Source organism: Thalassotalea sp. G2M2-11, from assembly GCF_017168195.1.
GTDB lineage: Bacteria > Pseudomonadota > Gammaproteobacteria > Enterobacterales > Alteromonadaceae > Thalassotalea_E.
This window is the reverse complement of the sequence record NZ_JADNYL010000001.1, coordinates 865,070-980,412: the sequence shown is the minus strand read 5'-3', so window position 1 is coordinate 980,412 and position 115,343 is coordinate 865,070. Positions and strand designations below refer to the sequence as shown.

100 protein-coding genes (2 of these 100 running past the window's edge) are annotated in these 115,343 nt (G+C 39.5%); 33 read left to right on the top strand and 67 right to left on the bottom strand.

Going from position 1 to position 115,343, the window contains the following annotated elements:
- Nucleotides 1–1,045: the 5' portion of an NADP-specific glutamate dehydrogenase gene (gene gdhA / locus IV514_RS04185; protein ID WP_206483636.1), read on the bottom strand. 299 nt of this gene lie to the left of the window's left edge; only the first 1,045 of its 1,344 coding nucleotides appear in the window; the start codon lies at nt 1,043–1,045; its stop codon lies beyond the left edge, outside the window.
- Between the two features lie 258 nt (nt 1,046–1,303).
- On the opposite strand from gdhA, the gene IV514_RS04180 reads away from it, so the two are divergent.
- Together IV514_RS04180 and IV514_RS04175 are read left to right on the top strand one after the other, a co-directional pair.
- On the top strand, nt 1,304–3,439 hold the full coding sequence (locus tag IV514_RS04180; RefSeq protein ID WP_206483635.1) for a TonB-dependent siderophore receptor: 2,136 nt from the start codon (nt 1,304–1,306) through the stop codon (nt 3,437–3,439).
- 69 nt (nt 3,440–3,508) lie between these two features.
- Nucleotides 3,509–4,624: a PepSY-associated TM helix domain-containing protein gene (locus tag IV514_RS04175; RefSeq protein ID WP_206483634.1), complete on the top strand. Its 1,116-nt coding sequence runs from the start codon at nt 3,509–3,511 to the stop codon at nt 4,622–4,624.
- Nucleotides 4,625–4,698: 74 nt separating this feature from the next.
- Here the strand turns inward: IV514_RS04175 and IV514_RS04170 are convergent, their stop codons facing one another.
- A complete protein-coding gene (locus IV514_RS04170) occupies nt 4,699–6,933 on the bottom strand; it encodes an EAL domain-containing protein (RefSeq protein WP_206483633.1) in 2,235 nt (744 codons plus the stop codon).
- Nucleotides 6,934–7,582: 649 nt separating this feature from the next.
- On the opposite strand from IV514_RS04170, the gene IV514_RS04165 reads away from it, so the two are divergent.
- Nucleotides 7,583–8,401 carry a hypothetical protein gene (locus tag IV514_RS04165; RefSeq protein ID WP_206483632.1) on the top strand — a complete coding sequence of 273 codons (819 nt, stop codon included), beginning with the start codon at nt 7,583–7,585 and terminating at the stop codon, nt 8,399–8,401.
- Nucleotides 8,402–8,412: 11 nt separating this feature from the next.
- On the top strand, nt 8,413–10,989 hold the full coding sequence (gene glnD, locus IV514_RS04160; RefSeq protein ID WP_206483631.1) for a [protein-PII] uridylyltransferase: 2,577 nt from the start codon (nt 8,413–8,415) through the stop codon (nt 10,987–10,989).
- A gap of 15 nt (nt 10,990–11,004) precedes the next feature.
- Here the strand turns inward: glnD and IV514_RS04155 are convergent, their stop codons facing one another.
- The 3 genes from IV514_RS04155 to IV514_RS04145 form a co-directional block, all read right to left on the bottom strand.
- Nucleotides 11,005–12,036, bottom strand: coding sequence for a hemolysin family protein (locus IV514_RS04155; RefSeq protein ID WP_206483630.1), 1,032 nt, complete (start codon nt 12,034–12,036; stop codon nt 11,005–11,007).
- Between the two features lie 18 nt (nt 12,037–12,054).
- Nucleotides 12,055–14,898: an ATP-binding protein gene (locus tag IV514_RS04150; protein ID WP_206483629.1), complete on the bottom strand. Its 2,844-nt coding sequence runs from the start codon at nt 14,896–14,898 to the stop codon at nt 12,055–12,057.
- Nucleotides 14,899–15,506: 608 nt separating this feature from the next.
- A complete protein-coding gene (locus IV514_RS04145; protein ID WP_206483628.1) occupies nt 15,507–16,082 on the bottom strand; it encodes a dienelactone hydrolase family protein in 576 nt (191 codons plus the stop codon).
- Between the two features lie 444 nt (nt 16,083–16,526).
- Between IV514_RS04145 and IV514_RS04140 the strand changes: the two genes are divergently transcribed.
- From IV514_RS04140 to IV514_RS04125, 5 genes are all read left to right on the top strand, one after another.
- Nucleotides 16,527–17,399 carry a LysR family transcriptional regulator gene (locus tag IV514_RS04140; protein ID WP_206484019.1) on the top strand — a complete coding sequence of 291 codons (873 nt, stop codon included), beginning with the start codon at nt 16,527–16,529 and terminating at the stop codon, nt 17,397–17,399.
- 115 nt (nt 17,400–17,514) lie between these two features.
- Nucleotides 17,515–18,033, top strand: a complete 519-nt coding sequence (locus tag IV514_RS04135) for a hypothetical protein (RefSeq protein WP_206483627.1) — start codon at nt 17,515–17,517, stop codon at nt 18,031–18,033.
- A gap of 12 nt (nt 18,034–18,045) precedes the next feature.
- Nucleotides 18,046–18,174, top strand: a complete 129-nt coding sequence (locus IV514_RS17595) for a hypothetical protein (RefSeq protein WP_277601486.1) — start codon at nt 18,046–18,048, stop codon at nt 18,172–18,174.
- Nucleotides 18,175–18,368: 194 nt separating this feature from the next.
- Complete coding sequence (locus IV514_RS04130) at nt 18,369–19,097, top strand: YebC/PmpR family DNA-binding transcriptional regulator (protein WP_206483626.1); 729 nt, start codon at nt 18,369–18,371, stop codon at nt 19,095–19,097.
- A 240-nt stretch (nt 19,098–19,337) separates the two neighbouring features.
- Nucleotides 19,338–19,760 carry an Hsp20/alpha crystallin family protein gene (locus IV514_RS04125; protein ID WP_241242165.1) on the top strand — a complete coding sequence of 141 codons (423 nt, stop codon included), beginning with the start codon at nt 19,338–19,340 and terminating at the stop codon, nt 19,758–19,760.
- Between the two features lie 29 nt (nt 19,761–19,789).
- Here IV514_RS04125 and IV514_RS04120 read toward each other — a convergent pair whose 3' ends face one another.
- The 3 genes from IV514_RS04120 to mazG all read right to left on the bottom strand — a co-directional run bounded on the left by IV514_RS04120 (nt 19,790) and on the right by mazG (nt 22,675).
- Complete coding sequence (locus tag IV514_RS04120) at nt 19,790–20,986, bottom strand: iron-containing alcohol dehydrogenase (protein WP_206483625.1); 1,197 nt, start codon at nt 20,984–20,986, stop codon at nt 19,790–19,792.
- 64 nt (nt 20,987–21,050) lie between these two features.
- The gene (locus IV514_RS04115; protein WP_206483624.1) at nt 21,051–21,848 is read right to left on the bottom strand and encodes an enoyl-CoA hydratase-related protein; all 798 of its coding nucleotides are present in this window, start codon (nt 21,846–21,848) and stop codon (nt 21,051–21,053) included.
- 14 nt (nt 21,849–21,862) lie between these two features.
- Nucleotides 21,863–22,675 (bottom strand): nucleoside triphosphate pyrophosphohydrolase, encoded by an 813-nt coding sequence (gene mazG / locus IV514_RS04110; RefSeq protein ID WP_206483623.1) that lies wholly within the window; start codon nt 22,673–22,675, stop codon nt 21,863–21,865.
- Nucleotides 22,676–22,866: 191 nt separating this feature from the next.
- Here mazG and IV514_RS17415 point away from each other — a divergent pair, with 191 nt between their 5' ends.
- Nucleotides 22,867–23,082 (top strand): GDCCVxC domain-containing (seleno)protein, encoded by a 216-nt coding sequence (locus IV514_RS17415; RefSeq protein WP_241242164.1) that lies wholly within the window; start codon nt 22,867–22,869, stop codon nt 23,080–23,082.
- An 84-nt stretch (nt 23,083–23,166) separates the two neighbouring features.
- Here the strand turns inward: IV514_RS17415 and IV514_RS04105 are convergent, their stop codons facing one another.
- On the bottom strand, nt 23,167–23,628 hold the full coding sequence (locus tag IV514_RS04105) for a hypothetical protein (protein ID WP_206483622.1): 462 nt from the start codon (nt 23,626–23,628) through the stop codon (nt 23,167–23,169).
- 59 nt (nt 23,629–23,687) lie between these two features.
- The gene (gene relA, locus IV514_RS04100; RefSeq protein ID WP_206483621.1) at nt 23,688–25,880 is read right to left on the bottom strand and encodes a GTP diphosphokinase; all 2,193 of its coding nucleotides are present in this window, start codon (nt 25,878–25,880) and stop codon (nt 23,688–23,690) included.
- Between the two features lie 160 nt (nt 25,881–26,040).
- On the opposite strand from relA, the gene barA reads away from it, so the two are divergent.
- Complete coding sequence (gene barA, locus IV514_RS04095; RefSeq protein ID WP_206483620.1) at nt 26,041–28,899, top strand: two-component sensor histidine kinase BarA; 2,859 nt, start codon at nt 26,041–26,043, stop codon at nt 28,897–28,899.
- 15 nt (nt 28,900–28,914) lie between these two features.
- Here the strand turns inward: barA and IV514_RS04090 are convergent, their stop codons facing one another.
- The 12 genes from IV514_RS04090 to rpoE form a co-directional block, all read right to left on the bottom strand.
- Complete coding sequence (locus tag IV514_RS04090; RefSeq protein WP_206483619.1) at nt 28,915–29,160, bottom strand: hypothetical protein; 246 nt, start codon at nt 29,158–29,160, stop codon at nt 28,915–28,917.
- Nucleotides 29,161–29,241: 81 nt separating this feature from the next.
- Nucleotides 29,242–29,622 (bottom strand): holo-ACP synthase, encoded by a 381-nt coding sequence (gene acpS / locus IV514_RS04085; RefSeq protein WP_206483618.1) that lies wholly within the window; start codon nt 29,620–29,622, stop codon nt 29,242–29,244.
- A gap of 7 nt (nt 29,623–29,629) precedes the next feature.
- A complete protein-coding gene (gene pdxJ / locus IV514_RS04080) occupies nt 29,630–30,361 on the bottom strand; it encodes a pyridoxine 5'-phosphate synthase (protein ID WP_206483617.1) in 732 nt (243 codons plus the stop codon).
- A 9-nt stretch (nt 30,362–30,370) separates the two neighbouring features.
- Entirely contained in the window at nt 30,371–31,051 is a 681-nt protein-coding gene (recO, locus tag IV514_RS04075; protein ID WP_206483616.1) for a DNA repair protein RecO, read from the bottom strand.
- 21 nt (nt 31,052–31,072) lie between these two features.
- Nucleotides 31,073–31,978: a GTPase Era gene (gene era, locus IV514_RS04070; protein WP_206483615.1), complete on the bottom strand. Its 906-nt coding sequence runs from the start codon at nt 31,976–31,978 to the stop codon at nt 31,073–31,075.
- The gene (gene rnc / locus IV514_RS04065; RefSeq protein WP_206483614.1) at nt 31,975–32,715 is read right to left on the bottom strand and encodes a ribonuclease III; all 741 of its coding nucleotides are present in this window, start codon (nt 32,713–32,715) and stop codon (nt 31,975–31,977) included. The genes era and rnc overlap by 4 nt, the downstream gene beginning before the upstream one ends.
- On the bottom strand, nt 32,715–33,635 hold the full coding sequence (gene lepB / locus IV514_RS04060; protein ID WP_206483613.1) for a signal peptidase I: 921 nt from the start codon (nt 33,633–33,635) through the stop codon (nt 32,715–32,717). Before lepB ends, rnc begins: the two co-directional genes overlap by 1 nt.
- 10 nt (nt 33,636–33,645) lie before the next feature.
- Nucleotides 33,646–35,436: a translation elongation factor 4 gene (gene lepA, locus IV514_RS04055; protein ID WP_206483612.1), complete on the bottom strand. Its 1,791-nt coding sequence runs from the start codon at nt 35,434–35,436 to the stop codon at nt 33,646–33,648.
- Between the two features lie 88 nt (nt 35,437–35,524).
- Nucleotides 35,525–36,001, bottom strand: coding sequence for a SoxR reducing system RseC family protein (locus tag IV514_RS04050; protein ID WP_206483611.1), 477 nt, complete (start codon nt 35,999–36,001; stop codon nt 35,525–35,527).
- Nucleotides 36,002–36,006: 5 nt separating this feature from the next.
- Nucleotides 36,007–36,984: a MucB/RseB C-terminal domain-containing protein gene (locus IV514_RS04045; protein WP_206483610.1), complete on the bottom strand. Its 978-nt coding sequence runs from the start codon at nt 36,982–36,984 to the stop codon at nt 36,007–36,009.
- A complete protein-coding gene (locus tag IV514_RS04040; protein ID WP_206483609.1) occupies nt 36,981–37,580 on the bottom strand; it encodes an RseA family anti-sigma factor in 600 nt (199 codons plus the stop codon). The genes IV514_RS04045 and IV514_RS04040 overlap by 4 nt, the downstream gene beginning before the upstream one ends.
- A 29-nt stretch (nt 37,581–37,609) precedes the next feature.
- Nucleotides 37,610–38,188, bottom strand: a complete 579-nt coding sequence (gene rpoE, locus IV514_RS04035) for an RNA polymerase sigma factor RpoE (RefSeq protein WP_206483608.1) — start codon at nt 38,186–38,188, stop codon at nt 37,610–37,612.
- A 206-nt stretch (nt 38,189–38,394) separates the two neighbouring features.
- Here rpoE and nadB point away from each other — a divergent pair, with 206 nt between their 5' ends.
- Nucleotides 38,395–40,014 (top strand): L-aspartate oxidase, encoded by a 1,620-nt coding sequence (gene nadB / locus IV514_RS04030; RefSeq protein WP_206483607.1) that lies wholly within the window; start codon nt 38,395–38,397, stop codon nt 40,012–40,014.
- On the opposite strand, the gene IV514_RS04025 is transcribed toward nadB, so the two are convergent.
- Together IV514_RS04025 and IV514_RS04020 are read right to left on the bottom strand one after the other, a co-directional pair.
- Nucleotides 40,003–40,377 carry a protein YgfX gene (locus tag IV514_RS04025; RefSeq protein WP_206483606.1) on the bottom strand — a complete coding sequence of 125 codons (375 nt, stop codon included), beginning with the start codon at nt 40,375–40,377 and terminating at the stop codon, nt 40,003–40,005. The genes nadB and IV514_RS04025 overlap by 12 nt on opposite strands.
- Before the next feature lie 52 nt (nt 40,378–40,429).
- Entirely contained in the window at nt 40,430–40,696 is a 267-nt protein-coding gene (locus IV514_RS04020) for a succinate dehydrogenase assembly factor 2 (RefSeq protein ID WP_206483605.1), read from the bottom strand.
- A 287-nt stretch (nt 40,697–40,983) separates the two neighbouring features.
- Between IV514_RS04020 and ygfZ the strand changes: the two genes are divergently transcribed.
- Both ygfZ and IV514_RS04010 read left to right on the top strand, forming a co-directional pair.
- Nucleotides 40,984–41,958 carry a tRNA-modifying protein YgfZ gene (gene ygfZ / locus IV514_RS04015; RefSeq protein WP_206483604.1) on the top strand — a complete coding sequence of 325 codons (975 nt, stop codon included), beginning with the start codon at nt 40,984–40,986 and terminating at the stop codon, nt 41,956–41,958.
- A 22-nt stretch (nt 41,959–41,980) separates the two neighbouring features.
- The gene (locus tag IV514_RS04010) at nt 41,981–42,469 is read left to right on the top strand and encodes a peptidylprolyl isomerase (protein WP_206483603.1); all 489 of its coding nucleotides are present in this window, start codon (nt 41,981–41,983) and stop codon (nt 42,467–42,469) included.
- A 61-nt stretch (nt 42,470–42,530) separates the two neighbouring features.
- On the opposite strand, the gene IV514_RS04005 is transcribed toward IV514_RS04010, so the two are convergent.
- From IV514_RS04005 to guaB, 4 genes are all read right to left on the bottom strand, one after another.
- Nucleotides 42,531–44,471 (bottom strand): RecQ family ATP-dependent DNA helicase, encoded by a 1,941-nt coding sequence (locus tag IV514_RS04005; RefSeq protein ID WP_206483602.1) that lies wholly within the window; start codon nt 44,469–44,471, stop codon nt 42,531–42,533.
- 62 nt (nt 44,472–44,533) lie between these two features.
- Entirely contained in the window at nt 44,534–45,235 is a 702-nt protein-coding gene (locus tag IV514_RS04000) for a glutathione S-transferase family protein (protein ID WP_206483601.1), read from the bottom strand.
- 321 nt (nt 45,236–45,556) lie between these two features.
- Nucleotides 45,557–47,134, bottom strand: coding sequence for a glutamine-hydrolyzing GMP synthase (gene guaA / locus IV514_RS03995; RefSeq protein WP_206483600.1), 1,578 nt, complete (start codon nt 47,132–47,134; stop codon nt 45,557–45,559).
- A gap of 188 nt (nt 47,135–47,322) precedes the next feature.
- A complete protein-coding gene (guaB, locus tag IV514_RS03990) occupies nt 47,323–48,795 on the bottom strand; it encodes an IMP dehydrogenase (protein WP_206483599.1) in 1,473 nt (490 codons plus the stop codon).
- A 181-nt stretch (nt 48,796–48,976) separates the two neighbouring features.
- Between guaB and xseA the strand changes: the two genes are divergently transcribed.
- The gene (gene xseA, locus IV514_RS03985; RefSeq protein ID WP_206483598.1) at nt 48,977–50,314 is read left to right on the top strand and encodes an exodeoxyribonuclease VII large subunit; all 1,338 of its coding nucleotides are present in this window, start codon (nt 48,977–48,979) and stop codon (nt 50,312–50,314) included.
- Nucleotides 50,315–50,319: 5 nt separating this feature from the next.
- Here the strand turns inward: xseA and IV514_RS03980 are convergent, their stop codons facing one another.
- From IV514_RS03980 to iscX, 12 genes are all read right to left on the bottom strand, one after another.
- Nucleotides 50,320–51,006 (bottom strand): PilZ domain-containing protein, encoded by a 687-nt coding sequence (locus IV514_RS03980; protein ID WP_206483597.1) that lies wholly within the window; start codon nt 51,004–51,006, stop codon nt 50,320–50,322.
- 114 nt (nt 51,007–51,120) lie between these two features.
- Nucleotides 51,121–52,566 carry a ribosome biogenesis GTPase Der gene (gene der / locus IV514_RS03975; protein ID WP_206483596.1) on the bottom strand — a complete coding sequence of 482 codons (1,446 nt, stop codon included), beginning with the start codon at nt 52,564–52,566 and terminating at the stop codon, nt 51,121–51,123.
- Nucleotides 52,567–52,669: 103 nt separating this feature from the next.
- A complete protein-coding gene (gene bamB / locus IV514_RS03970) occupies nt 52,670–53,863 on the bottom strand; it encodes an outer membrane protein assembly factor BamB (RefSeq protein WP_206483595.1) in 1,194 nt (397 codons plus the stop codon).
- Between the two features lie 138 nt (nt 53,864–54,001).
- A complete protein-coding gene (locus tag IV514_RS03965; protein ID WP_206483594.1) occupies nt 54,002–54,640 on the bottom strand; it encodes a tetratricopeptide repeat protein in 639 nt (212 codons plus the stop codon).
- Nucleotides 54,641–54,649: 9 nt separating this feature from the next.
- Complete coding sequence (gene hisS, locus IV514_RS03960; RefSeq protein WP_206483593.1) at nt 54,650–55,924, bottom strand: histidine--tRNA ligase; 1,275 nt, start codon at nt 55,922–55,924, stop codon at nt 54,650–54,652.
- A gap of 96 nt (nt 55,925–56,020) precedes the next feature.
- Nucleotides 56,021–57,139: a flavodoxin-dependent (E)-4-hydroxy-3-methylbut-2-enyl-diphosphate synthase gene (gene ispG, locus IV514_RS03955; RefSeq protein ID WP_206483592.1), complete on the bottom strand. Its 1,119-nt coding sequence runs from the start codon at nt 57,137–57,139 to the stop codon at nt 56,021–56,023.
- A gap of 27 nt (nt 57,140–57,166) precedes the next feature.
- A complete protein-coding gene (locus IV514_RS03950) occupies nt 57,167–58,147 on the bottom strand; it encodes a RodZ domain-containing protein (RefSeq protein WP_206483591.1) in 981 nt (326 codons plus the stop codon).
- Between the two features lie 13 nt (nt 58,148–58,160).
- The gene (gene pilW, locus IV514_RS03945) at nt 58,161–59,351 is read right to left on the bottom strand and encodes a type IV pilus biogenesis/stability protein PilW (RefSeq protein WP_206483590.1); all 1,191 of its coding nucleotides are present in this window, start codon (nt 59,349–59,351) and stop codon (nt 58,161–58,163) included.
- Nucleotides 59,352–59,384: 33 nt separating this feature from the next.
- Nucleotides 59,385–60,545 (bottom strand): bifunctional tRNA (adenosine(37)-C2)-methyltransferase TrmG/ribosomal RNA large subunit methyltransferase RlmN, encoded by a 1,161-nt coding sequence (locus IV514_RS03940; protein ID WP_206483589.1) that lies wholly within the window; start codon nt 60,543–60,545, stop codon nt 59,385–59,387.
- Between the two features lie 331 nt (nt 60,546–60,876).
- A complete protein-coding gene (gene ndk, locus IV514_RS03935) occupies nt 60,877–61,308 on the bottom strand; it encodes a nucleoside-diphosphate kinase (RefSeq protein ID WP_206483588.1) in 432 nt (143 codons plus the stop codon).
- A 262-nt stretch (nt 61,309–61,570) separates the two neighbouring features.
- Nucleotides 61,571–63,262, bottom strand: a complete 1,692-nt coding sequence (locus IV514_RS03930) for an NAD-dependent malic enzyme (RefSeq protein ID WP_206483587.1) — start codon at nt 63,260–63,262, stop codon at nt 61,571–61,573.
- A gap of 217 nt (nt 63,263–63,479) precedes the next feature.
- Nucleotides 63,480–63,680, bottom strand: a complete 201-nt coding sequence (gene iscX, locus IV514_RS03925; RefSeq protein WP_206483586.1) for a Fe-S cluster assembly protein IscX — start codon at nt 63,678–63,680, stop codon at nt 63,480–63,482.
- Between the two features lie 222 nt (nt 63,681–63,902).
- On the opposite strand from iscX, the gene IV514_RS03920 reads away from it, so the two are divergent.
- The 3 genes from IV514_RS03920 to IV514_RS03910 all read left to right on the top strand — a co-directional run bounded on the left by IV514_RS03920 (nt 63,903) and on the right by IV514_RS03910 (nt 66,440).
- Nucleotides 63,903–64,151, top strand: coding sequence for a DUF2164 domain-containing protein (locus IV514_RS03920; RefSeq protein ID WP_206483585.1), 249 nt, complete (start codon nt 63,903–63,905; stop codon nt 64,149–64,151).
- Between the two features lie 103 nt (nt 64,152–64,254).
- Nucleotides 64,255–65,460, top strand: a complete 1,206-nt coding sequence (locus IV514_RS03915; protein WP_241242163.1) for an NnrS family protein — start codon at nt 64,255–64,257, stop codon at nt 65,458–65,460.
- A gap of 26 nt (nt 65,461–65,486) precedes the next feature.
- Nucleotides 65,487–66,440 carry a D-2-hydroxyacid dehydrogenase gene (locus IV514_RS03910; RefSeq protein ID WP_206483584.1) on the top strand — a complete coding sequence of 318 codons (954 nt, stop codon included), beginning with the start codon at nt 65,487–65,489 and terminating at the stop codon, nt 66,438–66,440.
- Nucleotides 66,441–66,448: 8 nt separating this feature from the next.
- On the opposite strand, the gene IV514_RS03905 is transcribed toward IV514_RS03910, so the two are convergent.
- Nucleotides 66,449–67,786 (bottom strand): FAD-dependent oxidoreductase, encoded by a 1,338-nt coding sequence (locus IV514_RS03905; protein WP_206483583.1) that lies wholly within the window; start codon nt 67,784–67,786, stop codon nt 66,449–66,451.
- Nucleotides 67,787–67,853: 67 nt separating this feature from the next.
- On the opposite strand from IV514_RS03905, the gene IV514_RS03900 reads away from it, so the two are divergent.
- On the top strand, nt 67,854–68,426 hold the full coding sequence (locus tag IV514_RS03900; protein ID WP_206483582.1) for a GNAT family N-acetyltransferase: 573 nt from the start codon (nt 67,854–67,856) through the stop codon (nt 68,424–68,426).
- Between the two features lie 123 nt (nt 68,427–68,549).
- Here the strand turns inward: IV514_RS03900 and IV514_RS03895 are convergent, their stop codons facing one another.
- The 11 genes from IV514_RS03895 to IV514_RS03845 all read right to left on the bottom strand — a co-directional run bounded on the left by IV514_RS03895 (nt 68,550) and on the right by IV514_RS03845 (nt 81,559).
- Nucleotides 68,550–70,067: an aminotransferase class V-fold PLP-dependent enzyme gene (locus IV514_RS03895; RefSeq protein WP_206483581.1), complete on the bottom strand. Its 1,518-nt coding sequence runs from the start codon at nt 70,065–70,067 to the stop codon at nt 68,550–68,552.
- A gap of 218 nt (nt 70,068–70,285) precedes the next feature.
- Nucleotides 70,286–71,008 carry a uracil-DNA glycosylase gene (gene ung / locus IV514_RS03890; protein ID WP_206483580.1) on the bottom strand — a complete coding sequence of 241 codons (723 nt, stop codon included), beginning with the start codon at nt 71,006–71,008 and terminating at the stop codon, nt 70,286–70,288.
- Between the two features lie 59 nt (nt 71,009–71,067).
- Complete coding sequence (gene thrC / locus IV514_RS03885) at nt 71,068–72,360, bottom strand: threonine synthase (RefSeq protein WP_206483579.1); 1,293 nt, start codon at nt 72,358–72,360, stop codon at nt 71,068–71,070.
- Nucleotides 72,361–72,400: 40 nt separating this feature from the next.
- Entirely contained in the window at nt 72,401–73,384 is a 984-nt protein-coding gene (gene thrB, locus IV514_RS03880) for a homoserine kinase (protein WP_241242162.1), read from the bottom strand.
- Nucleotides 73,384–75,840 (bottom strand): bifunctional aspartate kinase/homoserine dehydrogenase I, encoded by a 2,457-nt coding sequence (thrA, locus tag IV514_RS03875; protein ID WP_206483577.1) that lies wholly within the window; start codon nt 75,838–75,840, stop codon nt 73,384–73,386. The genes thrB and thrA overlap by 1 nt, the downstream gene beginning before the upstream one ends.
- A gap of 244 nt (nt 75,841–76,084) precedes the next feature.
- Complete coding sequence (locus IV514_RS03870) at nt 76,085–77,038, bottom strand: diguanylate cyclase (protein WP_206483576.1); 954 nt, start codon at nt 77,036–77,038, stop codon at nt 76,085–76,087.
- Nucleotides 77,038–77,646: a chemotaxis protein gene (locus IV514_RS03865; protein WP_206483575.1), complete on the bottom strand. Its 609-nt coding sequence runs from the start codon at nt 77,644–77,646 to the stop codon at nt 77,038–77,040. Before IV514_RS03865 ends, IV514_RS03870 begins: the two co-directional genes overlap by 1 nt.
- The gene (locus tag IV514_RS03860; protein ID WP_206483574.1) at nt 77,643–78,008 is read right to left on the bottom strand and encodes a response regulator; all 366 of its coding nucleotides are present in this window, start codon (nt 78,006–78,008) and stop codon (nt 77,643–77,645) included. Before IV514_RS03860 ends, IV514_RS03865 begins: the two co-directional genes overlap by 4 nt.
- A gap of 511 nt (nt 78,009–78,519) precedes the next feature.
- Complete coding sequence (locus tag IV514_RS03855; protein ID WP_206483573.1) at nt 78,520–79,236, bottom strand: SprT family zinc-dependent metalloprotease; 717 nt, start codon at nt 79,234–79,236, stop codon at nt 78,520–78,522.
- A 54-nt stretch (nt 79,237–79,290) separates the two neighbouring features.
- Nucleotides 79,291–79,605 carry a YebG family protein gene (locus IV514_RS03850; RefSeq protein ID WP_206483572.1) on the bottom strand — a complete coding sequence of 105 codons (315 nt, stop codon included), beginning with the start codon at nt 79,603–79,605 and terminating at the stop codon, nt 79,291–79,293.
- A gap of 352 nt (nt 79,606–79,957) precedes the next feature.
- Nucleotides 79,958–81,559 carry an isocitrate lyase gene (locus IV514_RS03845; protein WP_206483571.1) on the bottom strand — a complete coding sequence of 534 codons (1,602 nt, stop codon included), beginning with the start codon at nt 81,557–81,559 and terminating at the stop codon, nt 79,958–79,960.
- Nucleotides 81,560–81,865: 306 nt separating this feature from the next.
- Between IV514_RS03845 and IV514_RS03840 the strand changes: the two genes are divergently transcribed.
- The 5 genes from IV514_RS03840 to IV514_RS03820 all read left to right on the top strand — a co-directional run bounded on the left by IV514_RS03840 (nt 81,866) and on the right by IV514_RS03820 (nt 86,982).
- Complete coding sequence (locus IV514_RS03840) at nt 81,866–82,807, top strand: LysR family transcriptional regulator (RefSeq protein WP_206483570.1); 942 nt, start codon at nt 81,866–81,868, stop codon at nt 82,805–82,807.
- A gap of 10 nt (nt 82,808–82,817) precedes the next feature.
- Nucleotides 82,818–83,159: a CidA/LrgA family protein gene (locus IV514_RS03835; RefSeq protein ID WP_206483569.1), complete on the top strand. Its 342-nt coding sequence runs from the start codon at nt 82,818–82,820 to the stop codon at nt 83,157–83,159.
- A 4-nt stretch (nt 83,160–83,163) separates the two neighbouring features.
- Nucleotides 83,164–83,862 carry an LrgB family protein gene (locus IV514_RS03830; RefSeq protein ID WP_206483568.1) on the top strand — a complete coding sequence of 233 codons (699 nt, stop codon included), beginning with the start codon at nt 83,164–83,166 and terminating at the stop codon, nt 83,860–83,862.
- 293 nt (nt 83,863–84,155) lie between these two features.
- Nucleotides 84,156–86,324 (top strand): malate synthase G, encoded by a 2,169-nt coding sequence (locus IV514_RS03825; protein WP_206483567.1) that lies wholly within the window; start codon nt 84,156–84,158, stop codon nt 86,322–86,324.
- A 241-nt stretch (nt 86,325–86,565) separates the two neighbouring features.
- A complete protein-coding gene (locus IV514_RS03820) occupies nt 86,566–86,982 on the top strand; it encodes a hypothetical protein (RefSeq protein ID WP_206483566.1) in 417 nt (138 codons plus the stop codon).
- A gap of 68 nt (nt 86,983–87,050) precedes the next feature.
- Here IV514_RS03820 and IV514_RS03815 read toward each other — a convergent pair whose 3' ends face one another.
- From IV514_RS03815 to IV514_RS03805, 3 genes are read right to left on the bottom strand one after another with little or no spacing between them, the layout of a single operon-like run.
- The gene (locus IV514_RS03815) at nt 87,051–87,971 is read right to left on the bottom strand and encodes a hypothetical protein (RefSeq protein ID WP_206483565.1); all 921 of its coding nucleotides are present in this window, start codon (nt 87,969–87,971) and stop codon (nt 87,051–87,053) included.
- A gap of 1 nt (nt 87,972) precedes the next feature.
- Nucleotides 87,973–88,680, bottom strand: coding sequence for a hypothetical protein (locus IV514_RS03810; RefSeq protein ID WP_206483564.1), 708 nt, complete (start codon nt 88,678–88,680; stop codon nt 87,973–87,975).
- Nucleotides 88,673–89,221 (bottom strand): sigma-70 family RNA polymerase sigma factor, encoded by a 549-nt coding sequence (locus tag IV514_RS03805; RefSeq protein WP_206483563.1) that lies wholly within the window; start codon nt 89,219–89,221, stop codon nt 88,673–88,675. The genes IV514_RS03810 and IV514_RS03805 overlap by 8 nt, the downstream gene beginning before the upstream one ends.
- A gap of 629 nt (nt 89,222–89,850) precedes the next feature.
- Here IV514_RS03805 and IV514_RS03800 point away from each other — a divergent pair.
- Nucleotides 89,851–90,132: a peptidylprolyl isomerase gene (locus tag IV514_RS03800; protein ID WP_206483562.1), complete on the top strand. Its 282-nt coding sequence runs from the start codon at nt 89,851–89,853 to the stop codon at nt 90,130–90,132.
- 89 nt (nt 90,133–90,221) lie between these two features.
- Here the strand turns inward: IV514_RS03800 and IV514_RS03795 are convergent, their stop codons facing one another.
- From IV514_RS03795 to IV514_RS03770, 6 genes are all read right to left on the bottom strand, one after another.
- On the bottom strand, nt 90,222–91,517 hold the full coding sequence (locus tag IV514_RS03795; protein WP_206483561.1) for an inorganic phosphate transporter: 1,296 nt from the start codon (nt 91,515–91,517) through the stop codon (nt 90,222–90,224).
- Between the two features lie 9 nt (nt 91,518–91,526).
- The gene (locus tag IV514_RS03790; RefSeq protein ID WP_206483560.1) at nt 91,527–92,207 is read right to left on the bottom strand and encodes a TIGR00153 family protein; all 681 of its coding nucleotides are present in this window, start codon (nt 92,205–92,207) and stop codon (nt 91,527–91,529) included.
- A gap of 199 nt (nt 92,208–92,406) precedes the next feature.
- The gene (gene phoU, locus IV514_RS03785) at nt 92,407–93,093 is read right to left on the bottom strand and encodes a phosphate signaling complex protein PhoU (protein ID WP_206483559.1); all 687 of its coding nucleotides are present in this window, start codon (nt 93,091–93,093) and stop codon (nt 92,407–92,409) included.
- A gap of 25 nt (nt 93,094–93,118) precedes the next feature.
- Nucleotides 93,119–93,943: a phosphate ABC transporter ATP-binding protein PstB gene (gene pstB / locus IV514_RS03780; protein WP_206483558.1), complete on the bottom strand. Its 825-nt coding sequence runs from the start codon at nt 93,941–93,943 to the stop codon at nt 93,119–93,121.
- An 84-nt stretch (nt 93,944–94,027) separates the two neighbouring features.
- On the bottom strand, nt 94,028–95,662 hold the full coding sequence (pstA, locus tag IV514_RS03775; protein ID WP_206483557.1) for a phosphate ABC transporter permease PstA: 1,635 nt from the start codon (nt 95,660–95,662) through the stop codon (nt 94,028–94,030).
- Nucleotides 95,663–95,674: 12 nt separating this feature from the next.
- Nucleotides 95,675–97,879 carry an ABC transporter permease subunit gene (locus tag IV514_RS03770; RefSeq protein WP_346776900.1) on the bottom strand — a complete coding sequence of 735 codons (2,205 nt, stop codon included), beginning with the start codon at nt 97,877–97,879 and terminating at the stop codon, nt 95,675–95,677.
- A 218-nt stretch (nt 97,880–98,097) separates the two neighbouring features.
- Between IV514_RS03770 and IV514_RS03765 the strand changes: the two genes are divergently transcribed.
- Nucleotides 98,098–98,535: a CBS domain-containing protein gene (locus IV514_RS03765; RefSeq protein ID WP_206483555.1), complete on the top strand. Its 438-nt coding sequence runs from the start codon at nt 98,098–98,100 to the stop codon at nt 98,533–98,535.
- Nucleotides 98,536–98,771: 236 nt separating this feature from the next.
- On the opposite strand, the gene IV514_RS03760 is transcribed toward IV514_RS03765, so the two are convergent.
- Together IV514_RS03760 and IV514_RS03755 are read right to left on the bottom strand one after the other, a co-directional pair.
- Nucleotides 98,772–100,340 (bottom strand): protein adenylyltransferase SelO, encoded by a 1,569-nt coding sequence (locus IV514_RS03760; RefSeq protein ID WP_206483554.1) that lies wholly within the window; start codon nt 100,338–100,340, stop codon nt 98,772–98,774.
- A gap of 90 nt (nt 100,341–100,430) precedes the next feature.
- The gene (locus IV514_RS03755; protein WP_206483553.1) at nt 100,431–101,501 is read right to left on the bottom strand and encodes a GGDEF domain-containing protein; all 1,071 of its coding nucleotides are present in this window, start codon (nt 101,499–101,501) and stop codon (nt 100,431–100,433) included.
- A 169-nt stretch (nt 101,502–101,670) separates the two neighbouring features.
- On the opposite strand from IV514_RS03755, the gene ettA reads away from it, so the two are divergent.
- The 6 genes from ettA to IV514_RS03725 all read left to right on the top strand — a co-directional run bounded on the left by ettA (nt 101,671) and on the right by IV514_RS03725 (nt 109,492).
- Nucleotides 101,671–103,344 (top strand): energy-dependent translational throttle protein EttA, encoded by a 1,674-nt coding sequence (ettA, locus tag IV514_RS03750; RefSeq protein ID WP_206483552.1) that lies wholly within the window; start codon nt 101,671–101,673, stop codon nt 103,342–103,344.
- Nucleotides 103,345–103,469: 125 nt separating this feature from the next.
- A complete protein-coding gene (locus tag IV514_RS03745; RefSeq protein ID WP_206483551.1) occupies nt 103,470–103,826 on the top strand; it encodes a PilZ domain-containing protein in 357 nt (118 codons plus the stop codon).
- A 33-nt stretch (nt 103,827–103,859) separates the two neighbouring features.
- A complete protein-coding gene (locus IV514_RS03740) occupies nt 103,860–104,357 on the top strand; it encodes an ACT domain-containing protein (protein WP_206483550.1) in 498 nt (165 codons plus the stop codon).
- A gap of 110 nt (nt 104,358–104,467) precedes the next feature.
- Nucleotides 104,468–106,579 carry a polyphosphate kinase 1 gene (ppk1, locus tag IV514_RS03735; RefSeq protein WP_206483549.1) on the top strand — a complete coding sequence of 704 codons (2,112 nt, stop codon included), beginning with the start codon at nt 104,468–104,470 and terminating at the stop codon, nt 106,577–106,579.
- Nucleotides 106,572–108,077 carry a Ppx/GppA phosphatase family protein gene (locus IV514_RS03730; RefSeq protein WP_206483548.1) on the top strand — a complete coding sequence of 502 codons (1,506 nt, stop codon included), beginning with the start codon at nt 106,572–106,574 and terminating at the stop codon, nt 108,075–108,077. The genes ppk1 and IV514_RS03730 overlap by 8 nt, the downstream gene beginning before the upstream one ends.
- Before the next feature lie 113 nt (nt 108,078–108,190).
- The gene (locus tag IV514_RS03725) at nt 108,191–109,492 is read left to right on the top strand and encodes a Xaa-Pro peptidase family protein (protein ID WP_206483547.1); all 1,302 of its coding nucleotides are present in this window, start codon (nt 108,191–108,193) and stop codon (nt 109,490–109,492) included.
- A 63-nt stretch (nt 109,493–109,555) separates the two neighbouring features.
- Here IV514_RS03725 and IV514_RS03720 read toward each other — a convergent pair whose 3' ends face one another.
- From IV514_RS03720 to IV514_RS03705, 4 genes are all read right to left on the bottom strand, one after another.
- Nucleotides 109,556–110,521, bottom strand: coding sequence for a phosphate ABC transporter substrate-binding protein PstS family protein (locus IV514_RS03720; RefSeq protein WP_206483546.1), 966 nt, complete (start codon nt 110,519–110,521; stop codon nt 109,556–109,558).
- A 136-nt stretch (nt 110,522–110,657) separates the two neighbouring features.
- The gene (gene phoR / locus IV514_RS03715; RefSeq protein ID WP_206483545.1) at nt 110,658–111,974 is read right to left on the bottom strand and encodes a phosphate regulon sensor histidine kinase PhoR; all 1,317 of its coding nucleotides are present in this window, start codon (nt 111,972–111,974) and stop codon (nt 110,658–110,660) included.
- Nucleotides 111,975–111,985: 11 nt separating this feature from the next.
- Nucleotides 111,986–112,687, bottom strand: coding sequence for a phosphate regulon transcriptional regulator PhoB (gene phoB, locus IV514_RS03710; RefSeq protein WP_206483544.1), 702 nt, complete (start codon nt 112,685–112,687; stop codon nt 111,986–111,988).
- Nucleotides 112,688–112,982: 295 nt separating this feature from the next.
- The gene (locus tag IV514_RS03705; RefSeq protein WP_206483543.1) at nt 112,983–113,909 is read right to left on the bottom strand and encodes a porin; all 927 of its coding nucleotides are present in this window, start codon (nt 113,907–113,909) and stop codon (nt 112,983–112,985) included.
- A gap of 514 nt (nt 113,910–114,423) precedes the next feature.
- Between IV514_RS03705 and IV514_RS03700 the strand changes: the two genes are divergently transcribed.
- Nucleotides 114,424–115,343: the 5' portion of a hypothetical protein gene (locus tag IV514_RS03700; protein ID WP_206483542.1), read on the top strand. 682 nt of this gene lie beyond the right edge of the window; only the first 920 of its 1,602 coding nucleotides appear in the window; it begins with the start codon at nt 114,424–114,426; the stop codon falls past the right edge of the window.

Here is a 115,343-nt window from a genome sequence, read left to right as displayed (position 1 = left end):
GCATATTGGCACCTTCAATCAGCCACTGACAGCCAGCATTTGCCATCACCTCAACATCATCAGACTCCACTTCTAATTGTGTAGCACAAGGAATAGCTACCGTGTGAGCAATCGACCAAGGCTTCTCTGACGACAGCCAGTCACAACCTGCTAACTCACATTCGGTTAATGCATTATCAACATGCTGCTCTTTGAGTTTTTTGATGATATTTAGCGCATCTAAAGTAAAGCCTTTTTCACACAATAAGCTACCTCTACTATTAGACAAAGACACCACCTTTGCGCCTAACTCTACAGCCTTTAATGCAGTATGAAGTGCCACATTTCCCGCCCCAGAAATGGCAACCCTTTGCTGATTGATATCACTGTCAGCGAATTTCATCATTTCATCTAAGAAGTAAACCACACCATAGCCAGTCGCCTCTTCACGAATAGGGCTACCGCCAAAGTCGACTGATTTCCCCGTAATAGAGCCGACAAAATTTTGTGTCAGTTTACGATATTGCCCAAATAAAAATCCTATTTCACGTGTCCCGACATTAATATCACCAGCAGGAACATCTTGATGCGGACCAATATAGTGGATCAATTCATTCATAAAAGACTGACAAAAACGCATGACTTCGGCATCAGACTTGCCTTTAGGGTCGAAATTCGAACCACCTTTCGCGCCCCCGATCGCAAAACCTGTTAACGCATTTTTAAAGCTTTGCTCTAATGCCAAAAACTGTAAAACCGAAGGTGTCACGGTTGAGTGAAACCGCAACCCTCCTTTATAAGGGCCTATTAAATTAGCATGTTGTACTCGCCAACCTTTGTTGTTTTGTACTTTGTTGGCATCATCTAGCCAAGTCACATTAAACTCTATCACCTGATCAGGGATAAAAAGCCGCTCAAGCACATTAAACTTTTCCATCTGCGATAACAGTTCACTTGCAACCTGTACATTTTCTAAAATTTCAGCGACTGCACTTAAATACTCTTTTTTTTCCGGATAGTATTGGCGGATCCGCTCAAAGCTATCTGCAAAGTATTGATTATCCATTCAGTGCTCCAAATTATTTAATCCAGATGTCGACCTATAGCTAACATCTTAATTTTTATGCCTAATCTTTAACTATTGTTGATCAACCGTAAGAATACAAATTAATCCATCAAACAAATTAAGGTTACAAAGAGCTAATCGATTACTTTCCCTTTATATATATCTAAATGATAACAATTACCATTTACATTACCATTAAGATCTAATAGAATTCGCCTTCAGAATTTATGACAAACAACTAACTGGGAAATAATCACAATGAAGTCCTCTTCGCTATCAACCTGCGCTTTATTAGTATTAAGTGCACTATCAGCAAACGCGAATCAACTCAACGCAGATAACCAAGATGATGAAATAGAAAGCATTGAAGTCACAGGGCATTACATCAAAGGTTACAATGCCCATGATGCCAGCGGCGCCTCTCATATTCGCTTATCCATTGCTGATATTCCTCAATCAGTATCGGTGATAACTGACTATCAAATGGCAGACTTTCAGTTAAATGATGTAAATCTTGTGCTTGATTCAGCAACAGGTGTTAATGTGCAAAGGATTGAAACCGATAGAACTTATTACACTGCACGTGGGTTTGATATTACTAATTTTCAATTTGACGGCATTGGTTTACCATTAACTTCTGGTAATAACCATGCAGGTGAAGACACTGCGATCTATGATCGCATCGAAATTATCCGTGGTGCCAATGGCTTAATGACTGGGGTGGGTAATCCCTCCGCCACAGTAAATTTCATTCGAAAACGCCCAACTAAAGACAATGCATTAAACATTAACACCACCCTAGGTAGCTGGAGCAATAAACGATTAACGTTAGATGGTACCTACCATATCGATGATCAGTTAGCCGTGCGCGGTGTTATCACCAAACAAAAAACAAACTCTTACCTCGATCGTTACCGTCAAGATAGAAACTTGGGCTATGCCTTTATTCGTTACCAATTATCCAATAAAACTGAACTCTCATTAAGCCATGCGGTAACCGATAACCATGCAACAGGCAATAACTGGGGCGCTAATCCATTATATTATTCGGATGGTTCAGCAACCCACTATGACATCTCAACCAATACTTCAGCCGATTGGTCAAATTGGGCGGTAAAAAGGCAGCAAACCATTTTATCGGCCAGCCACACCTTAATGAATGACTGGCAACTTAAAGCAACCTACTCCCATAAAAGTACTGATGAGGACTCTGAGCTTTTTTATGTCTATGGAACTCCTAATAAAGAAACGGGATTAGGCTTGAAAGGCTATGCAAGTGAATATGATCATGATGAGAACACCAATTTATTTGATGTCTATTTAACCGGTTATTTTGACTTATTTAACCGTGAACACGAGTTTGTTGTCGGTGTAAACCGTGCAACACTCGACTACACAGATAAATCGCTTTATGACTACACTACAGGCAATGGTTTCCCTGTAATGCCACCATTATCCAAATGGGATGGAAATACCGCCTTTCCTACATTCAAAGATGGGGCAACAGGCGCAGATATAAAACGTGAACAAAGTGCCTTTTACGCGACTGCACGGCTTGAGATAAATGATGATCTACACACCATCATTGGTGGTCGTCAAAATAAATGGCAGGCCAAAGGTCAATCTTACAATGTCGTGCAAGATGCTTCAGATAATGAATTTATCCCTTACCTTGGTGCTGTTTACCAAATAACTGAAGCAAATAGAGTGTATGCAAGCTATACAGAAACATTTTTGTCGCAAACAAAATTAGACATAAATGATCAAGTATTAGCACCAATTACTGGAGCAAGCAAAGAGATCGGCATTAAAAGCCAATTGTTTAACCAAAAATTTATCGCAACTTTTGCCTATTTTGATATTGTACAAAAAAATGTCGCCAAACTTGATCCCACAACAGCGGAGTTATCACCCGAAATGCAGCGCTATATTGGCGTAGAAGGTATTTCATCATCAGGGTTCGAACTAGACATTGCTGGCGAGCCCATTGAAGGCTTGCAAACCAGTGCGGGATATACTGACTTCAACATCAAAGGTGATGATACCGTAGCCAATTATACCCCAAGCAAATTATTTAAGTTGGCAGCAAGTTATCAAATACCGCATACCAACGGCCTCAGCATTGGTGCCAATATTCAGTGGCAAGATGACATTAAGCGATTACAAGGCGTAGTTGCTGAACCATTTGACCATGCTGGCAGCGAAATTATCGCCAAACAAAAGGCTTATGCCCTGATCAATCTCATGGCGAAATACCAAGTGTCTGACAACTTACTGATTAGCTTCAATGCCAATAATGTTACGGATGAAAAATATTTGAATAGTCTGTATTGGGCACAAGGTTATTACGGCGCGCCAAGCAATTATTCAATCAGCGCAACTTGGTCTCTGTAAGCAGGTTTACATAGCATATGGACGAAAAGTGTCAGGCCACTTTTCGTCTACAATCGAGATAAAGAAAACATGAGAAAAAAACTCTTTAAATGGCACTCAACAGCAGCGCTATTTGCACTCGTGCCACTAATAATAATCTCACTTTCTGGCAGCATTTTAGTGTTTAAAACTGAAATAGACACTTGGTTGATGCCCGAACATTTAACGGTACAGGCCAGTGAACAAAAGGAACGTATATCACTTGATTATTTAATTAAACAAGTCGAACACAACCACCCCAATTTTTTACTTGGCAGTTGGGAGATCTTTGATGATAAATCACGCTCAGATGCTGCATACTTAATTAACAAAAACGATGCTAGCTGGCATAAGTTGTATATTGATCAATACCAAGGGCAATTACTATCTGCTCCGGTAAGCATTACTCATGACGTGACAGATTGGCTACTATCGTTACATTATACCTTCTTACTCGGCGTTTTTGGTACGACATTAGGTGCTATATTTGCGCTGATTTTACTTTTTTTAGGTATCAGTGGCATTATATTGCACCGTCAGTTCTGGAAGAAGTTTTTCACGCTTAGATTTAGTGCGGCTAAAAGAGTGTTACTAAGTGACATCCATAAATTTATTGGTATTACTTCATCTCCAATAATTATTGTCATAGCATTTACAGGGGCTTATTGGAATATTTCTGAAGTGATACATGAAATAACAGAGCACAGTAGTGCTGAACAAGTTAACACACCTCAGCAACCTTTATATAATAAACAAATCAGTTTTCAAGATTTACTTAGAGACAGTCAACGACAGATTAATAGTTTTAATGCCACCTACTTAACTTTTCCATTTGAAAAGGAACGCCACATCACTTTCTTTGGCGAGGTAGATAGCAATAATATATTAACCAGCCAGTATGCCAGTACGGTTACCTACAATAGAAATAATGGCAAAATCATGTCGGCGATAGATGTTCGCCAAGCAGGACTTTTTTCTGTGGTATTAGACAGTTTTAGAAAATTACATTTTGGCTACTTTGCTGGCATTACCAGTAAAATTATCTGGTGCACCTTAGGATCATCACCAGTATGGTTAGCATTAACTGGGCTTTATTTTTATTACTTTCGTCAAAAGAAAGGTAAAAGAACACAAGAAATTAAACTAACTAAAGTGTCACTTTCATAAACTAACATCACGATAAACGAATCGTATACGCAATCAATTTAAAATAATCATATTGATTGCGTATACATACTGATTTACGAATTATCCTGCTTATTTAAGCATTCAACAAACTGACCAAATGGCATAGGTTTAGCAAAATAGTAACCTTGGCAAATTTGACAGCCCAACTTACTGAGGATCTCCAATTGTTCTTCGCTCTCGACCCCTTCAGTGATCACTTGGTAGCCATAATTTTCGGCAAGATAAATAATGGCTTTGATGGGGATTTGTGAATGTGGTTCTAGGGTGATTTGATCCACGAATGACTTATCTATCTTAATAGTACTTATCGGTAAACGATGAGAGAATGAAAACGAGCTCATGCCAGTACCAAAGTCATCCAAAGCGATATGGTAACCAAGTTGAGATATGCTCGCTAAGCCCTCAACAATCCGATCAACTTGAATAGTTGTTTCACTTTCAGTTAATTCGACCTCTAAACCACCTTGACAGAAATCACTAGATCGAGAAAGTGTTTTCAATGCGCTGTGGACTTCGGGATCAAGCACATCATAACCATTTAAATTAAATGATATTGTCAATTTATAATCCAACAATAGTAACTTTTTCTGAATGTTAGCCACTTGAGAGATCACATAACACGCGAATGCTGAGCGCATATTACTTCGCTCAACAATATCGAGAAAATAATAGGGAGAAAGGATACCATCTCGTGGATGATTCCAACGAATTAACGCTTCAGCGCCAATGATATCTCCTGTAATGACATTCACCTTTGGTTGCAAATACAACTCAAATTGCTGTTCTTCTATAGCTTCTCTAATTCCCGCAGCATATTCAGGCTCTTTTGAACGAGTCCGGATTATCGCCTCATCATAATGTACTTGCGGTAAACGGGCTTTATTGGCGCTATAAAGCAGCATAGATGCCGTAGAAAGTAGCATATCAAAATTATTAACATCTTCCGGATAACTGATAATAGCTTCTGTAGGATCGAGTGAGAAGATGAAATCATCAACCAACTGGTTTTCATTAATTTTTACGCGAAACATGTCAAAACATTCAGTGCTTTCACGTGGTGCGACCATCATCAATTTACCGTCATTTAACCTTGCCAGCACACAATCAGCTTTCAGTGAATTTTTAAAGGTTTGCCCTAACTGCGCTAAAATTCGGCTAACCACTTCAGAGCTGTTTGTTTCAATAATATGGGGTAAGTTACGAAACTGAACAACAGAGACTTGATAACTAACAAGCGATGTATTGATATGTTCTAAAAAGTACTCCCGAAGCGCTCTTTCATTGTGTAAGCCTGTCACGGAGTCCATACGCGCCGCCTTTAAACTAACCCTGTTAGAGTGTTCAACATAACGCCAGGTAAAATAAGAAACACCTACTGCTCCCCAGAGAGCTAACCACATTACAATCATTGAAGAGGCTATTAATCGGAAAAAAACTTTAGCAATGACCAGATCAGTTGTTTCACTCAGTTTGAAAAAGACAAGCCAAACGGGCCCAAGCTCTGTATTTGAAACAAGCTTATAACTTAAGCCATATTGCACATCCCCTACATCATAGAAGAAAGCATCTAGGTCTTTGTTATCACCCTCAAAGACTTGTTCATGCTCCAATTTATTTTTGAATTGATAGTTTTTTAACCAAGATAAGATGTCATTTTTAACAAAATGCTCAAGTTGTTGCTCTACTTGCTCCGTCATCAATTTGCCGACACTGACAAAACTTCTTTGATCATAAATACCAACAAATACCGAATCATCAGTATCTTGAAGCATTTCAGCTAATAACGCCTTGTCAAAGTATGTTGTTGCTTGCTCGATAGACGTATGATGCTCAATCAAATCCTGAGTGATCTCATGAGTAATAATATTTGCAATTTCCTGAATTTGCTTCAGCTCCATGCGTTTTACTGCATCTTTTGCAGCACTATAACTTTCGAGTAGAAATAAGCCATTAACCAATAATGCAACAACACCAAAACCTATTAGCACTCTAGCACGTAATACCCGATAATCGATATCAATGAGCTGTTCGCTGTCTTCGGTATTCACATCTCGACTTGTTAAACCTACAAGCGAATACATAAAACACCAACCCGCTACGGCAGAAATCATGTTGATTATACCAAACACGGCACAAAACCAACCAATCACACCTGAAGGTAAAATGCTGAGCCCTAAAGGGCTAATAATTGTCAGTATTGCGCCTGCAATAAAGCGGGTCCAACGATCTGTTGGATTCATATTACAAGTCGTAGTAGAACACTCTCCGTTTGGAGAACTAAATAGCATGGTTACTGCTCCTAACCTATGAAATACGGCTTAAACGCAATAATTGCGTTTAATTTTCAATCTAGTAGTCATAACAAATCGATATAGAACTAACCAATGTATCAGCTCTATTTACTAATAACTCTAGATTGTCATGACAACGGCATTCACTGCGCCAATTGGTAATTACTCACTGGTAAACTAGCTTTGTCGTGTAAATAAAAGCCATACAAAACGCAAGGACATTGTATAACAGGATCAACATCAGTGTGAAATACTTCAAGCTAACACATTGAAATAAAGACCATTAATTTACAATCCGTTAACCTTTAATCACAATAACTACAATTAATTAACAATCACTAACAGGTCTAGCTAATAGGCGATAATTGCTCTGTTAAAGACACGATCATCATTAAATGTTATTGGTAAAGCTTTAGCTTTCATTCATCATATTAGCACATCGTTTTAGTCTACTGACAAACTCTAGTTTACGCCGTGCAACTTGCGCCTAATAAGCACAGCAGGAGTGATTCCAACTCTAATTTTTACTTCTTGAATAGAGCTTATAAGTTACCTAAAAATAGCCTTTAAAATTACTAAATATTGAAAAAAATACTTAGAGCTGATACTATTTTAGTCGAAATAACATACAGGAGCAGGAGTTCTTGTGAATATCAGCACTAGCTGTTTTAAAGAGTATGCAAAGGTAGTCAAGGTAAAATTTACTCGTGATAAGGATGCGAATACTTTAGTAGTTGAAGACATCGGCTGTGCAGATTTAAATCACTTTATTCCATTAATCAAACGTTACGCTTTTCAAAAAAATATCGCTAAAATTAGTCTAAAAATCAAAGAATCAGAAGCAGTCTACTTTTTCCAACATGGCTTTAAAGTAGAAGCATCAATACTTGCTTATTATGGCTTAGAAGATGCGCTGTATCTTACCTATTATTTACAAGCTAGCCATAAAAACAATCAGTTTTCCGATGCTCAAGACGCTATTTTAAATTCCTCTTTTGAAGTAGAGCATAAAACCAATATTACTGAGCTCAAACAAACAATTAAGGTGTTTTCTGGCTACTGTAACTTTCACTCAGAGAGTAAACATCAACTGGCTTTCACTGGTCGAGAAATGCCTCAGCAACATGCAATTGCTAGCAATAAATTCTACGCTCAGATCAATAATAAAACAGTGGCAAGTGCTAAATGCCATTATTGCGAAGAACAACAAGTGGTAGAATTTTCTGATTTCTTCGTGGATTTAAGTGTTGATCCTCATACGGTTATTCACTATTTGCTCTATGAGATGGCACAGTATTACGCGTCAATTGACTGCATTACGGCCTATACAATAGTGCCCGCAAGTAGTTTAATTATTAATGCCATTTGTGTAGAAAACGATTTTGAATTTGGTGGCCGATTGACTAACGAGTCTGTTTGTAAAGGACAATTAGAAAGCTTAAACACTTGGTATAAGCAATTATAGAGACAAAAACCATGCCTGTTATTGATAAAACAACTTCTGGGAAAGCGTTGCGAGATCATATTTCGCAATTTGATCAAACACTCAATGAAGAATTTCATACTGAGTCAATTCAGTCCTTGATGCAAAAAAGAGCCGAGTTTTTTGATCAATTACTGCTCGACCTATGGTGCTCATATCAATTACACCAAAGTAACTTATCCATCAATGCTGTTGGTGGCTATGGCCGTAAAACTCTTCACCCAAAATCTGACATAGATCTTGCCATCATCAGTGATGGTAAAATCAGCAATAAAGATAAGACGCTATTAACGTCTTTTTTAACCAAATTGTGGGACTTAGGCACAGACATCGGTCACTCAGTGCGTACTATTGATGAGTCAATGCAGCTGGCAAAATCTGATATTACCATTGCGACAAACTTAATTGACATTCGCCCTTTAAACGGAATATCACAACACGCATCAAAAATAAAAAAAACACTATTTGATAATAACTTATGGACCAGCGACGCCTTTTATCAAGCGAAAAAAGAAGAACAGGCAAAGCGTCATAAGAGTGCTAAAAATACCGCTCTATACTTGGAGCCCAATTTAAAAAACAATCCTGGTGGTTTACGCGATGTACAAACAATTCACTGGATTGCACAAAAACACTTTATTATTGATAGTACAAAAGCAATAAAATCATCGAGTTTTCTGACCTCAGATGAAACATCAGAGTTATTAGAAGCATACGACTTTGTTTGTCGTGTCCGTTGGGCTCTTCACACTATCGCCAAACGCCCACAAGAAGTGTTGTTATTTGAGCATCAGTTTGATGTTGCTAAATTTATGCGCTTCGGCGGCGAAGAGAATGCCGAATATGCGATTGAGAGCATGATGGGCTATTTATTCAGAGCCATGACCCGGATCCAAGAGCTTAACCAAATGCTTAGTGATTCATTTCGATTCGATATATTAGCTAAACAGTCTCAACAGCCTGACCAAGTCATTGATGATTACTTTGTCGTGCGTGATAACTTAATCGAAGCGCAGTTTGATGAAGTATTTATTGATAAAATACAGGTGCTACGGGTATTTTTATTGATCGCAGAACATGAAAATATTAAAGGTATAGCCCCGCAGACATTACGTTTATTACGTCAAACACGTCGCAGCTTACTTGGTGACCTTAGCTGCTATCAAGGATGTCGAGAAACATTTATTAAAATTCTTAAGCATCCCAATGGGTTAAAAACATCACTAAGTTTAATGCACAGATACGGCATACTGGCATCGTATTCATCCCACTGGGAAAAAATAGAAGGCCGAATGCAATACGATATGCATAATGCCTATACCATAGATGAGCATACCTTTAAGGCCGTACAAGCAATCGATAGTTTTAGTGATAAAGCCAATAAAAGTAATTTTATTTATAATATTAAACAATATGTTAAAGATAACACCGCCTTAGTATTGGCCACTTTATGTCATCATATCTCAGGACAACAAGCAGTAGAAAATAATCAACTCAGTGCAATTATTGCTAAAGAGTTTGCCGAAATTCATCAATTAAAGGCATCAACAATCAAACTAGTAGCTTGGCTGGTGGCTAATCAGGAGCTTCTAGTGACCACAATGCAAAGCCAAGATATTGCTGATCCCGATGTGATCAGTCGCTTGGCTAAAACCATAGGTTCTGTCGATAAATTGAACGCACTCTATGTCTTTACCGTTGCCGATATGATCGCCACCAATGAAGAATACTGGAATGAATGGCATGAATGCCAGCTAAAACAGCTTTATTTATCAACACGCACTGCGTTAAACACTGGTATTGAAAACATTTTTGAAGTGCGTACCTTGATCAGAGAAAATAAAACGGAAGCCCTTAACAACTTAGTAAACAATGCCTTCGACCCAAGTACGGTTAATCAGTTCTGGTCAACCTTGCCTAATCACTTTTTTAGCGGCAACAATGTTGATGACATTACCTACATTTCTGAAAATATACTGCTAGCCAATGGCGAAAACAATCTAGTTTTTATTGATGATAATTTTACCACAAGCTCAACAAATTTAGTGGTTTACACCAAAGATAGACCTAAGCTGTTTGTCGATATTTTTAATACCTTAGCCAGTGCAAAACTTAAAGTGAAAGATGCACAAATTATGCAAGCAAAAGATGGCAAAGTATTGGAGCTGATCAAATTACTTGATCATAACAATGAACCTATCACTGAAGATCACCGCATTAAACAAATCATAAGCCGAGTAACTAAAGCGATTGATAATCAAGGTATAAATGGAAATTTGGCTACGCCAAGGTTTATTAAACATTTTGAAAGTCCACCTGTGGTGGAGTTTTTAACTTCCAATAAGAAAAATAAAGTATTACTGAAAATAAACACTTTAGATGATCCTTCTTATATGGAAGAGATCTGTTCGGTTTTTTCTCAGCGAGAACTCACCATACATTCGGCTAAAATCAGTTCACTCGGTGAGTGTACAGAAAACGTATTTCTCGTCTCTAAGAACGAAGGAAAAGAGCTTGATCCTACAGAGCAAAACGAGCTAGCTGATTTATTGATGAATCGCATAGCCTAAGCCGATACTTCATTATTATTTTTGCTTCGCTTTTGCTTGCCATAGGCGCTTTGCAAGTTTTTGCATATCGATGTCCTTATCACTTTCATCGACAATTTCATAACCCGTTAAGGTTTCTAAAATATCTTCAAGGGTGAGAATGCCTCGCACGGTGCCGTATTCATTGACAATTAAGGCAATATGAAAACTATCGGTTAGCATTTCTTTCATTGCATGAGCAAGTGACATAGTATCAAGTAATGTCGGCATACTGCGTTGATAGTTACTTAGTGGGGTGTCTTTGTTTCCCCTTGCTTGTGCCAACAGTAAGTCGGTTCGCAACACAAAACCGATAATATTATCAGACTCACCTTGATAAATCGGGATCCGACTAAAGCGTACTTTTTTATGCTTATGAAAAAACTCTTCCACTAATAATGATTGAGATTCTCGAAAAATAACCGTTCTAGGCGTCATTGCTTGTGAAATGGTTATTTCTTGCATCAATAATAAGTTTTCTAAAATTAATGCCTCTTGAGGATCTATAGTGCCACTTTGTGCACTTAATTGCGCCATCACAGTAAAATCGTTACGATCAAAACCTTCCGAGCTTTCCTTATCAACCAGCCTACGGGTAATAAACTCCGACATTTTAATGAGTGGATACAGTAGCCAAATTAAAAGTTTCAGCATATGAGCGGTTGCAGGAGCCAACAGCTTCCAATGAGACGCGCCTAATGTTTTAGGAATAATCTCTGAAAAAATAAGAATTAAAAAGGTTAACACCGCAGACACAATACCTAACGATGCATCACCAAACACAATACTTGCCTGTGCGCCAACACCGGCAGCGCCTACCGTATGAGCAATAGTATTAAGGGTAAGAATAGCTGCTAGCGGTTGATTAATATCTTGTTTTAATGCTCTTAAAATTTTACCCGAAGGTTTGTTTTCATTTTCAAGTGTCTGAATGTACACCCAAGAAATACTCAATAATACCGCCTCAGCAATCGAGCATAAAAACGAAAAGAACAAGGCGACAAATAAAAATACACAGAGTAATAACATCTATTTAGTATCATCCAATTATTGATTATTTTTTTGCTGCAGTATCTGTTGTAGCGCTGCAACCAACTCATCGATATTAATAGGTTTTGATAGGTGCAAATTAAACCCTATGCTGGTAGCTCGCTCTTTAGAACGGGTATCCACATCAGCAGTTAATGCAATTATGGGTAAATCAGCAAATTCAGGCATAGCTCGTATTTTTGCTGTTGCCTCATAACCATCAAGTACCGGCATTTGACAATCCATCAGTATCACATCAAATGAAGACTGCTGTAAATGTTCGATCACCAGCGCGCCATTTTCTACGATCTCAGCGTTAATGCCAAGTCGTTGTAATACCTTATCAATTAATTTTTGATTAATACGATTATCTTCTGCAACCAATACCTTTAATGAAGAAAAATCATCATGACTTAACGCAAAGGCAGAGGCAGAGGCTGCATTCTTACGTTGCTGCACTTGGGAAAAGCTTTTCTGGATCATTTGTCTATTGCCAGAATCACTATCAATAGCTAAATGCAACGTAAAGATAAACGTTGTTCCCTGGTTGAGTTTGCTCTCAACCTTAATATCTCCAGCCATTAAATGGCTTAGTTTTTTGGCAATGGTTAACCCTAACCCTGTACCGCCAAATTGACGCGAGGTTGATTCATCCGCTTGAGTAAAAGGTTGAAATAAACGCTTAGAATGTTCTTTTGAAATACCAATGCCCGTGTCTTTCACCTGAATTTGAACATGGGCTGTTCGTCCTTTGTATGCAAGTAGATCAGCAATAACTATAACTTCCCCTTGCTCGGTAAACTTTAAGGCGTTACCACATAAGTTCATGAGCACTTGTTCAATATGTGTTCTATCACCTATAAAGCGTAAGTCCTTGGGAATATTATCTTCAATGCGCCAAACTAAAGACTTCTGTTGCGCTTCCATTTTAAAAATACGATGAATACGTTCAAAGACTTGGTGAATATCCAACACTTCATGCTTAACCGTCAACTTGTTTGCTTCTATTTTGGCTAAATCTAAAATGTCATTGATTATTTGCATTAACACATCGGATGAAACATCAATATGTTCAATATATTCTTTAATATCTGACAAACTGTTCGACTCTTTCGCCAGCTTTGCAAAGCCAATCACCGAATTCATCGGTGTCCTAATTTCATGGCTCATATTCGCCAAAAATTGACTTTTTGCCGCATTAGCGTGATTCGCTTCTATAACCGCACGCTCTAAAGATTCAGTACGCTTTTTCACAATTTGTTCAAGGATCAACTGCTTACTATGCATCAGCAATAATGGCAATGTAATAGTAATAACAATTAACACCAGAATAACTAACAAATACAAAAACTTCTGATTTTGTTGTTTGCTGATCATCTGCTTATTCGGATAAAGCTTGATGTCCCAAAGTTGTCCAGCAACTTCAAAAGTATGAGAGAAGGGAGGCTCACTTAAATGACGTATCTCATCCGCATTTTCAGGGAAATTATCAACAAAACTTGTTGTCTCCCCTTCTTCAAATATTTGATAGAAAAATAAATTTTCCTGTGATTTATCAATAGCATTAGTAATAATTTTGGTAGGTAACACCACCGCAGTAGCAAAGCCAATCAATCGACTTGTTGCCAATAGCCCTTGCTCATCTATTTTCTCAAATACCGGATAAAATAATAGAACCCCTGCAACAGGTTGCTCAAATTGCACTAACTCAATTATCGGTGTCGCTGTAGGTTGCAAACTCGTCATTGTAGTGATTAATGAGCTTTTTCGTTCTGCATTTGAGTAGATATTAAAGCCAATTGCTTTCTTATTTTCCTGCTCAGGATAGATGTACTTAACATAAACAATCGGATCATCTGTGGTAATAGGTTGACCTCGTATCACCATGGTTTGCTGATAATCGGCGGTTAATTGCTGTTGATGAATTGATTTATCAGCCTGAGAGATCAAAGGATTCCATGACATTGCAATCACACTTGAAGAACGATGATTGACATTCTGGGCAAATTGTAAAAATTCATTTTTTGTCAGCTGAGGCTGGTTTTGAATAAATTCAGCTAAGTGCTTTAACTCATTCACCGTGCTACTGATCTGACGGTAAACACCATTTTCAAGCATCTTCACTTCATGGGTTACTTTATGCTCATTATTGATATTAGAATGGGTAATAAAATAGCGAGTGATAGAGATTACAATGACAAATAACAACACAATAACGCCAATAAACAATTGAATAACTTTTTGTTGGCTCTCGCTCTCTTTTCGATAATCCAAAATGCTTAAAATAAGTGGTGTCGCAAGTAGCACACCTAGAGAGTCTCCTAACCACCAAAAAACAAGATTTAATTGATAGTTTTCAGCATCATATAATGGATTAAATACTGTTAAGGCATAGACACCGACATTTGCGGAAATAAGATTAACCGCAATACCGACAATAAAAATAAAATATAAACTATTACGACCACTGATTTGTCTGATGGGATTGCCTAACCAAAAACGTAACAAACTGGCACCAATAGCCGCTTGTAACGTAGCTCCCGTAGCTATTAACAGGTTCTGCATACCAATAGCTGACACTAAGTGTTGCCAAGAAAAGTCGGGATGCACAGAAAAATTAAAAACATATGACGCTAAAAATACTGCGGGGAAGAATCGCCACCACCAAAGGTAACAACCAGCCAAAGCAATACCGGCCGGTAACCATACGGGCACCACTTGGCTCTGAAAGGAAATAAATGAGGAAAAATGTCCCACCACCAGATAACTGATAAACATGATCAGATATAGCAACCATGTCTCTTTTACATTATATTTCAACGTTAACTTTACCAAGAACTTCACTCTATTTGATTCAATCATGCCACCACGCTAACGCGGTAGTTGCGATCATTTATTACGCTGGCTATCTCATACTATAAGTTATCTTAAGGTATTTCACCCAATGAAATGCATTGCCCGATAAACACAACTCGTGGCATTACAGCTAAATAAAAATTACTGCTCAACACTTTATTCGTACAATAGTTGACGCATCCTACTATGGCAATTACAACCTATTTCCTAAGAGGATACGCGCTTGTTCTTTGAAAGATAAGAAAAAACTACGAGCTGTTTACTTATCAAATCAGTGAATTTGCAGCAAAAACATTAACAACTCTAGGTATCACTGCACAAGCAATTCGCCATCTTTTACACATTAACAAATAATTGTCAGACTTTATTGTCGACGATTTTTTTTAGCCCAATAGCTACTCATTAAATACGATCAAAAAATAAGCAATATTTAACCATTCATATCAGCTATCAATCAGGCAGCAGTTATATTAGTTTTGCCTTAAACTTCAATTTAATCCACTCAGCACCGCTACTATTAGCAATATTAGCCCCTAAATCATTCGACATACTTAACTTAGATAATGAAAATTTTTGCTATCAGTGCAAGCAACAGTCAATAAAGATTACATCAGTTAAGTACTAAGTTTTTGTATAAAAGCCTGATAAGCATCAGAATCAAAATTATCAGATACTTCATTCATAAAACCGTGAAAGTAAGGGGTTTGCTCAACAAGTACATTAGGACGAGACTTTAAATTGGCAAAAAGCTCATTAACACAAAAGTGTGGCTCAGCATTTGGCAAATAAATACGACATCGGCTTTGCGGCGATAAATCTAAATAATGACGTACCTGACTTGGATAAAAACAAATACTGTCATGCTCCGCCTGAAAAAATACACCATCAGATAACAATCGCCATAACACGCTCCCGCCCACACTAAAACCGATAACCTTATCGACTTTTGATATTTGACGTAGGTGCTGCTGCGCAATCGTTAAATAGTTATCCACTCCTACCTGCTTACTAAAGTACTGATATGCTTGAGCTTCACAGTCAAAGCGCATCATTTGCTGCTGGTAAGGGTCAATGATCAGATAGGGTTGTCCGTTTGCAAGTGAACCCGTCAAGCGCCGAACAGCTTCAGTCAAACCAAAAATATCGGTTAAAATAACGAGTGTTGCATGATCTTGCCGTACTTTTAGCATTTGAAGTTGATGTTCAGATAATTTAAATAAAAAACACGTTACTTTATATAACACGTTAAAATATATATCAAAAAACAGAAGTAATATTTAACGTGGATTTTGCCTCAGCTCGGCCTAAAAGATAAAAATAGATGCCGATGAGTGAATTATTTTCATCTAAGAGGTGATTTAATCTCGTTTGTCATCATATGGTCATTTCACTATGATGAACTTGTTTTTGAAATCTCCCCAGATTTCTATTTGTTAATACTTGTTTGACGTTGGGCGCTAATAATCATTAGCGCCTTTTTTTTACAACGAACGCACCAAACAAGTGCAAAGCAATCCATCCATATTTTCACATCAAAACTTTACCCTTTACAAACAATGACTTAAAAAAATCACTGACTGGCGCAGCACTTGCTAATCTAGCAGTGGGATAATTATTATGTAATTTAAATGACGATACAAACACCTATTAGAGGCCTGCGATCTTTTTGTATTGCGGCCAAATGTCTCAGCTTTAAGCATGCCGCTACACAACTATTTTTAACGCCTTCAGCGGTCAGCCACCAAATTAAACAGCTGGAAGAACAACTTGGCTTTGAACTATTTCAACGACAAACTCGTGCAATTGTTCTAACGAGTGCCGGCAAACAGTTTTACCATGCGATACAACCGATCATTAATCAATTAGAAAGCACCATTGCTGACTTTACTAACAGCCAGCAAAATCAAACCATCACCATTAGTATGCCGGAGTTCTTTGCCAGTGAACTCTTTGTGCCTAAACTCGGAGAGTGGACTCAACTTAACCCAAGCATTAATTTGCAATTAGAAACGGTAAAATCAGCCAGTGAGCCAGCTAAAGCGGCAGATTTATCCATCGTACTGGCTAACGGTCAACCAAACGCCAGCATAGTGCATGAACTCTTCCCTATTCGCTATGCACCTGCCTGTAACAAGAAGCTCTATAAAAAATGGGTTATTCATGGCTTTGACGCATTAAAATCAGTTCCTCTTATTCTCCACCAATCAAGACCTTGGGCGTGGCACCAGTGGGCAGATCGCGTCAATATTGAGGATTTTGATCCAAAACAGATTATTCAATTTGACAGCATGTTTGGCGTAGCACGAGCAGCACAACAAGGCATGGGCATTGCTCTTGTACCCTTACCTATGAGTAGAGCTTGGTTTAGTGAGCAATTATTAGTCAAACTGTTCGATCACGAGCTGATCACCAATGATAAATATTACCTTATTCAGCATGAAAGTATTGAGTACAATCCAGCACTTGATACTTTTGCGCAGTGGGTCAAACAAACGTTTCTCGCATAGGTGAAATTTTTTCACCTCATAGACCGATTTATATCGTTTGTCGGCGAATGTGGATTTTTCTACAGTAATAAGCGTCAAGTCAGTTGGCACTTATTACACCGAAAAGGAAACCATTATGAAACTTAATAAATTACTCTCTCCGTCAATATTAGCCCCCCTTGCTTTTACTATGGCTTCAGCAATGGCTACAGAAAATACAAGCGGATTTACCCTAGCCGTAGTTGAAGATGCAACAGGTAGCGATGAAATAATTGCCGGCGATTATCATGCAGGTCTAGCCAGTATCGCTAGTATTACCGCAGATAAGAAATTTGCACATTTCACCAGCTTATGTGTTGCTCATATCAAAACCGCTAACTTAGCTTCAGCTGAAACAGCATGTACCGATGCAATTAAAGCAATACCAGCTAAAGCAAGCCGAGGTCGTCATGGCAAATTATTAAAAGCACTCGCATACAGTAACCGAGGTATCGCAAGATATTTAGATGGCGAAAACCTTAGTGCCTTTGAAGATTTTTCTAAAGCTAAATCATTATCAAAACATACGCTAATTGTTGAAAATGTGACTTACTTTAGTAACAACCGACTACCAGCTCTAACATCCGACTTCAGCAATGAATTAACCGCAGAATAAATGGGAGAAATCATGAAAGTTTCAAACAAGCTACTGAGCAACAGTTTTTTATTCTTACACCAACTAAAACATTTAAGTGTCGCACAATGGAATATGCATCATAGCCAATTCATCCAAACAGGACAGCAACGACAACAATGAGAAAATCGAATGAATCACGTTATTTTAGCGATAAGAAATGACTAACTTATCGCTTTTCTTTCTCGTTATTCGCCAGAACTTCGGCGCTATTGATTTTCCTCAATAAAAACCTGCTCTAATCCCCTAGCAAGCCTTGCCATTGGCTGGTAGAATTTAGCCAAGTTAACTTTTAGTCATTACGAGAACCAAGAAAAATGGGCAGAGCTTACCAAAACCGTAAATTATCAATGGCCAAAACTGCAGGCCAAAAAACAAAACTTTATTCTAAATACGGTAAAGAAATATATGTCATCGCTAAAAATGGTGGTGTTGACCCAGATGGTAACTTGACACTACGCCGTACGATTGAGAAAGCTAAAAAAGATCAAGTTCCAAGTCATGTTATTGAAAAGGCAATTGAAAAAGCCAAAGGAACAGGCGGAGAAGATTATGCGGAAGCACGCTATGAAGGCTTTGGACCAGGAAACAGCATGGTGATCATTGACTGTTTAACTGATAACAGCAACCGCACTATCAAAGATGTGCGTCAGTGTTTTACCAAAACCAACGCTAAAATTGGCTCATCAGGCACTGTCTCTCATATGTTTGATCACCAAGCCGTATTTGCTTTTAAAGGCGAAGACGATGAGTCGGTATTAGAAAACTTAATGATGGCAGACATCGATGTCACCGATGTTGAACTAGAAGATGGTATTATTACGGTATATGCTCCTCATACCGAGTTTTTCAAAATTAAAACCGCCTTTGCTGATAGCATGCCTGAGTACGACTTAGAAGTTGAAGAAATTACTTGGGTACCGCAAACCTATACTGAAATTACCAACGAAGACGACATTGCTAATTTTGAAAAGTTCTTAGCCATGCTCGAAGACTGTGAAGACGTACAAAACGTTTATCACAATGCTGAACTCCCTCAAGAGTAAGCAACACAGTCAATCTTTATTGATAATTTTCATCCAGAACACTTCTTTTGTGTGGTGTTTTGGATGAATCAATTATTCACTTTCTCCTATCAAAAATCATTCCATCTAAGACTCTCTCAAGATATAAACTGACTATTTTTTAACCTAAATCAAAGCTCATTCAAATACGCGCTAAACTCAGCTATTTCATGCTAAAAAGCACCTATATTTATGATGTCACCCATCAAGACAAAGGAGCAAATGATGAGCTTATTACCTCGTGAACAATGGTTTGACATGGATAACTTCTTTGACAACTTCTTTAGTAGTAAAAGTAAACATGATGACAAGCAATTTTTCGCACCACGTGTTGATATTACTGATAAAGAAGATCATTACGAGATCCTCGCAGAACTTCCAGGAGTTAAAAAAGATGATGTTTCGGTGCAGTTACATGATGGTGTTTTAACTATCGAAGCAAAAACCCACCAAGAAACTAAGTCAGAAAAAGATAAGGTGATTCGTCGGGAACGTCGTTCAGGCTTTTTTAGCCGAAGCTTTACCGTTGGCAACAATGTAAGTGCAAATGATATTCAAGCAAAATTTGAAGACGGCTTACTGAAATTAAGTGCACCTAAAGTCAACGATACTGAACAAGAAAAGCGTCAAATTAATATCAATTAACGCTTATTCTACCATGATAAAAATGCTAACTAATTCGCTGTAGTTAGCATTTTTTTTACTATTTGCTGACATTGTAAAACAGACATCACCTTAGGCACCGGATAGTCACAATATGCTTCATTAATGGCTCGTTGAGCAATCTCTTCAATATCTTCAACTTTCAGTTGCGAAAAGCGTGTGGGAATATTTATTTCTTGCGATAACGCCTTCACTCGCTCAACAAATGCAATTGCAGCCTGCTGTTTATCGGTATTTTGTGCCACTAATTTAAGTTGGTACGCGATTTCTGCATAGGCGGGATATGCTTGCTCAAATGAAAAATCTAATATGTGCGGCAACACCACTGCATTGGCTAAACCGTGAGGGATATGATAGATAGCGCCAAGTTGATGGGCAATAGCATGTACATATCCTACAGAAGTGCGCGTAAAAGCAAGCCCTGCTTCATAACTGGCAATTGCCATTTCTTGACGCGCTTCGCTGTCATTCCCTTGAGTGTAGACCAAAGGCAAGTAGGTGAAAATTCGCTCCATTGCCGCCAAACTATAGGCTCTAGTTTCACTCGTACTATGTAAGCCAATATAGGATTCAATCGCATGGGTTAAGGCATCCATTCCGGTATTGGCCGTTATCTCAGCAGGTAGCCCAACCATTAGGTTTGCGTCTAAAATAGCGACATGGGGCACTAAACAGGGATCAATAACGGTAAACTTTTTCCGTTGCTCACTATCGGTGATCACTGCCACTAACGTTGCTTCAGAGCCCGTACCTGCAGTCGTTGGAATAGCAATAAAAGGCGGTAGTGATGTTCGTACGCGAAATAATCCAGCTAACGCTTTTACCGGTTTTCTTTTAGTTGCACTTGCGGCAATGGCTTTCGCACAATCAATGACCGAACCACCACCTAAGGCAACAATACCATCACAGCTATGTTTCAAGTATTGTTCACACCCTTGCTCAACCAAGGCTATATTTGGATCTGGGGTAACCTGATCAAATAACTGCACACTAATATTGTGATTTTGCAGTAATATCACCAACTGTTGGGTAAAACCTAATTCCGTTAAAACTTGATCACTGACGATCATCACGTTAACAGCGTTACGCGCCTTTAACTCTGTCACCGTAGCTGTTATTTTACCTGAGCCACAAATCAGTTTTGGCTTAGGCACGTGAATTAACTTATTCACATATCGGCGAATAAAAATAACCAGACGATGCAACACTGCTTTCTCCTTAACAGAATTTTCCCAATCATTTGAGCACGGCTAGAGCAAACTCATAAATCGATCACTTAGCTAACTTTGTTATCATTTCATTAACTGCGCTAAGGTGCTCTGGATTGTTATGACACATACCTTGAAAAACTGCACAAACATCTAAAAAGTCTGGTAAGTCCGTTCGTTGCGCCATTTTCATTAAGCGTTTAGTCAAACGTAACGCATCTGTTGGTTTTGTAGCAATCTGGTTTGCTAATTCATCAGCGCGCATTAATAGTTGCTCAGGTGAAACCACATCAAGTACCACACCAAATTCTTTAGCTTCTTGTGCATCTATGACTCGGCCAGTAAAAGTTAACTCCGCAGCTCGTTGATAGCCAATATTGCGTTGCATGAACCATGCGCCGCCATCGCCAGGAATGAGCCCTAAGTTAACAAAGGTTTCGCCAAACTTGGCTTTGGATGAGGCAATACGAATATCACACATATTTGCCACATCAAATCCTGCACCAATTGCGGGGCCATTAACGGCAGCTATCACTGGAACCTCACATTGATGAATTGCTAATGGAATACGCTGAATACCATGACGATACCTATCTTCCAACTCAGCCACATCTCCAGCAAAATCACCACTTCGATTAGCCATATCTTTAATATTGCCACCAGAAGAAAATGCCGAACCTGCACCGGTGATCACCAAGACTGCTACCGCTTTATTTTGATTGATCCAGTTAATGGTTGTCACTATATCATCGGTAATTGCCGTACCGGTTAACGCATTACGCACATCATCGCGATTAAATGTGAGTGTGGCTACTTTATTATTTAACGTTAGTAAACAATCGGTCAGTGATGGAATTGTCATATAAACTCGCCTTATTATTTTTTTACTGAGATTTTTGCTTGTTGCCAATAAGCTTCTAATTCATCTAATGAGTGCTGAGCAAAATCTTTGCTAGAGTTTTGCACTTGTTGTTCAACTTGATGAAAGCGCTGAGTAAACTTCACATTTGCCTGCCTAAGCAGCGATTCAGGATCTTGCTTAGCATGGCGACACACATTGACCACAGCAAATAATAAATCTCCTAACTCTTCTGCAAGAGCTTCAGGGTTATGATGAAGCTCATTTTTGACCTCCTGAACTTCTTCTTCTACTTTGGCAAAGACATCATCAATATGATGCCAATCAAAACCAACATGGGCACAACGCTTTTGAATTTTTGCCGCTTGTGAAAGCGCAGGTAAACTTTTTGGGATATCAGCAAGTACACTTAACGCTTGATCGTTATTTTTCTGTTGTCGCTCTTTTGCTTTTTCATTTTCCCAGTTGGCTTTAATTTCTTCGTCAGTTGATAAATTGGTATCAGCAAAAACATGCGGATGACGACGAATAAGCTTTTCACAAATAGCTTCGACAATTGAATCAAAATCAAATACTTGTTGTTCTTGGCCAAGCTGACTATAAAAAATTACCTGAAATAATAAATCGCCCAGCTCTTTTTCTAGTTCACGATAATCTTGCGACTCAAGTGCCTGATTAATAGCATCAGCCACTTCATAAGCTTCTTCGATAGTATGCGGCACTATGGTTGAAAAATTTTGTTTAAGATCCCACGGACATCCTGTTTCAGGATCGCGTAGCTGAGTCATGATCCAACGAAGTTTTTCGATTGAAGGTTTATCATTCAACATTGTTAATTTTCACATTTAGCTAAAGTCGTTAATAATAAGAGCTCAAGTTTAACTGGTTTCTTTGAATACTTATAAATTAAATTACACAATTTTGCCGTTGTAGAAACTAGTCCTTATCAATTCTATTTGGCTATAATCTTAATGTTCAGCAACTCAACGATAGCTTTTGAAAAGCTTGTAAAGGAGCCAATATGTCAGATATCAAACTAACTTCAACGATCACCTGCCCCGAATGCGGATATTCAAAAACAGAACAAATGCCAACGGATGCGTGTCAATGGTTTTATGAATGTCAGTCATGCAAAGTTTTACTTAAACCACTAAAAGGTGATTGTTGCGTCTATTGCTCCTACGGAACTCTAAAGTGCCCACCTATTCAACAAGGTGCATCTTGTTGCTCTAATTAAAGTGCTCAGTTGATATAAGATTAATGCTGTTTTCGTCCTTAACCGCATATTGGGCAACATATCACAGCACCACTACCTTGATAATTAATGGCTAGCGGCCTGCCTATTCTTAACCAACTTAATATGATGACGCTGACAGTAATCTTGTAATGTTTTCGTAAAAGTAGCTTGGCAAGATGGCACAAAAAACAATGGAATCACCAATAGCTTATGATGCGCTAAAGGAATAACTTGATAAAAAACATATTTGCTCGCATTCATTAACGAATTATGTTCGATATATATTTCATTAACATCTTCAAGATTGATAATTTGGCTATTGTAATGAATCTGTTGTTCAGTAAAATTTACTGCTATTTTTCGGTAGTTAAGCCATTGGTAGACAGGTAAACTTATCGAAAAAAACATCACAAAAGGCGCACTATAGTAGCCCATCATTCGTCTAAAATCAGTGTCTTGATGTCGCCATAAATCAGGGGGCACTTCAATAAAATAAGCATAGTACGCCAACAGGAACACCAGCACCAATGGCGAATGTATGATCACAAAAGATTTAATATCCCTGTTAAATACCAAAATGCAGTTCCCTAATGGCAGTTAATTACTCACAACCGGTTCACTTCGATAATATCATCTAGCTGCTGTAGCTTACTTTGCAACCGAGTTAACATTTCGTTATTGGCAATTTCTATATTGAGTGACATTGCTACTGTATGCTTTTGTTGATCACTTCGGGTTTCCATGCCAAAAATACTCACGCGTTCATTAGCAACTATGGTTGATACATCTCGAACCAAACCTTGGCGATCAGCGGCAATAATTTGTAACGTCACTTGATAACTTTGCTTACCTTGCTCTCCCCACTGCACTTCAACTTCTCGCTCTGGTTGTTGTGCAATCGCATTGGCTAACTGTTCACAATCTTTACGGTGTACCGAAATCCCTCGCCCTTGAGTAATAAATCCCAGTATTTCGTCACCAGGCACTGGATGACAACATTTTGCCATATGTGTTAACAAGTTGCCGACACCTGATACGGTTATGCCATTAGCATCAACATTCGTTTTTTGCTGAGAAGACGACTTAACGACGCTTTGAGGGTCAATATCACTGGGAGGCTTGGTTTTATCCTCTAACAGCTGCAAGAAGTTCACCACTTGCTGTAAACGTGCATTCCCCGAGCCAATAGCAGCATATAAATCTTCCACATTATTGACATTAAAGCGCTCGGTTGCCGCGTTTAAATCAACCTTTGCTAGCTCTAACTTAGCTAGCTCAAGCTCTAATTGCTCTTTCCCAGTGGCAATATGTTTGCCACGATCTTGTTGTTTGAAAAAGTGCTGAACTTTAGCTCTTGCTCTTGGCGTATGAATATAATGTAAATTAGGGTTTAACCAGTCTCGACTTGGGTTCGGTGTTTTACTGGTAAGAATTTCCACTTGATCGCCAGTCTGCAGTTGGTGAGTAAACGGCACAATGCGACCAAACACTTTTGCTCCAATACAACAATGTCCCACATTTGAATGAATATAATAAGCAAAATCAAGCGGCGTGGCGCCTGAAGGTAGATCAATTACATCACCATTTGGCGTGAAGACATAAATACGATCTTCAAAGACCTGGCTACGTAATTCATCGATAATTTCGCCGCTTTCACTAACATCATCTTGCCATTGTAATATTTTACGTAACCAACTAATTTTTTCATCAAAGCCACTGGTTTTGCCTGAAGCAGCGCCTTCTTTATAACGCCAATGTGCGGCAACACCGAGCTCAGCATCATCGTGCATTTGTTGAGTACGTATTTGAATTTCGACGGTTTTCCCTTCCGGCCCTAAAACCACAGTATGTATTGACTGGTAACCATTTGGCTTGGGTGTTGCCACATAATCATCAAATTCATTGGCAAGATGCTTCCAACTGGTATGAACAATCCCTAGAGCACCGTAGCAATCTTGCAGTTTTTCCACCACAACCCGCACCGCTCTGACATCGAACAATTGATCAAAATCCAATGATTTTTTCTGCATCTTCTTCCAGATACTGTAGATATGTTTGGGTCGACCATACACTTCACCCACGATATTTGCTGACTTCAATTGCTGCGACAAATTATCAACAAAATCGACCATGTACTGTTCACGATCTAAGCGTTTTTCATCCAGTTGCTTTGCAATCTGCTTATACAAATCGGGATGAAGATAACGAAAAGCAATATCTTCAAGTTCCCACTTTAACTGACCGATGCCTAATCGATTTGCCAGCGGCGCATAAATATTAGTGGTTTCTTTCGCAGCAAGTACTCGTATTTCTTCATCAGCATTTTTGACAATACGTAAATAACACAAGCGTTCAGCCAGTTTGATCACCACAGAACGCACATCTTCCACCATAGCAAGTAACATGCGGCGAATATTATCTACCTGACTTTCAGAAACTTTAGTGCGATGACTTTGTTGCAAGGCCTTAATAGCAGCCATCTTGCCAACCCCCTGACATAAAAGCAGGATACCTTCGGAATAATGGCTTTCAACATAAGTTAAATCAATATATTGATACTCAATCAATGGAATAAGAAAAGCCGCCGCTAATGAATCTTTATCTAAGTTTAAACTCGCTAAAATCTCCACCATTTCCAAAGACTTAGTTTGGCATTGATCATCAACGTCATGTTTGGCATTAATAGATTGCCAAATACTTTCCAACATTTTCTGTTTTTCTGAATCAATTTCCAATGACGCTAGCCAATGCTCCAAACTGGTTTGCGTCATTTGATGAGATTTGCGAACTGAAACCATTATCTATCCTGAGGTTTATCGAATATGATACTTCTATTATCGTAAAATTAGCGTAGCTTAATGTGATATAGCTCACTAAATAATGAAATTAACATTTTCTTGTGCGATGATAAGTAAGAATATAATACTACACCTTTGCAATAAAGAGTGCTGACCATTAATGCATAAATTAAGTCTCAAAGACTGGGTAATTTTACTGACAATTGTGCCAACAATTATCATTGGTCTGGCTATTGCCAGCTATTTTTCATATCACAGATACGTTGAGTTAGACAATTACCTCTCAGAACGCTCCATCAGCATTATTGAGCCATTAGCGATTGTCAGTGCTGAAGCCATTATTAATAAAGACAGAGAAAAACTTAGATCACTGATAAGTTTTGCACATCGTAGCCAATCATCAATCATAAAAAGCATTACCGTATTCACCAAAGATAACCAAGTATTTGTTACCAGCACTTACCAAGGCGACACTGAGTTGATGCGCATCAAAGCCGGCAAAAAAATATCATTAGCCACCGAATCGACAATCAGTGGCGACTATATGATTTTTCGCACACCGATTATTAATGAGAATAGTAATACCACCATTATTAGCAGTGAAAACTCTGCGCAAGCAACCGTTGGTTATATTGCTATGCAGGTTGAACGTCATAAAGTAAAGTTTGAGCAGCAAAGTGAAATCATCATGGCGTTTGCCATAGCGATCTTGGGCGCTTTAATTAGTAGTATTTTTGCATTTAAACTGATCACCAATGTAACTCGCCCTGTCACCTCTATGGTACAAGCCGTCGATAGAATTCGAGAAGGGAAACTCGACAGTCGTATCAGTGGTCAACTAATCGGTGAGCTAAACTTCCTAAAAAATGGTGTCAATGCGATGGCACAGTCGCTGGGAGATTATCATGATGAAATGCAACGCAGCATTGATCAAGCGACACTAGACTTACGTGAAAGTTTAGAACAATTTGAAATTCAAAACGTTGAATTAGATATTGCTAAACGTAAGGCTCAGGATGCAAATAAAGTAAAATCAGAATTTTTAGCTAATATGAGTCATGAGCTAAGAACACCGTTAAATGGTGTTATTGGCTTTACCCGCCAAGTGTTGAAAACACCATTAAGTGAAACACAACGGGACTATTTGCAAACCATTGAACGTTCCGCTGGCAACTTACTTGCGATTATTAACGATATTTTAGATTTTTCAAAACTCGACGCAGGAAAAATGGTCATTGAAAAGCTCCCCTTTTCAATGCATGAAACTGTTGAAGAAGCCATCACTCTATTAGCCCCAAGCGCCCATAAAAAAAATATCGAATTATCTTTACGTATCGCTCAGCATATTCCTGATTCAATGATTGGTGATGCCATGCGCATCAAACAGGTATTGATCAATCTAGCCGCCAATGCCATTAAGTTTACCGAAAAAGGTTCTGTTAATATTGATATTGATTGCGAGCATGTCGACACACAATCAGCGTTATTAAAAATCACCGTCAATGACACTGGCATAGGCATGAGTAACGAGCAGCAAGCCAGTATTTTTGAAGCATTTGGTCAAGCAGATAAAAGTGTGACTCGTCTTTATGGTGGTACAGGGCTTGGTTTAGTTATTTCACAACGACTCGTGAAAGAGATGAACGGCGACATTGGTTTTATCAGTAATGAAAAAAGTGGCTCCACTTTTTGGTTTACCTTCCAATGTGGCGTTAACTCGCTGCCACATGATATGAAAACGATACCGAGTAACCTACAAGGTAAGAAAATTTTATATTTCGAACCTCATACGCATAGCCGTATAGCGACCTGTGAAATACTAGAAAGCTGGCAAATGCAGGTTACTGCCGTTACCAGTTTAGAGCAAGTATCTGACGCTATAATCAATCAACATCAATATGATATAGCCTTAATTAGCCATGATGTAACTCCTATGGCGCTTAATGAATTAAAACAACTGATTGCTTCACTTGTTCAGCAAATCCCCACCATTTATCTAGCAATCAATAGTAATTCGCCAAATTTACAAGAAGCCCTGATCTCATCGGGTGCTCAAAGTTGTTTAAGTAAACCATTAACGGCAAACAAATTACTGAAAGCGTTTGAACCTCAACAATTTGACTTTGCTGATTCACTCAATAATGTTCTAACGACCAAGATCCCCATTAAAGTTCTTGCCGTTGACGATAATGATGCTAATTTAAAATTAATCAATGCGTTACTCAGTGAACAAGTGCAGGAAGTGGTGTGTGCGACCAACGGACAAGAAGCCCTCAGTATTTGTCACAATGAGAAATTTGCCTTAATTTTTATGGATATTCAGATGCCAGTGATGGATGGAATTTCAGCACTAAAACATATTAAAGGCCATACCTTTAACTATGATACCCCTATTATTGCGGTAACGGCTCATGCACTAAGTGAAGAAAAAGACAAACTGTTAAAAGATGGCTTTAATTCTTACATGACAAAGCCCATTGACGAAACGATGTTACGTCACATTATTTATGAATACTGCGACCTTGAGCTATTAAGTACCCAAGCCTCAAACGCTTATACCTATCAGACAGGCAATGCTCAACAGAGTACAGCCGCTGAAGAATTAACCTGTGAAAGCCAACATCATATTGAAATACTATCAAAGTCTACTGTGATCAATTGGCCTTTATCCTTAAAGCGTAGCGGCGACAGAGCAGTGTTAGCCAAAGACATGTTAAATGGTTTGGTTGAAAGCTTGCCAGATACTAAATTGTCTATCTCAGAGGCCTTAACAGCGCAAGATCTAAAGCAGTTAAAAGCATTGATCCACAAATTGAATGGTGCCTGCTGTTACACTGGAGTACCCAATTTAAGTAAGATCACTCAATTAATAGAGAGCGCCTTAAAAAATGGGCAAAGTATTGATGAATTAGAGCCTGAGTTTTTTGAGTTTTTCGAACACATTGATAAAGTGATTAATTTTTCTGACACGGCTTTTAAAGAAATAGATCACTTGATAGTAAAACTACAAGCAACTTAGCTATATCAAGCATTATCAACGAATAGTAATATCCGGTGAAGTATTGATTTCGCCATCTTCGGAGATAACTGCAACGCCGCCATTGCATAGAAGTACCGCTAAACTTTTACCGTTTTCATTGCGCACAAAAGCCAATTCATACCCAAATTTTCCTAAGCTACTCGCTGAAAATTTTTGTGCTAAAGAAAGTTTTGACCACCAAACAGATTGCTCAGGCGGCTCACCTCTTCGATCGATAATGGGTTGCTTTTGTGACTGCATAACACATCCATAGGTCAAATTTTAGACAGAACTAAATTTAAGTATAGATCAATAATTAGCATATACCAAAAAAATTTGTCTTCATTTAGAAATAACAACAAATGCAGTAGCATAGGCTGCTTCATCGGATAATGATATATGCCAATGTTGTCCTTGTATCGCTTGTGCTTGTTGTAAAGCTGCCTCGGTAAAAATAAGTTCAGGTTGACCACTTGCCAAGGTTCTTATTTCAATATGCTGAAATGACACCCCAGCAGCGATACCTGTGCCTAATGCTTTAGCAGCAGCTTCTTTACCTGCCCATCGTTTGGCAATATAAGGAATTGGATTTTTTAATTGCTGGAAATGTTGATACTCCGCAGGGGTTAATAACCGCTTGGCAAGTTTATTAAATGCAGCATTGCTCATTTTAGCTAATCGCTGTATTTCAATAATATCAGTACCGATACCAACCACAGACATTGATCAATTACCTTCTGGCATCAAGCATTAATTGCTTCATATCACGTACTGCTTTTTCTAAGCCATCAATGGCTGCACGTGCAATAATTGCATGACCAATATTCAGTTCAATGATTTCAGGGATGGCTGCAATGGGCTTAACATTAAAGTAAGTTAAGCCATGGCCTGCATTGACTTTTAAGCCTTGCTGATGCGCATATTTAATACCCGCAGTTAATCGAGCTAACTCTTGCAACTGTTCCGCTTCAGTTTCAGCATCAGCGTAATGGCCGGTGTGAATTTCAATATAAGGAGCTTTTGTTGCTACCGCGGCATCTATTTGTGTTTGATCGGCATCGATAAACAAACTAGTTTCTATCCCTTGTGACGATAAGCGCGCGACAGCTTGTGTTACTTTATCCAGTTGTCCTGCGACATCTAAGCCGCCTTCAGTCGTTAATTCTTCACGTTTTTCAGGGACTAAGCAACAAAACTTTGGCTTGATTTGACACGCAATATCAAGCATTTCATCAGTTACTGCCATTTCCAAATTCATACGCGTTTGAATCGTTTGACTCATCACTTGCACATCACGATCTTGGATATGACGTCTGTCTTCACGTAAATGTATTGTAATACCATCGGCACCGGCGTGTTCAGCCACACTTGCAGCATGAACAGGATCTGGGTAGTTTGTTCCTCTTGCCTGGCGTAAGGTGGCGATATGATCCACATTAACGCCTAATAAAATTTCACTCATAACGACTCTCTAATTACGCTTAAATAACTGACGACTGTTTAATGGTTTCCCACCAAGTAAGGGTTCAAAAACTTGTCGCATTAATAACTTATAGGTATACCTGACTGCGGGATCGGCAAACTCTTGTTGAGCAATATTGACTAAATGTTGTTTAGCCAAACTTCCCTTTGACGTGCTTGCAACAGGCAATAACCCTTGTTCATGTATATACTGATAATGGTTATGATTTTGCTCAAATACCATTGAATAATCAATAGTTAGCCCTAATTCATCAAGCAGTACACGTTCAAAATCACGTAAAATAGGCTCTATCGGCTCTTGTCTATTCAATGCCTGTAAGCTTAGAAAATATTGCTTAAATAATTCCTGTGCAGGGATGTTTTCCGCTAATAAACGCACCAAGAGTTCATTTAAATAAAAACCGCTAAACAGATGATCGCCCGTTAATAAAAACGACTTATCCAGACTCTCTATTCGTGCAATCGTTGGTAAACTGTTTTGTCCTTTTAATACGATATTTATTGGAATAAATGGCTGTAAAAGTGCTTTTTTACTCGATTTAGGGGAAGTACCAATATAAGCTAACGCACTCACTTTGCCTTGTAGTTCAGTGAGACATTCCACAATCACCCTGTTATCACGATAAGGGCGTGAATGTAACAAAAACGCGTTAAGCTCCTGCTCTTTCATCTATGTCATCCACAGGCTGGCTTAACCTGAATAGTCGTCACCATAACCTAAACTACGCAATGCTCTCTCATCATCAGCCCAGCCAGATTTAATTTTCACCCAAGACTCTAAAAATACTTGTCGTTCAAATAACGCTTCCATATCGCGTCGAGCTTCTTGTCCAATCGTTTTTAATCGTTGCCCTTTGTTACCTATCACCATACGTTTCTGGCTATCACGCTCAACCAAAATTAACGCATTAATATGTAATATGCCTTTGTCATCCACTTTGAACTGTTCAATTTCAACCGTGGTCGAATATGGTAACTCGTCACCAGTAAAACGGATCAATTTCTCACGGATAATCTCAGATGCCATAAAACGACTGGAGCGATCGGTAATATAGTCTTCTGGAAACCAAAATTCACCTTCTGGTATTGCTGACAGACAAAGTGATTTGATCTTATCAACATTATCACCTTTGCTGGCAGAAATAGGAATAATATCAGTGAAATCATGCTTGTCACCGAGTTTTTGCAAATGTGGTAATAGTGACTCTTTATCTTGGACATTATCAATTTTATTGATCAGTAACGCGCAAGGAACACCACTTTTTTTCACTTTATTAAGTACAAGTTCATCATCCGTCGTCCAGTGTGTGCCTTCAACTAAGAATAGAACCAGTTCGACTTCCGCAATCGAACTGCTCGCAGCACGATTCATTAAGCGATTGATGGCACGTTTTTCGTCACTATGTAGACCAGGAGTATCAACTAATACCGCCTGATGCTCACCTTCGGATAAGATACCAAGAATACGATGTCGTGTTGTTTGCGGCTTACGAGAAGTAATACTGACTTTTTGCCCTAATAAGCTATTAAGTAATGTTGATTTACCGACATTAGGACGCCCGACAATAGCGATTAATCCACAGTGTTGCTGACTCATGTGCGTTTACCTGTTGTTTTTTGGCTTTTTTTCGCTTTTTTATTGCTATTATCAGCCAAAATAATATCTAAAAGCTTACTTGCCGCAGCTTGTTCAGCTTTTCTTCGGCTCGTCCCTTTAGTGATCACTTCTGCCGCTATTTCACTAGTAGTACACTTAACAGTAAATTCTTGATTATGCGATTGACCTGAAGTTTCAACCACCTCATATAAAGGTAACGGGATCTTCCTCGCCTGCAAATACTCTTGTAACCGTGTTTTAGGATCTTTTTGTGCTTGACCAGGTTTTATCGCATTAAGGCGCTGCTCAAACCAAGTTAACACGAGTTGCTTACACGTGGCGATATCAGAATCGAGAAATACAGCACCAATAATAGCCTCAACCGCATCTTCTAAAATAGAATCACGTCGATGACCGCCACTTTTCAATTCACCAGGGCCTAAGATTAAATGCTCACCTAAATCAAAGCTACGTGCTATCTCAGCCAAGGTAACCCCTTTCACTAAGCTTGAACGCATTCGGGTAAGATCACCTTCGTTTTCTTTAGGAAACTTCTCAAACAGCGTTTGAGCAATGACAAAGCCTAAAATAGAATCACCTAAAAACTCTAAACGTTCGTTATGCGTTCCTTTCGCACTTCGGTGAGTAAGCGCTTGTAAAAGTAAACTTGGCTCATTAAATTGATAGCCAAGTTTTTGCGTTAATCGTTTTAATGCTTGTGCATTATTTTTAACCATTAATTAATACTACCTATTCGTGCAAAACGAACACCTGTTGGCACCCAATGAGGTAAAAAGCTTGATTCATCACGCTCAAAATCAAAACTCATCCAAATAAATACCGCTTCGCCAACTAGGTTCTCTTCCGGCACAAAGCCCCAAAAACGCCCATCAAGGCTATTATCACGATTATCTCCCATGACAAAATAATGTCCTTGCGGGACGACAAACTCATCACGCTGAGTGCCCGATTGCTTAAAGTAATGCGGAGTTCTTGGTAAGATGTCGTTATTGATCAAAATCTCATGGGTTTTATTTGGCATATCTGAGCGATAGCGCGTTAATCCCATGTCTACATCGCCCGGCTCACCTTTACTAATAAAAGTTTGCTCTACTTGTTTAAACTCGGTGCACTCGGTGTTTGCCTCTGTACATGCTGGTTTAATATACAATGATTTATTACGATAAATAATACGATCACCCGGTAAACCGATAACACGCTTAATGTAATCCACCTTAGGATCTAAAGGATATTTAAAAACAACGACGTCACCACGCTCAGGTAAACCAATTTCAACAAACTTATTGCGCACGACAGGATCACGCAAGCCGTAATTAAATTTATTCACTAAAATAAAGTCACCATCAAGTAATGTTGGCATCATTGAACCTGATGGTATTTGAAACGGTTCCCATAAAAATGAGCGTAACACCAGAACAAACGCGATCACCGGAAAAATTTGCACTGAGGTATCAACAATGCCTGATGGCTCAACTAACTTTGCCTGCGCTTCTTCTGACAAAGGTTCTTTACATTGCGCTTGAACATCCGCCAACTTTAAACGGCGTTGAGGCGCTAAATAAAACTTATCAGCCAACCATACTATGCCGGTAACACCGGTTAAAATAACAAGAAATATTGAAAAATAGACTGCCATGACATCCCTACTATTTGTCGAGTTTTAATACGGCTAAAAACGCTTCTTGCGGCACTTCAACATTACCGACTTGCTTCATTCGTTTTTTACCTTCTTTTTGCTTTTGTAGTAGCTTTTTCTTACGAGAAACGTCACCACCATAACATTTTGCCGTCACGTTTTTACGGAGCTGTTTTACCGTCGTACGGGCAATCACGTTATTACCAATAGCCGCTTGAATAGCAATATCAAACATTTGACGATGAATTAATTCTTTGAGCTTCTCAACTAACATACGCCCACGGGCTACAGAATTACTGCGGTGAGTGATCATGGCTAACGCATCAACGCGATCACCATTGATCATTACATCTGCACGCACCATATCAGCCGCTTCAAAGCGGATAAAATGATAATCTAACGATGCATAACCTCGGCTGGTCGATTTTAATTTATCAAAAAAGTCCATAACCACTTCAGCCATTGGCAACTCATAAGTGACCGCCACTTGATTACCATGATAAATAATGTCCTTTTGTACGCCACGCTTTTCAATACATAAGGTGATCACATTACCTAAATGCTCTTGCGGCACTAGAATATTGGCCTGCACTATCGGCTCACGAATTTCGTCAATATTATTCACCGCAGGTAAATCACTTGGGTTATCTATCGATATTACCTCACCATTGGTGCAAAGCACTTCATAGTTTACCGTTGGTGCGGTAGTCACTAAATCAAGGTCATATTCACGTGCTAAGCGTTCTTGAATGATCTCCATGTGTAACATACCAAGGAAACCAATACGGAAACCAAACCCTAACGCAGAAGAGTTTTCAGGTTCAAAAAATAATGAAGCATCATTGAGACTTAATTTATTTAACGCGTCGCGAAAGCTTTCATAGTCATCTGAACTGATAGGAAAAATACCGGCGTAAACTTGTGGTTGTACTTTTTTAAAGCCGGGAAGTTGCGAGTCAGCCTCTTTTTTAAACAAGGTAATGGTATCACCAACCGGCGCACCATGAATTTCTTTGATACCAGCAATAATAAAACCAACTTCCCCCGTTCTTAATATTCCGGTTTCTGTTTGTTTTGGAGTAAAAATCCCCACTTTATCGATAATATGTGTTTCACCAGTGGACATTACCACCATCTTATCACCTTTTTTCACTTCGCCGTTCATTACACGAACCAATGAAACAACTCCTTGGTAATTATCAAACCAAGAGTCAATGATTAAGGCTTGCAGTTTGGCATCAGGATCACCAGCTGGTGGTGGAATATTTGCAACTATGGTTTCTAACACATCTTCGATGCCAACCCCTGTTTTTGCTGAACAAGTAACAGCTCCTGTCGCATCAATACCAATAATATCTTCAATTTCTTCACTCACACGATCAGGATCGGCTTGAGGTAAATCTATTTTATTTAAAATAGGCAATACTTCGAGATCCATTTCAATCGCGGTATAACAATTAGCAACCGTCTGAGCTTCAACACCTTGGCCAGCATCAACAACCAATAGCGCGCCTTCACAAGAGGCCAAAGAACGAGACACTTCATAGGAAAAATCAACATGCCCAGGGGTGTCGATAAAGTTTAATTGATAGACTTCACCATCTTTCGCTTCATAATCTAGCGTTACACTTTGCGCTTTGATGGTGATACCACGTTCACGTTCAATATCCATAGAATCAAGCACTTGCGCTTCCATCTCACGTTCTTGTAATCCTCCACAGTGTTGGATCAAGCGATCAGAAAGTGTCGATTTACCGTGGTCAATATGGGCAATAATGGAAAAATTTCGGATATGTTTCATAGATGAAAATTCGATTAAACGTGTTGAAAAATAAATAATGGCGTGATTTTAGCGAATTTAGCCCGCTGGGGCTATCTTTTGTTACCAATCAGCGGTCAATTTCTACAATCGCAATATTCGAGGCTAAAATTTTAAGTAAACGAGGAGACCAATCTGACTGATTGGCCAGTGCTGTTTGCCGACGCTTTGCGAGTAAAAAACCACAATAGCCCCCCAACAAACTCAAAATTACTGCCAGCAACTCGTGCGCCAATATCTGTTGCTCAACTAACCATTGGCCGAAATAGCCAGCGGTTAACAGGCCAATCAAAGGCCAAATATAGACTTGCCAAGCAGCAGTTAAAATTAACTTCTCAGGTATACCAATCAACACGGAGTCGCCTTGATTGAGTGCGACATTGGTCACCACTTTATGGCTGACTTTTTTCTGTGGAAATGCCTTAGATATTTGCCCGCTACCGCAGTTATCAAGTTGCTGACAACCGCTACAACTTGACTTAACTAGACATTCTACGTTGACATATCCTTTGCCAACATGAGTAACAACCGCCTGCTCTTCAATCATTGTTGTTACCTTGGTAACAGACTGACAGAATCAGCAATTTGCTTCGCTGTTTGTGATGGAATTTTGCCGACAACACTGACCTCTAGACCATTAACCACTTGATTTAACGCGACGGTTGCTCCATCTAAAACATAATCAGCCGAACGCTGTTGCTCTTTACTTGGCATTACATATACGGAAACATCAACTAATCCGTCACCAAACAAAGCAAACTCAACCGGCTGTTTCGTCGAAACAATACGATGGCGGTTTGCACTTAACTGTTTAAATCCATGGGGTAACCAATTCACTTGCCATGAAAGCTGTTGATTTTGATAGCCTTCAGGAATATCGATGACTTTCGGTAACTCTGTCGCATCTAATTGACGTAAACTCTCAGCAGGCTGTTCTGTAATGTCTAAGTGCGTAAATTGAATTTGTTCTAATTGTTGACCTTTTTTTGTCACAATGGCTAATTTCAATAAAAAGCCTGATTGCTGATCTAACCATAACCAGTGACCATACTTATGTTGATCTTTTGGTACAATTCTAACAATTTGTGCGCTGCGTCCTAAGACACGGCTTTTTCCCACAGAAACAAAGTTATAACTCTCTGTTAGATCTTGAATATCCCCACTTAAAATACTTGGGATAGGGCTACTGACGACTTTGGAATAAATGGAATAAGGAGGTAATTCAGGCTCAATATAACTCACGACATTATTTTTTCGTAATATATCGCGTCTAGGACCATTTAATAACGATAAAATCTCCAACTCACCATCATCTTCATTCACGCCATGGAACCAATGATAAGGATCGGCATGATTGTTTTTCACTACAACAAACGAGGTACTGAAATTTAATGATTGTAGTGATTTTGAAAGGCGGGCTAGCCACACATCAGCAGTTTCAGGAGGAATGGTTTTCTGTGGCTCAGATTCAAACGCAGACACTGGTAAGCTTAAACTAACCAGTGCGCTTAACCAAATTAAAAACTTCATTTATTGGTATTACTATCCTTTTGTTTGCTCTTATTATTTTGAGCATCTTTAGTCGCTAAAGCAGCAAATTTTATTTGTTGTTTATGATCTTGCAACAACACTTGGAATCGACGTTGCTGCTCTACCATGGCTTGCTCTTGTGATTGTCTATTCCCACTTTGAAAGTTCAAACTCACAGGTTGTGCAATCCCACCAAGAGGAGCTGTTTGAACAACAGGGTCAGGAATAAATGACTCATCTTTTGCAACGTTTTGCTGAACACCTATTACCATTAAGCCAGCAGCCGATGCGGCAATCGCCATCTGTCCGAAAGGCTTAGCAAACTGCACAACTTTAGCTTTGACAAATTCTCCAGCACTTGGTTTCGCCTTAGGCGCCAACACGGTTGGTTCTTCAGCAATCGCATTGTTAATTCTATCTGTTAAATCAAGGTCAAGCGACGGTGGAAGTTCATCTCGCATGGTATCACCAATGAGATGGTATCGCTGCCAAGTTTCCGACATGTGGTTATCTTTGATTATTTCATCAAAGACTTCATCACTATTTTGATAGTTATCAACTAATGATGATACTGTCTCAAACTTACTTTCACTCATAAACACACCTTAAAAAGAACCGATAAAAATTAGCGTTGAAGTAATGGACGAATTTTTTTATCTACAGCATCACGTGCTCTAAATATTCTAGAACGTACCGTACCTACCGGACATTCCATAATCATCGCTATTTCTTCGTAACTTAAACCTTCAAGCTCTCGCAAGTTAATTGCTGTTCGCAAATCTTCCGGCAATTGCTCAATAGTTTTAAATACTACTTTTTTTATTTCTTTGGTTAACAATAATTTTTCAGGTGACGCATTTTCTCGTAAAGCATCACCTGCATCATAAATCTCTGCATCTTCAATTTCAACATCAGAACCTGGAGGTTTTCGACCGCTGGCAACCATGTGATTTTTCGCACAGTTCACTGCAATACGATATAACCAAGTATAAAAAGCACTATCTCCTCTAAAATTAGGTAAAGCACGATATGCCTTAATAAATGCTTCTTGTACTATGTCAGGTACGTCGCTATGATTTTTCACATAGCGAGAAACCAAATTTGCCACCTTATGTTGGTACTTCGTTACCAGCAAGTTAAACGCGTTCTTATCTCCGCGTTGCACTCGCTCAACCAATGTTTGGTCGACGTTTTGTTCGCTCATCCGAGCCAATTCTCCTAAAAACCCATTAACTTTTTACATCTGGCTCATGGCAAACGCATCAAGTAGGACTAGTCTTGTGCGAAAAAGTTCTAAAAAATTTCAAAAAAAACAAAAATAATCAATATAGTCCGTTTTATTATCTGTTCTCATCCGAAAATAAGCGTTAAAATCGGCTTATCTATAGAATACCTTAAATCTATGCATATATGAATCAACAACATAATTGTGATGTGTTAATTATTGGTAGCGGTGCGGCTGGTTTATCATTAGCGCTGCATTTAGCCCAAAATGCCGATGTCGTTATTTTAAGTAAAGGCCGTGTTAACGAAGGTTCAACATTTTATGCACAGGGTGGTATTGCGGCTGTATTTGATGAAAACGACAGCGTGGAATCCCATGTTGCCGATACTTTGGTTGCAGGTGCTGGATTATGTGTACAGGATATTGTGCAATATACCGCAGAAAACGCTAAAACATGCTTAGAGTGGCTTATTGAACAAGGAGTTGATTTTGATCAAGAGGATAATAACGATGGCGATGTTCGTTACCACTTGACCCGTGAAGGGGGCCATAGCCACCGCCGTATCCTGCACGCCGCCGATGCCACTGGTCAAGCTATTCAAACAACTCTTGTTGAACGTGTGCAAAACCATAGCCGTATCCGTATTTTTGAACGTTATAATGCTATTGATTTAGTCTGTGAAGAGTCAAGCACCGCAACCAAAAGCTGTATTGGTGCCTATATTTGGAACCGCAATAGTGAAAAAGTAGAACGCATTTTTGCTAAAAAAGTGATTCTAGCAACAGGAGGTGCCTCCAAAGTTTATCAATATACCTCTAACCCCGATATCGCCAGTGGTGATGGTATCGCGATGGCATGGCGTGCGGGATGTCGTGTCGCTAATATGGAATTTAATCAGTTTCACCCTACCTGCTTGTTTCACCCTGAAGCTGGAAACTTTCTCTTAACCGAAGCACTTAGAGGTGAAGGTGCATTATTAAGGCGCCCCGATGGTAGTCGCTTTATGCCAAGCTTTGATGAAAGAGCCGAGCTTGCTCCTCGCGATATTGTTGCTCGCGCCATTGATTATGAAATGAAGCGGTTAGGTGCCGATTGTATGTATTTAGACATTAGTCATAAATCACCTGAATTTATTAAACAACACTTCCCGACCATCTATGAAAAAACCAAATCGCTCGGTATTGATATGACCAAGCAACCTATGCCTATCGTGCCTGCTGCTCACTACACCTGCGGCGGGGTAATGATAGATAAGCGAGGTAAAACCGATATCGATAATTTATATGCTATCGGTGAAGTAGCGTATACCGGCTTACATGGCGCAAATCGTATGGCGAGTAACTCATTGCTAGAATGCTTAGTATTCGCCAAAGCAGCAGCAGATGACATTGTACAGGGGCTTGCTAGCTATCAAAGCTACAAAAGCATCCCTGCTTGGGATGAAAGTCGCGTAACAGATTCTGACGAAGAGGTTGTTATCCAACATAATTGGCATGAACTACGGCTCTTTATGTGGGACTATGTGGGAATTGTGAGAACTACCAAACGATTAGAACGAGCATTACATCGCGTCGAGTTATTGCAGCGCGAAATTGATGAATACTACCGTAACTTTAGAGTCAGTAATAATTTGCTAGAGTTAAGAAACTTGGTGCAAGTTGCTGAGCTTATTATTAAAAGTGCGATGTCTCGTAAAGAAAGCCGAGGATTACATTACACTTTAGATTACCCAGAGTTAAGTGACGATGTTAACACGACGGTACTATCGCCTGATGAAGAACATCAGCGAGCATCACTCAACTGAACGAACGCTGTTATAGCGTAAAATAAATCGCGATAAGCGAGCATAATCTTGCGCATTGAATTGCTGCTTAGCCAGAAAACGTTGTTCAGTTTTCCCGATGCATTCGGCTTGTTGTGATTGTAAATTCAACCAACACCCCAACCAGCCAATGCGGCTATTAGGTAATAACTGATAGCTAGATTGCTGATCAAACACCAATACCCCATTATCAGCCAACGTTATGGTATGAGCTGCAAAACATGAGGGCTTATTGTATTTATCAGACCAGTAGAGAAGTAAATAACCAAGTAGCAAAGTCGCACTGGTTAGCGCACCAATTATTGGCCACACTGCGATTAATGTTAACGAACAAATCAATAACACAACAAAGCCAGGCCAGCACAACGATGACCAATGCAGCGTTTTTACCTGTATATTATACTTTGACCCGTTTGAGTATAAGTTCGACCATGGATTTAAGTTCTGGATCGTCACACTCCTCGTGTCCCATAAACCAAGCAAACAATTCAGGATCTTGGCAAGTTAATAGTCGTTCAAAAATCAGTTTATTTTCCTGAGACAAGTTATCCCAAGCTTCATCAACAAACGGTATAAATAACACATCTAACTCTAACATACCTCGACGACATGCCCATTTGAGTCGTGCTTTCATTTTTGCAGTAGTGTCTGTATCAACCGTCATTTCTTCTCAACCTATTCAGTAAATTTGCTTAAGCTACTTATCTGTAATTAGTTTAACAAATTGATCTAGGCGAATGCTATTTTTTTACACTGAGATAGTTACAGCTATGCGCTTAATTACTGTCGTTTAACCGAATTACGACAGCTAGCAAGTATTGTCTGTCTCAAAACATGTTCTCTTTGCATAAAATTTCAACAACAAATAGCTTATTCACTTGATTACCCCCTTGTATTCTTAAAAATCACCCTTATGTTTAAAAGCAGATTTGCACTTAATTTAGTAGCGTTATGACTATAACTATTGAACAATCACATCCGCCATTATCTGATCTTCCTGATACTTATTTAATTGCTCTGACCGAATGCAATGCCATCAAGCTTCAAGGTGAAGAACAAAATAAGTACTTACAAGGACAAATTACTTGCGACGTCAATGAACTTGAACAGAAGAAAATACTGCATGGCGCCCACTGTAACGCCAAAGGTAAAGTATTCTCTTGTTTTCGTTTATTTGAACGGAACGGTAGCTATCTGTTATTTCAACCTAAAAGTACCATTGAACATTCATTTGCTGAGTTAAAAAAGTTTGGGGTATTTGCGAAGGTTGAGATCACAACAGCGGATAATCTTGCCTTTTATGCACTAGTTGGTGATAACGCTGAAACACTGTTAAAAACGCAATTTAACCAAGTACCTGACAGCCAAACACCGGTAATAGAAATCAATACCACAACGCTTATCTACCTTGCAGGTAAAACCAATCGCTACCTGATCATCGATGAACAAGCACAAGTGGAGCAACATGTTGCGGCATTTTCTTTACCCGTATATTCAGCTAACGTATGGCGTTTATTAGAAATTGTTGAAGGTATCCCTTATCTCGAAAACACTGAAAAAAGCGAATTTGTCCCGCAAATGTTAAACATGCAGGCAATCAAAGGAATAAGTTTCACTAAAGGCTGTTATTTAGGTCAAGAAACCGTGGCACGCATGCAGTATTTAGGTAAAAACAAAAAAGCGTTATTTGCTTTACAGGGTCAATTACCATCGCGTACAAAAGATATTGACGTTGAAAAGCAACTCGGTGAAAACTGGCGAAAAGCCGGTGAAGTCATTGCTAGTTATGTCAGTGATGATAATCAATGCTACCTGCAAACCGTATTAGCGAGCGACACCGAGCAAACTGCTAGTTTACGAGTAAAAGCTCATCCCGATGCATTGTTAACCGTAACTGCCTTACCCTATTCACTCTCTCAAGAATAAGCCCCTATATAGGAACCAATATATGAAAATTTCAGCCAACAAAGTTGTCAAATTACACTACGCTGTATCCGACAGCGAGGACACCTTAATTGACAGCTCCTACGACCATCAACCATTAGCCATCATTCACGGCACAGGCTATTTGATCCCAGGTTTAGAAAACGCGTTAACCGATCACACAGCAGGTGATAAATTTGAAGTTGAAGTAGCGGCGGATGACGCTTATGGTCAGCGTCATGACGGATTTGTTCAAACCGTACCAAAAGAAATGTTTGCTGAAATAGAAGGTTTAGAAGTCGGCACACAATTACGCGCTGCAACAGATCAAGGCGAACAAACCGTGATTGTTATCGATGTACAAGATGATGAAATTACTGTTGATGGTAACCACCCATTAGCCGGTATCGACTTAAAATTCGATGTCGAAATTCTTGAAGTACGTGACGCTACCGAAGAAGAGCTCGCTCATGGGCATGTTCATGGTGAAGGTGGTTGTGGTCATAACCATTAACCAAGTATGATAACCACATTAATAAGGCACGGCTTAGTGCCTTATTAATGTGGCTAAATATTTAACGCAGTAATCCTGTTACCTTCTCCCGAATATCTGCGTACCGCATATGTTGACAACTAGCAAAACCTGCTAATTTTTTAACATTATTTCGAGTAAAAATGGGAACCATCAACCCCGCTAGAAAACGACAAATAGTAGCAACGGACAACGATGCAATACCTTTAGTTGCCATATGTTGGATAAACTCATTAATATAGCTAACTAATTGCTCATCGCTCAAAAATTCAAACGTTTGTGTATAGCCTAAAGTTGCAATTTTTCCCTGACATACCGAACAGTGCCCACAATGTACAGGTGCTAAATCATCATCAAAATACTGAGCTAACTGCCAACTTAAACAATCCTTTGATTGGAAAAAATCAACTAATCTGCCAATCCGCTTGATCTCACTAGCTTCTTTATCTAAAAAATAAGCTTCTAACCCTTCTATTAACTGCGCATCCGCTAACATTACCGGGTTGATGCGATAAACCTCTGTCATTTTTTTAGTTTCTAATGCAATAAACTCTCTTTCATTTAAGTATTCCAGTGCAGTTAACACCCTAGTTCGCTCACACTGATAGTTAGCAAATAAGGCGTCAAGGTCAGGCTCTCCCCACACTTTTTTAAATCGAGTATATTGAAAAATAGCGGCCAGAAAATCAGCACGCTCCCCGTCAAACGCAGCTAAGACAACCTCTTTCTGCTGGACAAATTTATATTTAACTTCGGCAAAATATGAATACATTGGCATCAAAACCTTGCGCAGCTCTAGTTGCACTAACAAGGTTTTTAGCGGCAATGGGCGAATATTGCTGGCAAGTGATAATGCGTTACCTTGCAATTCCCAATAATTATCTTTTGTTTCCTCTTCGATGGTCTTAAGGACTTGTTTAATGCCGCTTGGCTCTGGCGTATCCCCATAAACAAAGTTTTCAACCACATTCAAGCCGTCTAAGTCAGCTAAGGTAATGCAATTGGAGGGTTTGCCATCACGCCCTGCTCGCCCTATTTCCTGACTATAATTTTCAATCGATTTAGGTAAATCATAGTGAATGACAAAACGAATATCTGACTTATCAATCCCCATACCAAATGCGATGGTCGCGACAATAATGCTAATATCGCCACGCATAAACTGCGATTGAATTTGCTGGCGCACATCACTGTCAAAACCTGCATGGTAAGCATTGGCATTAATGCCCTGTTGTGTTAACGCGTTAGCAATATCTTCTGCACTGTGTTGTAACGTGACATAAACAATACCGCTACCAGACTGCTGAGCAATACATTCCACCAATTGCTCTACTTTATTCCCTTGATGACTTGGCTGCACACTCAAATTAAGGTTGTCACGGTAAAAGCCCGTTTGCACGATATGCTCAGGTGCTATGGCAAACTTATGCGCCATATCCTCTTTTACTTGCCTGGTTGCTGTAGCGGTTAATAATAAGGTTAAAGGAATAGCTAATTCTTTTTGGTAAGCCGGTAATTTTAAATAGTCAGGCCGAAAATTATGGCCCCATTCAGAAATACAATGCGCTTCATCAACGACCAACATAGAGACATTGACCGATTGAATAAACTGGCGAAAACGTTCATTTTTAAAACGTTCAACCGACACCATTAAAATTTTAATATGTCTTGCTCGCACATCAGCCATCACTTGCTGATGCTGCTCAGCCGTTAAACTCGAATCAATACTTGCTGCCTGAATCCCCTTACTGGCTAGAAAAGCAAGTTGATCTTTGATCAAGGCTAACAATGGCGAAACGACTAAGGTCAAGTGAGGAAGATGTAACGCGGTAAATTGATAACACAGCGATTTACCCGAGCCCGTAGGAAAAATCGCCAACGAGGATTGCCCATTTAATAACTGGGTTATCGTTTGTTGCTGGCCTTCGCGGAACTGCTCAAAACCAAAGACTTGCTGTAAGTTTTGCTCAAGGTTATGAGTCATGGTTTATGACCAGCAAACAAATAGATAAAATCCATATTTTCAGTTCTCTATAACAAGGTTGATCAGGCGTAATATTGTGCTTCAATGCGTTGGCAATACTGCACTAAATTAGTATATGTTCGTGCCTGCTGATTAAAACTGTTAAAAAAATCGACGGAAATAAACTCTGATAAAAAACTATAAGCTATGGCATCAAATGAGCTCGGTTGTTCGCCAAAAAAGAATGGCTGCTCACCTAATAGCGTAGCGAGTGCCGCAAAATGTTCATCTGCTATTGATAACAATTCGGTTTCACTATGACGACCGTAGCCTTGTCTAAATAAGGTTTTCTTAACATTCTTTTGCAATAAAGAAGGGATAAACCACTTTAATGGTACGGGTAGCTCATTAAAAAATGTCGCTTTGATCACAGGCCAAGTATCAGCTTTCACCCACCTTGAATATACTAAACACCAATATAAACTCTCTTCTAGCGCCTTAGTATAAAGGGTTGCTTGTGCTTTTTGTTCACTCGTTAAGTGATCATCTAAAGTCACATGATATTTTTTCGTCAGATATTGCAAAATAAAATGTGAATCAGCAATTTTTTCACCGGCATCTTCAATGTAGGGCAGCTTGCCTTTAGGCGAGTGTTTTAAATGATTAACATCACCAACAAATTCAAAATCAATATTTGCTAGCTTTAAAAACAAATCCACTTTTATTACAAAAGGGCTCGCATCAATGAGACCAAACGCCGAACCAAAACCACAGAGCTTTATCATTATTATTCCTTTAATTTTATAGTGATATCTTAACAGTGAATTCACTATACAAAAAAAACAAAACACTGTAAATAAACACAGTTAATTAGTTTGTACTCTCTCTAACAAAAAGATATTTCTCGTTGAAATCCACCTTATGTTCTGTTTATCTGTAGTTACCATTTTTTAATATTTTCGCTTGCTCTCGATACATTTAATTTATAATTAGAACAAGTAAATAGGTATAAAATGCGCAAATTATGAGAATCCTATAAAAAAAACCTCAACACCTAATGGCATTGAGGTTTTGTGATTTAAATAATCAGATTCACTATTTAAATATTATTCCCATTCAATGGTCGCTGGTGGCTTACCTGAGATGTCATACACCACACGCGAAATACCGTCGATTTCATTGATAATACGGTTAGAAACAAGCCCTAAGAAATCATAAGGTAAATGCGCCCAGTGTGCCGTCATAAAATCAATAGTTTCAACTGCACGTAAACTTACTACCCAGTCATATTTTCGGCCATCGCCCATTACACCAACCGAGCGCACAGGTAAAAATACGGTAAAGGCTTGACTGACTTTGTTATATAAATCGTGTTTATGTAACTCGTCTATAAAAATAGCATCAGCTCGACGTAATAAATCAGCGTATTCTTTTTTCACTTCACCTAAAATTCGTACCCCTAAGCCAGGGCCCGGAAATGGGTGACGATATAACATGTTATAAGGCAAACCTAACTCTAAACCAATTTTACGTACTTCATCTTTAAAAAGTTCACGTAACGGTTCAACTAAGCCTAATTCCATATCGTCTGGCAAACCACCAACATTATGATGCGATTTAATCACATGAGCTTTACCGGTAGCAGATGCCGCAGATTCAATTACATCTGGGTAAATCGTCCCTTGCGCTAACCATTTAGCATTAACAAGTTTGCTGGCTTCTTCATCAAAAATTTCAACAAACACATTACCAATGATCTTACGTTTTTTCTCAGGATCATCTTCGCCGGCGAGTCGATCTAAAAAGCGTTGCTCAGCATTAACATGAATAATGTTTAAACCAAAGTGATCACCAAACATTTCCATCACTTGCTTGCCTTCATCTAAACGCAGTAAACCGTTATCAACAAACACACAAGTTAATTTATCGCCAATGGCGCGGTGCAATAACATGGCAACGACCGATGAATCAACACCACCAGATAGCCCCAACACAACTTCATCATCACCAACTTGTGCTTTCATTTTGGCAATGGCATCTTCAATAATAGATTCTGCAGTCCATAGTTTTTCACACTGACAAATGTCAACAATGAAGTGCTCTAAAATACGCATCCCTTGCTTAGTATGAGTAACTTCTGGATGAAACTGCACACCGTAAAACTGCTTGTCTTCATTTGCCATCGCAGCATATTTACAACTTGGGGTTTGTGCAATTGTGGTAAAGCCCTCAGGAATAGCCGATACTTTATCACCATGACTCATCCACACATCCAATAAGGCATTACCATTATCACTGATAGAATCTTCAATATTTTTAAACAATGCTGATGATGCAATCACTTCAACAGAAGCATAACCAAACTCTTTATGTTCAGAGCCCTGCACACCACCACCAAGTTGTTCAGCCATGGTTTGCATACCATAACAAATACCTAATACTGGCACCTTAGCATCAAATACATACTGTGGCGCACGAGGAGAGTTATGCTCAGTGACTGACTCAGGACCACCCGCTAAAATAATCCCCGTAGGATTGAACGCTTTAATTTGCGCTTCGGTAACATCCCAAGCCCATAATTCACAATAAACGCCAATTTCACGTACTCGACGTGCAATTAACTGCGTATATTGAGAACCAAAATCTAATATTAGTATGCGGTGATCATGAATGTCTTTGCTCATGTGTTTTGTTCCTAATAATATGCTTTTAAAATTGAACAGGCTGAGCCACCATATTTACAGCTCAGCCTGCGAAAATATTTTCAAATTGTAGCTCACATTGTACAAAGTGCCGCGAATCGCTAATGGCAAGCTGTCAGCACAAATATGATAAACAATTTAACGATATCAATAATCTTATGTATTAATAACTAGCCCATGCGATAGTTAGGCGCCTCTTTGGTAATGGTCACATCATGTACATGTGACTCACCCATGCCAGCAGCAGTTATTTTCATAAACTCTGGCTTAGTGCGCATTTCTTCTATCGTCGCCGATCCCGTTAATCCCATGGATGAACGTAACCCGCCCATTTGTTGATGAATAATTGCCGCAACAGGTCCCTTATAAGCAACACGTCCTTCAATACCTTCTGGCACTAATTTATCCGCTTCACCATCAGATTTTTGGAAATAACGATCACTCGAACCCTCTTTTTGCGCCATCGCACCCAATGACCCCATGCCACGGTACGATTTGTAGTAACGGCCTTGATAAAGTTCAACTTCGCCTGGTGATTCTTCTGTACCAGCAAACATACTGCCCACCATGACACAATGCGCGCCAGCAACTAATGCTTTAGCAATATCACCAGAAAAGCGAATACCACCATCAGCAATCACTGGGATACCTGTACCTTTTAAGGCTTCAACCGCATTAGAAATTGCTGTTAACTGGGGTACACCAACACCTGTGACAATACGTGTTGTACAAATAGAGCCTGGACCAATGCCCACTTTCACCGCATCAACACCTGCATCAGCTAGTGCTTTGGCACCTGCGGCTGTCGCAACATTACCAGCGATAAGTTGCAATTCTGGGTATTTTTGACGAGTCTCAGATACTCTATCGATGACCCCTTGTGAATGGCCATGTGAAGTATCAATCAATAATACATCAACGCCTGCTGCAACTAATGCGTCGATTCTTTCGTCTGTTCCTGCGCCAACACCAACAGCTGCGCCAACGCGTAAACGACCTAACTCATCTTTACAAGCATTTGGTTTGCTTTCTGCTTTTTGATAATCTTTCACTGTGATCAAGCCCTTTAACTTAAAGACTTGATCAACCATCAATATTTTTTCGATACGATGTTCATGCATCAAGCTAAGGATTTGTTCACGCTCAGCCCCTTCATTTACAGTCACTAAATCATCTTTTTTCGTCATTAGCGCTGAGACTGGCTTAGTAAGATCTGTTTCAAAACGAAGATCACGCCCAGTTACAATACCAACTAAGTTATTGTCTGTATCAACCACTGGAAAGCCTGAAAAACCAAGTTCATCAGCTAATTCCATTACCGTACTAATAGGGGCATCAGGAGTAACTGTTACAGGATCAGACACAATCCCACTTTCAAACTTTTTCACTAAAGAGACATTTTTAGCTTGCTCTTCTATGGTCATATTCTTGTGAATAAAACCTAGACCGCCTTCTTGGGCTAATGTGATTGCTAAACGAGCTTCCGTAACTGTATCCATAGATGCAGATACCATCGGCACATTTAAGCTGATTTTTCGGGTTAATTGAGTTTTAAGATCAGCAGTATGTGGTAGCACAGTGGAATGGGCTGGTACCAATAATACGTCATCAAAAGTTAGGGCTTCTTGGGCAATTCTTAGCATCGCAACATCTCTCTAAAGTATATGGTTAGGGAGGAAATATTGCGGCAGAATTTTAACCGTTTTGTTCGCTTAGGACAACTGAAATTTTCGCGTTTTGTTAAAAAAGTCACTGTTCTTTGATTATACAATTCGATAATATTAGCAAGCAATTTACTTTAACGCCTGAAAAAGCACATTATTTATGCCTCAACCACACATATTACAAGTAAGTGAACTGACAAAAAAAGTAAAGTTTATCCTAGAAAGTGAGCTTAATTATGTCTGGTTATGTGGTGAAATTACTAATTTCGTCGCTGCAAGCTCAGGTCATTGGTATTTATCATTAAAAGATAAAAATTCACAAGTAAAATGTGCGATGTTTAAAGGCAACAATCGCCGAGTCCGAATCACACCTAAAAATGGCCAACAAGTGTTGGTAAAAGCTAAAGTATCTCTGTATGAACCTCGGGGTGACTTTCAATTGATCATTGAATTGATGGAAGAAGCTGGTGAGGGTCTGTTACGACAACAATATGAACAGCTAAAACAGCAACTTAATGCGCAGGGGCTTTTTTCTCAACAATATAAACAGGCCATACCTCAATCACCGAAAACAATTGGAGTGATCACTTCACCTTCTGGCGCTGCAATTAAAGATATTCTATCAGTCTTGAAACGGCGAAACCCAAGCATCAATGTCATCATTTATCCGGCGTTGGTCCAAGGAGAATTGGCCAAACATGAGCTTGTTAGGGCCATTGCTACAGCCAATGCACGAAACGAATGTGATGTATTGATCATCGGCCGAGGTGGTGGTTCTCTGGAAGATTTATGGGCATTCAATGAAGAAATTGTCGTCAAAGCCATTTTTGATTGTCAAATTCCAGTGATCAGTGCCATTGGCCATGAAATCGATACAACCCTGAGTGATTATGTCGCAGATAGTCGTGCTGCCACTCCCTCTGCGGCAGCTGAATTGGTATCTTCTGACAGTAGTGAGTTAATCCATCGATTAATGATGTTTAACAAACGAATTTATCAGCAAACAGTTAATACTTTATCAAAAGCAAGCCAACGCTATCAGTATTTGCTACATCGATTGAATTTAACACACCCAGAGCAACGATTAAAGAAACACCAACAGCAAGCCGATGAACTTAACTTACGACTCAATAAATTACTCGATGAAAAAGTAAAGTTTGCACGCTATCCGCTTGAACAATTACAACAGCGTTTATCTTTGGCTAGCCCATTAACAACAATCAACGCACAGCAAAGCCAATTAACGCATATCAATCAGCGCCTAAAAATGGCAATGCACAACCAGCTTAGCAAACAACAAAATGAATTTGCTCACATCATCGAACAATTGCATTTAGTGAGCCCATTAGCCACCATCGCGCGTGGCTATAGTGTGACTCGTAACCAACAAGGCAAGATCATTGCTCACGTGAACGATGTAAAAGTTGATGAGTCAATATCGGTACAACTCAGGGGAGGATGTTTACAAGCCAAAGTGACAAAGGTTACAGCAGGCTAAACCAATTATTCAGCTTCTAAGGTCACCACTTGGGTAAGTAACTTAGTGACATCATTACGGCTCTTATCGCCAAACTTCACGCCGATAGAAACGCCATTGAGCACATTTTTAATACTACAAATTTCGCCCAGCAATACCACATTGGCTAAGCCGTTATTACTATCTAAAGTGATCTCAATCTCAGTGTCTTTAACCAAAGAGATCTCTTCACCGTTATCAATTAACAATTGACAACCATTAATCGATACATCTGTAATCAAACTTTGCCAATATTTTTGCTCAATTTTCACTTTCGCACTGATATCGGTATCAATACGGACCGATTTCCGTAAACTTTGCATGGTAAGTGTTTTAGGAAATCCCAGTACAATCATTTTCGAAGGAAGTTGTATGGTTTGTTTAACAGAGCTAACAAAAGCTGCAACAGCACCTTCTTGCCCTTCAATCACCCCTCTGACAGTAACGCCTGCGCCTTGAACAATAAATTGCGAAAACGCCCCAACTTTATTCGCATCAGGAAACTGAATTAAAACATATTGTTTCGGTAAATAGCCGATAAAAGTGGTACGAAATTTGGCCTTCTGTCCAGCAGGTGTTGAAATATCAATCGTAACAGTAGACCCTGCTTGCATTAAGCCAAGGTGACGTTGCAAGCGGGCTGCGGTTTCAATTTTCACTGCTGATGAAGGCATGTTTTCTAGGTAAGTAGTTAATTTTTATTATGATTAATCTAGACAAGATAACGACAAATTGCAATTCTTATATTTTCATTGTCGCCCTAAAAGCTGATTTTAGGGCGATAGTTGCTATTTTTTATAACCTTGCGTTTTACGCGCAAGTTTTTTCTGCTCAGAGAAACTTAATTTTTTCTTACCAGAGAATGGGTTCGCTGTTTCTCTAAATTCAATTTTTATCGGAGTTCCCATCACTTTCAATGATTTACGATAATAATTCATCAAATAACGTTTATAAGAAACCGGCAGCTGTTTGGTTTGATTACCATGAATGACGATAATAGGAGGATTATATCCGCCAGCATGAGCATACTTAAGCTTGATCCGACGACCATTATGCATCGGTGGCTGATGATCAAATATTGCCATATCTAATATTTTAGTCACCATCGAAGTCGATATCCGTTTAGTTGCCGACACAAACGCTTCTTCTACTGACTCGTATAAGTGACCGACACCTGTGCCATGCAAAGCAGAAATAAAATGAATACGCGCAAAATCAATAAAGCCTAAACGTCGATCTAATTCAGTTTTAATACTGTCTTTAACATGTTCACTTAAGCCATCCCATTTATTAACGGCTAGCACTAATGAGCGACCCGCTTCTAAAATAAAACCTAATAAACTTAAATCTTGATCGGTGATCCCTTCTTGGGCATCAATCACTAACAAACAAACATTGGCATCTTCAATAGCACGGAGTGTTTTAATCACAGAATATTTTTCTACAACGTCTGTGACATTCTTACGGCGTCGGATCCCTGCAGTATCAATTAAGGTATATTCACGTCCATTACGTTCCATTGGAATATAGACACTGTCACGTGTTGTACCTGGCATATCATACACAACGACCCGCTCTTCACCCAAAATACGGTTGGTTAATGTCGACTTACCCACATTAGGTTTACCAATGATCGCCAACTTGATTTTGTCATGCTCTTCTGGCGCCGCTTCAATATTTTGTTCATCAAGTTCTTCAGCCGATGACTCTGAATCATCTGTGTCATGGCTTTGACCTAAGGCTTCAATATGAGGACTTAACGCCAATGTTAATAACTGCGAAACACCGCGCCCATGAGCCGCGGCAATTTGATGAACGTCACCTAATGCTAATTGATAGAACTCTGCCACCGCAGAATCAGCATCAATACCATCAATTTTATTTGCCACTAAAAAGACTTTTTTATTTTGCTTACGCAAGTGCTCTGCAATGCCAATATCCGCAGAAGTCATACCGGCACGGGCATCCACTAAAAACAGTACTGCATCGGCTTCATCAATCGCCATTAACGACTGTTCAGCCATCAATGCATCGATACCTTCTTCATCGCCATGGATGCCACCAGTATCGATAACAATAAAAGGATGTTCTTCAACTTCCGCTTGCCCATACTGGCGATCTCTGGTCAAACCAGGATAATCAGCTACAAGCGCATCCCGACTGCGAGTTAATCGGTTAAATAAAGTAGACTTTCCAACATTTGGACGCCCTACTAGAGCCACAACAGGAAGCATGCTGACCTCAAAAATAAAATAAAAACAATTGCCATAATAACAAACAACGGCTCCGAAGACTTAACGCCACGGAACCGTTATTAGTGTAGTTGATAAAAAACCGTTAAGGTGTTTTTATCGCCTGTAAATCACCATCACGTGATTGTGCATAAAGCACGTTATCTTCAACAACAGGAGTACTATGAATGCCACTACCATCAACCAAATGACGGGCAACAATTTCCCCCGTTTCTTGATCTAACCAATGTAAGTAACCTTCATAATCCCCAACCACCACATAGTCATTGACTACGGCAGCACCGGTTACACCACGATTAGTTAACGATAGTTGACTCCATTTCTCTAAGCCGTTGATACGATCTACCGCATAAACATGACCTTTCACATCAGTGATAAATAAAGTGTTGCCACTTACCGCTATTTTACGGAAAGAGGAATACTGACGTTTCCATAAAGTTCGACCCGAGCGTAAATCTACAGCAACAAAGTGACCGCGAGAAGAAATGGCATAAACCTTATCGCCATAAATCAATGGCTGACTATCAATATCGATCACTCGTTGTAATTCCGTTGAACCTGTGGCTTCACCCACTTCGGCGGTCCAACCTTGCTGACCATTATCAACGATATATACAGTTAAGCTACCATCAGCAGAGCCAATGATCACGCCACCAGCAGCCATTGCAGGTGCGCTGATGCCTCGTAGAGTTAATGGCGGAACTTCTTGTTCAACACTCCATAATTCTTCACCATTACTGGCATTAAATGCTTTGATCACACCAGATGCTGAATTGACCACTAAAGTGCCGGCATCTATCGCTGGGGACGCAATAACCTCACCTTTAATTTTCGCCTGCCATTCAATGGTGCCGTCATCAGCCGATAAAGCCACTACTTGGCCGTTTTCACTACCAATAAATACCTTGTTAATGCCTGCAACTGGGCCACCTGCTAGCAAAGCAGGCTTTTTACTCGCCCAAAATCCGCCATTTGGGTTTTCTTTTCTTAAATCGGCATGCCATAACTCTTTACCAGTGACACGGTCAAAAGCAAAAGCATCTCCTTCTCGACTGGCACTAAATACTTTATCGTAAGCAACTATCGGTGATAATCGTGAATAATAATGGCCAACACCATCATCAACACTGGCTTCCCATAACACTTGTGGTTGAAACTTTTCGGTAATTTCAGTCAATTCAACCGGTTCAGTTTCGTCTATCTCATCTTCCGTAGAAGAACATGCCATTAATCCAGCAGTTAAGAAGCAAGTAACAAATAACTTCTTGGCTAAGTTCATATTGATTCGATTTATTTTATGATTAAAAAGCACTCAGGGCTCCATTATTTTTATGTTCACTTCTTTGACCAAGAAAATCATTAAAGTTCACGATAATTGCGATTGTTATACCAATTACCTTTATCAATGAGTGTTTGATTATTTACTTAACACGATATTTTGCGCTAGATCATCCAACTTCATTTGTAATATCGGCGCGACGTTATCACCAGATGCATCAATTGCTGCTTGATAGGCCGCTCTTGCTTGCTCAACTTTATCTTGTTGTAACAAAGCATCGCCTTTAATTTCTTCAGCCGTGGCTTTAAATGAAGCAGGTAATGTTTTTGAAACCGTCGCAATCGCTTGCTCATACTGTTCAAGTTGAATTTGTACACGTGCTAATCTGACAGCAGCGATCGCTTTAATACTAGTTTCAGCAGTGTTATTAATTGCCGTTGTTAAGTACTGCTCAGCCTGCTGCCAATCTTGATGTTCTGCGGCATCTTTAGCTAATGCCAATGCAGTTAACGCCGAATAACCAGAATCCGCATTCTCTTGCACAAATTTATCACCCGCAGCACGATACGCTTTATCGTCTTTATCTGCTAAAGCAATCACATCTTGGTAGGCTTCAGAAACATTTAATTCACTTGTTAATTTGTGATCTTTGTAATAGCCATAACCAATAAAACCTGCAAAGCCAATAATAAGGCCAGCAATAATGGAATTACCATTGTCTTGCCAAAATGCTTTAATCGCTTCTACTTGTTGTTCTTCTGTTTGATGATCAGCCACTGTATACCCTTAAATTAATGCTGTTAATAAGTTTGGCACTTGGTCAAAGGCCACACTTTGTTGTTCATGTTGTCCGCGCAAATATTTTACTGTCACGGTTTGGTTAGCAATTTCATCTTCACCTAAGATAATCGCTATTTGAGCGCCCGACTTGTCGGCACGTTTCATTTGTTTTTTCATATTGCCACCACCACAGTGACTTTGTAAGCGAATTTCGCGTACTTGATCTCGCCATTGCTCTGCTAATACATTCCCTTGAATATCCGCTTGTTCACCCAGCTTGATAATATAAGCATCCACTTGAGGGCGAATGTTTTGTATTTTATCTAAGCTGGTTAACATCAACACTAAACGCTCAATACCAAGCGCGAAACCAAAGGCAGGAGTCGCTTTACCGCCTAGTTGTTCTACTAAGCCATCATAACGCCCACCCGCACAAATCGTCCCTTGCGCTCCTAAACTATCAGTCACCCACTCAAACACAGTGCGGTTATAATAGTCTAAACCACGTACTAATTTATCATTGATAACGTACTCAATACCTGCCGCATCTAAACGTTGACAAACCCCTTCAAAATGCTCAAGCGACTCAGCGTTAAAATAATCAGAAAGTTTTGGCGCCCCCGTTAATGCCGCTTGTACCTCAGGGTTCTTACTATCTAAAACACGTAATGGATTGGTGTGCATACGTCGCTTAGAATCTTCGTCAAGCTGGTCTTCTTTTTCGGTCAAAAACGCAACTAAAGCATCACGATAGTTAGCGCGCTCTTCATTGGAGCCCAGTGAATTAATCTCTAAAGTGACAAATTCATTGATCCCCAACTCACGCCATAAACGCGCGGTTAAGCTGATCACTTCGGCATCAATATCTGGTGAAGCAATACCAAAAGCTTCTAAACCAAATTGATGAAACTGACGGTAGCGACCTTTTTGCGGACGTTCGTGTCGAAACATTGGTCCCATATACCACAAACGTTGCTCTTGATTGTATAACAAACCATGCTGATTACCAGCTCGCACACAACTGGCAGTTCCTTCTGGTCGTAAAGTAAGGCTATCGCCGTTACGATCATCAAAGGTGTACATTTCTTTCTCAACAATATCGGTTACTTCACCGATAGAGCGTTTAAACAGAGCGGTCGATTCAACAATAGGCATACGAATTTCAGCAAATCCGTAATTACTCGCCACGCGACGTAATACTGACTCCACCATTTGCCAAACATTAGTTTCTGAAGGTAAACAATCGTTCATCCCTCGAATTGCCTGTATCGTTTTACTCACCTAAATGTTCTCTCTTGCAGAAATGTAAAATAAAGCGCGCATTATAGGCAGTTTAGCGACAAACGTAAACTAGCCAACACCCGAGGTTGGTTTTTACTATTCAATTTCTTCAATATCAATTTTATTGGCCTGATCCATTAACGCCGCTTTCGCGCGAATTCGTTGCTCCAATTGATCAACCAAGTCATTGTTATCAAAGCGCTCTTTTTGACGGATACCGTCTAAATAAAAGCCACTTTTCTTACTACTTCCGGTTAGACCTAAATCAGAAACGGTCGCTTCACCAGGGCCATTAACAATACAGCCGATAATAGACACGTCCATCGGGGTCATAATGTCTTCAACTCGTTGTTCCAATTGATTCACAGTGTTGATCACATCAAATTCTTGTCGAGAACAACTAGGACAGGCAATAAAATTAATCCCTCGACTACGCAATTTCAGTGATTTTAAGATATCAAAACCAACTTTAATTTCTTCAACTGGATCTGCGGCTAAAGAAACACGCAAGGTATCTCCGATACCTTCAGATAACAACAAGCCCAAACCCACAGAAGATTTCACCGAACCAGAACGCAATCCGCCGGCTTCAGTAATGCCTAAATGCAATGGGTTATCAATTTGCTTAGCTAATAGTCGATATGAACCAACCGCTAGAAACACATCTGACGCTTTTACGCTCACTTTAAACTCATGAAAGTTTAACCGGTCGAGTATATCAACATGACGCATGGCTGATTCAAGTAAAGCTTCAGGCGTAGGTTCGGTATATTTTTCTTGAATATCTTTTTCTAGCGAACCGCCATTAACGCCAATACGAATCGGAATGTTATTATCACGGGCACATTCCACCACCGCACGAACACGATCCTCTCGACCAATATTTCCTGGGTTAATACGTAAACAGTCAGCACCATATTCTGCCACTTTCAATGCAATACGATAATCAAAATGAATATCTGTCACTAAAGGCACATTCACCTGTTGTTTGATTGCTTTAAATGCTTCTGCAGCATCCATGGTTGGGATACTGACACGAACAATGTCTGCACCAACCGCCTCTAATGCTTTAATTTGAGCCACTGTTGCAGCAACATCCGTTGTTAAGGTATTGGTCATCGATTGCACAGAAATTGGCGCATCGCCCCCCACGGGCACGTTGCCAACCATTATCTGACGAGACTTTCTGCGAATGATAGGAGATTCTTTAAACATAATAACTCAAAATGTTGACTAAGGTGGTTACTCGAGAGGCAGGGTAAATTTGGCAATATTACCACTGCTAAACTGTGACATATCGACAGATGCTTGCTGATAAACAATACTGACTAATTCAGGTTTACCCAAAGTGATGGTAAATGGTGCTTGACCACTAATATTCATCACATAACCTGACTTTTTAATGCCCCAAGCAATACGCTCGCCAGTGGCATCATAAATATTAACCCAACAATCACCCGAAAAAGTAAATTGAGCCTGCTCAGGCGCGCCAAAATCAACGGTGGTAATAGCATCATCTTCACTTGCTAGCGCATCGTTATTACTTTCCGTACTTTCGCTTTTTGCAATCTGGTTTTGGGCAGCTTCAGTTACTTGCTCATCAACTTGCTCTGTTGTTGGCACATTTGCAATAAGCGTATCGGATAATGGCGTAGTTTGTTCATTGTCAGTGTCTGTATCTGTTTCAGCTGCTACAGCTTGCTCAGGCGTTAAGTTGCTACTTGTTTTGCTAACTTGACTTACTTCATCAGCAGTATTGACGACTTCAGGCTGATTGGCACTCACTGCCTCAACTTTATTTTGATCGCTATCTTGCAACCACCACATTATGGTTGCACCAATCAATAGCGCTAAAATCAAGTAACTGATCCACATAATGCGATTACTTTCAGCTTGCTTTTCTGTTTGCTTAGAAAAGCTTTGCATTTCAGCCCCTTGCTTATGAGCTACATTAAGCATTTCATAGCTTTCAAGCACTTCATCTACCGAAATATTCACGAGCTTTGCATAGTTTTTTAAATAGCCACGATTAAAGGTTGAAGGCAATGATTGGTCAAAAATTTCTTGTTCAATTTCTTTCACTAAGGTGGTTCGGAAATTTAACCTATCCGCCACTTGCTGCTGTGTGAGACCTAGGGACTCTCGTGCTTCTGCCAGCATTTGGCCTGGGCCAATAACTTCAATATCTTCAGGTAGCTCTACTACCTCTTTTTCTTCACTCATTTAGTTATTGCTCTTAAGACTTCACTATTTTTTTCGGGTTCGCTAAATAAATAACATCACCTATTTTTAAAACATTAGAGCGTTTAATGCCATTCCAGCGCTCTATCGCTTTCATATGAATGTTATATTTTTTCGAAATAGAATATAGACTATCTCCTTTAACCACAACATGTACTGGTAAAGTGACTTGCTGACCTTCACTATTCACTTGGTTTATCTTTTCAGCCGAGTCGACAGCTACATCTTTTTCAGCTTGTGATTTAACAATTTCTTGCGACGGCTTTTCTGGCTTTTTGACCGTGTTTTTAACCACAGAACTGTTAGGCGATAATTTCACCATACGCTTTTTTCTGCTCTTTTGCGCCGCTGTTCGTAAGCTCTCTTGATACTTTTGCGCTAATTTGTCCGCTTCGATTGTACTCAAACCGTTAAGTAAATACTGTTTTGATTGGTACGAATTCGGAAACATTTTTACTAGCATGGCAGCATAGTTTTTCGCCGTTTTTAGATTACGTCCCTTTGCAAAAACCTTATAGGCTAAGGCTAATGACTCAGGTGAAAAGCGACGTGACGCTTTTTCGTATCGTTTTAAGAAAACATCGGCCTGTTTATAATCCCCTTTAGCATATTGCAATTTCACCATGTTTAATAAGGAGGATGCATTACTGGGACTATGGGCAATTGATTTACCTAAGTATAATTCGGCTTTGTTAAAATCATTTGCTTGTAGCTGACACAAGGCCAGATTTTCATAGCTTTGGGCAACCAAAATATAACTCGGCACCGCAATCGCTTTTAACATTTGCTCTTCAGCGGCTTGATAACGCCCCTGTTTACACAAAAACACACCATAATTATTCAAGGTATCGGCATCATCTGACTTAATAGATAATGCTTTTTCATAAGATTGAATTGCCTGTTCAGGCTCACCAACCGTATCATAATAATGAGCAAACGCGGTATAAACTTGCACTAATTTAGGCGCAAATCGTTTGGCTTTTTCTAGATTGAGCTTTGCTTGGGAGGTATTGCCCATTTTCAAATAGCCTAACCCTAGCGAAATCCTTGTCATCGCAATTTCATTCTGGGTTGACTCATTTTGAACAACAGGCGTGCTCTTATCATTTTCGTAGTTTTGCGTGACACAGCCAGAAACCGTTAACGCGAAACAACAGCCAACCATGAACCGATTAAATTTTTGCATAAAATACTGACGTCACTATTTATTTGTAGGTTATCAGACTATTTTTACTGAAATTTGTTCAGCTTTCACCTGTTTTTTTTCAGCGATTGTTGAGGTACGTTTGGTTCTATCTAAAACATCACCCGCTAACTGCCCACATGCCGCGTCAATATCGTCACCACGAGTGCGTCGCGTGATAACCGTAAGCCCATAAGATTGCAGGACTTTATCGAATCTATCAATACGAGAATTGCTTGAACGCTTATAGGGTGAACCTGGGTATGGGTTAAATGGGATCAGGTTTATTTTACTGGGTAAATCTTTTAACGCATGCGCTAATTGATGTGCTTGATCAGTACTGTCATTAACATGATCAAGCATCACATACTCAATCGTTGCTTGTTTGTTTGCTTTTGAACCATCAATATAACGACCAGCCGCCTGAAGAAATTCTTCGAGCGGATATTTTTTATTGAGCGGCACTAATTCATCACGTAACTCATTGTTAGGCGCATGAATAGAGATGGCCAAGGCGCAATCAATCTTTTCTTTGAGCATATCGAGCGCTGGCACCACACCTGAGGTACTCACAGTCACACGACGCTTTGATAAACCATACCCTAAATCGTTAAGCATTGTATCTAATGCTGGGATCAAGTTTTTCATATTCAGTAAAGGTTCACCCATGCCCATCATCACAATATTGGTAATCGGGCGTTTACCCGCGATGCGCGTAGCACCGATATCATTGGCGACACGCCATACTTGACCAATAATTTCTGCCGTTGATAAGTTGCGGTTAAACCCTTGCTGAGCCGTCGAACAAAACGTACATTCTAGTGCACAACCAACCTGAGATGACACACATAAAGTGGCACGATCATTTTCAGGGATCCATACCGTTTCAACTTCTTGTCCGCCTTCTAATTTCAGGGCGTACTTAATTGTGCCATCAGACGATACTTGTTTTTGTGAAATTTCTGGCGCTTTAATTTCGGTATTACGCTGTAGTTTCTCTCTTAACTTTTTGTTGAGGTTTGTCATCAACTCAAAATCGGAATAACCGAAGTGATAAATCCACTTCATTAACTGGTCTGCACGAAAAGGTTTTTCGCCAATTTCTGCAAAAAATTCACGCATCGACTGATGATCAAAGTTCAGTAAGTTCACTTTTTTCTTAGTCGACGGCGTTACGATTTCGGTCACATCACTCATGAAAATAATTTCTCAATACAACAAAATTTAAAGGGCGCAAATTGTACACTTTTTAGACGAAACAAACAATTTAAACAGGAATTATCAATAATTGTTAATCAGCTCGAGCAAGTGCTATACAGTCTTAAACGGGCTAACAATTAGCGATAAAACACAAGTTACTAAACACAGAAAAGGATTTTACCGAACATCAGTAAAATCCTTTTAACTATTAATTTCAGGTTAAAACGTAGATAACTTCTTGATTAACAAGGCGCTAGCGCGGAGCCTAGTTTACTAGGTGAGCACTTGCAACACAGTTAAGCGTGAAATTAGCACGTTTAAATAGAAATTAACGAGTACGTGGGCAGATCTCATCATCAGAGAAGAAATACGCAATTTCACGTGCAGCTGATTCTAAAGCATCGCTACCGTGAACCGCATTTTCATCAATTGAATTTGCATAATCAGCACGTAAAGTACCCGCTAATGCTTCAGCTGGGTTAGTAGCGCCCATGATTTCACGGTTTTTAAGAACAGCGTTTTCGCCTTCTAATACTTGTACCATTACAGGGCCAGATGTCATGAATTCAACTAAAGCACCAAAGAAAGGACGCTCGCTATGTTCAGCATAGAAACCTTCTGCTTTTTCTTTAGTTAAGTGAACCATTTTAGAAGCAATGATTTTTAAACCAGCAGTTTCAAAACGGTTGTAGATTTGACCAATTACATTTTTTGCAACTGCGTCAGGTTTTACGATAGAAAACGTACGTTCGATAGCCATGATAAGCCCTCATTATAAATTTGAATAAATAGGTGTAAAAATTTTGGCGCGATTATAGACGAATTGCTGGCAATAACCAAGCAGTTATCCAGTTAGTCAAATAATTCACCTATTTGCTACTGGCAATAACCAAAAGAACATCAGCTTGTGATGTCCTTGACCGAAAATATGCCCCCTTGAAAATAAGCGGATAACTCTTAAGTTTAGGCATAAAAAACGGGCAACAGAAATGATGCCCGTTTTAATTTTAACGTCTTCTTAACTAAATGCTGATACGCTTATAGTGACGATACGCAGGATGCCAAAAATTTCGCTCAATTTTGGCTCGTAGGCTATCATCATCAATCGCTAATGCATGGCCTTGCTCAAATGCGACTTTAGCGACAGCAAAAGCAATGTCTTTACTTAGGTTGGCAATTTCTCTTAATGGCGGTAATAACTCGCCTTCCCCATCATTAGCAAGTGGTGAGGCTTGTGCTAAAGTGCTACTGGCAACCATTAACATTTCATCAGTAATACGATTAATATTGGCAGAGATGACCCCTAAACCAATCCCTGGAAACACGTAACTATTATTACACTGCGCAATTGGGAAGAGTTTGCCATTGTGCTCAACCGCATCAAACGGACTACCTGTTGCGACAATAACTTGCCCATCAGTCCAATGAATCACTTGTTCCGGTGTCGCCTCTACTTGGCGAACCGGATTACTTAATGGGAAAATGATAGGCAGTTCACAATGGGCTTTCATTGCTTTGATCACTTGCTCGGTAAAAAGACCAGGCACACCTGAAACGCCAATTAATATATCCGGCTGAGCATTTTCCATCACTTCCAATAATGACGCATATTCTCCTGCAACCTGCCAATCAGTTAATGCGCTATGTGTTTGCATCAACTTTTGCTGAAAATCACGCAAGCCTTCCATGCCTTCGGTTAACAAGCCTAAACGATCAACCATATATACTTGGCTTCGAGCTTGCTCTGGTGAAATGCCTTCACTAGTCATTTGGGCAATGATCTGCTCAGCAATACCACAACCTGCAGAACCAGCTCCAACAAATACCACTTTTTGACTAGATAAGTTTTGCCCTTTTGAACGACAAGCCGCTAGTAATGTACCCACAGTAACCGAAGCAGTACCTTGAATATCATCATTGAAACAGCAAATTTTCTCTCGATAACGCGTTAGTAATGGTGTCGCGTTTGGTTGTGCAAAGTCTTCAAATTGCAACATGACATGCGGCCAACGGCGTTTCACGGCTGTGATAAACATATCGACAAATTCATCGTACTCTTGCTGATTAATGCGTTTACGGCGTGAGCCCATATACATAGGATCATTTAATAATTTTTCATTATTAGTCCCAACATCAAGCATCACCGGTAAGCAATAAGCCGGACTAATACCACCACATGCGGTATATAACGCTAATTTTCCAATCGGGATCCCCATGCCGCCAATGCCTTGATCGCCTAAGCCCAAAATGCGTTCGCCATCGGTAACCACGATCACTTTTACTTTATTTTTGGTGGCATTACGTAAAATATCATCCATCTGATCACGTTCATCATAGGCAATAAATAAACCTCGATTACTTCGATAAATATCAGAAAACTGCTCACATGCATCCCCCACCGTCGGCGTGTAAATAATGGGTAACATTTCTTCTAAATGATCTTGGACCAATTTGTAATACAAGGTTTCATTTTTATCTTGAATAGCGCGTAAATAAATATGTTTATTTAAGTTAGTGCGAAAGCTACTGTATTGGCGATAACATCGATCAACTTGTTCTTCGATAGTTTCGTAACTTGGTGGTAATAACCCCGTTAAGTTAAAGCTTGCACGCTCTTCTTTGCTAAACGCGCTGCCTTTATTAAGTAATGGGGACTCTAAAAGACTAGGACCTGCATAAGGAATATATAATGGACGTTTGCTAAATTTTGACATAAGTAATTACATTATTTTAACTGACGAGGCTCACTGGTTAGTTCATCGTTGAATAATAGCTAGCGGCACACAAAAATAAACAAGGTGAATAGCGAAAATTCACCACACAAATAAACAGCCCAAGTATAGACGATGAGTAGACGACAAAATAGGGTTTATTATCAGCAATTTGATAAAAAAGAGTTAAAATAGATTTAAATCATCAAAGTAATTGCTTTTAATCCATTTCAGCCATCCATGCTAATTGAATTGCCTCTAACACACGTTCACCACAATGAGCGGGGTCATCATCAAAATTATCTAACGCCAGTATCCATTCTCGCAACTCGGTAAAATGCAATTTAAACGGATCCACATCGGGATAATGTTCCATTAAATCCAATGCGATTTCTTGCGAATCTGTCCAACGGTATCCCATCACTTTTCCTCATTTGATCAATAAATGAAACCAAAATGCATCAGCAAGTAGCATAAGAATCAGCCAGATTAAAATCAGCCGTGCTCGACGACAAAACTCGCAATCGGTATGCCACATAGCCAATAACTTCTTTTTCATAAAATTCAATAATTAATAAAGCCTATCGCTTGAGTATAGAGTAAAATATAGTGATTAGTTAACCTCATAATAAAGAAACTTCCCATGAGCACGATTACATTTTCTCCACAAGAAAAAGAACAAATGATCATTAAATTACAGCGCTACTTTACCAGAGAGCTTGAACAAGAGCTGGGACAGTTTGACGCTGACTTTTTATTGGATTTTTTCGCGCAAGAAATGGGCGTTTATTTTTATAATCGCGGTTTATATGATGCACAACAGATAGTAAATGAGCGAGTAGAACAAATAAGCGATGCCATTTATGAGATCGAACAGCCAGTTAACAATTGATAAATATCAAATTGGCTAACATTTATTTGATTTAAGCCATAAAACTTTTATCGCGAATGCGTATAATTATCGCTATAAACACTAACAGCTCAGAAAATAACTTATGATGCAAATAACCGATTTACAAAAAGAGCAGAAAATTCTGCCGATATTACGTCTTGGCTTTCGACCCTTTTTTTTGTTAGGCGCAGCTTTTGCCATTGTTGCTGTGATGCTTTGGCTATTGATGTTTCAAGGAAAAGGTTCTTTATCACCTTTTGGTGGCGGTTATTGGTGGCATGTACATGAAATGATTTTTGGATTTGCTGGCGCTATCATTGCTGGCTTTTTGTTAACGGCGGTACAAAACTGGACCGGCATTAAAGGAATTCAAAATAAATCGCTATTGTTCTTAGTGTTGCTATGGTTATCAGCACGGTTTGCCTTATTATTTCCTAACGTACTCGGTACTACCGTTAGCATGATACTCGATTTATCCTTTTTACCAGCCGTAGCAATTTTTTTGGGGCGGCCAATCGTTGCTATCAAGCAATATCGAAACTTATTCTTTGTGCCTCTGTTAGTACTATTTACCTTAGTAAATATTCAAATGTATCTGTCAGTATTTGAGCCTGCAAGTGTTTCTACACAGCTAACAGCCTATACTGGCGTGATGCTAGTGACCTTTTTAATGTCTGTTATGGTTGGGCGTGTTGGCCCTATGTTTACCGCAAATGGTACTCAAACGCCAAAAGTAACCCCTTTACCTTTGTTAGATAAAGCAACAAATGGCTCCATTGCTATCGTCACCTTTTATTTATTCGCCCACCCTATCGTAAATACTAATTTTTCAATACTCGGTGGTTTATTAATGATTGCGGCAACCTTTCAGCTTATCCGTATCACTCGCTGGCGCCCATGGATCACAATTAAGGTGCCATTATTATGGTCATTGCACTTATCAGTGCTTTTTATTGCCTTTGGTATGGGGTTGATTGGTATCAGCTACTTTTCCAGCGACATTGCCAGTAACCACGTATGGCACATGCTAACTATCGGAGGTATGGGTGGATTGATTTTAGCTATGATTGCTCGCGTTTCACTAGGCCATACCGGACGAATGTTACAACCGCCTAAAACCATGTCAGTGGCGTTTCTTGCAATATTTGTTGCCGCAGTTATTCGTAGCGTGTTACCTATCTTTTCACCTGAAGCAAACATGGCGCTCTATCAAGCCAGTGCTGGATTTTGGTATATCGCTTTTGGTATATTTGTTTATCATTATGCCCCAATGTTAGTGAAAGCAAGACAAGATGGCCGTCCAGGCTAATAACAATTTTATCAGGAGTTTGCCTAGTGAAAGCTGTGTTTTTAGATCGCCAAACATTTAGTGAAAATATTTGTTTAGACGATCTGACTAGGCAACTGACTCATCTAGAAGTTTACGATTTTACTGCTCCTTCACAAGTTCTGACTCGCTGCCAAAATGCTGAGATCATTCTCACTAATAAAGTGGAATTAACAGCAGAATTACTGGAACAGTTACCTCAATTAAAACTGGTATGTATCACGGCGACAGGGATTAATAATATTGATATTGACGCGGCAAAAGCATTAAACATCGCCGTTACAAATGTTAGCGGCTATGCCAAGCAATCGGTTGCTCAATATGTGTTTGCCCAACTGCTGAATTATTTTAGCCAACCGAATCATCACAGTGACAATGTAGCAAATGGCTTGTGGCAGCATTCCGCTAGTTTTTGTTTACATGGTAATGGCAGCATTGAATTAGCTGGGAAAACTCTTGGCATTGTCGGCTATGGCAGTTTAGGCCAAGCGGTTGCAACGATTGCTCAAGCGTTTGGCATGCAAGTGTTAATCAGTGAACGCCCTAACGCGAAAGCTATCAGAGCAGGACGAATAGCATTTGAGCAGCTTACTCAACAAGTTGATATTTTAAGCTTACACTGCCCACAAACATTAGATACGGAGCAGTTAATCAACGCTGCTGTACTCAAAAAAATGAAAAAATCCGCCGTATTGATAAACACGGCACGTGGTGCTTTAGTCAACGAAACTGATTTGCTCCAAGCACTCAATCAGGGGGAAATCGCCCACGCCATTTTGGATGTCATCAGCCAAGAGCCTCCTTCGGCTGATCATCCATTACTACGTGAGCAACCCAGTAACCTCGTTATAACCGCACACATTGCTTGGGCAAGTATTGAAGCGCAGCAACGACTGATTAATTTAGTTGCAGACAATATTGCCGCCTTTAAACAAGGCAAGTTAGTTAACCGCATTGCGTAGCAAAGCCACTAAAACCAAGTATCTTTAATTTTACCATAGTGAAAATAGCCCCATTGCCCGATACGGCGCATAGGCGCCAACGGAAACTTTGGTAAAGGACATTGATATAAAGGCAAGTTTGGCACCGATTTTTCTGCCACCTTTTCAGCCAAACGCTTACCCGCTTGCACAGAAAACGATACGCCCGAACCGCAATATCCCATACTATAAAAGACATTATGTTCAGGGTTTTGATAAATATGCGGTAAGTCATCTAGCGCCATACAAATCCACCCCGACCATGCATAGGCAATATTAAGATTTTGTAATGCAGGGAAGCTGGTTTTCAACACAGATAACAAACGGTTCGCATAATAAGGATCTTCAGCATTTTTACCAGTAATAGCACCGCGACCACCAAATAAAATACGATTATCCGGGAGTTTTCGGTAATAGTACTTTAACGCGCGCGTATCCATCACCACATTGGATGAGATGAAATTACATGCCGCTATTTGTTCATCCGTTAACGGCTCTGTCACTATGATTTGAGACAATACTGGCAAGGTACGATCGGTGATCAATGAGTGGAAACCTTTAGGGGTATAGCCATTGGTGGCTAAAACAACCTTTTTAGCCTTCACCACCGCCTTGGGAGTGATCAATTGATGCCCCGTAGGTGTTTGATGCCAGTCCTCAACGGGAGTGGCGCAATGGATCTTAGCTCCCGCTTGGCGAGCAAGTGTTTGATAACCCCATGCTAATTTTAGTGGGTTAAGCCCATAGCCGTCTTGATAACGGATCGCCCCATAAGCATTTTGATCAACCATATAGTCATGATGTAGCTCTGCACGTGATAGCACCTGCACGTCATAACCGAACATTTTTTGCTGTAACTTAGCTAAATCAATCAGCTCTTGTAACTTATTCGCCTTATGCGCCACTTTAATATAACCTGGCGATTGCACCTGACAGTCAATGCCCTCAGCAATCAATTGATTCACTGTATCGACGCCTGCTGACATTTCATCATAAATGCCACGCATCACAGTTTCACCCCATTGCTTTTGCATCTGGCTATAAGATTTTCGACCAGAAGATTTCAAAATAAAGCCAGCATTTCGACCACTACAGCCCCATGCGCTTTGGTTAGCTTCCACAACCGTGGCTTTAATGCCGTGTTCACGCGCTAAATGCAACGCACACGACAAACCAGTATAACCAGCTCCTATGATGGCAACATCAACATCAATATCTTGTGAAAGTGCTTGATCATTATCAGGAGCAATACCAGAATTTTCAGCCCAGTAACTTTTTGGATAAGCTTCACCGCATCCAGGGGATACATCATGTAGAGGGTCGTACATCTTATTACCTTTAATTAATTACAGTGCTAAACTAGCAACAAAATTAACATTAGCCAAATAATTTCCCATGAATAAAAACATTATTTATCGCCCGCTAGCACCACAAGATTATCAAGCGGTCATTGCACTAGGTAATTTCGTACACGGCGAAGGTTATATGGACACAGTAAAAGTTAAACAATGGGTTGAACAAGGCATAAAAGATCAAGTAAACGCTAGCTATGTCGCTTATGATAAGGATAAATTAGTTGGCTTTCGTATCACCTTTGCCGCCAAGCAATGGCACATTGACAAATGGTGTAGCCCTGTAAAATGGCAAGTGGCACCAGCACATGTGTGCTACTTTAAATGCAATACTGTGGATGAAAATTATCGTGGGCATGGCATTGGCAGTAAATTATTAAAATTAGCAATCAACGCAGTGAAAAAACAAGGGGCGCAGGCAGGTGTCAGTCATCTGTGGATGCAAAGCCCAGGCAATAGCGCAGTTAAGTATTTTAGTAAATGCGGCGGTACACTAGTCACCCAACATCCCAGACGTTGGAATGAATTGGAAGATTATATCTGCACACTCTGTGGCAAAGATTGTCATTGCAGCGCGGCGGAAATGATCATTCTTTTTGATAAAAAATTCGTTTAAAGAATAGCATGCTCAAACTGCCATCATAAAGATTAAAAGCGCTATGAATTTTAATTACTTAATATCAAACCTGATAGCGCAAAGTACAACACTCTTTAATTAACCTACTCCACTACTGAAAAGCTAACCAAACAATCGTTGTAATATTGAAGCTGAGCTTTTATCTGTTTTACAGGTATTTAGTGGGTCAAATTCAGCTAATTCAGGAAAATCGACTTGTAATTGGCGATGCTCAAAGTCCCCAATGGCAGGATTAAAGCGATAGTCCTGACTCCATATTTCGATATTCGCAGTTACTTGATTTATGGCATCCACCACATAGGCAATTTCTTTATCTGTCATGGTGGGATGGAATGATGCTCGGATCCAACCTGGTTTTTCAGCAAAATCACCGGAATCAATTTTCTTAGTAATTTCACAAGACGTGTCTTGATCTACATTTAACAAAATATGCCCGTAAGTGCCTGCACAAGAACAACCACCTCGAGTTTGTATACCGAACCTATCATTGAGTAACCTAACCACTAGATTATGATGAGCACCTTTTACATAAAAAGAAACAATCGCCAGCCTATCTTTTAGATTAGGTTCTAGCATCACCACTTGTTCGTTTTCACTTAATTGTGACATGACATAATCAACAATTTCTTTTTCTCGAACAGCAATATTATCCACCCCCATAGCATCCTTAACTTTAATCGCCAAGGCTGTGCGAATACATTGTAAGAAGCCGGGTGTACCACCATCTTCACGCAATTCAATATCATGGAAAAAGCTATGCTCTCCCCAAGGGTTAGTCCAAGTTACGGTACCACCACCGGGATGATCGGGCACTTTGTTTTTATACAAAGCACGATTAAATACCAACACCCCTGAGCTACCAGGGCCACCTAAAAATTTATGGGGAGAGAAGAAAATGGCATCCAACGCCTGTTTTGAATTGGCTGGATGCATATCAATATTCACATACGGTGCAGAACAGGCAAAATCAACAAAGCATAAACCGCCATGTTGATGCATGATCTCCGCCATTTGATAATAAGGTGTTTTAATTCCAGTCACATTTGAGCAGGCAGAGAATGAGCCTATTTTCAGTTTTCTATCCTGATATTGCTCTAATAACTCGGCTAAATGTACTAATGAAGGTAAACCATTCTCATCGGGGTCAATAATTTCCAGAGTCACATCACATTCATACCAAGTTGTTTGATTTGAGTGATGTTCCATATGGGTAATAAATACTACTGGGCGATCACAGTCATCAAAGGTCACCTGATCTTGCATCCGCTCAGGAATACGTAAACCAAGAATACGCTGAAATTTATTGATCACTCCCGTCATGCCTGTATCTGCGGTGATCAACACATCATTTTTACAAGCATTGACATGCTTTTTGATCACTTGTTGGGCTTCATGATAGGCATGGGTCATGGCACTACCAGTTAAATTGGTTTCAGTATGGGTATTAGCGACAAAGGGGCCTAAGGTGTGGCTGATATAGTCTTCTATCGGTTGATAAAGGCGACCACTTGCCGTCCAATCCGCATAGATTATCTCTTGTTCACGACCATTGATCGTATGTGTTAAGCCATTGCCAATCACATGACGGCGAAAAGGTAAGAAATAATTTTCTAAAGACATTGTATTTAACCAAAACAAACCAAAGTTAATTTATTCTAAATAAATAACAAAATAGCACAACAGCAAACCACCAAAACACTATAATAAGCAAATTAATTCCTAAATATAGTCATATTCAGCATTAACTATCTTTTTAGTGACAAATATAAGCTGTTATTAAAAAATTATTTTCATTTACATAAGATGGTGAAAAAATTTAGCGAACATAATAGACCTTTTTACAGTAACTGCCCTTGCTCAGTAAGTGGTGGCTGAGTAATTTGCCAGTTTATCGGAATTTTTTGCTGCTGAAGTAACCAGTCATTGGCTTGAGAAAATGGCTTGCTACCAAAAAAACCACGATATGCAGACAATGGCGAGGGATGTGGTCCGTTAAGCACACAATGCTTTTGAGTATCAATAGCACGCCCTTTCTTTTGTGCATGACTGCCCCAAAGAATAAACACACAGCCAGAGTTTTTTTCACTTAGCTCGTTGATCACTGCATCGGTAAAAGTTTCCCAACCTAACTTTGCATGCGAATGCGCCTTTCCTTGTTGCACTGTTAATACCGTATTAAGTAGCAATACGCCCTGCTCTGCCCACTCGGTTAAATTGCCATGTGACGGTGTAATAAAACCATCAATATCAGTGGTTAACTCTTTATAAATATTCACCAAGGAAGGCGGAACTTTCACTCCATGATTGACAGAAAAGGCTAAACCATGGGCTTGTGGTTGACCTTGACTACCAACTCCGTGATAAGGGTCTTGCCCTAAAATGACCACTTTTATTTCAGATAAATCACTAAAACGAAAGGCATTAAATACATCATGCTCGTTTGGAAATATCGTCACACCATTACTGCGCTGCGCATCGACACTATTAATCAGTTGCTGAAAATACTCTTGTTGCTGCTGCAAGCTAATCAAAGATTGCCATTGTGGCTTAATATCATTCATAAAAAAGGGCAGTTGAAAATACTGCCCTTAGTTTATCGTATGCTGATGTGCTAAGAAACTTAATTTCCCGCTAATAAGTATGCGCGTAAATCACTAAACTCATTACTTTGATCAACCGATAATATCGATTCAGTCGCACAATCTGCCAACTCTTTTGGCAAGGCAATCGGTTGACCTAAGGTGCTTTCAACCACTTCTTTGAATTTTGCCGGATGTGCCGTACCTAAAAATACGCCAAACTCAGTTTCACTGGCATTATATTGCAACGCTTTATAGGCAACAGCCGCATGAGGCTCACTGATATAGCCAAGCTTAGCAAGTGCGATCATGGTCATTTGAGTTTGCTCTTCATCAATAGAAACTGAGCTTACACAGTTTTTATCAACAATGCCTGACCGTAACATATGTTCTACACGTGGCCAGTTGTTTGGGTTACTAACATCCATCGCATTCGACATAGTAGCAATCGTATCATTAGGCGACCACTCACCCGTTTGTAAGTAACGAGGCACGGTATCATTTGAGTTGGTTGCCGCAATAAAGCGCTTAATGGGCAAACCCATAGCTTTAGCAAATAGCCCTGCGGTTAAGTTACCAAAATTACCGCTAGGAACTGAAAAGACAAGATCTTCCAATCCCGCTTGACCTTGCTGGCGATATAACTGTGCCGCGGCTTCAAAATAGTAACAAATTTGCGCGAGTAAACGGCTGATATTAATTGAATTAGCAGAGTTTAATGCAATAGTCTCCCTTAATTCTTTATCATCAAACGCTTTTTTGACTAACGCTTGGCAATCATCAAAATCACCATCAACGGCAATTGTTTCAATGTTGCCACCAAGTGTGGTAAACATTTTTTCTTGTAATAAGCTGATCTTCCCTTTGGGATACATGATCACCACACGAATGTTTTCAATGCCATGGAAGGCATGAGCAACAGCAGCGCCAGTATCACCAGAAGTCGCGGTTAAAATAGTGATTTTTTTGTTTGCACTAAAGGTTTGTAAACAACGCGCCATAAAACGCGCGCCGAAATCTTTAAACGCAAGTGTAGGTCCATGAAACAGCTCTAAAATGGCACGGTTTTCACTGATTGGCTGTATTTGTGCGGGAAAGTTAAAGGCTTCAGTAATGATTTTTGACAATGCTGACTCAGATAAATCATCACTGACAAATGGGTGAAGTACTTTAACGCAACGCTCAACAAATGGCATGGCTAGCAGTTGTTCAATATTATCAAAACTTGGAATGGACTCGGGAAAGAATAACCCTTGGTTACGTCCCAACCCTTGTTTTACCGCGCCAGAAAAACTGACAACTTCATCATTTTCTTTAAGATTATAAAATTTCACTTTGGTTATTCCTAATATCACTACACTGCAATCAGCAGTATTATTGCGCTATTTGACTGGCGCCTTGTTCGTCAACACGGCAAACATGAACAAACCCTTCACATCTACCGTCAGATAATGTTTGTAAATAATTGTCACTTAACCACGCAGCAAACTCATTGGCTTTTGCTTCATCATCCGTGACACAAAATAACGTTGGACCAGAGCCTGAAATTCCTACTGCTAAACTCCCTTTTGACTTCAAATATTGACAGGCTTGTTGATAACCTGGCAATAAGTGTTGTCGATAAGGCTCCGCGACAATATCGGTCACCACCGAAAACGCCTGCGCTTTATCATTTCGATGGCAAGCATCGACAAAAGTTGCCAAATTTTGCCCAAATATTATTAATTCTTTGCGGCTATAGTGTTCAGGTAACACTTCTCTTGCGGCCTTAGTTGAGACTTCAATGCCTGGATACGCCATCACATAAAAGCAATCATCAAACTGTGGTAAATGACGAGTAATAATGTCATCACTAGGCACCATTAATTGCATACCTCCGTAATAGCAAGGCGCAACATTGTCATAATGTAAACTACCACTAATTTGTGCTTCCATTTGCCCCATCATACGTAGCATGGTTGCTTTATCAAAACTAAATTGATGGTATTGTTGATAATAGTTGTTAAGTGCGGCTAACGCGGCAACCACCGAACAAGCACTTGAACCTAAACCACTACCTACTGGCATTTTTTTCTCTAAGGTGACTTTCACTGGCACCACATCAACTTGCTGTTCTTCCAGCGCCTGATGATATAATTGCATACAGTGCCAAACGATATTTTCGCTTGGCTCAGCAGGTAATTTAGCCGCAAATTCTCCCAAGACAACCAGTTGATTAGTTTCATGGCGTTCAACCGTGACGACATCACCTAGTAAAGTACCATCGACTGGCTTGACAGCTAAACCAAGAATATCAAAACCAACACTGACATTACCGATAGAGGCTGGTGCAAATACTGAAACTTTGTCGTTAGCCATTAGTGTTGTTGCTCCCATGCTAGTGTACGCAATAAATCACCAAAAACACCCGCTGCTGTAACCTCAGCACCAGCACCATAGCCTCTTAAGACAAAAGGTAATGGTTGGTAATAACGGCTGTGAATAGCAAGCGCGTTTTCACCATCTTTAATCGCATATAACGGATGAGCGCTATCAACAGCTTCTATTGACACCTGACATTTTCCCTCAACAATATTACCAATATAGCGTAATACTTTCCCTTGTGATTGCGCTTGCTCAACTCGTTGTGAAAAATCATCATCAAGCGAGGCTAAATTATTCATAAAGCTTGAAACATCGCCACTGTCATCAAAGTCACTTGGTAATACCGATTCAATCGTGATATCAGATAACTCCAATGGCATCCCCGCTTCACGCGCCATAATAAGTAATTTTCTCGCAACATCCATTCCACTGAGATCATCTCGAGGATCAGGCTCGGTAAAGCCATTTTCTTTGGCGATTGCCGTAGCTTGAGACAAGCTCATACCTTCTTCTAACTTGCCAAAGATATAGGATAAAGAGCCAGATAAGATCCCTTCAAAACGCACTAATTCATCACCTGCTTTGATCAAGCTCTGCAAAGTATCAATAACTGGTAGACCTGCACCCACCGTTGTTTCATATAGAAAACGACGATTTGTTTTCTGAGTTGCTGCACGAATGGCTTGGTAATACTGCCATGAATCCGTATTCGCTTTTTTATTCGGAGTGACAACATGGAAACCTTGTTCGATAAAATCCACATAACTCATCGCTAATTGTTCATTGGATGTTGAATCGACTAACACTGGGTTGATTAAGTGATTATCACGAACAAAGGCTTTGATGTTTTCGGCAGTGACTGGCACTGGAGATTGTCCGAGCAACTGTTGCCAATTGTCTAAATCAATCCCTTCCTTATCAAACACCATGCCTTTACTATTAGCGATACCATAAACCCGTAATGAAATATTTTGTGCACGTAACTTAGGCTGTTGGCGGGCAATTTGTGCGATCAACTCACTGCCAACTACGCCACAACCCACCATAAAGACATCAATCGTCGGTTTATGAGAGAAAAAGTTCTGGTGACTCACTTTTAATGCATCAGTACATTTACGCTTTTCAATCACTACTGAAATGCTGCGCTCAGATGAATCTTGCGCGATAGCAATCACATTCACCCGTGCTTGTGCTAACGAGCTAAAGAATTTAGCAGCCACGCCTTGCTGATGATGCATCCCATCACCCACTAACGAAACAATTGATAAATCACTTTGTAAATCAAGCGGCTCTAGCAAACCGTTTAACAGCTCAAGCTCAAATTCTTGTTTTAAGCTTTCTGCCGCTAAATCGGCATCAGCAGAATGAATACAAAAACTAATACAGTATTCACTGGAGGACTGACTGATTAAGACGATGGAAATATTCTCTCGACTCATAGTGGCAAATACACGACTTGCCATACCCACCATGCCTTTCATTCCTGGGCCTGACACATTCACCATGGTCAAATTATCGAGATTTGAAATCGCTTTGACTTGCTTTGATTGATCATTTTCATTACTGATAAGCGTCCCTTTTGCTTCAGGGTTACCAGTGTTTTTGATCAAACATGGGATGTGATATTGGGCAATAGGTCCTATCGTTTTCGGATGTAGCACACTCGCACCAAAGTAAGATAACTCCATCGCTTCTTGATAAGACAAGTAATCTAATAAGCGCGCATCTTTAATGAGACGAGGATCGGCATTATAAACACCGTTAACATCCGTCCAAATTTCACAACATTGTGCCTGTGCACAAACCGCTAACACTGCGGCTGAATAATCCGAGCCATTACGGCCTAATGTCGTTACTTGTCCGTTACTGTTCACCCCAATAAACCCTGGCATAAGTGCCACGCGATTTAAGTTATTGTACTGACATAAAAACTTTTCTTTACATAGCACTAAGTCAGCTAATGCATTTAATGAAACATCGTTGGTGCGTAAAAACTTTTCAGGTTCGATCAGGGAAACGTTAATATCGTAACTTTTCAATACTGAGTCTAAAATTGCCACACTTAGTCGTTCGCCAACACTGATGATCACCGCACGAATATGATCGGGACAATACGACAACATATTCGCTCCCTGCATATAACGAGCAAGCTGTTGCTCCCAATTTTTAAGCGTTTGTTCAGCATGATGAGAATCAAAATCAGCTAAAGAAGCAGATAAATCAGAAATAATCGTTTCTATTGCGCTTTTAAAATGTGCCAGATCAGTTTGTAATTTTTTTTCATCAGCAATGTTTTCAGCCATCGCTACTAAATGATTGGTAACCCCTTGTGGGGCAGAGACAACAATAGCAACCGCTGAAGAAAGGCTTTCATTTTTGACAATATTAGCAACCTGAACAAAACGTTCAGCCGATGCCAATGATGACCCACCAAATTTTAACACACGCATTTTTCTTCCCCTAGAAACGAAAAAAGCCCGCTACCTTTATGGTCACGGGCTTTGATAAAAAACTTTCTTTTACACGTCAGCCAATGACCACCATCCCGGTGAGGGTGGTAGTAATAATAATAGCAATGTGGCGAGTAAAAGTTTTCATGGGGGTAAAATGCCTTAAATGTAATTTTCTGTCAACCGTCTTTTTGAATAGAAGTATAAGAAATGTGAATAAACGCGGGAAAAATGGAATAAATATTTAATTTACTAGTAGTTTCAGTTCTTGTCGAGCAGCACAAACTTTATTGCGCCCTGTCGACTTAGCATCATATAATGCCTTATCAGCGCTGGAAATTAAATCTTCATAGCGCTGGTTATCGGCTGATAATGTCGCAACTCCCACACTGGTAGAAAAGCGGATATCTTCCCCTTGAAATTTTATTACAGAATGTTCAAGTGTTTCACGAATACGCTCTGCCACATCTAGCGCACCATCGAGATCGGTTTCAGGTAAAATAACGGCAAATTCTTCGCCACCATAACGACCGAATTGATCACAAATACGCAATAAAGACTTAGTAATATTAGCAGTTTCTATCAGTACTAAATCACCACACTGATGACCATAGCTATCATTGAGTAATTTAAACCTGTCCAGATCGAACATAATTAATGCAAGTTCGTGTTGATACCGACGAGCTCGTCCAAACTCTTTTGCCAGACATTCTTCCCAATGCTTACGATTAAACACTTGGGTTAAGCCATCAATTTTATTTGCTTTTGCCAACTGTTCCAGCGCACTATTTAGCTTAGATTGATAGTGACAAACGTCAGTTGCATCCTCAATTAAAATGCAAATATGTGTTAATTTACCCTGCTTTTCAATCGGCAAAAAAGTACAGTTTTGTGCCATAAAATGACTGTCGGTTGAAATCGGGCGAGTATGAGGTAATTCAAATAAATGATGTCGTTGTTCCCACGAACAAAAGTTCGGCGTATTTAACTGGATCACGCTGGCTAATTTACGCTCAAACCAACGGCGAGGTAGTTCAGGAAAAACAGTAAAAACTGACTGACCTAGCACTTCATTTGAATGTTTGTTTGCATGCACTTGCAAATAACGATTCCACTCGACAATCGTTAACTCGAGATCGAGCACGAGAATGCCAGTGTTAATTTGCTCTGCGATCATTTCACAAACATTAGCAGACATTAGAATGCTTCCAAAATACGATCAATCACGGTAGTGATATTGATAATAGCAGCAGAAGGGATCAATAAAATCATGTCACAGTTAAATGAATAGTCTGTCACTTGATAAGTAATTTTCACCTTCAGTGCCGCATCCCAAGTAAACTGTTGCTGCTCTATGTGCTCAGAAATACTAGACTGACTCGAGGCTAGTAATCGCGGTGCACTATATGACATTTGATTATCGATTTGACTGGCAAAAACATTTAAAAATGTTGTGGTTAAAATAGAGCTTAAATCAATAATTTGCTCTTCTACCGACAGTTCATCAGGTTCATAACCTAGTAAGTCAGCTAAACGATCTGAGTCTTTCGGCTGATAAACCAATAAGGCTTCACCACGTATTCCCTCATAACCAAAAAAACCTTGGCTGACGACCGCCACTGCTTGCTCTTCTTGATGAAGCGATTGCGACAAATGTTCTGAACTCACTTGCTCAATACTCGGCACTTTCAAATGGACAAAAGTATCTAAATAACGTGCCAATTGATCGCTCGCTTGCCCCATTGCGACATTTATCAATTCTTGCAAGCAATCTTGTTGATCAGCGGTTAAGATGAGTTGATTCATAGCAAACCATATTCGTTTAAGTGATGATGCAAAAGCTCTTTTTGCACAGGTTTGCGTAAAAAAGCCTTAGCGCCAAGCTGCATTACTTTCGATTGCATTTCCGGTTGAACATCCGCAGAAATAACAAAGACATTAACAGACAACTCAGCTGCCTTGATCCCCTCGAGTACACCAATACCATCAACAACCGGCATGGTAAGGTCTAAAAACAGCAGATCAAAGTTTTGTTGACTCAACAATTCAAGCGCTTCCTCACCATTAGTGGCAAGCTGGGCGGTTGATGAGAGTGATTCAGGTAAGCTTCTTAACACTTGCTTTCGTGCAAGATTAGAGTCATCGCATATCAGAACTGACGAGCTCATGGATTTAGGATCCTTAGTATTCTTATTTTTATCCCTATTAATTTACATGAAAACAAGCACTGTGTTAACGATTATTTAACCAAACATTGAATTTTTTAACGTCATGTCGCTAAGCTATAACGCGAAATGCAGAGTAAAACAAAAAGAAAAAGTGACAGGCACATCACCTTAGAAGGTCTGTGGTAATAAAAGTGTGAGCGAAATCTATCGTTAGATATTCAATAAATACTGTAATACATATAATGAAGCTAACGCAGAAACTGCGTAAATGCTCGTCATTTTCCAATAATAACGGCGTACTTTCATCACAATGCTCCTATTTTTCTATCGTCAAACAAATGACTCTTGGCATCAAATAGATAATAATGATTAAATTCAAACAATTATCATGCCAAATAATAGAACTAGCTTTCAAACTTAGCTCATGTTTAGTGTGATAAAGGTAGCATAACAAGTAGAGGTAAAGTTTGATCTAACATAAGCTTTTGTCTGGAATTAGCTAAGCGGCAGTTTAATCGATTTTAGGCCAAGTAAGAAACGGCTGATGCTGCTTTAACCATGTTTTCGCCCAGCGGTAATCAGGACAATAACGAGCAACTAATTGCCAAAAATGTGTGCTGTGATTAAAGTATTTTAAATGACACAACTCATGAATAATGACGTAATCAAGTACTGATTCCGGTACCATCATTAATAAATAATTAAAGCTCAGTTGCCCTTTATTATCACAGCTGCCCCATCGCGCTTTATATTGTCTAATTTTAATTGCATTAGGAGAGAGCTTGGTCTGAGCAATAAAGTAAGGTAGCTTCTGGCGAATAACTTCGTTTGCTTGTTGTTTAAACCAGTTTTCGAGGACAGATTTAACTTTAACCCAACAAGCTTGTTCATTAGCCGACAGGTAGCGCTTGGACAAAGTGACTTCAACGGCATCTTTACGAACAATAACGTCATTTTTATCACTGAATCTGACTAACAGCGGCAACTTCTGCCCCTTTAGCCACAGAATACCATTATTTTTTATAACGATTTGATTATCACGTAATGTCTCACTCACCAGAGCATAACGCTGTAATTTTTCAGCAATCCACTGCTGTTTGTTGTTCACAAAAACATCAATACGCTTTGGCGAAACTCCGTAGGGAGCTCGTACTAAAACCTGACCCGCTGAAACTTGTAACGCAACACTTTTACGGTTGCGACTTCTAATTAATTGATAGTCAAACAAGTTAAGTAACTGCCCGCAATAAAGATATCTAGGTTAATCTTATACAATACAAGATTAAGCAGCATCACTTGCTGGTTTTTCACTCAGCTTAACATCAGCTTGCACTGCTTTTTTGGCTGCAGGTTTTTTCGCTGCTTTTGGCTTTTTCGCCTGTAGGGCAATCAGTACTTCTTCGCGATGCTTAGCTAAATAAATACTGAGCTCTTCTCGAATCGCCTCTGATAACTCGACCGGCGCGGTTTCAAACATTTCAGCAAGGTTATCAGCCATATCCAACATCTTGTCATATTCGTCTGCGGCTTTCTTGTCCATAAATGTCTCTACCTCCACACCTTGTCTGATGACAACAAATCTACTTTCAACTGCCATTGCTTTCCCTTAAATTTTCTAATGATGATACTAATTGCACTATCTTAAACCATACTCTATTGCAATTGCGTAATTTTCAAAGTTGTCGCTTTTGCAACTTCAATAGAACAATAGAGGCTGTATATAATACCAGTATTTTACGCACTTCTTTACAAATAGCAAACTAGTATAACGGTTTGCTTATGCTAAGCGATTTGATTTAGCACAACACTGCTGGCTAATTCATAAAGTGGACTGCAGCATTAGCTTAGGTACAAACCTGCAGAATGCCACGTAATATTACTTATTGTATGCAAATAAAAACGGCGTGTTAGTTACACTAACACGCCGTTGATTGTTACCGTTTATACAATTATGCAATATTAGCAAATTGATTCATGGTGTTATCTTTACCCGCAGCTTTTAATGCCGCTTCACCAGCAAAGTATTCTTTATGATCATCACCCATGTCTGAACCAGCCATGTTTTGATGTTTCACACAAGCAATGCCTTGTCTGATTTCTTCACGCTGTACATTTAATACATAACCTAACATGCCTTGGTCACCAAAGTACTCTTTCGCTAAGTTATCTGTTGATAATGCGGCAGTATGGTAAGTTGGCAAGGTAATTAAGTGATGGAAGATCCCAGCATCTTTTGCTGCATCTGCTTGGAAGGTACGAATACGCTCATCAGCAACTTGTGCTAGCTCTGTACCATCATACTCAACGCTCATTAAACGATCTCTATCGTATGCAGACACGTCTTGACCTTCTTCAACCATGGCATCAAATATTTGCTGACGGAAATTAAGTGTCCAGTTAAATGAAGGCGAGTTGTTATACACTAACTTAGCGTTCGGTACAGCTTTGCGGATTTCATTCACCATACCGCCAATTTGACCGATATGAGGTTTTTCTGTTTCAATCCAAATTAAATCAGCACCATTTTGTAAAGAAGTAATACAGTCAAGCACACAACGTGCTTCACCTGTACCTTGCTTAAATTGATATAGGTTACTTGGTAAGCGCTTAGGACGAACTAGTTTACCATTTTGCTTAATAACTACATCACCGTTTCCTAACTCTGATTCACTCACTTCATCACAATCTAAGAAACTATTGTATTGATCACCTAAATCACCAGGCTCTTTAGTAACCGCAATTTGCTTAGTTAATCCAGCACCTAATGAATCGGTACGCGCAACGATAACGCCATCTTCCACACCTAATTCCATAAAGGCGTAACGTACAGCATTAATTTTCGCTAAGAAATCTTCATGAGGTACCGTTACTTTACCGTCTTGGTGACCACATTGCTTTTCATCCGATACTTGGTTTTCAATTTGAATACAACATGCACCCGCTTCGATCATTTGCTTCGCCATTAAGTAGGTTGCTTCCGCATTACCAAAACCTGCATCAATATCAGCAATAATTGGCACAACATGCGTTACATAACCATCAATCTGCGCCTGCACTTCTGACTCTTTCACTTCATCACCAGCTTCTCTTGCTGCATCTAATTCTCTGAATAACCCGCCTAGCTCTCTTGCATCAGCTTGACGTAAAAAGGTATATAACTCATTAATCAAGCTAGCAACTGAGGTTTTCTCATGCATAGATTGATCAGGCAATGGACCAAACTCAGAGCGCAAGGCTGCAACCATCCAACCTGACAAGTAAAGGTAACGACGATCAGTGTTTTCAAAATGTTTCTTAATAGAAATCATTTTTTGCTGACCAATAAAGCCATGCCAACAGCCAAGAGATTGGGTGTATTTACTAGGATCGGCATCATATGCCTCCATGTCTTTGCGCATAATAGCAGCAGTATACTTGGCAATATCCAATCCAGTTTTAAATTGATTTTGTAAACGCATACGAGCAACAGACTCAGGGTTAATAGCTTGCCACGTGTCTTTAGATTTTAATTCTGTTGTTAATTTCTCTATCTCTTGGCGATAATTAGTCATCTTTTGATCTCCTGGCACTGAGTGCGCAAACAATATGTAATTAAATTGGTAAACTGTCATACCGAACAACAAAAAGACTAAACCACCTCAACGGTATTAATGAAATATATATTTTTTATCATCACCATTCACAATATAAATACCAAAACCACATTACAGCAATAGCCATATAATACAACAAGTTAAACACCACAAATTAAGATTAAATAACTGTAAGACCTTACTATTAGACTAAAATCTACTTGATCTGATTTCCTATTAATGACATATATTTCATTTATCACCTTTATAAAAAGTATTTATGAAATGAATATATCTAAAATAGATCTTAATCTGCTTATCTATCTTGACGTGTTATTAAGAGAAAAGAATGTCACACGTGCTGCCAGTCAACTTAATATCACTCAACCAGCGATGAGTAACGGCTTAAAACGGCTAAGATCATTGTTTAATGATCCTATTTTAGTAAGAACCTCTGACGGCATGGTACCCACAGAGCGCGCGCGCGCTTTATCGCCAGCTATCAGAAAAATATTATTAGAGTTAGAAGAAGCGCTTCAAGGGGAAGAAGAGTTTAATGAGCAACACAGTCAACGGGTATTTCGTATTATGGCGAGTGATTATGCCGCTTCTACCCTATTACCGGGTTTATTAAGGAAGGTTAATCGCATCGCGCCAAATGTCATCATTGATATTATGACCCCAAGTGATGTTAACTTTCATGATGTTGAAGCAGGAAAAATTGACATGGCAATTAACCGCTTTGATGAATTACCACAATCATTTCACCAAAAAACCATTTGGCGCGACGGTTTTTCTTGCTTATTAAGTGCAGATAATAGTGTCGTCACTAAGTTTAACCTTAATAGTTACCTAGCTTCCAAACATGTTTGGGTGTCAAAAACCGGCTTTGGTGTTGGTGTTGGTATGGACCCAAAAGATGTACAAAAACTTGGCTGGGTTGATGAAGCGTTAGCCCGTTTAGGCAAAAAAAGAAATATCAAAGTATTTACTCGTAACTACCATGTTGCCATGCAATTAGCTTATGAAGATGGCCTAGTAGCAACACTCCCGACTAAGGCAGCAATGCTGCATAAAGAAGATCCAAACTACACTATTTTAAAACCACCATTTGAGATCCCAGACATCGAATTAAAAATGATATGGAGTCCCCTGCTACATCATGATGCTAGCCATATCTGGTTTAGACAGCTAGTGATTGAAACGGCTAACGAACAAGGTAAGTAAACACATACTTATGTTTAATGCATTATATAGTATAAGTTTTATTTGTTTAAGTTTAGCATTAGGTTATGCCTTCTATGCCGTATTAGGGGGCTTACCGCCAAGTTTATATGGCATGATAATTTTTACCCTTCTGCTACATTTTCGCTTATGTCAGGCTGAAAAGGTTAAAGCAAGTATCGATTGGGGCATACGTCATATGGGGGTATGCTTTGTGCCAGCTGGCGTTGGCATCATGAATCAATATCCATTAATCAAACAACATGGTCTTGCACTGGTGAGCATTATTTTTATTACCACTTTTTTAGTACTCACTTTCGTTGGAGTACTATACCAACGTTTGGAAGATCGCTAGTGTGATGATGACTATTTTATCAGCCTTGCTCTTGTGCACATTGACCGTAGCGACATACCAAGTAAGTGCATTACTGCAGAGGCGTTATAAAAAGTTTTGGCTTAATCCTATGCTGATCACCATTATTGCTGTGATTGCAATACTCAGCATCACTCATGTCGACTATCACGCATATAAACAGTCAACTCAATGGTTAAGCGCCCTGCTAGAGCCTGCCGTAGTCATTTTGGGTTACCCTTTATTTCAACAGCTTTCTGCCATACGAAAACAGTGGAAGCGCATTGTTATCCTGCTCAGCTGGGCAGCAGCGTTTGTTATCAGCATCAGTTACCTGATCACACTTTACTTGATCGAAATCCCTGCGATTGCCGTGTCACTCTCGCTTAAATCTATCACTACCCCAATTGCAATCGCCATAACCGAGCAATTAGCGGGCAATTCTGCTATTACTGCATTTGCCATTATTTTAGCGGGTTTTTTTGGCGCTATTTGGGGAGTCAAATGGTTAAATTTTATTAACGTCACATCCCCTACCGCACAAGGGCTTGCTATTGGTACTGCTAGCCATGCCTTAGGTACGGCTACTATTAGCCAACTCAGTTATCAACATGCGGCATACGGTTCATTAGCCATTATTATTTCAGCAACCATTACAGCAGTGATTGCTCCTTATATGATCCCCATGCTGGATATCCTAATGTAATATTCATTAAATTTTTATTAAAAACCTTTAACATAAAACACATGAATACCAGTTATCACTAAATACAATATCAATAAAAAACAACAGCAAAAATCAAAAACAATCAAATAATATCAATCACTTAAATAAGAAAGCATTGATACATACACACAAAAACATTGTTCAAAGCAGATAGCTAAAGCCCGATGCTCTTGTTTGAATCGTAAAATACTCTTAAATTCATCATTTATCACAGGTGAAAATTTGTTAGAAAGTTTTCTTTTTATATTACGAAGTCAATATAAGGACTTGCTATGTCATCCAGAATTAAAATAGCCAAACTTAATATCGCATCCAGCCTGCATCAATTCATTGAGCAGGAAGTATTAGCTGACTTACCTTTATCTTCAGAGAAATTCTGGCAAGGGTTTTCTGACATCATTTATCGCTTAACACCAATCAATCTGCAATTATTAGCCACTCGAGACTCGTTACAGCAACAAATCGATCATTGGCATCAGGCACATCAAGATAAAGCGTTTGATTTTAGTGAGTATAAAACATTTCTTAAGGATATAGGTTACTTAGCAGAGCCTGTAGAAGATTTTAATATCGCCACTGAAAACGTAGATAAAGAACTTGCCACTATGGCAGGTCCTCAACTGGTGGTTCCCATTATGAATGCCCGTTTTGCGTTAAATGCAGTGAATGCACGCTGGGGGAGTTTATACGATGCGCTTTATGGAACCGACATTATCCCAGAATGTGATGGTGCCGAAAAAACCGGACAATACAACCCTGTACGTGGTGCGAAAGTTATTGCGTTCGCACGCGACTTTTTAGATCAGCATTTACCATTAATCAGTGGCAGTCATCATGATGTCAAACGCTATTGTGTTAGTGATCAACAACTAACAGCCACTTTAACAGATGGTCAACAAGTAAAACTGGCACAGCCACAGCAATTTTTAGGCTACCAAGGTGATAGCTCAACACCAAGCGCGTTATTGCTTCAACACAATGGCTTACATTTTGAAATTAACATAAACCCAAACAATGAAGTGGGTAAAAATGATCTAGCAGGTGTTTGTGATATCACACTAGAATCGGCATTAACGACCATCATGGACTGTGAAGACTCTGTCGCTGCAGTCGATGCACAAGACAAAGTGATTGCTTATCGTCACTGGCTTGGATTAAACAAAGGAACGCTCGCTGAAGAGGTAACCAAAAACAATCAAACCTTTACTCGTCGTATGGCAGCAGATCGCCAATATCTATCACCAACAAACGAAGCGATAACCTTAAAAGGACGTAGCTTAATGTTTGTCAGAAATGTCGGTCACTTAATGACAAACAATGCAATTTTGCTCGAAGACGGTCAAGAAGTACCAGAAGGGATCATGGACGCCATGATCACTTCGTTAATTTCACTGTATGATATTGAGCAAAAAAACGGTTTACAAAATAGTGCTCAAGGCTCTATTTATATTGTAAAACCCAAAATGCATGGCCCTGAAGAAGTAGCTTTTGCCAACACCTTGTTTGAGCAAGTTGAAGATGCATTGGCTTTACCGAGAAACACCATAAAAATGGGCATCATGGATGAAGAGCGCCGCACCAGTGTTAATTTAAAAGCTTGTATTTATCAGGCAATAGATCGTGTGGTATTTATTAACACAGGCTTTTTAGATCGTACAGGGGATGAAATCCATACTTCAATGTACGCAGGTCCAATGGAGCGTAAAGCAGATATAAAATTAACCCCTTGGATCAACGCCTATGAAGATAATAACGTTGATGTCGGGTTAGCCTGTGGCTTTAGTGGTAAAGCGCAAATTGGTAAAGGCATGTGGCCCATTCCTGACCAAATGGCGAATATGCTGGCTAATAAAATTAATCATGTCGAAGCAGGAGCAAATACCGCGTGGGTACCATCACCTACCGCAGCTACTTTACACGCGCTGCATTACCATCGTGTGGATGTGTTTGACTTACAGAAAGATATCGCCAAACGCGCCCCTGCTAACCTTGACGATATATTAACCATCCCTGTGGCTAAAAATCCACATTGGTGCGATAAAGAGATCACCCAAGAGCTAGATAATAACGCACAAGGGATATTAGGCTACGTGGTTCGTTGGATAGACCAAGGTATCGGTTGTTCCAAGGTGCCAGATATTAATAACGTGGGCTTAATGGAAGATCGTGCAACCTTAAGGATCTCAAGCCAACATATCACCAACTGGCTACAACACAATATTTGTACCAAAGAACAAGTGATGGCAAGTTTGGAAAAAATGGCGGCAATTGTCGATCAACAAAATAACTTTGATCCTCTGTATCAACCCATTGCCGAAGACTTTCAAGCAAGTATTGCTTTTCAATCAGCTTGTGATCTGATTTTTAAAGGAAAAGAGCAGCCCAATGGCTATACTGAACCGCTTCTGCATCAGTATCGCCTGCAAAAAAAACAAGCGTAAAAGTCCCTTCGCAGGATAAAGCGGTTAACAAGTGAAATTGTTAACCGCTTTATCCTGTTTTATTAAACACATTTTTTGCTTTATTAGATCCTAGCCCATAAAAATTACGGGATTTGCTACTGATCCCATAAAAATAACCGCTTGTCCCATAAAATTAGCAATAGTTTAATTTTAGATTTATGGTTAGAATGTAACGTGAAAATGTTACAAGAATGTAAACACAGCAAAAAGGACTAGCAAAATGAACCGTTCACATAAGGCTTCTTTACTGACCAGTACACTTTGTACCACATTATTAGTATCTGGTATCGTACATGCAAATGCAGAAGTAAAATTAGTCAACGCGTCCTTAAATGCTTTTTACGATTACCAGCAACTGTTGTCTAACTCGCAGGTAAACGGTAGCCAACTACTTGCTGCAAAGCGTAAAGAGCACACATTAGCACAATCGAATTTACTCAGCTCAGCAAAACCAACTGAGAATATCACCCATTCAAATTGCAGTAATAGAAAAAAAAATCACCTTTATGAACTTTCTGCCATTTTTAACGACAAGCTACATTTATTTTTAGCTTCTTTTAACCAGCGTTCTACCTTTACAGCCGCTAAAAGTCGCCAAACAGATAACCCCATTGATGATCACGATTTCAAATCTTAGAAATTACTCACCCTATTTCATCAAAAAAGCCACGTAATGTGGCTTTTTTGTTCACTATTCAGTGACGCTTAAAACTGATAGCCCTGACCTTTTGCCAGTAAATCATTCGGGGTTATTTTTTCACTGGCACACTCATTTAAATCCTTTTGGTTAAACACATAGATTTTATCCTTATACCCATTTCGTGACTTCTCTCCAGCGCCTTTAATAATTAAGCTTAGCTTTTCTCCTCTAGGGAGTGCCCGTAAGCCATTACCATAAAAACAAAATGACTCTACGAGAGATACCGTGAGTGAACGATAATGTTTAATGCGCTCTATTTCTTTTTCCTTGATTTTTTGCTTCTGTCTTTCCTTCAAAGCAACCGCTTTTGCTTGTAATTTCTTGGCTAACTTATCAAGCGTTGCTTTTTTTGAGGCAATTTTCTTCTGCTCAGCTTTTAACTCCGCTTTAGTTTCTTTGTCGGCGCGTCGCATTTGATACTCAAAATCACGCTTTTCACGCTCAAGTTCTCGTACTTCGTAAGACAAATCCCGTTGCTTCTCCTGCAACTGTCGATACGCTTCTCTTTCATTTTCCATCGATTCAATCGCTAGTTCATACTCTTCAGCCGCTTGTTCCATCGCTTCTTCAATTTTTTCATTTAACGCTTCTTCATCAACATCTTCATGCGATAAGTGAATATCTGGTACAGCTGGCACAGACGGAACTGGCGGGATATCATTAGCAAATAAGTTAAAACGCCCAGTCCGCCACTGTTGAAAATAAGCATTGGTTTCGATGGTAAACACCACCCCTTGCCCTTTCAAATAGACACTGTCGACATCGGTAACTCGTTTCCCTTTATCTTCTTTATCTATGCTAACAGACGACTTAATAATATTGCTCATGATATCCAGTTGCTTGTGCATACTGGAAAATTGTTCAGCATTTACATTTCCTGCAAAGGCTAACAGCACTGCTGATATTATCGGTGTAAATTTTCTCATATCACTCTTCCTCTGTTGTCCAAGCTGCAGGTTGAGACTGCATACCTATATTTTGAATACCCGTGTTTAAATTGGCCTGTTGATAATTTATCGCCCGTTCAAGTTGTTTAAACTTCATATTCTGTTCATATTGTTCATCGGCACGTTGTGCATTGATGTACTGAATGAAGTCGGTCATATCTTCCTTACGCTCCTGACGTGAAGCTCCCATAATATAACTCGCTAACTCTAAGTTACTTTCTTGCTGCTGTACTTTAATATCCGCGGCATAATTGGCTAAAATGACTTGCTGTTCACTGGCAAAAGTTTGCAATCGCTGATCGACCAATTGCGTTATCTGCTGCTGTCTTTTCTGGGCATCAGCAAAACTCAACGTAATGCCATTGTCCTGAACAAGCACCTCGACTTTAAACAATACTAAAGCCATTGCCATACATGAAAATGCTAACGACATCACTGGTAACCCTTGCCATTGCCACCAAGCACGTTTATCTGCCATAAACGTTGCTTCTCGATCCCAATGAGGCACCTGTGCTTGCTGGTGTAATTCTACATGATGAGCTAAATAATTAGCCGTCTCATGACGGGCCTGCCATTGACTATCCCCATTGAATGTTTGTTCACTCGTCGGTTGCGCTTCTGCACGGGTTCTATTTTCCAACCATTTTGCAAATTGTTTTGCTAAGTCGGTATCTTTACGCTCAGACATAATCCAACTCCAAATAATTTTTTAACTTATCAAGTGCACTATACAAACGTGATTTCGCGGTATTTGTTGATATGCCTAGTTGATTGGCAATCTCTTCAAATGTTGCATGCTGAAAAAACTTCAATTCCACCACTACTTTTTGATTCAGTGATAGCTGTTGCAATGCTTGATGAACTTCCTTTGATTGTTGACCATCCGCCATGAACTGCGCTGGACATGCTTGCTCATCTTCTTGCTCAGGAACGGGCGCATCATCTAATGATTGCATCGGTTTTTTCCGGCGATAAAACTCAATACAACGGTAATGCGCTATTTTAAACAGCCAGCCTTTAAACGGGCTTTCACCACGAAAAGATGCCAAATTTCGAAAAACTGCCACAAAGACATCTTGCATGAGATCCATTGCATCTTCAGGATGACTGACCATACGCAAGGCGTAATTATATAAAGGCTTCTCATAACGCTTTACTAAGCATATCCAGGCGGATTTCTTTCCTTTCAGCGCTTGCTTTACTAGCGTTTGATCGCTTCGTTCAAACACGCATATTCCTATTATCCGGTTAATTCTTTTGCTTGTTATTATTAAAGTAGGGGGAATGACAAAAATAGTTTGAAAAATATTAAAATTTTTATCAAACAGCATTTTTATCCATTGAATCCTGTCTTATACCAATGGAATTAATTATTTGATCATTCAGCGAGAATTAAAAGGCTTATAGGCACAGGTTTTATGCTCCAGGCAAAACCTAAGTACCTACATCCATGTAGGCAAGGCATTGATTGCAGAGAATGGTTATTCCCTTGTCAAAATCAAAACGTAAGCATATAAGCCTTTTAAACTCGCCCTTTGGGAGCTTGTCATGAAAGTGATAACGTTACAAATTGCTTTGATGGAGAATGACTACACCTGCATCAATTTGCTTTGTTCGCACGATCATGATAAGGCTCTGAACTGGTGAAATATTTATTTCCTTTGGTATTATTTAACCGCAACCTTTTGCCAAGTACAACTATAGCTGACTTTTAACTAAATCGAATAAATACAAAAAGATAGCACATACATCCAATTAAGAGTTTTTAGGTATAAAAAAGACTAAAGATCTAGTTTTATTCCGAAAAAAAATCCGCTATGGTTATGTTTCCATTAACAAATTAGTCGTTAGGTAAACAATGGTCACAGCTTCTGCTCGTCATATTTTAGTTGATAGTGAGGAACAATGCAGGGCGCTCAAACGCCGCATTGAATCGGGAGAAGATTTTGCTGAATTAGCAAAAGAATTTTCTACTTGTCCATCTAAAATGCAAGGAGGCGCTTTAGGTTCTTTTGGTAAAAATCAAATGGTGAAAGAATTTGATGAAGTGGTATTTACCGCTGATATAAATACAGTACAAGGACCAGTTAAAACTCAATTTGGTTACCATTTAGTTGAAGTCACCAAACGAACAGCTTAGTGCTAAGCTTTCAGATAATAAAAAGCCCGCTTAAATATTCTTTAAGCGGGCTTTTTGTATTAATTTACTTGCTCAGAAAATCCAAGTGATTAAGCAAATATCGCTTGCATGACCCAGAAGAATAAAATTGATAACCCTGCACCTACTGGTAAAGTGATCACCCAAGAAACAACAATATTTCTTACTACGCCTAAGTTTATCGCCGCAATACCTCGTGCCATACCAACACCAAGTACTGCACCCACTAATGTTTGTGTGGTTGAAATAGGTAAACCTGCACCAGAAGCAATCACCACTGTACACGCCGCAGCCAACTCAGCCGCAAAGCCTCGACTTGGTGTTAAGTGGGTAATACCTTTACCTATTGTGGCAATCACACGATGACCAAATAATGCTAAACCAGCAACAATACCTAAACCACCTAGTGGTAATATCCACCATACTAACTCGGCTTTCTTAGCAATTTGTCCACCATTATCAACAATGCTAACAACAGCAGCTAGAGGGCCAATAGCATTAGCCACATCATTAGAACCATGCGCAAAGGCCATACAACAAGCAGTAACAACCATCAGTACTGCAAATACTTTCTCAACATTGGCGTAATGCATATTTTTATCAGCATCTTGATCAAACTTTAATTTACCAATAAAGAATTTACCGATAATTGCCACCACAATAGCCACTATAACGGCGAGATAATATCCACCAGCTCCTTTCACTTCAAAGTTATAAAAGCCAAGGTTTACATTGTCTAAACCAATATGTTTCAACCCTTTTTTGATCGTCACCAAAGACAACACAAAACCGGCTAAAAACATATAAGCAGGCACATAGCGTTTTGCTTGTTCTAATGGTTTATCGGTATCAAAAATTAACTTTTGCGCACTGTTAAAAATCACAAACGCGATCACACCAGAAATCAGAGGCGTGATTATCCAACTACCGACAATGCCACCGACTTTACCCCATGCAACCGTATCAGGACTAACACCAATAGCAGCAAAACCGATAATTGCACCAACAATTGAATGGGTTGTTGATACTGGCCAACCTAAAATAGAAGCCACTAGTAACCAAGTTGCCGCGGCAAAAAGTGCTGAAATCATACCAAACACTAACAGCTCAGGGATCTCAACAAATAATGCCGGATCGATAATACCTTTTCGAATAGTTGATGTAACTTCACCACCCGCAAGATAAGCACCAGCAAATTCAAAAATCATCGCAATAATAATTGCCTGTTTAATGGTAAGTGCTTTCGAGCCTACTGATGTGCCCATTGCATTGGCGACATCATTTGCACCAATGCCCCAAGCCATAAAAAAACCAACAAGCGCGGCGAGCATGACTAAGATTGAGCCATGCTGTAATAAAATATCCATGACCAATCCTTACTTTCTAGCCAATAAAATTTCTAAACGTGCGCCGACTCGTTCAGCTAAATCTGCTAGGTCTCCTACCCAGTCAATAATCTGATATAAAAACATTACATCTACTGGATTCAATTCATTTTCAATTGCCAATAAGTTTTTACGCAAGGTAACTTGCAAGTTATCCGTGTCATCTTCAATGCTATCGAGTTGTTGAATCATCTTAGAGACATATTCCACTTCTCGACCACGAAAGCCTGTTTCTAACAAATCATCCAACTCATTAATCGCTTCTGCAGCTTTCTCAATCGCATCGATACAACGAGCAACATACTGCTTAAACTCTTGATGTAACGTTGCTGGTATTTCTAACTTTCTACCAACAATACGCCCGGCAATATCTTTTGCTTTATTGGCAATTTTATCTTGCTGGGTTAATAATTCTAATAAATCAGCACGATCAACGGGCATAAATAAGCCGCCTGGCAACTCTAAACGTAATTCACGTTTTAAGTCATCAGCACTTCTCTCATACTTAGAAATTTTGGTTCTGATTTTCCCAGCAGTAGTCCAGTTACACTCGTATACCGCATCAAAAAATGGAACAAGTTCTTTGGAACACTTAGAAACGATTCGAATATGTTTCTCTAATGGTTTTAACGGTGACTTAGCAAATACACCAAGGATTGAATTTCTGGCCATAATTATTTTCCAGGAGCCCTATTGCTCTTTGTTTTGAATTCGCGCGGATATTAACTTATTTGTATCAATTTAGAAATGCCTAAACCTGATATAATAAGCAATAAACACATAAAAATTAACGGTACTTGTCAAAAATTAAGCATAGACAAGTTAATTGACTCTTCCCAGTATTATCCTTTATTTCGACTGGAAAGATTCACTATTCAGGTGCACAGTGGCGAACAACTTTGCCATTAACAAAGTAAATAATGTACTCACAAATGTTTTGACAACGATCACCAATACGTTCTAAGGCACGAGCAGACCAAATCACACTCATGATCTGAGGAATTGAACGAGGTTCTTCCATCATATAAGTCATTAATTGGCGCATTAACGCTTCATATTCACGATCTATTTTGTCGTCACTTTTGTGAATTTTAATGGCAGTTTCCACATCCATGCGGGTAAAAGCATCTAAAGTACTTTGTAAGCACTCAAGTACTCTGCGCCCAAGATTATCAAGATTAAGTAACATGTCTTTATGGGCGCTAGTTAAGCTTTCTAACGCAACTTGAGCGATTTTCTGCGCTTCATCACCAATACGCTCTAAATCAGCAATGGTTTTAACAATTGCCATAATCAAGCGCAAATCACCCGCAGCTGGCTGACGTTTAGCAATAATACGTGTACATTCATCATCAATATTAACTTCATACTGATTGATTTTATCATCGCTGGTTAACACTAAATTTGCCAAGCTTTCATCTGAATCATCAACCGCCGATAATGCATCGCTTAATTGTTTTTCAACTAAGCCACCCATTTGCATTACGTGATTAATCACCCGCTCTAAGTCTTCATTAAACTGACCTGAAATATGACGGCCAATATTTAAATTATCCATTATTCACTCCTAAATTCTGTGGTGATTAACCGTATCGACCGGTAATATAATCTTCAGTTTTCTTTTTATCTGGGGTAGTAAACAAGGTATTAGTATCGTTGTACTCAATAAGATCCCCCATGTACATAAAAGCGGTTTGATCAGACACTCGTGCCGCTTGTTGCATGTTATGCGTCACTATCACAACCGTAAATTGTTTTTTCAAATCATTGATCAATTCTTCAATCGTTAACGTTGAAATAGGATCAAGTGCTGATGTTGGCTCATCTAGCAATAAGACTTCAGGCTCGATAGCAATGGCACGAGCAATCACTAGACGTTGTTGCTGACCACCCGATAACCCTAAGGCACTTTCATGCAATCTGTCTTTGACTTCATTCCACAACGCGGCGCTGCGTAATGCCTGTTCAACCGCGTCATCCAAAACGCGTCGGTTATTTTCACCGGCGATACGAAGACCATAGACAACATTTTCATAAATACTTTTTGGGAATGGATTGGGACGTTGAAACACCATACCAACTTGACGGCGTAAAGCGGCAACATCCACTTGCTTACTGTAGATGTTTTCGCCATGTAAATTAATCTCGCCCTCTATGCGACAACTATCTACCAAATCATTCATACGGTTAATACAGCGTAGTAACGTAGATTTACCACAACCACTTGGCCCAATAAAAGCGGTCACCTGCCCTTTGGGTATCGCCATAGTAATATTTTGTAAAGCTTGTTTTTCACCATAAAATAAGTTGAGACCTTTAATATCTAACGCCTTTTGTTCGGCGGTTAAATTATGCAAATCAAGTTTTGTTTGCGTTGCCATCAAATTTTTGGGGCTAACAGAAATCATATTTTTCTCTTTAATCTTTATTTCTTACAGTTATGTAATCTTTGTGATTAACCATCACTAATGGTTGTTCAATACCGTCAACGATTAATGCTCTAACGTGCGATATTTTTCTCTTAAACGATTGCGAATTGAGACCGCCGTCATATTGAGAGCTACAATAATGGTTACCAACAGAAGTGCCGTGGCATAAACCAATGGACGCGCCGCCTCAACATTTGGGCTTTGAAAACCAACGTCATATATATGAAAACCTAAATGCATAAACTTACGATCTAAGTGAAGAAATGGAAAGTTACCATCTAATGGTAAGTTAGGTGCCATTTTCACCACACCGACCAACATTAATGGTGCCACTTCACCCGCAGCACGAGCAATCGCTAAAATAATACCCGTCATGATCGCAGGGCTAGCAATAGGTAATATAATTCGCCATAGTGTTTCTGCTTTAGTAGCCCCTAGCGCTAAACTACCATGGCGCATCGAGCCAGGTATTCTTGATAAGCCTTCTTCCGTAGACACTATTACCACAGGCAAGGTGAGTATCGCCAAAGTAATAGCTGACCACATCACCCCAGGTGTACCAAAAGTAGGGCTAGGTAAAGTTTCAGGGTAAAACAGTTGATCTAAACTGCCACCAACCATGTAAACAAAAAAGCCTAAACCAAACACACCATAAACAATAGATGGAACACCTGCTAAGTTGATCACCGCAATACGTAATAATTTAGTCAGTGCATTATTACCCGCATATTCATGCAGATAAATTGCCGCGACAACACCTAATGGCGATACGATCACTGTCATCAGTAACACCATCAACACAGTACCAAATATCGCAGGAAAAACACCACCTTCAGTATTTGCTTCTCGCGGATCATCACTAATAAAACTAGCTATTTGACTGAAAAACATCATCAGCTTTTCGCCAAAATGTAGCAGGTTGTTGAACGAGACCTTTAAAATATGCTCAAAATTAATCGTGACAATTTGTCCATCCATGGCACGCATTTTTAATTGATCACGAGATACTTTTGCTCTAAGCGCTAACAGCTCTTGTTCTAATTGCTGATAGTCTGCTTGCAATTCGGTAACCTGTTCAGATATAGCTTGCTCCGTATCAGGTGTTAACGTTTGCTCTAATCTGTGCTTTCTCTCTTGCAGTCGCAAGCGTTCTATTTGATAGTTAATAGCACCTATATCAACTTTTTGTAACTCTTCCATCTGTTGCTGAAATTCTGTCACTCGCGCTAACATTTCAGGCAATCTATCAAGTGATACTTGCTGACCATCTAAAATCAAAGCATCAATATAACCGTAAAAGTTGCCATTAGTACGACGTTCGATTAACACAATATCTTCAGGTGTCGATTGCTCAATGATCTGCGGTACTAATATCCAACGAAAATCTAAACTGACTAATTCTCGGTTACCCGTTTTAACTAACAGTCGCTCAACTTCTTCAGCATCAGCTAAATCAAGCTGAAGATGCGATAACTGGCGAGCTGGGATACTTTCTCGATCATATATTTCACCAATAATCTGTGTTTTCTTGCCATTTTGATCAAGCATTTCAAACTGATAAATATCCGCTGGCCAAAAATAGGACAGCCCCCTAGAAGCAATTAACCACAACAAGCCAATCACTGATATTAAACTGATACTGACACCGCCAGCAGATAACCAAATCCATGGAGAGCCTGATTTAAACCACTTATTCATTCTTCAGTACTCCTACAATGAACTGTATTTTTCACGTAAACGCTGACGGACAAATTCAGCTAACGTATTAAATACAAAGGTAAAAACAAATAAAACAAATGCAGCTAAGAATAAGATGCGATAATGAGAACTTCCCACTTCTGATTCTGGCATTTCCACCGCAATATTAGCAGCCAAAGTACGCATGCCCTGAAAGATACTCCAATCCACAATCGGCGTATTTCCAGTCGCCATCAGCACTATCATAGTTTCACCAACAGCGCGTCCTAACCCCATCATAATGGCGGAAAATATACCTGGGCTTGCTGTCAATAACACCACCTTCACTAAGGTTTGCCATTGCGTTGCCCCCAAAGCTAATGAACCACTGGTTAAGTGTTTAGGCACGCTAAAAATGGCATCTTCAGCCATAGAAAAAATAGTGGGGATTACGGCAAATCCCATTGCAATACCAACGACTAAGGCATTACGCTGATCAAAATCAATACCAAGATCATTGGTGATAAACTGTCTGACATCACCACCAAACCAATACATTTCCATCACAGGTGACAAAGAAAACGCGAATGTTGCAGCAATCAGTAACACAGGGATAAGAATAATCGGCGCCCAAGTTTCAGGTAGTTTGCTTTTCCATTGCTTAGGTAAACGATGCCAGGCAAAAGCAGTGATAAAGACAGCTAATGGTAAAAGTATTAACAACAACGCAATAGCGGGTAAGTTTTTCTCGACAATAGGTGCTAGCCATAGACCAGCAAGGAAACCAAGAATCACTGTCGGTAATGCTTCCATGATTTCAATGGTTGGTTTGACTTTTTTACGCAACGCTGGCGTCATAAAGTAAGCAGTATAGATAGCGGCCGTTAATGCGATAGGAACCGCAAAAAGCATAGCGTATAACGCCGCTTTCATGGTACCAAATGAAATAGGCACTAATGAAAATTTAGCTTCAAAATCATCAGAGCCAGAGGTTGATTGCCAGATATATTCAGGCTCTGGGTATCCTTCATACCACACCTCTTGCCACAACGCTTGCCAAGTTACTTCAGGGTGCTCATTTTCAACTGAAAATTGCGCTAAGGTGTTGCCATCTTGCACTAATAAACCATTAGCACGTGGTGAGATAACAATGGCTTTCGGCGCTGCATTAGTTAGTTGTCCTCGCCATAAATCGGCTTCACTGGTGGTATAAAATACCCCAATTTCTCCTGAGTCAGTTACCGTAAAAAAGCTTTTTCGAAACTGTTCCGTCACTATATTAGTAACCGCTTCTTGCTCGCTCACCATAAAAGAGCGCACTTGTTTAAATTCTCGACCATTGTCTGTTGACACTTCAAACCACTGAGTCACCAAGCCATTATAATCTCCTAATAACAGCGAGCTACCACCAGATAGTAATGCCATGGAGGTTAAATGATGTGATTGAGCACCGTTTTGTGCTAGTTGCGGGCTGATCCTAGCTTTGAGCGCTACTTGATATTCATCGGTTAAATCATAGACCAATACGTTATCAGCACTGCGCACAAATGCCATTGAGAGATCTGGTGAAATTAAAATATCATCGACCTGATTTAACGCGATATCAATCGTTTGATAAAAGGCTTCAAATTCTGGATCGTAATTAAAATCATCTTCGGCTAGCAAAGTGGTTTTAATCAAGCGTTGATCGTCGGTAAAAGCGACAAACACCGCTTTTTCATCATTCATAGCAAACGCCAGTTCAGACAAAGCGCCATTGTCTTCATCAACAAGTAAATAATCTTCACCCAGTGGATACGTTAAGTTAGGAATCACTTCCCGCTGACCAGCCTGATAAGTCGCTTCGAACTTAGTCGCCACTAGCTGCACTTGATCTAACTCATCAAGCAGTAGCTTTTTTTCATGGCCCGCATCAATCACCTTAACGAGAGGCTGTTCAGAAAGTTGCTGACGAAATACGACGGAAGACAAGGATTTGCTTTGACTTGGTTCCAATAAAGAATAAAAAGCGATATCTCCGTCTGTACTAATGGTATAAGCCAGCTCTTGTAACTCATCGACACCAATAGACAGAACCTCCTCTGAACGTTCGATGGTTAACGCTGTCACCGGTTCTATTTTAGCAGACTCAAAGATCGGTTTGATCACATAAAGCAGATACAAAAATATAAGCACTAGGGTCAATAAGACACTGATCCCCCCTAGTGTAATTAACCATTTAGCTGCTGAATTTTTAATCTGGCGAACGCCAGTTGATTTAAGTGCAATTGCCAATTACAACACCTTTAATTGTATAAAAAACCTCACTTTGGCAATTATAAGACAGTTGTATGACAGTTTTGTGACAAACACTGAAACAATATAGATTCAATAAACTCAACAATGAATTATTTGTTTAACAAGGCTTTTTTGTTTAATCTTAGTGATGTGTGGGGTTAAAATTTATAGGTAATGTTATGAGCATCGAAAACATAATGACAAAATCATTATTAACTCTCGATATTGATGATGACTTATCAGATGCTAAGCAACTTTTCGACCAATATAAAGTGCATCATATCTTAATTTTAGACGGTAAAGAACTTGCTGGGATTATTACCGACAGGGACTTATACAAACATTTAAGCCCAACAATCGGCACCAGTAAAGAAACGCCGAAAGATACCGCATTGATGCGGAAAAAATTACACTTAATCATGGCACGAGAGCTGATCACCGCTCCTCCATCAATCACCCTAAATGAAGCGGTATTATTATTTTACGATAATCATATTTCTTGTTTACCGATAGTTAATGATAACTTTCAGCCAATAGGGATTATGACCTGGCGTGATGTGATCAAATTAGTTGCCTTGCAATACCGACGTAAATTAAATCAGCAAACTAAAAACTAGACCTGTTGAACTTTGCTGTTTGAATTTTGTTCAAGATAAACGCCTTCTGATCGCGGCACTTGAATTTTTGCATAGTCATCTATGGTTAATTTAAGTACAGCTTCCGCTCCTGCTCACGCTCACGCTAAGTACCTACATCCATGTAGGCAACAAACAGCAGGAGACGTTTAGTTAAACCCTTCGGGCAGAATTTGTTGCTGCAAAAACAAACTTGAAAAATCAACACGCCCTGGACATTACGAGCTACAAGAAAGCATTGAACAGCCAGCCTTATGCATTGCCCAACCCGGTCGTTTTGCCCCAAAATGCTCAAAGCCATCTTGTTCTTGATAGGGATTAGCTAATACCTGCTGTAGTTGCTCAATCATAGAGTAGTCCCCTTGCTCTGCAAGCTCTATCGCTTGTTGTGCAAGGTAGTTACGTAACACAAACTTCGGATTCACTCGATTCATCACTCGCGCGCGTTCATCATCATCAAGGCTGTTGTTTTCCAAGCGCTGACAATAAAGCGATATCCAGTATTCAAACCTTGGCCAATACATGGCTTTCGTTGGTTCGTCTTGATAAAAGCAAGGCAAAAAGTGGCTTTCAATTTGGCTTTTCCCCGGAATATAGCTTGCCAGTAAACGATAAAAAATCGTCATATCAATATTGCATTCACTCAACACTTGCTCTAATTGCACGAATAATTCACCATCTGACTGGGGTTCAAGCTGGGCAAGCCCTAATTTATCTTTCATCATTTCGAGCCAGCGTGATTCGTACATTTTGGCATAGTTCGTTAAGATTTCATTCAGCGGTTCAGCCTGTTCAATCAAGGGATAAATGGCATTCGCTAATTGAAATAAATTCCACTGGGCTATTTGTGGTTGTGCGCCAAAGCAGTAGCGTTTTCCTTTGGCATCTGTGGTATTAGGCGTCCACGACAAATCAAAATTATCAATCCATCCGTACGGGCCATAGTCAATGGTTTCACCAATAATTGACATATTGTCGGTATTCATCACTCCATGAACAAAGCCAACACGCATCCACTCAACGATCAATTGGCAAGTGCGTTCACTAATTTCACGAAACCATTGGATGTAAGTATCCTTGCATGGTTGGCCTAAATGTGGAAAGTCTTCAGTAATGGCATAATCAACAAGCTGGTTTAACAGCTTAATATCTCCACGCACCGCCGGTAACTGAAAACTGCCAAAACGCATAAAGGACGATGATACACGACAAACAACAGCGCCTAATTCTTGCTGAGGACGGCCATCATAAAACATATCTCGCACTACTTTATCGCCTGTTAAGCATAAACTTAACGCACGCGTGGTAGGAACTCCTAAATGAAACATCGCTTCAGAGCATAAATATTCTCTAATTGAAGATCGTAATACTGCTAGACCATCAGCAGTTCTTGAATAAGGCGTCGGCCCTGCACCTTTTAGTTGTAATGTTTGTAAGCCAAGCTCTGGAGTGGCTAATTGCCCCAAATTAATTGCTCGACCATCACCCAGTTGCCCAGCCCAGTGACCAAACTGATGTCCTCCGTAACACATAGCATAAGGCCTAGTATTGGGTAACAGCTCATTTCCCGTTAATACGCGTGCAATAGCCTGAGGATCATCAGTGGCTAAGGTAAGCTGTTGCGCTAATGTGTGGTTTAACGCAATTAGCGTAGGCGATTGAGTGACTTTGGGGCTGACAAATGAATACGCCACCCCATTAACCGTGCGACAAAAATTATCTGATTGTTGATCAGCAGGTAATCTATCTACAAAACGGTCGTTAAAATCACAAGCAAATAAACTCAAGCTAGCCCCTTAATACTTCAGCAGAAACGCTATTAATATTGACTAGTGTACGTGATATAACGCGTGAGCTAAAGCAGTGATGAAAAGTTGTTAATCATCACACACCACTTTATTTCGACCCGATTGCTTAGCTGCATACATACGTTTATCAGCAATATGCAAAGCAAGCTCAAGATCATCATTTGATTGGCACTCAGCAACGCCAAAACTTGCAGTAAATTCAATAATTTGATTTTCTAGAACTAATGAACTTTGTTCAATAATCTTGCGTAGCTTTTCCGCCAGCGTAGCCCCTTGAGCTTTCGATGTTTGCATGAAAAACAACAAAAACTCTTCTCCACCTGTTCTTACCATCACATCATTTTTACGAATATTATTTATGCACAACTCAGTAAATTTCATCAACACTTGATCACCTATTTGATGACCAAAAGTATCATTCACGTCTTTAAAGTGATCAATATCAATATTCACTATGGTCAGTGGGTAATATTCATCACTCACCATAAAGCGTTCAAATAATACCGAAGATAAAAACCGTCGATTTGGCAGTTTAGTTAAACTGTCAGTGTAAGACTGTTTCAATTTTGCATAGCTAAGCTTAGTCAATTTACTATGACTATCATGACGAAAATAATCAGCAATAAAACTGATCAAATTCATCACGGCAAACGAAGTAATAAAACGAGATACCTCAGCGGGCGGATATTGTGCAGGAATGTCTAGAGGAGATTTCAGCAAAACTAATAAGATAATAAAAAACAGTACATTGACAATAGCGCCAATCTTAATTCCCAATAAGACAAAATAAATCAATGGTATAGGATAAAGCCAATACAGCGCTGTATTTTTATATCCCCCCATATAAACCACTGTGAGTAACATGAAAAATACACAAAAAACACTCGCATAGTAGTGTATTTCTTCACGATTAAATATGATAGCGGTTACAGCATTAAGTAGAATAAATACGGCACCAAACAATAAAGTAAAGGCCAAGCTGATGTCGTAAGATTGATAGCTTTTCGCAGAAAAATATAAAATCACTGCAGCACCACTAAAACTAACAAAGTAAAAAATTGATTTTTTACGATAGCGATCAATTGCATCGATAGATGCTTTTTCAGAAAACTTATCCCACCAACCTAAATGTTGTGCCATAACAATATTTTTTATTCACCTTAACTATAATCAATAGCACACAATGGGTACTATTGATGTAATTTCAATACTTTTCATCACAAATAAACCCATTTAATCAAATTTGCTTGCCTATGACCTTTCACTTAAAATACTAGCAATTCCATTTATTTAAAACAAAAGGTTTCCCATGGCATTGCCAGATAAGTTTATTTATTCAATGCACCGCGTTAGTAAAGTGGTGCCGCCAAAACGTACGATACTAAAAGATATTTCTTTATCATTCTTCCCAGGCGCTAAAATCGGTGTATTAGGCTTAAATGGTGCAGGTAAATCGACATTATTAAGGATCATGGCCGGTGTTGATACCGATTTTGAAGGTGAAGCAAATGCACTCGCAGGCACTAACATAGGTTACTTACCACAAGAACCTCAACTTGATGAAAACAAAACAGTACGAGAAGTCGTTGAAGAAGCCGTATCAGAAGTAAAAGATGCCATGGCGCGACTTGATCAAGTCTATGCCGAATACGCTGAACCTGATGCCGACTTTGATGCCTTAGCAAAAGAGCAAGGTGAATTAGAAAACATTATTAATGCACAAGACGGTCATAATATTGATAATGTTTTAGAGCGTGCTGCCGATGCGTTACGTTTACCTGAGTGGGAACAAAAAGTCGCGGTACTCAGTGGTGGTGAGCGTCGCCGTGTTGCTCTGTGTCGGTTGTTATTACAAAAACCTGACATGCTCTTACTTGATGAACCAACCAACCACTTAGATGCTGAGTCAGTTGCTTGGTTAGAACGCTTTTTACATGAATATAGTGGCACCGTTGTTGCCATCACCCATGACCGTTATTTCTTAGACAATGTTGCCGGTTGGATCTTAGAGCTTGACCGTGGCCATGGTATCCCTTGGGAAGGTAACTATTCTTCTTGGCTTGAGCAAAAAGATGCTCGACTTGAGCAAGAAAAACGCAGTGAGAATGCTTTACAAAAAACCATTAAACAAGAATTAGAATGGGTTCGTTCTAATCCGAAAGGCCGCCAAGCCAAAAGTAAAGCACGTATGGCGAGATTTGAAGAACTCAACAGCCAAGATCATCAAAAACGTAATGAAACGAACGAGCTTTATATTCCACCAGGACCACGCCTAGGTGATAAAGTATTAGACGTAAACAACTTAACCAAATCATTTGGTGATCGCGTCTTAATTGATAATTTAAGCTTTAGTATTCCTAAAGGAGCGATTGTCGGTATTATCGGTGCTAATGGCGCGGGTAAGTCTACCCTATTCAAAATGTTATCTGGTGCTGAGCAACCTGATTCTGGTGAAGTAGATCTAGGTGAAACGGTCAAATTGGCCAGTGTTGATCAATTCCGTGATGATATGGATGATAAAAATACTGTTTACCAAGAGATCTCTGAAGGACACGATATTCTGACCATAGGAAATTATGAAATTCCAAGTCGCGCTTATTGCTCACGTTTTAATTTTAAAGGCAATGATCAACAAAAATTCATTGGTGATCTATCTGGAGGTGAACGCAACCGTGTGCACCTTGCCAAGTTAGTCAAAACAGGCGGTAATTTATTATTACTCGATGAGCCAACCAATGACTTAGATGTAGAAACACTTCGCGCACTGGAAGAAGCTCTTTTAGAATTTCCTGGCTGCGCCATGGTTATCTCTCATGACCGTTGGTTCCTTGACCGAATAGCCACTCATATTCTCGATTATCGTGATGAAGGACAAGTAAACTTCTACGAAGGTAACTTTACAGACTACGAAGAGTGGTTAAAGAAAACCTTAGGCAGTGCCGCAGTGGAACCTCACAGGATTAAATACAAAAAAATTGGCTAGTCTGCCAAACAAGGTAAGTTACTAGTAACTAAAGAAAATAAAAAGCACCTTAATCATTTTTAAGGTGCTTTTTTTTAAAATCCAGCTATGCTAAAGGTATTCACTTAGCAACTGTAACAATATAAATGGAAAACAGACGACAGTTTACTCGGATCTTATTTTCAATTGATGCCCTGCTTGACATTGAAGAGCACAGTTATTCCGTTAATATTCACGATATTTCACTCAATGGTGCGTTAGTCAGTAGCCCCGATGGTATTGATGACATCAAGCATAAATTAGGTGTATTACGTTTTAGTCTCGCAGGAGATGAAACCGAAGTGTGTATGCACATTGCTGTCGTCCATGTTGAGCCCGATGAAATAGGTCTGCAATGTAACGCTATTGATATTGACAGTGTTACGCTATTACGCCGACTCGTTGAATTAAACTTAGGCGATGAAGAGCAACTCCATAAGGAATTATCACAACTGACCCGTTAAATAACTTTTCAACCCTAGCAATAAGGACGATTTATGAATCATCTTATCATTTCTTTTATTAGTCCAGATCGTCCTGGACTTGTTGACACCCTCGCCAACATAGTAAGACAGCATCAAGGCAATTGGCAGACCAGTAGTCTTCACCATTTATCCGGTTTTTTTTCAGGTGTCATTGAAATCGCTATTGATGAGGCACAAAGCGATAATCTCATTGACCAATTACAAAGTATCCCAAATTTTAAGTGCCATATTGAAAGCGCCAGCCCCAATGAAACCGAAAATACCGCCGATATTGTGTTAGAGCTGACCGCCAATGATCGTTCAGGCATTATTCAAGAAATTTCATCCGTCATTCATCACCAAGGAGGCAACCTGCTTAAGCTGGTTAGCTCTCATGACAGCGCACCGCACTCAGGGCAAACCTTATTTAAGGCTAAAGCAACAATCGCTGTCGCTAACAACACGGTTGATGCCCTTATTGATGGCTTAGAAGCATTAGCAGATGACCTAATGGTTGATATCTCGCGCTGATCATTTTCTCCAATGATCCTTTGGGCTTACCTTAGGATCACATGATATTTTACTAGGCATTTACCTGTATTGACGGCAAATGCAATAGTAAACATGAGACTTGCTGTGATATGAATTTTAACAAAGAGCTCAGTTGGCTATCATTTAATGAACGGGTGTTACAAGAGGCCGCAGATCAGTCGGTACCGTTAATCGAACGTATCCGTTTTCTCGGCATTTATTCTTCCAATCTCGATGAGTTTTTTCGTGTTCGTGTCGGCAACATCCGGCGGTGCGCAATGGTAGAAGCAGAGCAAGATGATCTCAAAGATAAGTGGGAGGTATTACATCAAGATATTTCACTGAAAGTGAATCAATTAACAAACAACTTCAAGATCATCGCCGATAATACTTTTGGGCAACTCGCTAAGGAAAATATTATTACTATCTTTGATGACAGTAATAATAGCCAATTTAAACAACACTTAAGTGTCACACAACTTGACTGGCTGAGCCAGTATTTTGCTAACAAGATCAAACGTCATATCACACCAATCATCATTCACTCAAAAACACAGTTGGTTAATTGTATTGATGATGATGGTATTTATTTTCTGGTCGCGCTACATCAAGCCAAGCAGATTAAATACGCGCTAGTAGAAATCCCTAGGGAAGAGACCGAGCGTTTTATTGTGCTCCCATCAATCAATCGTCGTAAGACCCAATATATCGTGATGTTAGATGATGTTGTGCAATACTTTCTGAATACGTTATTTGAGGGGGTGATTGAGTTTGATAGCATTGATGCATATTCAATGAAGCTCACACGTGATGCCGAATATAACCTGACCGATGATCTTGACGAAAGCTTATTGGATCAAATGTCTAAAGGCTTAAAACAACGACTAAAAGCCGACATGGTACGTTTAGTCTATGACCGTTTTATGCCGCAATATATGCTCAACTACTTAGCCAAAGCATTAAAAGTCAAACATGATGATGACTTAGCGCCAGGGGTGAGGTATCGCCACTTTAAAGACTTTGTCAAATTTCCAAATCTCGGCGCTCCTCAGCTAGAAAACCCTGAACTCCCTGCCTTGGATTGCACAAGATTTACTGTTTCACCTTCAATTTTTACCGCCATCAGCCAACAAGACATTTTACTTTACTACCCTTATCATAAGTTTAGTCATTTTACTGAATTCGTTCGACAGGCTTCTTATGATCCCTTAGTACACCAGATAAAAATAAACATTTATCGGGTTGCGAAACATTCACGCATCATTCAGTCACTAATTGAAGCCGTTAAAAATGGTAAAAAAGTCTCCGTGGTGGTTGAACTAAAAGCGCGTTTTGATGAGCAGGCGAATATCGAATGGGCGAAGGTCATGAAAGATGCCGGAATTGAAGTAGAGTTTGGCATTGAAACCTTAAAAATTCATTCCAAGTTATGTCTGGTCTTTCGCAAAGAGCATGACAAAATTGTGCGCTATGCCCATATTGGCACAGGTAATTTTCACGAAAAAAATGCCCGTATCTATACCGACCTAGCTCTGTTCACCAAACATAAAGAGATTTGCCAAGAAGTTGACAATGTTTTTTCTTTTATTTCACACAGCTACAAACGATTTCGCTTTAACCACCTGATCGTTTCCCCGCTCACTTCAAGGCGTCGTCTTTATCAGTTAATTGACAATGAAATAGACAATGCCCAACAAAATCGACCAGCAGCTATCACGCTAAAACTGAACAATTTAGTCGATACGGGCTTAATTAGTAAACTATATAATGCCAGCCAAGCAGGGGTTAACATCAAAATACTTGTTCGCGGTATGTGCTCATTAATCCCAGGTATTAAAGGTAAAAGCGACAATATTAGTATCATATCAATTATTGATCGTTTTCTTGAACACCCTAGAGTCATGCTGTTCCACCATCATGGCGAACAACTATTATTTATTAGCTCTGGCGATTGGATGGAAAGAAATATTGATCACCGAGTAGAAGTTGCTTGCCCAATTTATGATACCACCTTAAAGCAACGTATTATTGATATACTTGATTTACATTTTCAGGACAATGTTAAAGCACGGATCATTGATAGCAAACAAAGTAATCAATATGTTCCTGCTGACGCTACCGCACCTGTTCGCTCGCAAATTGCCATTTATCACTACTTAAAAGCGCAAGAAATACAAGAGATGAACATTCAGCCAACCACGTCAAAGCATCACGATGAATAACAAACTTGAAGCGCATACTAGTGAGTATTTAGCCGCGTTAGATATCGGCTCTAATAGTTTTCACTTTGTGCTAGCAAGGCAAGTAGGCGAGCACTTGCAGCTTGTCCATCGAGAAAAATATCAGGTACAACTGGCTGAAGGGCTCAATGAACATAATATGTTGAGTGCTGAAGCAATCGAGCGAGGTTTATCAACCTTAGCACACCTGACAACCACCACTAAAAATATTAAAGCAGACAATTTTCGCGCCGTGGCCACCTTCACTTTACGACAAGCAAAAAATAGCCACGAGTTTTTAGCGGCAGCGCGGAGAGTCTTTCCTTTTACTATTGAAGTGATTTCAGGTCATGAAGAAGCTCGACTGATTTATCAGGGGGTTGCCCATTATTTACAAAATGATATTAAGCAATTAGTGCTCGATATCGGTGGCGGCAGCACAGAATGCGTCATTGGTCGAAAGCTGCAAATTAACGCAGTGGAAAGCTTAAATATTGGCTGTGTCAGTTATCAGCAACAATTTTTTCATCGGCAGGTCATTTCAAAAAAAGTCTTTAAACTCGCGATTTCGGCAGCGAAGCATCAAATAGATAGCATAGTAAAACGCTTTAAAAAACAACAATGGCACTCAGTTGTTGGTACCTCAGGTACGATAAAATCCATCGCACGAATAGTCAATTATGACAATGAAATTCAACGCCCTATCACCTTAGCGGATTTAAAACATATCAAAAAACAATTACTCAAGTTTAACCATGCGGATGACATCAAGATTCCAGGCTTGAAAGACAACCGAAAATCGGTCATTTGTGCTGGGGTAGCTATTTTACTGGCATTAATGGAACAACTAGAAATTAATGCAATTGAGTATTGCCAATATGCGTTACGAGAAGGGGTGTTGTTCGAACAATTAGAAAATTTAACTCACAATAATGTCCGTGTCAGGAGTGTAAAAAACCTTGCCGAACGTTTTAATATCGACAAATTACATGCTAACCATGTGTACGCCATTGCTGAGCGTATTTTTAGCCAAGTAGTGCGTCCATGGCAACTTGAAAAGCCCATATATCCAGAACTTTTACGAGCCGCCACTCAGTTACATGAGATAGGTATGGACATTAACGCATCAGGTTATCAAAAACACGGGCAATATATCGTTGAGCAGGCAGATTTAGCGGGCTTCAACCAAGAACAACAAAAAGCACTGGCATGGCTAATAGGTAATCAACGTAAAAAAATCACCTTGATCGATGCAGATTTATGGTATCAGCTGGAACAAGAAAAGCTGCTAAAGCTTTGTCTTATCATTCGTTTGAGTGTGTTACTGAGCCAGCAACGTCATCAGGACGAGCAATTTTTAACACAGATCAGCGCAAAGCAAACACAGCTAACGCTTACTTTAGATAAACAATGGTTAAAAGCTCGCCCAATAATCAAAACAGAACTCGTTTATGAACAAGCGGTGATAGCTAAACTTTCTTATCAACTGACCATTAATTAAATAGTTGCTATTAATAGTATAAATATATCCACTTATCGCCTTTGACTTGTCAGTAATGCTAAAACAATATAGCGTTACTTTATCTCAGGGACTTATTTTCACAGGTTAGCTAAATGACTATAACAAAAAGAAATTTTTTAAAAGCGAGTAGCCTCGCGCTTGCATCACTCTCCTTATCAGGCATTCAGTCAGCGAAAGCAAGGTCTTCAATTCCGACAAAAGCAAAAACTACCGAGCAATTACACAATATAACCAATGGCATCTCTGCAATTACGGTTGAAGAAAGATATGCTCGTATTCACAAAGCTCAACAATTAATGCGTCAAGCAAACATTGCTGCCATGGTGATAGAGCCAGGAGCAACGATGGATTACTTCTCTGGCATTCAATGGTGGCGAAGTGAACGAGTAACGGCATTAGTGATCCCACAGCAGGGTGACGTTGCTGTGATTTGTCCATTTTTTGAAGAACCCAGTATTCGTGAAACGCTCAGCGTTGGAGATGACGTCAGAGTTTGGCAAGAACATGAAAGTCCATTTGAGCGAATTAAACAAGTGCTTGTAGATCGTGGCATCACAAAAGGCAATATCGCCTTTGAACACTCAGTGCGCTACTTCGTACTAAAAGGTGTGATGGCACTATTACCACATATGACTCATGTGAGTGCGACAGAGGTTACCCGTGGCTGTCGTATGTATAAAAGTCAGCATGAATTACAATTAATGCACAAAGCCAATGAAATCACCTTAGCCGCCTATCAATATGTTTGGTCACAACTGGCTGTAGGTATGAGCCAAAACGACGTGAAATCAATCATGCACAAAGCGCAAGCTAAACTTGGCGGCAGTGGCATTTGGAATATGGCATTATTTAATGAAGCCAGCGCTTACCCTCATGGTACCAAGCAAAAACAAATATTAACTGAAGGCTCCATTGTGTTGATGGATTGTGGTTGTAGTGTCCACGGCTATCAATCAGATATCAGCCGTACTTTTGTCTTTGGTGAAGCAAATAAAGAACAAAAGAAAATTTGGCACACCGTCCGTAAAGGGCAAGAGATTGCCTTTGAACAAGCACAAATTGGTGTCGCAGCAGGTAAAGTAGATGATGCGGTTCGCGCTTATTATCAAACCCAAGGTTTAGGGCCTGATTATCAGCTGCCTGGTTTATCTCATCGTACGGGGCACGGAATCGGCATGAAAGGCCATGAAGGAGTAAACTTTGTTCATAACGAGCAAACCAAACTTGCCAAAGGCATGTGTTTTTCTAATGAGCCTGGTATTTACCTGCCTGGAAAATTCGGTGTGCGCTTAGAAGACTGTTTGTATTTCAACGACAAAGGACCGCAGTGGTTCACTATACCTCCTGAGTCAATAGACGCGCCAATCGGTAAACTTGCACCGTTAAAGGTTTAATAACCGTTAAAAGCAAAAAAGCCTGACATTGTCAGGCTTTTTGTGTTCGCTTAAATATTGACATTAAAGTGTCAAACCTAACTTTTTAAACTCTTTCTCAACGACCTTACTAGGTAATGGAATATAGCCGTCTTTTTCAACTATCTTCTGACCCGACTTAGAAAGTATCATTTTCAAAAATTCTGCTTCCATCGGTGCTAATGGTTTATTCGGATGTTTATTCACATACACATATAAAAAGCGAGATAACGGGTATTTTTTAGCAATGGCATTAGCCATGTTCGCTTCAACAAAGTCATTACCTTTTTTCGCTAATGGTAACGCACGTACACCAGATGTTTGATAACCAATACCTGAGTAGCCAATACCATTAAGTGAAGCCGATACTGACTGTACAACTGAAGCTGAACCCGGTTGTTCATTCACGCTATTTTTAAAGTCACCTTTGCATAACGCTTTCTTTTTAAAGTAGCCATAAGTTCCTGATACCGAATTGCGTCCGTATAACTGTATGTCTTTACCTGCCCATTCGCCTGTTAAACCAACATCACCCCAGCGATCAACGTCTTTGGCCGCGCCGCATTTTCGGTTATTTGAGAAAATTGCGTCTACTTGATCAATACGTAAACCTTTCAACGGGTTATCTTTATGAACAAATACGGCTAAAGCATCAATTGCCACACGAACAGCCGTTGGCTTATAACCATAACGTTTTTCAAAGGCTTCTATTTCGCGCGATTTCATCTTACGGCTCATCGGGCCTAAATTTGAAGTTGCCTCAGTTAAAGCTGGTGGCGCAGTAGAAGAACCAGCCGCTTGGATCTGCACGTTTACGTTTGGATAAGTACGTTTAAATTCCTCGGCCCAAAAAGTCATCATATTGGCTAAAGTATCGGAACCAACAGATGATAAGTTCCCAGATACGCCACTGACTTTTTTATAAGTAGGTAAATCTTTATCTACCGCTACCGATGAAAAGCTTATTAAGCTAGCTAAACCAATCACGCTTAACGCACGTTTGATAGTCATAATTTTCTCCAATGAGAGTGTGTTTACTGAATTAATTTGTGAACACTATATAAAGCTTATATGACAATTATATTTAAGCTATGTGACACTTATATGACAAAGGTAAATAAACTGTCATGATAAGCACAACAAATAATCAAGCAACTTTATTTGGAAGTGCGCGGATACATTTAGACTCAAACGAAATAATGAACTCACTGCCTTTCCCCCACTGACTATTAATGGTGAGCTCAGCATGATGATGATTCAACACATGTTTGACGATCGCCAGCCCTAAACCAGAGCCACCAGTATCGCGTGAGCGAGATTTATCGACACGGAAAAAACGCTCCGTTAAACGATTAACATCTTCAGGTCGAATACCTTGACCATCGTCTTTGACCGAAAAACAGGCTTTATCCCCTGCCCGTTGCCAGGTCACTTGGATATGTCCTTGTTCAGGCGTATAGGCAATCGCATTAGACAATAAATTAGAGCAGGCACTTTTCAGTTCATTTTCAATGCCCTCAATCGCTAATTCTTTATCTATGCTAACGGTGACGACATGATTTTTTTCTTGATTGAGCCACTGACTATCATCAATCAAATCTTGTATCAATTTAGGCATGTTAACCACTTGTTTATCTTCTTGATCAGCATGAATTTCAACCCGTGATAACACCAACAACTGCTCAACTAAGCGATCCATTCTTGATACTTGGGTTTCCATGGTAGAAAACACCTTTTGCCAATGAGGATCTAAGGCATTGTCTGTACTTTGCACCATCTCGACATAGCCACGAACCACTGTAAGAGGCGTTTTTAATTCATGAGATACATTAGCCACAAAATCTCGACGCATTTCTTCCAAGCGATGCACTTTGCTGATATCACGTGCTAAAAACAGTACTTGTTCTGTGCCATAGGGCATCATACGTACTTCCAAGATAATATCACTGTTGATCGGAGAGGTGAGTAAGCATGGGCTGTCAAAATCACCTTCTTTAAGGTACTGAGTAAACTCAGGAAAGCGGATCAAATTATCAATGCGTTGTCCCGCATCATTTGGCCACTGAATACCTAAAATACGCGAAGCTTTTTTATTGCCCCATTCGATCAACAGATCTTGCGATAACACTAAAGCGGCATCAGGCAATGCTTCTGCCCCATCACGAAAACGACGAATTTTTTCGTTTAACAGCTTTTGTTTACGGCGAAACTGTTTCATTTGCCGATATAAGCCATCATATATCATGCCCCAAACACCATTTGCCTGTGGCGGTGATAATGATTTACTGCGCCATAACCACTTAAATAGCTTTAATAAATGATGGTAATGCCAAATTAACAGTGCTGTGGCGCTCACTGAAAGCAATAAAAACGTGTGGCCAATTAAGTAACCAACGAGCGCACTTAAACATAAAATAATGATTAAACGGGAAATAACCGTGCGAGTAGATAAACGAAAATACATACTAATTATTTTTATACACTAAGTTTAGTTTTCCCTGAGAAACGATAGCCAGAACCACGCACCGTTTGGATAAAATCTTCATGCCCTTGCCCGGCAATGGCTTTGCGTAAACGACGAATATGCACATCTACGGTTCTATCTTCAACATAGACATTGGTACCCCAAACATTATCTAATAATTGCTCTCGACTATAAACCCGTTCAGTGTGAGTCATAAAAAAATGAAGTAAACGAAACTCAGTGGGTCCCAAATCTAATGCGCGTTCATTTATTGAAACACGGTGAGCGACAGGATCAAGTTTCAAACCATGAAATTCAATCGACTCTTCTAATGCAGTTGGTGATACCCGACGAATAACCGCTTTTATTCTGGCAATTAGCTCTTTAGGAGAAAAAGGCTTAGTGACATAATCATCAACACCAACATCAAAACCTTTCACTTTATCATCTTCATCAGCACGCGCTGTTAACATAATGATCGGAATAGCACGTGTATATTCATTTTGTTTTAATTGCTTGGCTAACTTTACCCCCGTACCTCCTGGTAACATCCAATCTAGCAAGATTAAATCAGGGTATGGCTCTACAATTTTCGCTTTAGCTTGCTCAAAATTTTCTGCTTCTATGGTATTAAAGCCATTTTGTTCTAACACAAAAGTCACCATTTCTCGGATTGGCGCTTCATCTTCAACCACTAAAACTTGTCTGTTCATGTATAAAATTCCCAGTTATACCTAATATCATTATCGTCGCTATCACTTGACTAAAACAAGCTAAGAGTGCTGGACAACAGCTGATTGTCAACAGCAACCCCACGTTGGATAAACAGACAATGTTCACTCATCATCTGCTAACGACTAATGAACATTCTGATAACTTTATATGACAATTTTATGACATAAAGCGAATTTAATTTATCATCAATGAATATCCGCCATTAAACAAGACGAAAAAGCAAAAAAAAAAGTGGCATAGTTGCCACTTTTTCATCAAATAGCGCTTACCGTATTAGAACTTATATTGAATACCAAGGGCTAAGTAGTCTTCATCAGCACCGCTATCCATATCGAATGATGTATAGAAAGTATATAACTTAGTACTTTTTGCTAATTTATAATCCGCACCTAAAGTAAAGCCGGACTTATCATCGCCACCATCATGGTTGGCCGTTTGCAGCTGACCTTTTAACGTCCAGTTATCAATGCCATACTTTGCTGAGATTAAGAAACCATCCATTTCCTTGCCGGTAGAGACTTGTTCTTGCGTTTGCACCATCGCACCTAGTGCAACACCAGCTAACTTAGCTTGAATAGTGGCACGTGCGACATCATAACCTTTCATCTCAGAGTCAAATGCTAATGCAGCATATAATGAAGATTTTTTAAGTGCCTTATCACCATAAAATAAAGCAACCGATGTTGCATCTTCACCATCAACGCTATCTTCAGCAACATAAGTGACCCCTAACTGAAAACCGTTATATTTTTTAGTTTTATAAGTGATGGTATCAGCCATACGATTCTCGCCTTTCCATAGCACTTTGATATCACCGTTATGATCGCTGAATAAATCCACTTTCCCTTGTGACTGCTTTAATACCGTGTCATTTTTACCCAATAACACTTCACCAAAGTTACCTTTTAAACCAATATATTGGTTACGATCAGTGATGCTATCACCTTTGTTACTATCGCCATCTAAATCAACTTGAAACTCAGCTTTATATACGACTGATAACTCATTAGATAACTCATGCGTACCTTTAAAGCCAATGCGCGAAGCATTGCTTTTCACTTCAGTAAATGAGCCTTCACCTTCATCCGAAGATTGTACAGAGACATCAGCACGACCATAAATTTCAACATTTGCCGCCATTGATGAAGCAGAACAAACGCCTAATAATGTCGCTGCAATTGCGCTATAAGAAAGTTTCATTAAATTACCCTTTTAAATATTAATGCTTGATTGCTTACTATTGTGCCGCCAAAAGATGACACTTTTGTGACATTATGAACTTTTTTTTACTTTTTGATGAATAATTAACGTCAAGTTTGTTAAATTTCCTTTGTGACATTGCCACAGATCAAATTTTTCAGCGAGATCAGCTACTGGCACTGTATTATTGCTTGATTTAAGTAGAATAACTACACGTCATAAGCGCTGCTTTATGTAAATACCAAACAAATGACGGTAAAAACAAACTGAAAAGATAAACACACCTTAGATTCAGCTCATAATAAAACAGGCTAAACACCATTTAACACACTGATTGATGCTCAAGTAACTAATTTCGTTGCCTCTGTCATATTTGTTCCATATTGTCGTCACTTTAGTGTCATTTCGCTGCAATAAAAACTACACATTTTTAAAACAATTCTGTCATTTTTACTCAGTAGCATAGCTGCAACTTGTCAATATTTAATAAATATAACTCTTTGGAGCAACAAAAATGCAAATAAAATCACTATTTAAAGTAAGCGCTATTGCTTGTGCTTTAACATTAGTTGGTTGTGGTGGCGACATTAAAATTACCCCTACTGTAAATGACAATAGTACAAACACTGACAACAGTGTTAATAATTCAAATAATACAACAAACCCAGGTACAACAGATCCCGTAGAATGTGCGAGTTACCAAACTGACGCTGGCACTGTAGAGGGCATCTATGACGGTTTAGACTGTTTATACAATGATTCATTTGCCAGTAAAAACATTCAAATCACGGCTAATTTAACCTTTGATGAATTACCCGATGGTGGAATTCACGTATTTGAAGACGCATTATTGATTGGTGAAGACGGCCGTACTGATGATGGTTTTGAAGTACCAACTAATGGTCCAACCATGACAGTAAAACCAGGCGCAACATTAGCATTTACCTCAGGTGAAGCAATTGTGCGTATCGCCCGTGGTGCAAAAATTCAAGCCGTAGGCACAGCTGAAAAACCAATCACTTTTACTTCTGCATTTGCGTTTGATCGTCATGATTTAGAAGGTAAAGGCGCACAATACGCAGATTGGGGTGGCATAATCATCAATGGTAATGGTTTAACAAACCAATGTACTAATGCACAGCGTGCTGGCGGTACCTGTAATGTCGCATCAGAAGGGATCACCAGTTACTTTGGCGGTAATGATAACCAAGACAGCAGTGGAAAAATCAAATGGGCTAAAATCTGGTATGCAGGCTCAGGTCCACGTGTTGGCGGTGAAGGTGATGACCTAAACTCATTGACTTTAAATGCGGTAGGCTCAGGCTCGCTGTTCGATTATATTCACATTCACCAAGGCTTTGACGATGGTATCGAATTCTTTGGTGGTGCTGCCAATATTAAACATATTGTCGTTACTGATACCCAAGATGACGC

What these genes read in the sequence shown, in the direction of transcription:
- IV514_RS04180 (WP_206483635.1), top strand. Translation starts at nt 1,304, where the DNA reads ATGAAGTCCTCTTCGCTATCAACCTGCGCTTTATTAGTATTAAGTGCA.
- IV514_RS04175 (WP_206483634.1), top strand. Translation starts at nt 3,509, where the DNA reads ATGAGAAAAAAACTCTTTAAATGGCACTCAACAGCAGCGCTATTTGCA.
- IV514_RS04170 (WP_206483633.1), bottom strand. Translation starts at nt 6,933, where the DNA reads ATGCTATTTAGTTCTCCAAACGGAGAGTGTTCTACTACGACTTGTAAT.
- glnD (WP_206483631.1), top strand. Translation starts at nt 8,413, where the DNA reads ATGCCTGTTATTGATAAAACAACTTCTGGGAAAGCGTTGCGAGATCAT.
- IV514_RS04155 (WP_206483630.1), bottom strand. Translation starts at nt 12,036, where the DNA reads ATGTTATTACTCTGTGTATTTTTATTTGTCGCCTTGTTCTTTTCGTTT.
- IV514_RS04150 (WP_206483629.1), bottom strand. Translation starts at nt 14,898, where the DNA reads ATGATTGAATCAAATAGAGTGAAGTTCTTGGTAAAGTTAACGTTGAAA.
- IV514_RS04145 (WP_206483628.1), bottom strand. Translation starts at nt 16,082, where the DNA reads ATGCTAAAAGTACGGCAAGATCATGCAACACTCGTTATTTTAACCGAT.
- IV514_RS04135 (WP_206483627.1), top strand. Translation starts at nt 17,515, where the DNA reads ATGAAACTTAATAAATTACTCTCTCCGTCAATATTAGCCCCCCTTGCT.
- IV514_RS17595 (WP_277601486.1), top strand. Translation starts at nt 18,046, where the DNA reads ATGAAAGTTTCAAACAAGCTACTGAGCAACAGTTTTTTATTCTTACAC.
- IV514_RS04130 (WP_206483626.1), top strand. Translation starts at nt 18,369, where the DNA reads ATGGGCAGAGCTTACCAAAACCGTAAATTATCAATGGCCAAAACTGCA.
- IV514_RS04125 (WP_241242165.1), top strand. Translation starts at nt 19,338, where the DNA reads ATGATGAGCTTATTACCTCGTGAACAATGGTTTGACATGGATAACTTC.
- IV514_RS04115 (WP_206483624.1), bottom strand. Translation starts at nt 21,848, where the DNA reads ATGACAATTCCATCACTGACCGATTGTTTACTAACGTTAAATAATAAA.
- mazG (WP_206483623.1), bottom strand. Translation starts at nt 22,675, where the DNA reads ATGTTGAATGATAAACCTTCAATCGAAAAACTTCGTTGGATCATGACT.
- IV514_RS17415 (WP_241242164.1), top strand. Translation starts at nt 22,867, where the DNA reads ATGTCAGATATCAAACTAACTTCAACGATCACCTGCCCCGAATGCGGA.
- relA (WP_206483621.1), bottom strand. Translation starts at nt 25,880, where the DNA reads ATGGTTTCAGTTCGCAAATCTCATCAAATGACGCAAACCAGTTTGGAG.
- barA (WP_206483620.1), top strand. Translation starts at nt 26,041, where the DNA reads ATGCATAAATTAAGTCTCAAAGACTGGGTAATTTTACTGACAATTGTG.
- IV514_RS04090 (WP_206483619.1), bottom strand. Translation starts at nt 29,160, where the DNA reads ATGCAGTCACAAAAGCAACCCATTATCGATCGAAGAGGTGAGCCGCCT.
- acpS (WP_206483618.1), bottom strand. Translation starts at nt 29,622, where the DNA reads ATGTCTGTGGTTGGTATCGGTACTGATATTATTGAAATACAGCGATTA.
- pdxJ (WP_206483617.1), bottom strand. Translation starts at nt 30,361, where the DNA reads ATGAGTGAAATTTTATTAGGCGTTAATGTGGATCATATCGCCACCTTA.
- recO (WP_206483616.1), bottom strand. Translation starts at nt 31,051, where the DNA reads ATGAAAGAGCAGGAGCTTAACGCGTTTTTGTTACATTCACGCCCTTAT.
- era (WP_206483615.1), bottom strand. Translation starts at nt 31,978, where the DNA reads ATGAGTCAGCAACACTGTGGATTAATCGCTATTGTCGGGCGTCCTAAT.
- rnc (WP_206483614.1), bottom strand. Translation starts at nt 32,715, where the DNA reads ATGGTTAAAAATAATGCACAAGCATTAAAACGATTAACGCAAAAACTT.
- lepB (WP_206483613.1), bottom strand. Translation starts at nt 33,635, where the DNA reads ATGGCAGTCTATTTTTCAATATTTCTTGTTATTTTAACCGGTGTTACC.
- lepA (WP_206483612.1), bottom strand. Translation starts at nt 35,436, where the DNA reads ATGAAACATATCCGAAATTTTTCCATTATTGCCCATATTGACCACGGT.
- IV514_RS04050 (WP_206483611.1), bottom strand. Translation starts at nt 36,001, where the DNA reads ATGATTGAAGAGCAGGCGGTTGTTACTCATGTTGGCAAAGGATATGTC.
- IV514_RS04045 (WP_206483610.1), bottom strand. Translation starts at nt 36,984, where the DNA reads ATGAAGTTTTTAATTTGGTTAAGCGCACTGGTTAGTTTAAGCTTACCA.
- IV514_RS04040 (WP_206483609.1), bottom strand. Translation starts at nt 37,580, where the DNA reads ATGAGTGAAAGTAAGTTTGAGACAGTATCATCATTAGTTGATAACTAT.
- rpoE (WP_206483608.1), bottom strand. Translation starts at nt 38,188, where the DNA reads ATGAGCGAACAAAACGTCGACCAAACATTGGTTGAGCGAGTGCAACGC.
- nadB (WP_206483607.1), top strand. Translation starts at nt 38,395, where the DNA reads ATGAATCAACAACATAATTGTGATGTGTTAATTATTGGTAGCGGTGCG.
- IV514_RS04020 (WP_206483605.1), bottom strand. Translation starts at nt 40,696, where the DNA reads ATGACGGTTGATACAGACACTACTGCAAAAATGAAAGCACGACTCAAA.
- ygfZ (WP_206483604.1), top strand. Translation starts at nt 40,984, where the DNA reads ATGACTATAACTATTGAACAATCACATCCGCCATTATCTGATCTTCCT.
- IV514_RS04010 (WP_206483603.1), top strand. Translation starts at nt 41,981, where the DNA reads ATGAAAATTTCAGCCAACAAAGTTGTCAAATTACACTACGCTGTATCC.
- IV514_RS04005 (WP_206483602.1), bottom strand. Translation starts at nt 44,471, where the DNA reads ATGACTCATAACCTTGAGCAAAACTTACAGCAAGTCTTTGGTTTTGAG.
- IV514_RS04000 (WP_206483601.1), bottom strand. Translation starts at nt 45,235, where the DNA reads ATGATAAAGCTCTGTGGTTTTGGTTCGGCGTTTGGTCTCATTGATGCG.
- guaA (WP_206483600.1), bottom strand. Translation starts at nt 47,134, where the DNA reads ATGAGCAAAGACATTCATGATCACCGCATACTAATATTAGATTTTGGT.
- guaB (WP_206483599.1), bottom strand. Translation starts at nt 48,795, where the DNA reads ATGCTAAGAATTGCCCAAGAAGCCCTAACTTTTGATGACGTATTATTG.
- xseA (WP_206483598.1), top strand. Translation starts at nt 48,977, where the DNA reads ATGCCTCAACCACACATATTACAAGTAAGTGAACTGACAAAAAAAGTA.
- IV514_RS03980 (WP_206483597.1), bottom strand. Translation starts at nt 51,006, where the DNA reads ATGCCTTCATCAGCAGTGAAAATTGAAACCGCAGCCCGCTTGCAACGT.
- der (WP_206483596.1), bottom strand. Translation starts at nt 52,566, where the DNA reads ATGCTTCCTGTTGTGGCTCTAGTAGGGCGTCCAAATGTTGGAAAGTCT.
- bamB (WP_206483595.1), bottom strand. Translation starts at nt 53,863, where the DNA reads ATGAACTTAGCCAAGAAGTTATTTGTTACTTGCTTCTTAACTGCTGGA.
- ispG (WP_206483592.1), bottom strand. Translation starts at nt 57,139, where the DNA reads ATGTTTAAAGAATCTCCTATCATTCGCAGAAAGTCTCGTCAGATAATG.
- IV514_RS03950 (WP_206483591.1), bottom strand. Translation starts at nt 58,147, where the DNA reads ATGAGTGAAGAAAAAGAGGTAGTAGAGCTACCTGAAGATATTGAAGTT.
- pilW (WP_206483590.1), bottom strand. Translation starts at nt 59,351, where the DNA reads ATGCAAAAATTTAATCGGTTCATGGTTGGCTGTTGTTTCGCGTTAACG.
- IV514_RS03940 (WP_206483589.1), bottom strand. Translation starts at nt 60,545, where the DNA reads ATGAGTGATGTGACCGAAATCGTAACGCCGTCGACTAAGAAAAAAGTG.
- ndk (WP_206483588.1), bottom strand. Translation starts at nt 61,308, where the DNA reads ATGGCTATCGAACGTACGTTTTCTATCGTAAAACCTGACGCAGTTGCA.
- IV514_RS03930 (WP_206483587.1), bottom strand. Translation starts at nt 63,262, where the DNA reads ATGTCAAAATTTAGCAAACGTCCATTATATATTCCTTATGCAGGTCCT.
- iscX (WP_206483586.1), bottom strand. Translation starts at nt 63,680, where the DNA reads ATGGGATACCGTTGGACAGATTCGCAAGAAATCGCATTGGATTTAATG.
- IV514_RS03920 (WP_206483585.1), top strand. Translation starts at nt 63,903, where the DNA reads ATGAGCACGATTACATTTTCTCCACAAGAAAAAGAACAAATGATCATT.
- IV514_RS03915 (WP_241242163.1), top strand. Translation starts at nt 64,255, where the DNA reads ATGATGCAAATAACCGATTTACAAAAAGAGCAGAAAATTCTGCCGATA.
- IV514_RS03905 (WP_206483583.1), bottom strand. Translation starts at nt 67,786, where the DNA reads ATGTACGACCCTCTACATGATGTATCCCCTGGATGCGGTGAAGCTTAT.
- IV514_RS03900 (WP_206483582.1), top strand. Translation starts at nt 67,854, where the DNA reads ATGAATAAAAACATTATTTATCGCCCGCTAGCACCACAAGATTATCAA.
- IV514_RS03895 (WP_206483581.1), bottom strand. Translation starts at nt 70,067, where the DNA reads ATGTCTTTAGAAAATTATTTCTTACCTTTTCGCCGTCATGTGATTGGC.
- ung (WP_206483580.1), bottom strand. Translation starts at nt 71,008, where the DNA reads ATGAATGATATTAAGCCACAATGGCAATCTTTGATTAGCTTGCAGCAG.
- thrB (WP_241242162.1), bottom strand. Translation starts at nt 73,384, where the DNA reads ATGGCTAACGACAAAGTTTCAGTATTTGCACCAGCCTCTATCGGTAAT.
- thrA (WP_206483577.1), bottom strand. Translation starts at nt 75,840, where the DNA reads ATGCGTGTGTTAAAATTTGGTGGGTCATCATTGGCATCGGCTGAACGT.
- IV514_RS03870 (WP_206483576.1), bottom strand. Translation starts at nt 77,038, where the DNA reads ATGTCTGCTAATGTTTGTGAAATGATCGCAGAGCAAATTAACACTGGC.
- IV514_RS03865 (WP_206483575.1), bottom strand. Translation starts at nt 77,646, where the DNA reads ATGAATCAACTCATCTTAACCGCTGATCAACAAGATTGCTTGCAAGAA.
- IV514_RS03860 (WP_206483574.1), bottom strand. Translation starts at nt 78,008, where the DNA reads ATGAGCTCGTCAGTTCTGATATGCGATGACTCTAATCTTGCACGAAAG.
- IV514_RS03850 (WP_206483572.1), bottom strand. Translation starts at nt 79,605, where the DNA reads ATGGCAGTTGAAAGTAGATTTGTTGTCATCAGACAAGGTGTGGAGGTA.
- IV514_RS03845 (WP_206483571.1), bottom strand. Translation starts at nt 81,559, where the DNA reads ATGACTAATTATCGCCAAGAGATAGAGAAATTAACAACAGAATTAAAA.
- IV514_RS03840 (WP_206483570.1), top strand. Translation starts at nt 81,866, where the DNA reads ATGAATATATCTAAAATAGATCTTAATCTGCTTATCTATCTTGACGTG.
- IV514_RS03835 (WP_206483569.1), top strand. Translation starts at nt 82,818, where the DNA reads ATGTTTAATGCATTATATAGTATAAGTTTTATTTGTTTAAGTTTAGCA.
- IV514_RS03830 (WP_206483568.1), top strand. Translation starts at nt 83,164, where the DNA reads ATGATGACTATTTTATCAGCCTTGCTCTTGTGCACATTGACCGTAGCG.
- IV514_RS03825 (WP_206483567.1), top strand. Translation starts at nt 84,156, where the DNA reads ATGTCATCCAGAATTAAAATAGCCAAACTTAATATCGCATCCAGCCTG.
- IV514_RS03820 (WP_206483566.1), top strand. Translation starts at nt 86,566, where the DNA reads ATGAACCGTTCACATAAGGCTTCTTTACTGACCAGTACACTTTGTACC.
- IV514_RS03815 (WP_206483565.1), bottom strand. Translation starts at nt 87,971, where the DNA reads ATGAGAAAATTTACACCGATAATATCAGCAGTGCTGTTAGCCTTTGCA.
- IV514_RS03810 (WP_206483564.1), bottom strand. Translation starts at nt 88,680, where the DNA reads ATGTCTGAGCGTAAAGATACCGACTTAGCAAAACAATTTGCAAAATGG.
- IV514_RS03800 (WP_206483562.1), top strand. Translation starts at nt 89,851, where the DNA reads ATGGTCACAGCTTCTGCTCGTCATATTTTAGTTGATAGTGAGGAACAA.
- IV514_RS03795 (WP_206483561.1), bottom strand. Translation starts at nt 91,517, where the DNA reads ATGGATATTTTATTACAGCATGGCTCAATCTTAGTCATGCTCGCCGCG.
- IV514_RS03790 (WP_206483560.1), bottom strand. Translation starts at nt 92,207, where the DNA reads ATGGCCAGAAATTCAATCCTTGGTGTATTTGCTAAGTCACCGTTAAAA.
- phoU (WP_206483559.1), bottom strand. Translation starts at nt 93,093, where the DNA reads ATGGATAATTTAAATATTGGCCGTCATATTTCAGGTCAGTTTAATGAA.
- pstB (WP_206483558.1), bottom strand. Translation starts at nt 93,943, where the DNA reads ATGATTTCTGTTAGCCCCAAAAATTTGATGGCAACGCAAACAAAACTT.
- pstA (WP_206483557.1), bottom strand. Translation starts at nt 95,662, where the DNA reads ATGAATAAGTGGTTTAAATCAGGCTCTCCATGGATTTGGTTATCTGCT.
- IV514_RS03765 (WP_206483555.1), top strand. Translation starts at nt 98,098, where the DNA reads ATGAGCATCGAAAACATAATGACAAAATCATTATTAACTCTCGATATT.
- IV514_RS03755 (WP_206483553.1), bottom strand. Translation starts at nt 101,501, where the DNA reads ATGGCACAACATTTAGGTTGGTGGGATAAGTTTTCTGAAAAAGCATCT.
- ettA (WP_206483552.1), top strand. Translation starts at nt 101,671, where the DNA reads ATGGCATTGCCAGATAAGTTTATTTATTCAATGCACCGCGTTAGTAAA.
- IV514_RS03745 (WP_206483551.1), top strand. Translation starts at nt 103,470, where the DNA reads ATGGAAAACAGACGACAGTTTACTCGGATCTTATTTTCAATTGATGCC.
- IV514_RS03740 (WP_206483550.1), top strand. Translation starts at nt 103,860, where the DNA reads ATGAATCATCTTATCATTTCTTTTATTAGTCCAGATCGTCCTGGACTT.
- ppk1 (WP_206483549.1), top strand. Translation starts at nt 104,468, where the DNA reads ATGAATTTTAACAAAGAGCTCAGTTGGCTATCATTTAATGAACGGGTG.
- IV514_RS03730 (WP_206483548.1), top strand. Translation starts at nt 106,572, where the DNA reads ATGAATAACAAACTTGAAGCGCATACTAGTGAGTATTTAGCCGCGTTA.
- IV514_RS03725 (WP_206483547.1), top strand. Translation starts at nt 108,191, where the DNA reads ATGACTATAACAAAAAGAAATTTTTTAAAAGCGAGTAGCCTCGCGCTT.
- IV514_RS03720 (WP_206483546.1), bottom strand. Translation starts at nt 110,521, where the DNA reads ATGACTATCAAACGTGCGTTAAGCGTGATTGGTTTAGCTAGCTTAATA.
- phoR (WP_206483545.1), bottom strand. Translation starts at nt 111,974, where the DNA reads ATGTATTTTCGTTTATCTACTCGCACGGTTATTTCCCGTTTAATCATT.
- phoB (WP_206483544.1), bottom strand. Translation starts at nt 112,687, where the DNA reads ATGAACAGACAAGTTTTAGTGGTTGAAGATGAAGCGCCAATCCGAGAA.
- IV514_RS03705 (WP_206483543.1), bottom strand. Translation starts at nt 113,909, where the DNA reads ATGAAACTTTCTTATAGCGCAATTGCAGCGACATTATTAGGCGTTTGT.